Origin of the sequence: Pseudarthrobacter sp. AB1 (genome assembly GCF_014926485.1) — a bacterium.
Classification (GTDB): domain Bacteria; phylum Actinomycetota; class Actinomycetes; order Actinomycetales; family Micrococcaceae; genus Arthrobacter.
On sequence record NZ_PZKO01000032.1, the window covers coordinates 1 to 115,343 of the forward strand.

At 63.9% G+C, this 115,343-nt stretch carries 98 protein-coding genes, 3 tRNA genes, 2 pseudogenes and 1 riboswitch (1 of these 104 running past the window's edge); of the genes and pseudogenes, 57 read left to right on the plus strand and 46 right to left on the minus strand.

The genetic code is table 11. The features are described from left to right. Nucleotides 1-229: pseudogene (locus tag DAD99_RS08670) on the plus strand (hypothetical protein); the annotation flags it as partial. 65 nt (nt 230-294) lie between these two features. On the opposite strand, the gene DAD99_RS08675 reads toward DAD99_RS08670, so the two are convergent. Both DAD99_RS08675 and DAD99_RS08680 read right to left on the minus strand, forming a co-directional pair. Then, nucleotides 295-1,806 (minus strand): APC family permease, encoded by a 1,512-nt coding sequence (locus DAD99_RS08675; protein ID WP_193341363.1) that lies wholly within the window; start codon nt 1,804-1,806, stop codon nt 295-297. A gap of 94 nt (nt 1,807-1,900) precedes the next feature. After that, on the minus strand, nt 1,901-3,322 hold the full coding sequence (locus DAD99_RS08680) for an NAD(P)/FAD-dependent oxidoreductase (protein WP_193341200.1): 1,422 nt from the start codon (nt 3,320-3,322) through the stop codon (nt 1,901-1,903). 108 nt (nt 3,323-3,430) lie between these two features. Here DAD99_RS08680 and DAD99_RS08685 point away from each other — a divergent pair, with 108 nt between their 5' ends. Continuing rightward, entirely contained in the window at nt 3,431-4,168 is a 738-nt protein-coding gene (locus DAD99_RS08685) for a TetR/AcrR family transcriptional regulator (RefSeq protein ID WP_193341201.1), read from the plus strand. A gap of 98 nt (nt 4,169-4,266) precedes the next feature. On the opposite strand, the gene DAD99_RS08690 is transcribed toward DAD99_RS08685, so the two are convergent. Further along, nucleotides 4,267-4,349, minus strand: a tRNA-Leu gene (locus DAD99_RS08690). Nucleotides 4,350-4,680: 331 nt separating this feature from the next. Between DAD99_RS08690 and DAD99_RS08695 the strand changes: the two genes are divergently transcribed. The 7 genes from DAD99_RS08695 to pknB are packed head-to-tail and all read left to right on the plus strand — an operon-like array spanning nt 4,681 to nt 14,033. Further along, the gene (locus tag DAD99_RS08695) at nt 4,681-5,424 is read left to right on the plus strand and encodes a DUF3662 and FHA domain-containing protein (protein ID WP_185262069.1); all 744 of its coding nucleotides are present in this window, start codon (nt 4,681-4,683) and stop codon (nt 5,422-5,424) included. Next, a complete protein-coding gene (locus DAD99_RS08700) occupies nt 5,421-5,903 on the plus strand; it encodes an FHA domain-containing protein (RefSeq protein ID WP_193341202.1) in 483 nt (160 codons plus the stop codon). Before DAD99_RS08695 ends, DAD99_RS08700 begins: the two co-directional genes overlap by 4 nt. A 2-nt stretch (nt 5,904-5,905) precedes the next feature. Beyond that, on the plus strand, nt 5,906-7,546 hold the full coding sequence (locus DAD99_RS08705) for a PP2C family serine/threonine-protein phosphatase (protein WP_227007832.1): 1,641 nt from the start codon (nt 5,906-5,908) through the stop codon (nt 7,544-7,546). Beyond that, nucleotides 7,543-8,931, plus strand: coding sequence for an FtsW/RodA/SpoVE family cell cycle protein (locus DAD99_RS08710; RefSeq protein ID WP_193341203.1), 1,389 nt, complete (start codon nt 7,543-7,545; stop codon nt 8,929-8,931). Before DAD99_RS08705 ends, DAD99_RS08710 begins: the two co-directional genes overlap by 4 nt. Next, on the plus strand, nt 8,928-10,388 hold the full coding sequence (locus DAD99_RS08715) for a penicillin-binding protein 2 (protein WP_193341204.1): 1,461 nt from the start codon (nt 8,928-8,930) through the stop codon (nt 10,386-10,388). Before DAD99_RS08710 ends, DAD99_RS08715 begins: the two co-directional genes overlap by 4 nt. Continuing rightward, the gene (locus DAD99_RS08720; RefSeq protein ID WP_193341205.1) at nt 10,385-12,064 is read left to right on the plus strand and encodes a protein kinase; all 1,680 of its coding nucleotides are present in this window, start codon (nt 10,385-10,387) and stop codon (nt 12,062-12,064) included. Before DAD99_RS08715 ends, DAD99_RS08720 begins: the two co-directional genes overlap by 4 nt. Before the next feature lie 19 nt (nt 12,065-12,083). Further along, the gene (gene pknB, locus DAD99_RS08725) at nt 12,084-14,033 is read left to right on the plus strand and encodes a Stk1 family PASTA domain-containing Ser/Thr kinase (RefSeq protein WP_309233233.1); all 1,950 of its coding nucleotides are present in this window, start codon (nt 12,084-12,086) and stop codon (nt 14,031-14,033) included. 102 nt (nt 14,034-14,135) lie between these two features. Here the strand turns inward: pknB and DAD99_RS08730 are convergent, their stop codons facing one another. Genes DAD99_RS08730 through DAD99_RS08740 form a run of 3 tightly spaced genes read right to left on the minus strand, consistent with a single transcriptional unit; the run spans nt 14,136 to nt 15,747 of the window. After that, complete coding sequence (locus tag DAD99_RS08730) at nt 14,136-14,777, minus strand: aminodeoxychorismate/anthranilate synthase component II (RefSeq protein WP_193341206.1); 642 nt, start codon at nt 14,775-14,777, stop codon at nt 14,136-14,138. Next, nucleotides 14,774-14,944: a hypothetical protein gene (locus DAD99_RS08735; RefSeq protein WP_185262063.1), complete on the minus strand. Its 171-nt coding sequence runs from the start codon at nt 14,942-14,944 to the stop codon at nt 14,774-14,776. Before DAD99_RS08735 ends, DAD99_RS08730 begins: the two co-directional genes overlap by 4 nt. 2 nt (nt 14,945-14,946) lie before the next feature. Further along, nucleotides 14,947-15,747 (minus strand): class E sortase, encoded by an 801-nt coding sequence (locus tag DAD99_RS08740; RefSeq protein ID WP_193341207.1) that lies wholly within the window; start codon nt 15,745-15,747, stop codon nt 14,947-14,949. A gap of 175 nt (nt 15,748-15,922) precedes the next feature. On the opposite strand from DAD99_RS08740, the gene DAD99_RS08745 reads away from it, so the two are divergent. Both DAD99_RS08745 and DAD99_RS08750 read left to right on the plus strand, forming a co-directional pair. Next, nucleotides 15,923-16,177, plus strand: a complete 255-nt coding sequence (locus DAD99_RS08745) for a cell division protein CrgA (protein WP_185263582.1) — start codon at nt 15,923-15,925, stop codon at nt 16,175-16,177. Between the two features lie 19 nt (nt 16,178-16,196). Next, nucleotides 16,197-16,829, plus strand: coding sequence for a DNA-3-methyladenine glycosylase I (locus DAD99_RS08750; RefSeq protein WP_227007834.1), 633 nt, complete (start codon nt 16,197-16,199; stop codon nt 16,827-16,829). Nucleotides 16,830-17,885: 1,056 nt separating this feature from the next. On the opposite strand, the gene DAD99_RS08755 is transcribed toward DAD99_RS08750, so the two are convergent. Together DAD99_RS08755 and DAD99_RS08760 are read right to left on the minus strand one after the other, a co-directional pair. Then, nucleotides 17,886-18,767: a rhomboid family intramembrane serine protease gene (locus DAD99_RS08755; RefSeq protein ID WP_193341208.1), complete on the minus strand. Its 882-nt coding sequence runs from the start codon at nt 18,765-18,767 to the stop codon at nt 17,886-17,888. 7 nt (nt 18,768-18,774) lie between these two features. Continuing rightward, the gene (locus DAD99_RS08760; RefSeq protein ID WP_185262060.1) at nt 18,775-19,320 is read right to left on the minus strand and encodes a peptidylprolyl isomerase; all 546 of its coding nucleotides are present in this window, start codon (nt 19,318-19,320) and stop codon (nt 18,775-18,777) included. A gap of 155 nt (nt 19,321-19,475) precedes the next feature. Here DAD99_RS08760 and DAD99_RS08765 point away from each other — a divergent pair, with 155 nt between their 5' ends. Together DAD99_RS08765 and DAD99_RS08770 are read left to right on the plus strand one after the other, a co-directional pair. Next, the gene (locus tag DAD99_RS08765; protein ID WP_193341209.1) at nt 19,476-20,459 is read left to right on the plus strand and encodes a hypothetical protein; all 984 of its coding nucleotides are present in this window, start codon (nt 19,476-19,478) and stop codon (nt 20,457-20,459) included. A gap of 137 nt (nt 20,460-20,596) precedes the next feature. Further along, nucleotides 20,597-21,472 (plus strand): glycosyltransferase family 2 protein, encoded by an 876-nt coding sequence (locus DAD99_RS08770; RefSeq protein ID WP_193341210.1) that lies wholly within the window; start codon nt 20,597-20,599, stop codon nt 21,470-21,472. A gap of 33 nt (nt 21,473-21,505) precedes the next feature. Here DAD99_RS08770 and DAD99_RS08775 read toward each other — a convergent pair whose 3' ends face one another. From DAD99_RS08775 to dnaA, 12 genes are all read right to left on the minus strand, one after another. After that, a complete protein-coding gene (locus DAD99_RS08775) occupies nt 21,506-22,450 on the minus strand; it encodes a DMT family transporter (RefSeq protein ID WP_193341211.1) in 945 nt (314 codons plus the stop codon). A gap of 71 nt (nt 22,451-22,521) precedes the next feature. Further along, nucleotides 22,522-22,597: transfer RNA gene (locus DAD99_RS08780), tRNA-Ala, on the minus strand. Between the two features lie 72 nt (nt 22,598-22,669). Further along, nucleotides 22,670-22,786, minus strand: coding sequence for a DLW-39 family protein (locus DAD99_RS21650; RefSeq protein WP_309233234.1), 117 nt, complete (start codon nt 22,784-22,786; stop codon nt 22,670-22,672). Nucleotides 22,787-22,855: 69 nt separating this feature from the next. Then, a tRNA-Ile gene (locus DAD99_RS08785) sits at nt 22,856-22,929 on the minus strand. A 99-nt stretch (nt 22,930-23,028) separates the two neighbouring features. Further along, a complete protein-coding gene (locus tag DAD99_RS08790) occupies nt 23,029-23,697 on the minus strand; it encodes a DUF3566 domain-containing protein (protein ID WP_193341212.1) in 669 nt (222 codons plus the stop codon). Then, on the minus strand, nt 23,694-26,372 hold the full coding sequence (gyrA, locus tag DAD99_RS08795) for a DNA gyrase subunit A (RefSeq protein ID WP_193341213.1): 2,679 nt from the start codon (nt 26,370-26,372) through the stop codon (nt 23,694-23,696). Before gyrA ends, DAD99_RS08790 begins: the two co-directional genes overlap by 4 nt. 59 nt (nt 26,373-26,431) lie before the next feature. Next, nucleotides 26,432-28,522, minus strand: coding sequence for a DNA topoisomerase (ATP-hydrolyzing) subunit B (gene gyrB / locus DAD99_RS08800; protein WP_193341214.1), 2,091 nt, complete (start codon nt 28,520-28,522; stop codon nt 26,432-26,434). 374 nt (nt 28,523-28,896) lie between these two features. Beyond that, complete coding sequence (locus DAD99_RS08805; RefSeq protein ID WP_193341215.1) at nt 28,897-29,454, minus strand: DUF721 domain-containing protein; 558 nt, start codon at nt 29,452-29,454, stop codon at nt 28,897-28,899. Then, nucleotides 29,447-30,649 (minus strand): DNA replication/repair protein RecF, encoded by a 1,203-nt coding sequence (gene recF / locus DAD99_RS08810; RefSeq protein ID WP_193341216.1) that lies wholly within the window; start codon nt 30,647-30,649, stop codon nt 29,447-29,449. Before recF ends, DAD99_RS08805 begins: the two co-directional genes overlap by 8 nt. Before the next feature lie 45 nt (nt 30,650-30,694). Continuing rightward, on the minus strand, nt 30,695-31,579 hold the full coding sequence (gene gnd / locus DAD99_RS08815; protein ID WP_193341217.1) for a phosphogluconate dehydrogenase (NAD(+)-dependent, decarboxylating): 885 nt from the start codon (nt 31,577-31,579) through the stop codon (nt 30,695-30,697). Between the two features lie 121 nt (nt 31,580-31,700). Then, nucleotides 31,701-32,825, minus strand: a complete 1,125-nt coding sequence (gene dnaN, locus DAD99_RS08820; protein ID WP_193341218.1) for a DNA polymerase III subunit beta — start codon at nt 32,823-32,825, stop codon at nt 31,701-31,703. 529 nt (nt 32,826-33,354) lie between these two features. Then, nucleotides 33,355-34,776: a chromosomal replication initiator protein DnaA gene (gene dnaA, locus DAD99_RS08825; RefSeq protein WP_185262049.1), complete on the minus strand. Its 1,422-nt coding sequence runs from the start codon at nt 34,774-34,776 to the stop codon at nt 33,355-33,357. 468 nt (nt 34,777-35,244) lie between these two features. Here dnaA and rpmH point away from each other — a divergent pair, with 468 nt between their 5' ends. The 8 genes from rpmH to DAD99_RS08865 all read left to right on the plus strand — a co-directional run bounded on the left by rpmH (nt 35,245) and on the right by DAD99_RS08865 (nt 40,995). After that, nucleotides 35,245-35,382 carry a 50S ribosomal protein L34 gene (gene rpmH, locus DAD99_RS08830; protein WP_003800212.1) on the plus strand — a complete coding sequence of 46 codons (138 nt, stop codon included), beginning with the start codon at nt 35,245-35,247 and terminating at the stop codon, nt 35,380-35,382. Between the two features lie 40 nt (nt 35,383-35,422). After that, nucleotides 35,423-35,833 (plus strand): ribonuclease P protein component, encoded by a 411-nt coding sequence (gene rnpA, locus DAD99_RS08835; RefSeq protein ID WP_185262048.1) that lies wholly within the window; start codon nt 35,423-35,425, stop codon nt 35,831-35,833. Beyond that, a complete protein-coding gene (gene yidD / locus DAD99_RS08840; RefSeq protein ID WP_193341219.1) occupies nt 35,826-36,221 on the plus strand; it encodes a membrane protein insertion efficiency factor YidD in 396 nt (131 codons plus the stop codon). Before rnpA ends, yidD begins: the two co-directional genes overlap by 8 nt. A 16-nt stretch (nt 36,222-36,237) precedes the next feature. Continuing rightward, nucleotides 36,238-37,215 (plus strand): membrane protein insertase YidC, encoded by a 978-nt coding sequence (gene yidC / locus DAD99_RS08845; RefSeq protein ID WP_193341220.1) that lies wholly within the window; start codon nt 36,238-36,240, stop codon nt 37,213-37,215. After that, nucleotides 37,215-37,781: a R3H domain-containing nucleic acid-binding protein gene (locus DAD99_RS08850; protein ID WP_193341221.1), complete on the plus strand. Its 567-nt coding sequence runs from the start codon at nt 37,215-37,217 to the stop codon at nt 37,779-37,781. The genes yidC and DAD99_RS08850 overlap by 1 nt, the downstream gene beginning before the upstream one ends. Nucleotides 37,782-37,801: 20 nt before the next feature. Next, nucleotides 37,802-38,452 carry a 16S rRNA (guanine(527)-N(7))-methyltransferase RsmG gene (rsmG, locus tag DAD99_RS08855; protein ID WP_193341222.1) on the plus strand — a complete coding sequence of 217 codons (651 nt, stop codon included), beginning with the start codon at nt 37,802-37,804 and terminating at the stop codon, nt 38,450-38,452. Nucleotides 38,453-38,538: 86 nt separating this feature from the next. After that, nucleotides 38,539-39,606, plus strand: a complete 1,068-nt coding sequence (locus DAD99_RS08860) for a ParA family protein (RefSeq protein WP_309233235.1) — start codon at nt 38,539-38,541, stop codon at nt 39,604-39,606. Nucleotides 39,607-39,672: 66 nt separating this feature from the next. After that, nucleotides 39,673-40,995, plus strand: coding sequence for a ParB/RepB/Spo0J family partition protein (locus tag DAD99_RS08865; RefSeq protein WP_193341223.1), 1,323 nt, complete (start codon nt 39,673-39,675; stop codon nt 40,993-40,995). A 753-nt stretch (nt 40,996-41,748) separates the two neighbouring features. Here the strand turns inward: DAD99_RS08865 and istB are convergent. The 7 genes from istB to DAD99_RS08900 all read right to left on the minus strand — a co-directional run bounded on the left by istB (nt 41,749) and on the right by DAD99_RS08900 (nt 54,383). Continuing rightward, nucleotides 41,749-42,507, minus strand: a complete 759-nt coding sequence (gene istB / locus DAD99_RS08870) for an IS21-like element helper ATPase IstB (RefSeq protein ID WP_193341224.1) — start codon at nt 42,505-42,507, stop codon at nt 41,749-41,751. After that, the gene (gene istA / locus DAD99_RS08875) at nt 42,504-43,748 is read right to left on the minus strand and encodes an IS21 family transposase (RefSeq protein WP_193341225.1); all 1,245 of its coding nucleotides are present in this window, start codon (nt 43,746-43,748) and stop codon (nt 42,504-42,506) included. Before istA ends, istB begins: the two co-directional genes overlap by 4 nt. A gap of 4,570 nt (nt 43,749-48,318) precedes the next feature. Beyond that, complete coding sequence (trxA, locus tag DAD99_RS08880; RefSeq protein WP_193341226.1) at nt 48,319-48,645, minus strand: thioredoxin; 327 nt, start codon at nt 48,643-48,645, stop codon at nt 48,319-48,321. A gap of 37 nt (nt 48,646-48,682) precedes the next feature. After that, nucleotides 48,683-49,639 (minus strand): thioredoxin-disulfide reductase, encoded by a 957-nt coding sequence (gene trxB / locus DAD99_RS08885; RefSeq protein ID WP_193341227.1) that lies wholly within the window; start codon nt 49,637-49,639, stop codon nt 48,683-48,685. A gap of 247 nt (nt 49,640-49,886) precedes the next feature. Beyond that, nucleotides 49,887-51,467 (minus strand): ABC transporter substrate-binding protein, encoded by a 1,581-nt coding sequence (locus DAD99_RS08890; RefSeq protein WP_193341228.1) that lies wholly within the window; start codon nt 51,465-51,467, stop codon nt 49,887-49,889. 181 nt (nt 51,468-51,648) lie between these two features. Next, nucleotides 51,649-53,790: a murein biosynthesis integral membrane protein MurJ gene (gene murJ / locus DAD99_RS08895; RefSeq protein WP_193341229.1), complete on the minus strand. Its 2,142-nt coding sequence runs from the start codon at nt 53,788-53,790 to the stop codon at nt 51,649-51,651. Nucleotides 53,791-53,882: 92 nt separating this feature from the next. Further along, nucleotides 53,883-54,383 carry an NUDIX hydrolase gene (locus DAD99_RS08900; protein ID WP_193341367.1) on the minus strand — a complete coding sequence of 167 codons (501 nt, stop codon included), beginning with the start codon at nt 54,381-54,383 and terminating at the stop codon, nt 53,883-53,885. 207 nt (nt 54,384-54,590) lie between these two features. On the opposite strand from DAD99_RS08900, the gene DAD99_RS08905 reads away from it, so the two are divergent. The 15 genes from DAD99_RS08905 to DAD99_RS08975 all read left to right on the plus strand — a co-directional run bounded on the left by DAD99_RS08905 (nt 54,591) and on the right by DAD99_RS08975 (nt 72,892). Beyond that, nucleotides 54,591-56,099 (plus strand): CCA tRNA nucleotidyltransferase, encoded by a 1,509-nt coding sequence (locus DAD99_RS08905; protein WP_193341230.1) that lies wholly within the window; start codon nt 54,591-54,593, stop codon nt 56,097-56,099. Next, entirely contained in the window at nt 56,096-56,680 is a 585-nt protein-coding gene (locus DAD99_RS08910; protein WP_185262037.1) for a histidine phosphatase family protein, read from the plus strand. Before DAD99_RS08905 ends, DAD99_RS08910 begins: the two co-directional genes overlap by 4 nt. Nucleotides 56,681-56,785: 105 nt before the next feature. Continuing rightward, a complete protein-coding gene (locus DAD99_RS08915) occupies nt 56,786-58,252 on the plus strand; it encodes a glycosyltransferase family 87 protein (protein ID WP_193341231.1) in 1,467 nt (488 codons plus the stop codon). Continuing rightward, the gene (locus DAD99_RS08920; protein ID WP_193341232.1) at nt 58,245-59,684 is read left to right on the plus strand and encodes an NAD(P)/FAD-dependent oxidoreductase; all 1,440 of its coding nucleotides are present in this window, start codon (nt 58,245-58,247) and stop codon (nt 59,682-59,684) included. Before DAD99_RS08915 ends, DAD99_RS08920 begins: the two co-directional genes overlap by 8 nt. A gap of 55 nt (nt 59,685-59,739) precedes the next feature. Continuing rightward, entirely contained in the window at nt 59,740-61,725 is a 1,986-nt protein-coding gene (locus tag DAD99_RS08925) for a penicillin-binding transpeptidase domain-containing protein (protein ID WP_193341233.1), read from the plus strand. A 98-nt stretch (nt 61,726-61,823) separates the two neighbouring features. Then, a complete protein-coding gene (locus DAD99_RS08930) occupies nt 61,824-63,506 on the plus strand; it encodes an ABC-F family ATP-binding cassette domain-containing protein (protein WP_193341234.1) in 1,683 nt (560 codons plus the stop codon). A 42-nt stretch (nt 63,507-63,548) separates the two neighbouring features. Next, nucleotides 63,549-64,322 (plus strand): DeoR/GlpR family DNA-binding transcription regulator, encoded by a 774-nt coding sequence (locus DAD99_RS08935; RefSeq protein WP_193341235.1) that lies wholly within the window; start codon nt 63,549-63,551, stop codon nt 64,320-64,322. Then, the gene (locus DAD99_RS08940) at nt 64,319-65,515 is read left to right on the plus strand and encodes an MFS transporter (protein WP_193341236.1); all 1,197 of its coding nucleotides are present in this window, start codon (nt 64,319-64,321) and stop codon (nt 65,513-65,515) included. Before DAD99_RS08935 ends, DAD99_RS08940 begins: the two co-directional genes overlap by 4 nt. Nucleotides 65,516-65,558: 43 nt before the next feature. Next, nucleotides 65,559-67,055, plus strand: coding sequence for a bifunctional phosphatase PAP2/diacylglycerol kinase family protein (locus tag DAD99_RS08945; RefSeq protein ID WP_193341237.1), 1,497 nt, complete (start codon nt 65,559-65,561; stop codon nt 67,053-67,055). A gap of 173 nt (nt 67,056-67,228) precedes the next feature. Continuing rightward, nucleotides 67,229-68,191, plus strand: a complete 963-nt coding sequence (locus tag DAD99_RS08950) for an ABC transporter ATP-binding protein (RefSeq protein ID WP_193341238.1) — start codon at nt 67,229-67,231, stop codon at nt 68,189-68,191. A 14-nt stretch (nt 68,192-68,205) separates the two neighbouring features. After that, entirely contained in the window at nt 68,206-69,093 is an 888-nt protein-coding gene (locus DAD99_RS08955; protein WP_227007838.1) for an ABC transporter permease, read from the plus strand. 20 nt (nt 69,094-69,113) lie between these two features. Then, nucleotides 69,114-70,463, plus strand: coding sequence for a sensor histidine kinase (locus tag DAD99_RS08960; protein ID WP_193341240.1), 1,350 nt, complete (start codon nt 69,114-69,116; stop codon nt 70,461-70,463). 49 nt (nt 70,464-70,512) lie between these two features. Next, a complete protein-coding gene (locus DAD99_RS08965; RefSeq protein WP_375372202.1) occupies nt 70,513-71,148 on the plus strand; it encodes a response regulator in 636 nt (211 codons plus the stop codon). 70 nt (nt 71,149-71,218) lie between these two features. Then, nucleotides 71,219-71,500 carry a hypothetical protein gene (locus DAD99_RS08970; protein ID WP_309233236.1) on the plus strand — a complete coding sequence of 94 codons (282 nt, stop codon included), beginning with the start codon at nt 71,219-71,221 and terminating at the stop codon, nt 71,498-71,500. Nucleotides 71,501-71,560: 60 nt separating this feature from the next. After that, nucleotides 71,561-72,892 (plus strand): M18 family aminopeptidase, encoded by a 1,332-nt coding sequence (locus DAD99_RS08975; RefSeq protein WP_193341242.1) that lies wholly within the window; start codon nt 71,561-71,563, stop codon nt 72,890-72,892. A 37-nt stretch (nt 72,893-72,929) separates the two neighbouring features. On the opposite strand, the gene DAD99_RS08980 is transcribed toward DAD99_RS08975, so the two are convergent. Next, on the minus strand, nt 72,930-75,164 hold the full coding sequence (locus tag DAD99_RS08980; RefSeq protein WP_227007839.1) for a PKD domain-containing protein: 2,235 nt from the start codon (nt 75,162-75,164) through the stop codon (nt 72,930-72,932). 506 nt (nt 75,165-75,670) lie between these two features. Here DAD99_RS08980 and DAD99_RS08985 point away from each other — a divergent pair. The 6 genes from DAD99_RS08985 to DAD99_RS09015 all read left to right on the plus strand — a co-directional run bounded on the left by DAD99_RS08985 (nt 75,671) and on the right by DAD99_RS09015 (nt 84,873). After that, on the plus strand, nt 75,671-76,435 hold the full coding sequence (locus tag DAD99_RS08985) for a glycosyltransferase family 2 protein (protein ID WP_255482205.1): 765 nt from the start codon (nt 75,671-75,673) through the stop codon (nt 76,433-76,435). A 13-nt stretch (nt 76,436-76,448) separates the two neighbouring features. After that, nucleotides 76,449-77,435 carry a glycosyltransferase family 2 protein gene (locus tag DAD99_RS08990; protein WP_193341244.1) on the plus strand — a complete coding sequence of 329 codons (987 nt, stop codon included), beginning with the start codon at nt 76,449-76,451 and terminating at the stop codon, nt 77,433-77,435. Further along, on the plus strand, nt 77,432-78,739 hold the full coding sequence (locus DAD99_RS08995) for a glycosyltransferase family 2 protein (RefSeq protein WP_185262022.1): 1,308 nt from the start codon (nt 77,432-77,434) through the stop codon (nt 78,737-78,739). Before DAD99_RS08990 ends, DAD99_RS08995 begins: the two co-directional genes overlap by 4 nt. A gap of 2,405 nt (nt 78,740-81,144) precedes the next feature. After that, nucleotides 81,145-81,903 (plus strand): glycoside hydrolase family 16 protein, encoded by a 759-nt coding sequence (locus DAD99_RS09005; RefSeq protein WP_193341246.1) that lies wholly within the window; start codon nt 81,145-81,147, stop codon nt 81,901-81,903. Further along, the gene (locus DAD99_RS09010) at nt 81,887-83,866 is read left to right on the plus strand and encodes a hypothetical protein (RefSeq protein ID WP_193341247.1); all 1,980 of its coding nucleotides are present in this window, start codon (nt 81,887-81,889) and stop codon (nt 83,864-83,866) included. The genes DAD99_RS09005 and DAD99_RS09010 overlap by 17 nt, the downstream gene beginning before the upstream one ends. Then, nucleotides 83,863-84,873 carry an aminoglycoside phosphotransferase family protein gene (locus DAD99_RS09015; RefSeq protein WP_193341248.1) on the plus strand — a complete coding sequence of 337 codons (1,011 nt, stop codon included), beginning with the start codon at nt 83,863-83,865 and terminating at the stop codon, nt 84,871-84,873. Before DAD99_RS09010 ends, DAD99_RS09015 begins: the two co-directional genes overlap by 4 nt. On the opposite strand, the gene DAD99_RS09020 is transcribed toward DAD99_RS09015, so the two are convergent. The 6 genes from DAD99_RS09020 to DAD99_RS09045 all read right to left on the minus strand — a co-directional run bounded on the left by DAD99_RS09020 (nt 84,870) and on the right by DAD99_RS09045 (nt 93,717). Beyond that, nucleotides 84,870-86,321, minus strand: coding sequence for a lipopolysaccharide biosynthesis protein (locus DAD99_RS09020; protein WP_193341249.1), 1,452 nt, complete (start codon nt 86,319-86,321; stop codon nt 84,870-84,872). The two genes, DAD99_RS09015 and DAD99_RS09020, sit on opposite strands and share 4 nt — an antisense overlap. After that, complete coding sequence (locus tag DAD99_RS09025) at nt 86,318-87,484, minus strand: glycosyltransferase (protein ID WP_193341250.1); 1,167 nt, start codon at nt 87,482-87,484, stop codon at nt 86,318-86,320. Before DAD99_RS09025 ends, DAD99_RS09020 begins: the two co-directional genes overlap by 4 nt. Nucleotides 87,485-87,613: 129 nt before the next feature. Next, nucleotides 87,614-88,729 carry a family 16 glycosylhydrolase gene (locus DAD99_RS09030; protein ID WP_193341251.1) on the minus strand — a complete coding sequence of 372 codons (1,116 nt, stop codon included), beginning with the start codon at nt 88,727-88,729 and terminating at the stop codon, nt 87,614-87,616. Nucleotides 88,730-88,732: 3 nt separating this feature from the next. After that, nucleotides 88,733-88,911: riboswitch (cyclic di-AMP (ydaO/yuaA leader) on the minus strand. Nucleotides 88,912-89,034: 123 nt separating this feature from the next. Then, on the minus strand, nt 89,035-89,670 hold the full coding sequence (locus DAD99_RS09035; RefSeq protein WP_185262014.1) for a NeuD/PglB/VioB family sugar acetyltransferase: 636 nt from the start codon (nt 89,668-89,670) through the stop codon (nt 89,035-89,037). Then, the gene (locus DAD99_RS09040; protein ID WP_193341252.1) at nt 89,667-90,830 is read right to left on the minus strand and encodes a DegT/DnrJ/EryC1/StrS aminotransferase family protein; all 1,164 of its coding nucleotides are present in this window, start codon (nt 90,828-90,830) and stop codon (nt 89,667-89,669) included. The genes DAD99_RS09035 and DAD99_RS09040 overlap by 4 nt, the downstream gene beginning before the upstream one ends. Before the next feature lie 196 nt (nt 90,831-91,026). Beyond that, nucleotides 91,027-93,717 (minus strand): LuxR family transcriptional regulator, encoded by a 2,691-nt coding sequence (locus DAD99_RS09045; protein ID WP_193341253.1) that lies wholly within the window; start codon nt 93,715-93,717, stop codon nt 91,027-91,029. A gap of 442 nt (nt 93,718-94,159) precedes the next feature. Here DAD99_RS09045 and rpsF point away from each other — a divergent pair, with 442 nt between their 5' ends. From rpsF to DAD99_RS09075, 6 genes and pseudogenes are all read left to right on the plus strand, one after another. After that, on the plus strand, nt 94,160-94,465 hold the full coding sequence (gene rpsF / locus DAD99_RS09050) for a 30S ribosomal protein S6 (protein ID WP_011693941.1): 306 nt from the start codon (nt 94,160-94,162) through the stop codon (nt 94,463-94,465). Nucleotides 94,466-94,538: 73 nt separating this feature from the next. Beyond that, complete coding sequence (locus DAD99_RS09055) at nt 94,539-95,132, plus strand: single-stranded DNA-binding protein (protein WP_185262011.1); 594 nt, start codon at nt 94,539-94,541, stop codon at nt 95,130-95,132. Nucleotides 95,133-95,260: 128 nt separating this feature from the next. Beyond that, nucleotides 95,261-95,500: a 30S ribosomal protein S18 gene (rpsR, locus tag DAD99_RS09060; protein ID WP_003800144.1), complete on the plus strand. Its 240-nt coding sequence runs from the start codon at nt 95,261-95,263 to the stop codon at nt 95,498-95,500. Between the two features lie 17 nt (nt 95,501-95,517). Beyond that, nucleotides 95,518-95,970, plus strand: coding sequence for a 50S ribosomal protein L9 (gene rplI, locus DAD99_RS09065; RefSeq protein WP_160676130.1), 453 nt, complete (start codon nt 95,518-95,520; stop codon nt 95,968-95,970). A gap of 220 nt (nt 95,971-96,190) precedes the next feature. After that, a pseudogene (locus tag DAD99_RS09070) lies at nt 96,191-96,604 on the plus strand (PhzF family phenazine biosynthesis protein); the annotation flags it as partial. A 174-nt stretch (nt 96,605-96,778) separates the two neighbouring features. Beyond that, nucleotides 96,779-97,405: an FMN reductase gene (locus DAD99_RS09075; protein WP_193341254.1), complete on the plus strand. Its 627-nt coding sequence runs from the start codon at nt 96,779-96,781 to the stop codon at nt 97,403-97,405. A gap of 192 nt (nt 97,406-97,597) precedes the next feature. Here DAD99_RS09075 and DAD99_RS09080 read toward each other — a convergent pair whose 3' ends face one another. Then, nucleotides 97,598-98,170 (minus strand): hypothetical protein, encoded by a 573-nt coding sequence (locus tag DAD99_RS09080; protein ID WP_193341255.1) that lies wholly within the window; start codon nt 98,168-98,170, stop codon nt 97,598-97,600. A 2-nt stretch (nt 98,171-98,172) separates the two neighbouring features. Next, nucleotides 98,173-98,628: a hypothetical protein gene (locus tag DAD99_RS09085; protein WP_193341256.1), complete on the minus strand. Its 456-nt coding sequence runs from the start codon at nt 98,626-98,628 to the stop codon at nt 98,173-98,175. A 686-nt stretch (nt 98,629-99,314) separates the two neighbouring features. Here DAD99_RS09085 and dnaB point away from each other — a divergent pair. Continuing rightward, complete coding sequence (dnaB, locus tag DAD99_RS09090; RefSeq protein WP_058930676.1) at nt 99,315-100,697, plus strand: replicative DNA helicase; 1,383 nt, start codon at nt 99,315-99,317, stop codon at nt 100,695-100,697. 26 nt (nt 100,698-100,723) lie between these two features. On the opposite strand, the gene DAD99_RS09095 is transcribed toward dnaB, so the two are convergent. After that, the gene (locus DAD99_RS09095) at nt 100,724-101,692 is read right to left on the minus strand and encodes an acyl-CoA thioesterase (protein WP_193341257.1); all 969 of its coding nucleotides are present in this window, start codon (nt 101,690-101,692) and stop codon (nt 100,724-100,726) included. A 283-nt stretch (nt 101,693-101,975) separates the two neighbouring features. On the opposite strand from DAD99_RS09095, the gene DAD99_RS09100 reads away from it, so the two are divergent. Beyond that, entirely contained in the window at nt 101,976-102,656 is a 681-nt protein-coding gene (locus tag DAD99_RS09100) for a hypothetical protein (RefSeq protein WP_193341258.1), read from the plus strand. On the opposite strand, the gene DAD99_RS09105 is transcribed toward DAD99_RS09100, so the two are convergent. Then, complete coding sequence (locus DAD99_RS09105; RefSeq protein WP_193341259.1) at nt 102,653-103,087, minus strand: DoxX family protein; 435 nt, start codon at nt 103,085-103,087, stop codon at nt 102,653-102,655. The genes DAD99_RS09100 and DAD99_RS09105 overlap by 4 nt on opposite strands. Before the next feature lie 128 nt (nt 103,088-103,215). Here DAD99_RS09105 and DAD99_RS09110 point away from each other — a divergent pair, with 128 nt between their 5' ends. The 3 genes from DAD99_RS09110 (at nt 103,216) to DAD99_RS09120 (ending at nt 105,662) form a co-directional block, all read left to right on the plus strand. Continuing rightward, entirely contained in the window at nt 103,216-104,568 is a 1,353-nt protein-coding gene (locus tag DAD99_RS09110; RefSeq protein ID WP_193341260.1) for an MATE family efflux transporter, read from the plus strand. A 25-nt stretch (nt 104,569-104,593) separates the two neighbouring features. After that, entirely contained in the window at nt 104,594-105,184 is a 591-nt protein-coding gene (locus DAD99_RS09115) for a hypothetical protein (protein ID WP_193341261.1), read from the plus strand. Between the two features lie 106 nt (nt 105,185-105,290). Continuing rightward, nucleotides 105,291-105,662, plus strand: a complete 372-nt coding sequence (locus DAD99_RS09120) for a hypothetical protein (protein ID WP_193341262.1) — start codon at nt 105,291-105,293, stop codon at nt 105,660-105,662. Nucleotides 105,663-105,752: 90 nt separating this feature from the next. Here DAD99_RS09120 and DAD99_RS09125 read toward each other — a convergent pair whose 3' ends face one another. Next, nucleotides 105,753-106,298: a CGNR zinc finger domain-containing protein gene (locus tag DAD99_RS09125; RefSeq protein WP_193341263.1), complete on the minus strand. Its 546-nt coding sequence runs from the start codon at nt 106,296-106,298 to the stop codon at nt 105,753-105,755. A gap of 71 nt (nt 106,299-106,369) precedes the next feature. On the opposite strand from DAD99_RS09125, the gene DAD99_RS09130 reads away from it, so the two are divergent. After that, nucleotides 106,370-107,374, plus strand: a complete 1,005-nt coding sequence (locus DAD99_RS09130) for a DMT family transporter (protein ID WP_193341264.1) — start codon at nt 106,370-106,372, stop codon at nt 107,372-107,374. 79 nt (nt 107,375-107,453) lie between these two features. On the opposite strand, the gene DAD99_RS09135 is transcribed toward DAD99_RS09130, so the two are convergent. Then, nucleotides 107,454-107,792: a WXG100 family type VII secretion target gene (locus tag DAD99_RS09135; RefSeq protein WP_375372194.1), complete on the minus strand. Its 339-nt coding sequence runs from the start codon at nt 107,790-107,792 to the stop codon at nt 107,454-107,456. 154 nt (nt 107,793-107,946) lie between these two features. Between DAD99_RS09135 and DAD99_RS09140 the strand changes: the two genes are divergently transcribed. Then, the gene (locus DAD99_RS09140) at nt 107,947-108,219 is read left to right on the plus strand and encodes a DUF2277 domain-containing protein (protein ID WP_193341265.1); all 273 of its coding nucleotides are present in this window, start codon (nt 107,947-107,949) and stop codon (nt 108,217-108,219) included. Between the two features lie 19 nt (nt 108,220-108,238). Here the strand turns inward: DAD99_RS09140 and DAD99_RS09145 are convergent, their stop codons facing one another. The 6 genes from DAD99_RS09145 to DAD99_RS09170 all read right to left on the minus strand — a co-directional run bounded on the left by DAD99_RS09145 (nt 108,239) and on the right by DAD99_RS09170 (nt 113,858). Further along, on the minus strand, nt 108,239-110,719 hold the full coding sequence (locus tag DAD99_RS09145; RefSeq protein WP_193341266.1) for a cation-translocating P-type ATPase: 2,481 nt from the start codon (nt 110,717-110,719) through the stop codon (nt 108,239-108,241). A 24-nt stretch (nt 110,720-110,743) separates the two neighbouring features. After that, nucleotides 110,744-110,974 carry a heavy-metal-associated domain-containing protein gene (locus tag DAD99_RS09150; protein ID WP_185261998.1) on the minus strand — a complete coding sequence of 77 codons (231 nt, stop codon included), beginning with the start codon at nt 110,972-110,974 and terminating at the stop codon, nt 110,744-110,746. Between the two features lie 72 nt (nt 110,975-111,046). Continuing rightward, nucleotides 111,047-111,394 (minus strand): metal-sensitive transcriptional regulator, encoded by a 348-nt coding sequence (locus DAD99_RS09155; protein ID WP_185261997.1) that lies wholly within the window; start codon nt 111,392-111,394, stop codon nt 111,047-111,049. 330 nt (nt 111,395-111,724) lie between these two features. Further along, nucleotides 111,725-112,243: a universal stress protein gene (locus tag DAD99_RS09160; protein ID WP_193341267.1), complete on the minus strand. Its 519-nt coding sequence runs from the start codon at nt 112,241-112,243 to the stop codon at nt 111,725-111,727. A 70-nt stretch (nt 112,244-112,313) separates the two neighbouring features. Beyond that, on the minus strand, nt 112,314-113,048 hold the full coding sequence (locus tag DAD99_RS09165) for a class F sortase (RefSeq protein WP_193341268.1): 735 nt from the start codon (nt 113,046-113,048) through the stop codon (nt 112,314-112,316). A 102-nt stretch (nt 113,049-113,150) separates the two neighbouring features. After that, the gene (locus tag DAD99_RS09170) at nt 113,151-113,858 is read right to left on the minus strand and encodes a hypothetical protein (RefSeq protein WP_227007840.1); all 708 of its coding nucleotides are present in this window, start codon (nt 113,856-113,858) and stop codon (nt 113,151-113,153) included. Between the two features lie 272 nt (nt 113,859-114,130). On the opposite strand from DAD99_RS09170, the gene DAD99_RS09175 reads away from it, so the two are divergent. Both DAD99_RS09175 and DAD99_RS09180 read left to right on the plus strand, forming a co-directional pair. Then, nucleotides 114,131-114,331 (plus strand): hypothetical protein, encoded by a 201-nt coding sequence (locus DAD99_RS09175; RefSeq protein ID WP_193341269.1) that lies wholly within the window; start codon nt 114,131-114,133, stop codon nt 114,329-114,331. A gap of 98 nt (nt 114,332-114,429) precedes the next feature. Continuing rightward, nucleotides 114,430-115,343: the 5' portion of an exo-alpha-sialidase gene (locus DAD99_RS09180; RefSeq protein ID WP_193341270.1), read on the plus strand. 232 nt of this gene lie beyond the right edge of the window; the window shows 914 of its 1,146 coding nt (coding positions 1-914); it begins with the start codon at nt 114,430-114,432; its stop codon lies off the right edge, out of view.

Here is a 115,343-nt window from a genome sequence, read left to right on the forward strand (position 1 = left end):
CCGACTCCGCCACCACGGCCTCATCGAACGCATCCCACACTCCCACCGCTACCGGGTCACCGACACCGGCCTTTCCACCGCCATGTTCATCAGCGCCGTTCACGACCGACTGCTCCCCACCGGCCTGGCCGACCTACAAACCCCGGTACCAACGAGGCTGCGGGCCGCCACTCGCGCCTACCAAACCGCGATCGACAACCTCACCCACGCCACGGGACTGGCCGCCTAAAACACGAATCTGACCCAGCCACCCAAAACACGACCCAAAAATCACGGCTTCGCCGACTTAGCCTTCTAGGCGGGCGCTCGGTTTCCGCGCGCGAGAACCTGCCCTTTGAAGAATTCGGGCCGCAGCCGGGACATCACCAGCATGAGCATCACGCCCAGCAGGATGACACCCATGCCCAGGATGAACACCATCCCCACACCGCCCACCGATGATCCGGAGCCGTACCCGGGGTCCATGGAATCGAACGCGGTTTTGAAGAACATCACCAGCAGGATGACACCGCCCAGCAGCGGCGACAGGAACTTGAAGAAGAAGGCGCGGCCGTTGCTGACTGCCTGCGCCCGGAAGAACCAGACGCATGCCAGGGCTGTGATGCCGTAGTAGAAGCAGATCATCATGCCCAATGCCGTGATGGTGTCCCAGAGTGCGTTTTCCGAGGTGGTCCGCGTGATGACGTAGAAGGCTGCGGCGGCAACGCCCGCGGCGATCGTGGCGTAGCTCGGGGATTTGAAGCGCGGACTGACCTTGCCGAAGGTGGCCGGGAGTGCCTTGTAGTGGCCCATCGACAGCATGGTCCGAGCCGGCGACACAAACGTGGACTGCAGCGACGCGGCCGAACTGCTCAGGATGGCCAACGACATCAGGATGGCGAACGGTCCCATGACCGGCCCGGAGAGGACGGCGAAGATGCTCGACTGGTTGTCCGGATTCCCGGCGCCCAGGCCCGTTTCGCCCACTCCCGCAAAGGACAGGGTTGCCAGCGCAACGGTCATGTAAATCGCCACAATCACCACCACGGTGACAGTTGCCGCCCGCCCCGGAGTCTTCTCCGGATTCCTGGTTTCCTCGTTCATGGTCAGGGTGACGTCCCAGCCCCAGTAGATGAAGATGGAGAGCGAAACGCCGGCGGCAAAGGCTGAGAATGATCCTACTGCGAACGGGTTAAACCAGTCCGGTGTAATGGCGATCGCGTCAAAGGCTGTTCCGTTGGCCACGTGACTGAAGGCAGCCACGGCAAACCAGCCCAACACCAGCAGCTGGAACGCCACCAGTACATACTGCACGCCCTTGGTGGCTTCCATGCCCCGATAGGAAATCCAGCAAGCCAGAGCGATGAACACCAATGTGGTGGCGATGTTCAGCGGCAGGTTCTTGCTCAGCTCGCCCAGTTCCGGGTTCCCGAACAGTTGGGCCAGCATGAGATAGAAGAAGTCGACGGCGACAGCCGCCAGATTGGACAGCACAATGATGGTGGCCGCAATCAGCCCCCAGCCCCCCATCCAACCGATCCACGGACCAAAGGCGCGCGATGCCCACGTGAACGAGGTCCCGGCGTCGGGCATGGCATTGTTCAGTTCCCGGTAGCCGAACGCCACCAGAATCATGGGGATAAAGCCCACCAGGAAGATCGCCGGCAGCTGAACCCCCACCTCCGATACCGTTGGCCCCAGCGCCGCGGTCAGCGTGTATGCAGGCGCGATACAGGAAACCCCGATCACGACGGCGCCCACCAGCCCCACCGCTCCGGCCTTCAGGCCCTTCCCGCTCAGGCCCTTTTCAGCCAGGCTATTGTCCACTCCGCTGGCTGTCTGTACTGTCACTTCTTTGGGAATCACGGCCTTGCCTCTCGTAGTTCATTCGACGCTGAATGGATTGGAGCTGGTGCTGCTATCAGTCGACGGCGGCCATATGTTCCGCACCGGATGCGCCCGCATTGGCTGCAACACCCGCCGCAGCAGCGATGCGCGCCGCCGTGCGCCGGCCCATGCGGACGGCCCCGTCAACATGCTGGTAGCCCTCCGCAGCCAGGTCTGAGGAGCACCAGTAGATCGGGCCCACGGGGGTGTGCTGGTCCTTGCCGTAACGGTGCAGGCCGCCCAGATCGTAGCTGGCTGCGTACGCGCCCCGGGTCCATTCTTCGGAGCCCCAGTCGGATTCGTAGTAGACCTCTGGTGCCAGGGCCTTATCCCCCAGGAAGCCGGCAATGGACTCCAGCACCACGCGCTTCCGTTCGGCGGCACTCAACTCGAAGACGGCGTCGGCCTTTTCGTCCGAGATGAAGCCCACCAGGGTTCCGCGCGAATCAGCGTGGTTCGTGTTGTCGTAGACCTCCTGGACCAGCGACCCGGCACCGAAGCCAGTGCCGGAGAGTCCGTCTTCACGCCAGAACGGCGTGCTGTAGACGGCGTGGACCTTGATGACCAGGCCCAGTGACTGGTGCTGGTGCATCTGGTGCTGCCGCCGCGGAAGCGGCGGGTCAAAAGAGACGCGCGAGTAGAGGTTCGGCGGCACGGCCATGATCACAAAGCGCGCATTCACGGTGGCACGCTCCGAAACGACACTGACGCGATGCCCGTCTTCACCGTCATCCCCCCAGTGGACGGTGCGCACCGGACTGTTAAGTACGACGTCGGCACCCAGTTCCGCTGCCTGCAGCAGGGACACCTGCTGCATCCCGCCGATGACCCGCTTGTCCAGGATGAAGTCCTCGTCCGTGAGGTGACTGAAGGACCCGGCGGAGGCTGCCATCAGGACCGCCTGCAGCGCCGAGAAGGCGTGTGCGGGCTTGGTGAGCATGCCGCCGGCGATGAAAAGGCCAATGTTGTTGCACGCCTCCTCGTCGGCCGAATTGGCGCGCAGCCAGTGGTGGAAGGAAATGGTGTCCAGTTCACGGGCCTTGGGGTGCGCCCAGGGTTCGGTGGCGCCGATTTCCGCGGCGAGGCCGTCCAGAATGCCGATCAGCTTGTCCATTTCCGCCCCGGTGTCTCCGCTGACAGGGAAGGAATCGCCGGTGTAGCGGGTCTTCGTGCCGTCGGCGCCGACATAGACGGATTCACCCTCACGGTAGCGGGAGTATGTCTTCAGGCCGAGCTCGTCCAGAAGCTCCAGCAGTGCAGTCTGGTCCGGGGAGACCCACTGGCCACCGATTTCCAACATGGCCCCGTCAATAGTGTCGGTCCAGGTCCGGCCGCCCACGCGGTCCCGTGCTTCCAGCACTGCCACGCTGAGGCCGGCCCTCTTCAGCTCGCGGGCAGCGGTGAGCCCGGACGGTCCAGCGCCGACGATTACAACGTCGCGGTCAAGATTCAGCATGATGTCCTCTCTGTGGCCACGTAAGTGATGCAAACCACTAAATGAATGCCATTCATTTAGTAGAACTATAGCTGTTGCGCGGCCCGCGAGGAAGAGACCGGTGGAATAATGCTGGGGATACTGCCCGCAGAAAGGCCAGCAATGCCGGCATCACCAGCCGATTCACTCAGCATCAAGGAGCACGACCCCGCACCGAAAACCGGTGCGTTGCGGCGTCGCGCTGGGCGGCCCGCCGCAGCTGTCCTGGACCTTGCGGGCATCACCGCTGCAGCCCTGCGGCTCATCGGCAAGAACGGCTACGACGGCCTCACCATGGCCGCACTGGCCCGCTCACTGCACGTAGCGCCGTCGGCCCTCTATAACCATGTGGAGTCCAAGCGGGACGTGCTCCTGCTCGTGGAAGACCACCTGGCTGCCCTGGTGGACGTGACTGCGTTCGCAGCGGAGCCCTGGGAGTCGGCAGTGCGGAAATGGGCCTGGAGTTACCGGGATGTCTTCGCAGAGCACACGCCCCTGATTCCCGTCATCGCAGTACTTCCCGTGACGGACGCACCCCAGACCCTCGCCATGTATGAGACCGTCAGCGCCGGATTCCGGACAGCCGGCTTCCCGGAGGAGCGGATCGTGTCCGCCATCGTGGCCCTGGAATCATTCATCTTCGGATCCGCTTACGACGTCACCGCCCCCGCCGACATTTTCGAATCCGGCCGGATGGCCGAATCGACGCCAAGCTTCACGGGAGCAGTCCGGAGCCTCGCCGCGCAGGGGCACGAGAAACCTGCGGACGTGGCGTTCAGCCTGGGGCTTGAGGCCCTTATTGTGGGCTTCGGGGCGTTAAGGAAGTAGAGCCGCTGCCACCCGGCACGGATCCCGGGCTTCGCCCGGGATGGAGCCCAGACGCAGAAAAGCCCCAATCCTAAGACCGGGGCTTTTCTGTATTTGCGTGCGCGAGGGGGGATTTGAACCCCCACGCCCTTTCGGACACTGGCACCTGAAGCCAGCGCGTCTGCCGTTCCGCCACTCGCGCGCAACTTCTCTTCCATGAATAACGGCCGGTTTCCCGGATCCGCAACCGTGTAAAAGCAGCGAGATCAAGCATAACGGACATCGGCGGCAAAACACCAATTGAGCTCCGGACGCGATCAAATTCCCCGCCGGAAGTGCGCCTTCCCGGGTCCCGGAACGAACTTTTCCGGCGGCCCGGCCGTTGCGGATTAAGGTCATTTACAGGCCTTCCCAGTAGTATCTGATGTAGTAGTGCCTGCCACTGCCAGGCAGGCCACTGGGTTCTGAACTGCGTAGTTGGTCGAGTTCCGGAACGAAAACTGCCCCGCAGCGGGGGGGAAAGGAGAAGGGCCATGGGATTGCTGGACAAGGTCGAGCGCGGTATTGAAAAGGCCGTCCGCGGTGTCTTCTCCACCGGTTCGCGCGCCCAGGTGGAACCTGTGGAAATCGCCAGCCGCCTCCGCCGCGAGGTGGACAACAAAGCCCTCACGATCGCCGCCGGCCGCACGCTGGCCCCGAACGTCTTCGACGTCCAGCTCAGTGATGACGACTTCACGAGGGCGCAGGAATGGGGCACGCCACTGGCCGAAGAACTCTGCGACGTCGTCATCAACCACGTCCGCAGCCAGGGCTACACCCTGCAGGGCTCGGTACGGATCTCCTTCCGCCGGTCCGAGGAGCTGCGCGCAGGCGACTTCGAGATCGTCTCCTCCACCGAGAAGTCCAAAGCCGGCCCCGGCGTCGCGTCGGGCAGGCCCAACCTGCCGGCGGCCCCCGGCCGCCCGCCCCTGCGGCTGCAGCCCGTCCTGGATATCGACGGCCAGCGCTACTCCCTCAATGCCCCATCCATCGTCCTGGGCCGGTCTTCCGAGGCTGACATCCTGGTTGACGACACCGGCGTCTCGCGCCGCCACCTCGAGATCCGCACCACCAACGGTGTCACCAGCGCCGTGGACCTCGGCTCCACCAACGGCAGTTACGTCAATGGCCACAAGGTGGCGGACAGCACCGAACTGACCGACGGCTCCACCATCACGATGGGACGGACTAAGATCATCTTCCGCCTGCTTCCCGCCAACCCTGGGGGCCGCCCATGAGCGACCTGACCATCACTGCGCTGCGGTTTGGCTTCCTGATCCTGCTTTGGGTCCTCATCTTCAGCATAGTTTCGGCCATGCGCCGGGACCTGATGGTGGGCCGCAAAGCTGCCGCCGGCACTCCGACCGCCCGCCAGGTCCGCAAGAATCCAGGTCTGGCCGAGGCTCCGCCGCAGACCCTCAAGCAGCAGGCCCACCAACTGGTGGTCACAGAAGGCCCGCTCAAGGGAACCACCATCCCCCTGGCCGCCAGCCCCATCCTGTTGGGCCGCGCGCAGGAAGCCACGCTGATTCTCGAGGACGACTATGCCTCCGGCCGCCACGCGCGGCTGTTCCCGCAGGGCAGCCGCTGGTTTATCGAGGACCTGGGCTCCACCAACGGCACGTACCTGGCCGACCAGCAACTTACCCGGGCCCTGCCCGTTGAGCTTGGCGTACCCGTGAGAATCGGCAAGACGGTCATCGAATTGAGGCCATAGCAATGGCCGCTGATCTTCCCGCCGGCGAGGCCACGCCCGTCCAGCGGCCCCTCATCATGCGCTATGCGGCGCGCTCGGACGTGGGACGCATCCGTGCCAAAAATGATGACTCGGCGTACGTCGGCCGCCATTTGGCAGTGGTCGCGGACGGAATGGGCGGCCACGCGGGCGGCGATGTCGCCTCTGCCGCCACCGTGTTGGACATGCTGCACCTGGACCACGACGACCACGACGGCGATGCCGGCACGGTCCTCGCCGACGAAATCCAGACGGCCAACTCCCTGCTCTCCGAGCTGGTGCACATCAACCCGAAGCTGGCCGGCATGGGCACCACCGTTACGTCCCTGCTTTTGGCCGAAGGCAAGCTACACTTCGCGCACATCGGAGACTCCCGGGCCTACCGCCTGCGTGACGGCGAATTCGCACAAATCAGCATTGACCACACGTTCGTCCAGCGGCTGATCGATGAGGGGCGGCTCCGCCCCGAAGAAGCCGAAACCCACCCACACAAAAACGTCCTTATGCGCGTCCTGGGCGACGTCGACGCCAGCCCCGAGCTGGATCTGGACACCCTGGACGTCCAGCCCGGGGAGCGCTGGCTGCTCTGTTCCGACGGGCTCAACTACGTGGCCGGACACGTGGTGGAGCGGACGGTCCGTGAGACAAAGGACCTCCGCGAGTGCGTCGAAACCCTGGTGAACCTCACGCTTGAAGCCGGCTCACCGGACAACGTCACCGTCGTCATGGTCGAAATCACCGAGGAAACGCCCGACGACGTCAGTACCGCCGCCGTCGAGATCGTCCCCTCGCAGCTGGTCACCGAAGCCCCTGCCGCTGACAGCGAAGCGGCCAGCATTTCACCGGGCCCAGTGGCATCCGACGTCAAAAACCCCGCAGCCGGCAAAGCCCTCGAAAGGCCAGTGGCCGCGGAACCCGCGCCCTCCACCGACCCCCATCTCGGCGAGCACCTTTCGGCCGAAGTCCTGCGGCAGGAACTCGCATCGCGCCCGCACGAACTTGTCGGAGCTGCGGCCACCGCGGCTGAGTCCGGCTCCATTCCCACCATTGCCGGCCGCACCGTGGCCAGGCGGGCCGCCACCGTCCTGACGCACAAGGCCGACGCCCCCGTGGCGGAGGCGGATGACGCCGCCCTGGGGCGGCCGAAACCCCGCCGCTGGGTCACCATGTCCATCGCCGCATCCGTGCTGGTGGTGCTGACGGTTGGCCTCTGGCTCGGCTACGCCTGGACCCAGACCCGCTATTACATCGGGGAATACGATTCCCGCGTGGCCATCTATAACGGTGTATCGCAGCGGCTTGGTCCCATCCAGCTTTCCACCCTCGAAGCCGTAACAGAGATCCAGATGGATTCCTTGCCCCAGTTCTCCCAGCAGCGCGTCCGGCAGACAGTTCCCGCGCGCGATCTCTACGACGCCCAGCGGATCGTGAAGAACCTCGAAGGCACCGGTACCATTGCCCCGCCGGATGAGTGCCTGACCCCGTCGCCCGCTCCGGCCCCAACAACTGCGCCGGCTGCAACACCCACCGCGCCTGCCCCATCGTCGGACCCGGCCGCTCCTGCTGCGGCGCCGTCCCTGTCCGCCTCGCCCAGCCCCACTACCGCTTGCGAGGGAGGCCAGTGAGCCAGCTCAGCACCATACCCAAACCCCGGCGCAACGTGGAACTGTTGCTGCTGATCCTCGCCCTGTCTGTGGGCATCGGCGCCAACATGTTGGTGGGCGTTGACCAGGAGAAGGCGTTCGACTCCGATTTCTGGTTCCAGTCCAGCCTCCTCGCGGCGGCAGCCCTGTTCTTCCACGTGGTTCTGCGGATCCGGGCTAAATATGCCGATCCGGTAATACTTCCGTTGGTTGTTGCACTTAACGGCTTGGGTCTTGCCATGATCCACCGACTCGACGCCCCCGGGGAAGACACCGGCAACAACCAGCTCCGCTGGACCCTGATCGCCATGGCGGTGGCCATCGGCGTGATCTGGTTCCTCAAGGACCACCGGGTGCTCCGCCGCTTCACCTTCATTTCACTGGCCGTGAGCGCGCTCCTGCTCATTCTTCCGCTGGTGCCCGGCATCTCCGCCGGCGAAATCCTGGGCGCCCGGGTCTGGATCCGGATGGGCCCCTTGACCTTCCAGCCGGGTGAGATTGCCAAGATCACCCTCGCTATATTCTTCGCCGGTTATCTGTCCTCCAACCGCGACCTCATACTGTTGGCCGGCCGCAAGATCGGCCCGCTGCAGTTCCCCCGGTTCAAGGACATGGGGCCCATGATCACCGCCTGGCTGGTGAGCATCGGTGTGTTGATCTTCCAGCGCGACCTCGGGTCTTCCGTGCTTTTCTTCGGCCTGTTCATCGTGATGATCTACGTGGCAACCAGCCGTATCAGCTGGGTAGTGATCGGCGTGGCCTTGATCTTGGGCGGCGGATTCGTGGCAGCCCAAGTGTTTTCCCATGTCGAAGTACGCATCTACGGCTGGATTAACGCCTTCAGCCCGGAAGTTTACGAGACCGGCAGCCGGCAAGTCATCGAGGGACTCTTCGGCATGGCAAACGGCGGCCTGGTGGGTACCGGCCTGGGCCAGGGCCGGCCGGACCTGGTCCCCTTCGCCAACAGCGATATGATCATCGCGTCCATCGGCGAGGAGCTGGGCCTGACCGGACTGTTCGCCGTGGTGCTGATGTACGTGCTGCTGTTCACACGAGGGTTCCGGGCGGCGCTCGGCACCCGGGATGCCTTCGGAAAACTGCTGGCCTGCGGGCTTTCCTTCGCCATCGCCCTTCAGTGCTTCGTGGTGATCGGCGGAGTCACACGGCTGATTCCGTTGACCGGTTTGACCACGCCGTTCCTCGCCGCCGGTGGTTCGTCGCTGCTGGCCAACTGGATCATCGTGGGCCTGCTCCTGCTGATTTCCCATACTGCGCGGGGTCCGGTGGACACCACGCCACTTCCTCCCGGCGGCGCTGCGGAATCTGCGGGAATTGATACTCCCACCGAGGCGGTGAAACAAGCGTGAACCAGGCAATCCGTAATTCCTGGGTGGCGGCGATCGCCATGTTTGCATTGATCTTCGGCGCTATCAGCTTCGTCCAGGTGGTGGGCGCGGATGACCTCAAGGACCACCCCCTGAACCAGCGCGCCATTCTGCAGAATTACTGCAACGACCGCGGCACCATCATCGTGGGCGGAAACCCTGTCGCCGAATCGGTGGAAGGCACCTCAGAGGTCTGCAAGTTCCAGCGGACCTACGCGCAGCCGGCACTGTATGCAGGCATCACGGGCTACTTCTCGAAGAACTATGGTGCCACCGGCCTGGAAGTTGCGATGAACGCCCAGTTGGCTGGCAGCTCAGACCAGCAGTTCTTCGACCGGATCGGCCAGCTCTTCCTGGGCAGCCAGCCGAAGGGGGCTTCGGTGGAACTCACCATCGATCCCGCTATCCAGAAGCTTGCCTACGACCTCATTCCGGACGGCCAGCGAGGTTCCATTGTGGTCACCAACCCCAAGACCGGCGCGATCCTGGCCATGGTGTCCAAGCCGTCCTATGACCCCAACCTGGTCGCCACCCAGGACCCGAACGCCGAAACCACCAACATCAATGAGCTGGTCAAGGTCCCCGGCATCAACCTGAACCAGAATGTCAGCGGACCCACGGGCGAGCTGCTCGCTCCGGGGTCAGTTTTCAAGCTGGTAGATACCGCTGCGGCCCTCGCTTCCGGGAAGTACAACAAGGACAGTGCGCTCCCCAACCCGGCCGAGATGCCGTTCCCGGGGATCCAGTACAAATTGCCGAACTACGCCGGGGGCAACTGCTACACCCGGGAGACGGCCAGCTTTGCCTTCGCCCTGCAGCAGTCCTGCAATACGCCGTTCGCCAGCATCGCCCTCGACCTGGGCCGCGACGCCATCGCCGAGCAGGCGGCAAAGTTCGGCTTCGGCGAGGTACTGGGCGATCAGCTCAAGCTCGCCTACGCCAAGGGCAACGGCTTCCCCGATGATCTGGACGGGCCAGGCCTGGCCCAGTCCGCCATTGGCCAGAAGGACGTGCGAGCCACGCCGCTGCAGATCGCAATGATGACCGCCGCCATCGCCAACAACGGCGTCCAGATGAGCCCCAGCCTGGTCAAAACCGTGCGGTCCCCGGACCTTCGCGTCATTGACGAACCCAAGCCTGAAGCGCTCCGGACTTCCACCACGCCGGAGATTGCCCGGCAGATCACCGAATGGATGACCAGCGTGGTGAGCCAGGGCATCGCCCGCGGCGCGGCCGTCCCCGGTGTTCAGGTGGCCGGCAAAACCGGAACCGCTGAACTGGGGAACGGCCTTAACAACTCCTGGTTCACCGGGTTTGCCCCCGCGAACAACCCGGAGGTGACTGTCACCATTGCCATGGAGGGCGTAGACATCACCACCGGTGCACAGCTAACCAGTCCGAACGCGAAGAAGATTTTTGAGGCGGTGTTGAATAAGTGAGGCCTACAACGGGAATCACCCTCGGCGGCAGATTCCAGCTGACCACGCGGATTGCGATCGGCGGGATGGGAGAGGTCTGGAAGGCCAAGGACCAGGTCCTGGGCCGGATTGTCGCCATCAAAGTACTCAAGGAGGAATACACCGGTGACCCCGGATTTCTCCAGAGGTTCCGCGCCGAGGCACGCCACACCGCCCTCCTGAACCACGTCGGCATCGCCAATGTCTTCGACTACGGCGAGGAGGAGGGCTCCGCGTACCTGGTCATGGAGCTCGTCCCAGGCCAGCCGCTGAGCAGCATCATCGAGCACGAGCAGGTATTGTCACCTGACCGGACGCTGTCCATGATGGCGCAGACCGCCCGCGCGCTTTCCGTCGCCCATGCCCAGGGGCTGGTCCACCGCGACATCAAGCCGGGCAACCTGCTGATCACCCCCGACGGCCGGGTCAAGGTCACCGACTTTGGCATCGCCCGCCTGGCCGACCAGGTCCCGTTAACGCAGACAGGCCAGGTCATGGGAACCGCCCAGTACCTCGCCCCGGAGCAGGCCACCGGCCAGACCGCTACCGGTGCCTCGGACATCTACTCACTCGGCGTGATCGGCTACGAGTGCCTCACCGGGCACCGGCCGTTCTCCGGCGAATCCCAGATCGCCATTGCCCTGGCGCAGGTCAACGACGCCCCGCCGCCGCTTCCGGAGACCCTGCCCAAACCGGTCCGCGCACTGCTGATGTCCATGCTGGCCAAGGACCCCAAGAACCGTCCGGCCAACGCCATCAAGCTGTCCGAAGCCGCCGAGGCCATCCGCAACGGCGACATTGACGCCGCGCACGCCGCAGTTCCCGGCATGCTGCTCTTCGAGGCGACAACCGGCCCCATCACCGCGCCGGTGGACATTGCCACAGCACCCACCGGCGTCATCGCGCAGAAGGACAGCAACACAACCTCAACGTCCGCTCTGCCCGTTTTGGGTGCCGCTGCCGCCGGTGCTGCTCTCGGCGCCGGGGCTGCGGGCACAGCCACCGGAGCCGGCAGCACGCTTTCTCGTGCGGATGCCCTTGCTGCGGAGCGCAGCTGGGTGCAGGAGGAAGAAACGTACGACGACGAACGGGCGGATGAGCCCGAGCGTCGCGGCCGGAGCCCCTGGACGTGGCCGCTGGTCGCCTTGATCGTGCTGATACTGTTCGCCCTGGTGGGGTTCTTCCTGACGCAGCAGGGGATTTTTAACCCGGCCAGCACCACCACTAACTCGGCATCCAGCAACCCGCCGTCCACCAGCGCCAGTCCTACAAAGACCTCGGCGTCCGCCACGCCCACCCCCAGCCGGACCACCGACGCGCCCACGCCGACGCCCACCCCCAGCACCGTGGACATCATTTCGGCGGCATACCTCGGGAAGGACTACCGTCAGGTCCAGGGCACGCTCGAAACCATGGGTCTGTCCGTGCGGGTCATCCCGCAGCAGAGTACTTCCACTGCGGGAACGGTGTTGCAGGTCAATCCCACGGGCACCGTGCCCAAGGGGGCTGAAGTGACCGTGACGTACGCCGTTCCTGCCCCCGCCACTACGCCGACCGCTCCGCCGTCCTCGCCGGCTGCCTCGGCTGAGCCGACGTCCGCCCTGCCCAGCTGTAACCCCGGCCAGGTGCAGGGGTTGCCCCCTACCTGCGGGCCCTAGTCGTCAGGATTGACTGACAGTGAATGACTCACCCCGCACTCCGCTGCACCGGGAGGACAGCCTCCCGGTGGACAATCAGCGCGTCCTGAGCGGCCGCTACGAACTCGGCGGAATGATCGGCCGCGGGGGAATGGCGGATGTCCACCGCGGAGTCGATACGAGGTTGGGCCGGACAGTCGCCGTCAAGCTTCTCCGCCCGGACATGGCCAGGGATCCGCAGTTCCAGGCGCGGTTCAAACGCGAAGCGCAGTCCGTAGCGGCGCTGAACCACCCCTCCATCGTGGCTATTTACGACACCGGCGAACACACCGTTCAGGATGGCTCGGACGACAGTGTCCGGGTGCCCTATATCGTGATGGAGTTTGTCGAAGGCAGGACCATCCGAGACCTGATCCGGGCCAAGGAAGTCAGCATCGACCAGGCCATCGACTTTTGCCTGGGCGTGCTCTCTGCACTCGAATATAGCCACAAGGCAGGCATCGTCCACCGCGACATTAAACCCGCCAATGTGATGATCTGCGAAGGCTCCAATTCCGTGAAGGTCATGGACTTCGGAATTGCCCGGGCCATCGCCGATTCATCGGCCACCATGACGCAGACCCAGGCCGTGGTGGGCACTGCCCAATATCTCTCGCCCGAGCAGGCCCGGGGCGAAACGGTGGATGCGCGCAGCGACCTCTACTCGGCTGCCTGCCTGCTCTACGAAATGCTCACCGCCCGGCCGCCTTTCGTTGGTGACAGCCCCGTCTCCGTGGCGTACCAGCACGTCAGGGAGATTCCGGAGCCAGCCAGCACTGTGAACCCGGAGGTTTCGGCCGCCTTGGACAGTGTCCTGGCCAAGGCGTTGCAGAAGAACCGGACGGACCGTTTCCAGGACGCAGCTGCCTTCCGGCGTGCGCTGCGCGCCGCGCGGGCGGGCGTGTCCGTGCCCGCACTGGCCGCAACCGAAGCCCCCACCGATCCCAACGACCACGTCCCGGCGCCGGAACGCCCGCCCGTGACAGAGGCCTTCGGGCTCACCGGTGCAGGTTTCCTCGACGATGTTCCCACCGGCCGGCAGCGCAACGCGGACGACACCCGCACTGACGGGAGATTGCCCGTCATGGCCGACGCACACGAACCGTCAGATGTCGACGAACTTCCCCTGGGCTTCGCACCGGAACGTGAGCGGACCGCCCGGCAGAAGTCCCGTCGTCGTACGTGGATGTCTATCCTGGTGATCTTCACCCTGCTGATCCTTGGCGGCGGCGGTTTCTGGCTGTACAGCATCGTCAACCGGCCTGCGCCCCCGCCGCCCCAGGTGGAGGTCCCGGCGGTGGCGTCGCTGACGGAATCGGCGGCGCTGCAGGAACTTTATGGTGCCAACCTGCGTCCGCAGATCAAACGGAACAAACACGAGACCATACCCAGCGGGACGGCCATCGGCACTGACCCGGTGGCCGGGACCTCGGTTAATCCCAATGCGGAGGTGATCCTGAACATCTCTGAGGGCCCAAGCGCCGTCAAGATTCCGGAAACCCTTCCGGGCCAAACGGAAGCAGCGGCCCGGGACATCCTGCGCCAGAACGGCTTGCAGGGCGCCGCGTCCACCACCACCGCTAACAGCGCCACCGTTCCTGCCGGCAGGGTGATTACCACCAGTCCGGCGCCCGGTCAGATGGTGGGTGTGGGCACCCAGGTGGAGATCGTGATTTCCACCGGCAAGGTGGCCATGCCAGAACTGCGCGGTCGCACGCGTGCCGAGGCGGAAACGGCGCTGAAGGACCTTGGTCTGGTCCCCAATGTCCAGGAAGTGGAGAACTCCCAGGTGGAGGCCGGCCGGGTCACAGATCAAAGTGACCCGGTGAACGCCGCCGTCGATCAGGGCAAGACGGTCAATATTGTGGTGGCAAAGGAACCGGCCCCGCCGCCCACACCAACGCCAACCGCCACGCCGACCGCCACGCCCACAGCGACCAAAAAGGGCTAAGCCTCCAACCCGCTCCTTGGAACAACGCGGGGTCACTTCTCGCCCATGTTCCCCTCGGGGATGGGCGGGAAGTGACCCCGCGTTGTTCGAAGGTGGCGCCTGTCAGTGCTGGATGAGCGGGCTCAGCGTAGCGGCACGGGCGGCGGCCCCCGCCATGCCCAGGGACTCAAGCCAGTTGCCCAGCATCTGGTAACCGCCTTCGGTCAGGACCGACTCAGGGTGGAACTGCACGCCGCACAGCGGTGCAGTGCGGTGCTGCAGGCCCATCACGACGCCGGTCGCTGTTTCCGCGGTGATCTCGAGAACGTCGGGAATGGTGTCCCTTACCGCTGCCAGCGAGTGGTAGCGCGTCGCTGTCACGGGGGAGGGGAGTCCGGCGAAGACGCTGGTGCCGTTGTGCTCCACCAGCGACGTCTTGCCGTGCATCAGCTCCGGCGCATGGGTCACCGTGCCGCCGTAGGCTTCAGCCAGGGCCTGATGGCCCAGGCACACACCGAACATCGGCTTGTTGTTCTGGCCGCACCACTTGATCAGCTCAATGCACACACCCGCCTCCGCTGGGTTTCCCGGGCCGGGTGAGATGAGGACGCCGTCGCGCGTGTGGGCCATCTCGATGGCGTCAGCGAGGGTCACGTCGTCATTGCGGACAACTGTGGTCTCGGCGCCGAGCTCCTGGAGGTAGCCCACCAGGGTATAAACGAAGCTGTCGTAGTTGTCTACGACCAGGATTTTAGTTGTGGTCATGGCTGGCTTGCAGAACCAATCGTTGAGTCGGTGAATGCGGTGAACCCGGACATCCAGGGGAACAGAAACTGAACCATCAGGATCAGTGCGCCGGAGATGAGAACCAGCGACGTGATGATCCGCAGCCAGAGGGGGCCCGGAAGGTGGCGGAAAATCCAGCCGTACATATTCAGTTTCCTCCAACGGCTGCCGCCACCTGGGCGGCGATCTCGGCCGGCGGCCCCGCCGAAGCAGGCCGCCAGCTGTCCAGCAGCGCGTAGGCGATGATACGTTCCTCGGCGCCGAAACGCGGATTGCAACTGGTCATGGTGAGGAAGCTTTCGGTGGGAGTGACGCCGGGGCGCGTGGGGACCGGTTCCAAGACATCGGTCCGGGACGGCATCACAATCTGGTTGTTGCGAAAGACATAGATGTAATAGCCGTCCTTGGTCTGGACGTAGATTTTGTCCCCCGGAACAAGGGTGTGGATGTTGTCCAGGACGGCCCCATGGGTCTGCCTGTGACCGGCGACGGCGAAGTTCCCGACGGCGCCCGGCATCGCCGTGTTGGCGTAATGGCCGAGCCCCAGCGTATCCAGGACATCCCCGGAGGTGCCCTGCACAATGGGCCGGGTGTAGTTCGGGCCAAACCGCGGGATGTACATGATGCCGATGGTGCCGGCATGGCCCGGCGCCGGGGAAACGGCTGGAGTGCCATAGTCCACGGGCGCTGCCGTGGGGTCCGGTTCCGGGGCTGCGGGCACCGTACCGCGGAGCCCCTGGGCGAATTCCTTGATGACCGCGCTCTGCTTGGCGTCGGATTCGATGTTGGTCCACCACAGCTGCCAGCCCACAAAGAGCAGGAGAACAATGCCGGCCGTGATGAGCAGCTCGCCGAGCACCTGCACGGTCCCACGCAGAATGGAAGCGCGGGCGGGTGCCGCACGGGCGGGCCTCCTGGCGGCGCGCCTCGCCTTTTCCTGCAATACCACGCGTTCTCCTCCGGGGTGGCCGCGATGGGCATTTGAGTGCCCTGAACTACGGCTAGAATTGACTGCTAGTAAGAATCCAGATTTGACCAAGATCGCGCAGACCGCTGGCAACTTCCTTCTTGCAGGATATCAAGCCCGCGACGCCGAGCTTGCTCCAGTCCGCCAAGGAGAGCACGTGCCCGAGTCAAAGCCTCGCAAGAAGACTTCCAGCGCCGCGCAGCCCGCTTCCGGGGCGCAGACGTATAAGCCCAACGCTGTCTGGTTCAAGCCGGTGATGTTCGGCCTGATGATCATCGGACTCTTCTGGATCATCACGTTTTACATCAGCGAGGGCCGGTTCCCTGTCCAGGCCTGGGAGTCGTGGAACATTATGGCCGGCTTCGGCATTGCCATCATTGGCTTCCTGATGACCACGCGCTGGCGTTCCTGACGCTGACCGCAGGACCCACATGACTCCCGCGGCCGCCGCCCAGCCACGGAACGAGGGTATGTACGGAACTGTCCTGGGCGACGACGGCCTCGTTCGTCCGCCGTGGGCGGCCGTGGATCCGCTGTTGCGCGAGTACTACGACTCCGAATGGGGCCTGCCCATCCGGGACGAACAGGGCCTCTACGAGCGCATCTGTCTTGAGGGCTTCCAGGCAGGCCTCTCCTGGGCCACGATCCTGCGAAAGCGCCCTGCCTTCCGTCAGGCTTTCCACGACTTCCAGCCGGACGCTGTCGCCGCGTTTACGGAAGCGGATGTTGAGCGCCTGCTCCAGGATCCCGGCATCGTCCGAAACCGGCTCAAGGTCCGGGCCACTATCGCCAATGCCCAGGCCACCATCACGCTGCGCGAGCGGGAAGGCCTGGTTGCCTTCGTCTGGCAGTTCCAGCCCACAACCACTCCCCAGCCGGTCACGCACGCGGAGATCCCCACGCAGTCACCGGAATTGGTGGCGCTGTCCAAGGCGCTGCGGACGCAAGGGTTCTCGTTCGTTGGCCCCACCACCATGTTCGCCCTGATGGAAGCCATCGGCATGGTGGACACCCATCTTCTGGGCAGTCACCGGCGCGGTTCCTCAGGCGTCTGGCAGGGTTGACCGGCAACGGCGCTGGTGAGCGGGGCGCACCCACCGCCAGCTGACCGGGCATTCCTCCGGGGTAAGTTCTCCCCAGCTGTTGGGAAAGTTATCCACATTGTGCATAACTTTCTCGGAGCCGAAAGCAATGCCCTCCCGTGCAGGCCATGGTCCACGGGACCCTGATCCAAGTCGCTCGGGACGAACAGTTATTAACAGTGTGGATTAGCTGTGGATAATCGACCCCGCTCAGCGGTCGCGGCGAACCGGTGGTGACTGGTGATTGATACGCGGTTGAAGGCGATGCTGATCACCAGCCAGCTGACCACCGTAAATTCATCGGCGCTGCGGTGCTGACGGGCATAGCCTTCTTCAGGCTCGGTGGTGCGAGGGTCCTGCGGTCAATCCCGGCCGCGTCTGCGGCTTCGCGCACTTTCCGCCCCAACCCGTTGAGGGCACGCTATACCGCGGGGTGCTGCTTATCGAGGTAGATGTGCTGGGTTGTGGCGTTCGGTTGCTGCGCCCGAATACCCTCGCACGGACAGGTGTTTTCCACTTACTAACAATGGACTACCCACAACTTATCCACAGTTGTGGACAACAATCCACAGAACGGGTTGGGGCGCCCACCCTCGATGCCCCAGCCCGGGAAACTCCGAAGGTTAACTACATGTCCGTAAGTTGTTATCGCTGTGAATAACCCTGTTGATACGGGCAGGGTAAATCCCCTCGTGCAGGGCTGTGCTGCCGGAAACGGCCGAGTTATCCACAGGTCGGGTCTAGGAGGCGGGTTTTTCCACTTAACCACAGGCACATCCCCAGGGGTTATCCACAATTGTGGACAACGGGAGGATCAAATCCGGGAAATGGCCGGACATCCGGGCCCAGGGAAACATCAAAATCCTGAACTACACCCGTGTAAGTTACCAACAGTGTGGATAAGCCCTGTGGATAACACTGAGTGCAGACCGTAGCCTGCGACTGCCGCGGCCTGCTGGGCGCAGCGAAGACCCCGGTGTCCAATGGGACACCGGGGTCTTGAAAGGACTCCGGAGGTGGGTCGGTGGACCCGGGCAGTCAGCCCGCCGTAACGCGGAGCCAGCTCACCAGGGCCAGCAGGAGAACCACTCCGGCCAGCCCGGCCGCGTGCAGCAGGCGCTGCCGAGGGCCACGGGGCGTGTAAGCAATCACGGCAGCGCAAAGGGCGCCGGTGACAAGGCCGCCCAGGTGGGCCTGCCAGGCGATCTGGGGGACCACAAATCCGATCACGCCGTTGATGGCGATCAGGATCCACAACTGCCGCGTATCCCCGCCGCGGTGCCGCTGCACCAGAAGCATCGCGCCGAAGAGTCCAAAGATGGCGCCCGAGGCGCCCACCACGCCGGCAAGAGGCACGCCAGGTACATAGCCGGGGGTCAGAAGAAGGTAGCCAACGGACCCCCCGATGGCAGAGATGAGATAAACCGCCAGGAACCGAACCCGGCCCAGAAGCGGTTCGAGTGCCTGGCCGAAAATCCACAGCATGTACATGTTCAGCACGATGTGAAGGATGAATCCCTGTGAGTGCAGGAATGCCGCCGTCAGCATCCGCCAGGGTTCGAACTGACCAAATTCGGGGCTGGCAAACACATTGGCGAACGCCAGGTTCTGGTAGATCCACTCGTCGGGAACTATCCATTGCAGAACGTACATCACCGCACACAGGGCGATAATTCCAAACGTCACCACCGGTTTGCCGGTTGCCACGGCGCCGCCGTAGACAGTCTTGACGGCCGGCGTCGTCCGCTTGCTTTCGTTGACGCAGTCAACACACTGGAATCCGACGGCGGCCGCCCGCTGGCAGTCCGGGCACGCTGGGCGCCCGCAGCGCTGGCAGCGCACATAGGAGGGCCTGTCCGGGTGCCTGGGGCACACCGGAATTTGCGCGGACGGCTCAGCCGCCGGAATTCCGTAGCTCATGTGATGGCTAGAGCTGCTCGATGTCGATGCTGTTGATGGTGACGTCCTCAACCGGGCGGTCGCCCATGCCGGTGCGGACGCCCTCGATGGCGTCGACGACCTTCTTGGAGTCCTCGTCAGCAACCTCGCCGAAGATGCTGTGCTTGCCCTGCAGCCAGTCGGTGGGGATGGTGGTGATGAAGAACTGTGAGCCGTTGGTGCCCTTGCCCGCCTGGATGCCGGCGTTGGCCATGGCCAGTTTGTACGGGGCGTTGAAGCTGAGTTCAGGGTGGATTTCGTCGTCGAACTTGTAGCCCGGTCCGCCCACGCCGCGGCCCAGCGGATCGCCGGCCTGGATCATGAAGTCCTTGATGATGCGGTGGAAGATGGTGCCGTCGTACAGCGGCGTGCCCGTCTTGTCCTCGCCGGTTTCGGGGTGGGTCCAGGCCTGCTCACCGGTGGCCAGGCCAACGAAGTTCTTGACCGTCTTCGGCGCATGGTTGCCGAAGAGATCAACGACGATGTCGCCGAGGCTGGTGTGGATGGTTGCTTTTGCAGTTGCGATTGCAGTCATAACGCCCATTCTTTCACGGCAGGTCAACGCGGAAGGGGCAGGACGAGCAGTTCCGCGCTGGGTGAAATCAGCCGGAAATCCGCTGGAAGAATAGCCCGTGCAGGCCATGGCACGTAGGCTAACAACAGAACCGTCACATTAATCGGGAGGTAGTTGTGAAGAAATCGGATCGTATTGCCCGTGACCTTGAACAGTCAGTTAACAGCGCAGTTGAGAACGCCAAGGACTGGGCATCCCCCCGCGTGGAAGCAGCAGTGGATTGGGCAGTTCCCCGCCTGCAGCATGGCCTGGACACCGCATCTCCCAGAATCCAGGAAGGGCTCAAGACCGCGGCCCACAACCTTGCCGACGGCGTCGCAACAGTGACACCGCGCATCCAGGAGGGACTGGCCCAGCTCGCCCCGAAAATTCACGACGCCGTGGAGGTCGCCACGCCGCGCCTGCACGAGGCACTGGACAAGGCCACTCCCGTTATCCAGAACGCCCGGGACCGCGTGGTGGTGGAATACCTGCCGCGCCTTTCGGACCAGATCGGCCACGCGTCCGACGCCGTGCACCGCACTTTGGAAAGCGCGCCGTCCCACGTGGACGCCGTCGCCCAGCGGCTTGCCGATTCCGGCGTCGTGCATTCCCTCCAGGAACAGGCGCAGACGGCCGGCACCCAGCTGAAGGCCGCCGCGCATGAAGCTGGTAAGGCTGTCGGCGTCCAGATCGCCCAGCCCCAGAAGCCCAAGAAGCGCGGCTGGCTGGTGTTCGGCATCATCGCCGCGGCCGTCGCCGCCGGCGTCGCGGCCTGGAAAGCCTCCAAGCCCGTGGAAGATCCGTGGAAGACCCCTTCTCCTGTCACCCCCACTCCGGCGCCGGTTCCCGCCACCACCGTGAACGACGCCAAGGACACGGCCGAGGACGCAGCCAGCAAGACCGCAGCCGCCGCGGCTTCGGCCGCTGACGCCGTGGCCGACCAGGCACAGGATGCTGCAACGGACGCGAAGGACACCGTGGACGACGCCGCCGAGAAGGCCAAGCACGTCGCCGACGAATCGGCAGACGCGGCAGCCAAGGCATCCACCGATGCCAAGACCGCCATCAAGAACATCGCGGCCAACATGAACGGTTCCGCGGACAAGGGCAGCAACTAGCGCTTCCGGCGCCGCAGCGCCGTCCATACGAAGGGGCTCCGCCTGGCGCGGGGCCCTTTCAGCGTTTTCCCAGTGTTTGTGCGGACCGGACCCAGCCGCTGGCAGGTCAAATCCCGATCGGTGCTAAATTTGATCTGATGTCAGCCGATAAATCCTCTGGGGATGCCTTGAACGACGCAGCACAGCTGCCGTGCGTGTCCATTGTTATCCCGGCCTACAACGAGGAAAGTGTCATCCGGCAGTGTCTCATCGCTGCGGTGTACCAGTCGGTGCCGGCCCACGAGATCATCGTGGTGGACAACCTCTCCACTGACCGCACCGCCGCCATCGTGGCGCAGATGCAGCTGGAGTATCCGGAAAGTCCCATCATCCTGCTCAGCCAGGACCTGGACCAGGGCCTGATTCCCACCCGGAATTTTGGCCTCAACCACGCCACCGGCGACATCCTGGGACGCATTGACGCGGATTCGGTTGTCGAGCCGGACTGGGTTGAACAGGTCCAGAAGGCCTTTTTTGACCCGTCAGTCCAGGCAGCCACCGGACCCGTGGTCTACTACGACATGCCGATGCGGCGGTTCGGGCTCAAGGCAGACGACAAGATGCGCCAGCTGATGCTCAAGCTCGCCAAGCACCAGTACCACTTCCTGTTCGGCTCCAACATGGCCCTGCGCGCCACCGCATGGGAAACCATCCGCGACGAAACCTGCCGTGACGAGAAGGACGAGATGCACGAGGACATCGACCTCTCCCTGCACCTCGCCGACCACGAACTCAAGGTCCAGTACTGGCCCCAGATGGTCTCCGGGATGTCCGCCCGCCGGCTCGAGGATTCACCGCGGGACTACCGGTATTACGTGACCCGCTTCGACCGCACGTACAAGGCGCACAACGTCAAGAAAATGGCCCTCAAGGCACCCATGGTGGTGTTCTTCTCGGTTTACTTCCCGGCGAAGCTCCTGCGGGCGATCCACACGGTCAACACCGCCCAGCCTGTCCGCCGCGGCGGGCAGTAAGCTCGCCCCCAAGTCCTGCCTCGAGGGCCTGCCTCAGTCCGTTCCAAGGTCAGCCAGACGGCCCGACTGCGGCTCATCCGCATGCGGGCCGGAGCTATCCCGACGTATCCGTGAACCTGACCTCTGTCCCAGAACCACGACGGCGAGCCCCACCAGGATGAACCCCAATCCGCCGTACGTGCCGGCCGGCAGGGTCTCGTCCAGGAAGACGGCGGCCAGCACGGCTGCGCCGGGGATCTCCAGCAGGATTATCATCGACACCAGCAGCGGGCTCATCGTGGCCAGCAGGTGATTGAAGGCGGTGTGGCCCACTAGTTGGGCGCACACGGTGATGGCCAGGATCCCTACCCAGCCAACGGAGTCGAACCCCACCAGCGGCTGGCCGCTGAAGAGCGCCAGTACCGCCACAACGGCCGCGCACATCCCATAGCAGAGCGTGGTGTACGTTCCCGTGGTCATGGTCTGGCGGGCCTTGCCGCCTGCAAGCGTGTAGAGGCCGGCCAGGGCTCCGCCAGCGACGGCCAGCAGGTCGCCCAGAAGCGCGTCCGGTGAGGAACCCATGTCGAACCCGGTGATGGTGACAACGCCAGCAAAGGCGATCCCGAGCCCTACCAGCACCTGCCAGCGGTGCCTGGTGCCGCGGAAGATCTGGAATACGGCGATCCAGGCCGACTGCAGGCAGACCAGGGCGGTGGCAGCAGCCACGGAGGTGAGCTGGAGAGACGTGATGAAGCAGGCAAAGTGCAGGGCCAGGGCGACGGCGGCGAACAGCGACCAGCGGAACTCGGGACCGGTGATCCGGCCGAACTGCCGGGGTTCGCGGACCAGGGTGGGGGTAGCCATCACTGCGGCCCCGATGGCATTGCGCCAGAAGGCGATGGCGAGGGCGCTGGCGGTGGTGGCACCGAGGGTGGCGGCGATCAACGGCCCGGACGAAGCTACGCCCAGGACCCCAAGGGCCGCAAGAAGGAGGTTCACCGTTCAACCTTACTGTTCTGCGTTAACGAAAAAAGTCCCGGACAGCTTTTCAGCTGTCCGGGACTTCCTTATGGTGGAGGCACGGGGACTCGAACCCCGAACCCCCTGCTTGCAAAGCAGGTGCGCTACCAATTGCGCCATGCCCCCATAAGAAGCAACCCGTCAATCATACCCTAGAACCGTGGAGCCTTTTGCAAGCTCCCGGTCCGGGACTCCGGCCTATTCGACCTTGTCGGTCAACTGGCTCCAGACTGTCTTCCGGGCCTCGGACTCCTGTGCTTTCCTGTAGAGCAGGATGCCTGCGATCGCAGCTGCAAGTACCAGCAACTTCTTCACATGCTCCCCTTTCCGGTCCCGCTTGCCGTGAAGCAAACCAAACCTTCCTTCGAACCTGCACAGGTTCCGTGGGCGTACCAGGACTTGAACCTGGGACCTCTTCGTTATCAGCGAAGCGCTCTAACCGCCTGAGCTATACGCCCCGATGCCTCATCGGGCCGAGACATGACTTTACAGCACATCCCGGCCCGATCTCAAATCGAGGCATTTCGCCGGAGAATTTCCGGTGAAAATACGGGTTTTCAGTCGTCCGTGAGGGTGACACCGATGCCGCCAACGAGCGTTGCGGAGATGTTGTAAAGCACCGCTGAGAGCATGGACAGCGCCGTCAGCAGGACGACGTTCACCACTGCGATGATCGTGGCAAAGGAAGCCACCTGCCCCAGGGATGCGACCTTCTTCAGTTCGAACCCGCCGCCTTCGGAGCCTGCCAGGGTGCCCAGGAGGCTATCCACCTGGTCAAAGATTCCGGTGAGGTCCAGGACCGTCCAGAGGACGATCGCGGCCACGACAGTGACGATTCCCAGCGCCACCGACAGGAGGAATGCCATCTTCAGGACCGACCAGGGATCCACCTTGCTCACCAGCAGCCGTGCACGCCTGACCTTGGCCTTGGGTGCAGGCTTGACCAGGCCGGGCTGGCCCTGCGGAGACCGGCCCTGCACGGGGCGCTGGCTGGTCTGTGCTGCCGGCGGCCTGCCCTGCCCTGCACGCTGGCCGTTCTGGCCTGCCGGAACCCGATCCTGCGCAGGGCGCTGGCCGGGAACGGCGGGACGCTGGCCCGGCGCGGCGGTAGGGGCCGCTGGGCGCTGCTGCGGACGGACAGGGTTGTTCACCCGTGGTGCGGCCACGGGCGGCGTACCGCCGGGGACGTTGCGGCTCGGTTTGGGATATGAGTCGGGATTACTCACTCGTTACCTCCGGTGTAGTCTTCGTTCGGCTCAGCGTCGCCGGAGACGTGCTCTGACTCAACATCCGGTGATGTTTCTGCTGTTGATGCTGACCCTGCGGATCCTTCGGCGGACCCGGCCTCTTCAGCCAACGTTACGTCATCGTCCGCGGATTCTTCGCCCTCGAGGCCGCGTTCGCTGTTCCTGGCCACCTCAATGATGCGGTCATTCTTGTCCGGCTTCGCGAAGATAACGCCCATGGTGTCGCGGCCCTTGGCAGGTACGCCGGCCACCGATGAACGGACAACCTTGCCGCCTTCCATGACCACCAGGACTTCGTCCTCTTCCTGGACAATCAGGGCGCCTACGAGGTGGCCCCGTTCCTCCTGGTACTTGCCCACCTTGATGCCGAGGCCGCCGCGGCCTTGCAGGCGGTATTCCTCCACCGCGGTGCGTTTGGCGTATCCGCCCTCAGTGACGACAAAAACAAAGGAACCGTCCGTGACGACGTCCGCCGCCAGCAGTTCATCGTCCTCGCGGAACTTCATCCCGGTGACACCGGACGTGGCCCGGCCCATGGGACGCAAGGCATCGTCGGTGGCGGTGAAGCGGATGGACTGTCCCATGCGGGACACCAGCATGAGGTCATCCGTTTCGGAGACCAGCTGGGCGGATACCAGTTCGTCCTCGTCGCGCAGGTTGATCGCGATGACGCCGGCGGAACGGTTGGTGTCGTAGTCCTCCAGGCGGGTCTTCTTGACCAGTCCGCGCTTGGTGGCCAGCACCAGGTAAGGGGCCTGCTGGTAGTCCCTGATGTCCAGGACCTGGGCGATGTGTTCGTCCGGCTGGAAAGCCATCAGGTTGGCAACGTGCTGGCCCTTGGCATCACGGCCGGCCTCCACCAGTTCATAGGCCTTCGCACGGTATACCCGGCCGAGGTTGGTGAAGAACAGGAGCCAGTGGTGCGTGGTGGTCACGAAGAAGTGCTCCACTACGTCGTCGCCTCGGAGTTGGGCGCCCTTGATGCCCTTGCCGCCGCGCTGCTGCGACCGGTAGTTGTCGCTGCGTGTGCGCTTGACGTAACCGCCGCGGGTGATGGTGACAACCATTTCCTCTTCGGGGATCAGGTCCTCCATGGACATGTCACCGTCGAAGCCCATCAGGATCTTGGTCCGGCGGTCATCGCCGTGTTTGGCCACGATCTCGCCCAGCTCGGTGCTGATGATTCCGCGCTGTCGTTCCTCGGAGGCAAGGATCGAGTTGTACTCGGCGATCAGGGCCTCGAGTTCGGAATGGCGGTCCTGGATCTTCTGGCGTTCCAGGGCTGCAAGGCGGCGCAGCTGCATGTCCAGGATGGCCCGGGCCTGCAGTTCGTCGATGTCCAGCAGCTGCATCAGTCCGTCGCGCGCGGCTTCGGTGGTGTTGGACGCCCGGATGAGTGCAATGACTTCGTCCAGAGCGTCCAAGGCCTTCAGGAGGGCACGCAGGATATGCGCCTCTTCTTCGGCCTTGCGCAGGCGGTAACGGGTGCGGCGCGCAATAACGTCCAGCTGGTGCGTTACCCAGTGGCGGATGAACGCGTCCAGGCTCAGCGTGCGAGGAACCCCGTCCACGATGGCCAGCATGTTGGCGGAGAAGTTGCTCTGCAGCTCTGTGTGCTTGTAGAGGTTGTTCAGCACCACCTTGGCCACGGCGTCGCGCTTGAGAACAATGACCAGCCGTTGGCCGGTGCGGCCGGAGGTCTCGTCGCGGAGGTCCGCAATACCGGAGATCTTCCCGTCCTTGACCAGTTCGGCGATCTTGATGGCCAGGTTGTCCGGGTTGGCCTGGTACGGCAGTTCGGTGACAACCAGGCACGTCCGGCCCTGGAGTTCCTCAACGTTGACCACGGCGCGCATGGTGACGGATCCGCGGCCCGTCCGGTACGCGTCCTCGATGCCCCTGTGGCCGAGAATGGTCGCGCCGGTCGGGAAATCCGGTCCCTTGATACGGAGCAGCAGCTCTTCGAGCAGTTCTTCGCGGCTGGCAGTCGGGTTGGCCAGGTACCACTGGACGCCGTCCGCCACCTCGCGAAGGTTGTGCGGCGGAATGTTGGTGGCCATGCCCACGGCAATGCCGGAAGAACCGTTGACCAGCAGGTTGGGGAAACGCGACGGCAGGATGGTGGGTTCCTGGTTTTTGCCGTCGTAGTTGTCCTGGAAGTCGACAGTTTCCTCGTCGATGTCCCGGACCATCTCCATAGCCAGCTGGGACATTTTCGTTTCGGTGTATCGCGGGGCAGCGGCACCGTCATTGCCAGGCGAACCGAAGTTACCCTGACCCAGGGCCAGCGGGTAGCGCATGGTCCAGTCCTGGATCAGGCGGACCAGCGCATCGTAGATCGCGGTGTCGCCGTGGGGGTGGTACTGGCCCATGACCTCGCCCACCACACGGGCGCATTTGTTGAATGACCGTTCCGGCCGGTAGCCGCCATCGAACATCGCGTACAGCACGCGGCGGTGCACGGGTTTGAGGCCATCGCGCACGTCGGGAAGGGCGCGGCCCACAATAACGGCCATGGCGTAGTCCAGATACGAGCGCTGCATTTCCGTCTGCAGGTCCACCTGCTCCACACGGTCAACCAGCACATCGCCTTCAAGAACGGTTTCCGGAAGATCGGCGGATTCCGCCGGGTTCTCGGGTGTCTCGTCACTCATCGTTTATATTTTCCGTTTCAGGTATATGTCGGGCTTGGAATATCTACTCGGTGAACCGGTCAGATATCCAGGAACCTGACGTCCTTGGCGTTCTGCTGGATGAAGTTTCGGCGGGACTCCACGTCTTCGCCCATCAATGTGGAGAAGGTCTGGTCCGCTGCCAGGGCATCGTCCATGGTGACCTGCAGGAGGGTCCGGTGGTCCGGGTCCATGGTGGTGTCCCACAGCTCGGTATAGTCCATCTCGCCCAGGCCTTTGTAGCGCTGGATGCCGTTGTCCTTGGGAATACGGCGGCCGGCGGCCTGCCCGGACAGGAGCTTGGCATCGCGCTGCTTGTCGCTGAAGACGTAGTCGTGCGGCGCGTTGGACCACTTGATCCGGTACAGCGGGGGCTGCGCGAGGTACACGTAGCCGTTTTCGATCAGCGGGCGCATGTAGCGGAACAACAGTGTCATGAGCAGCGTGGTGATGTGCTGGCCGTCAACGTCAGCATCGGCCATCAGCACAATCTTGTGGTAACGGAGCTTGCTGAGGTCGAAGTCCTCGCCGATGCCGGTGCCGAAGGCAGTGATCATGGACTGGACCTCGGTGTTGCCCAAGGCCTTATCGAGCCGGGCCCGCTCCACGTTCAGGATCTTGCCGCGCAGCGGCAGGATGGCCTGGGTTTCAGGGTTGCGGCCGCGCTTGGCGGAACCACCGGCGGAGTCGCCCTCCACGATGTATACCTCGCAGCGGGCGGGATCCTTCGAAGAACAGTCGGAGAGCTTGCCGGGCATCCCGAAGGATTCCAGCGGGCTCTTGCGGCGCGCATTGTCACGGGCCTTCCGGGCAGCCATCCGCGCCTGGGCCGCGGAAATGGCCTTGCGGATGACATCGCGGGCGGGGCCGGGGTTGCGTTCCAGCCAGTCGCCCAGGCCGTCGGTGACAACTCTCTGGACGAAACCCTTGACCTCGGAGTTGCCGAGCTTGGTCTTGGTCTGGCCCTCGAACTGCGGCTCGGCCAGCTTCACGGAGATGACCGCTGTGAGGCCTTCACGGATATCGTCACCGGTGAGGTTGTCATCCTTTTCCTTGATGATGCTCTTCTCCCGCGCGTAGCGGTTGATGAGGGAGGTCATCGCGGCGCGGAAGCCCTCTTCGTGGGTGCCGCCTTCGTGGGTGTTGATGGTGTTCGCGTAGGTGTGGACGCTCTCGGAATACGCGTTGGTCCACTGCATCGCCATTTCCAGTGCGATGTGCCGTTCCGTGTCCTCGGTTTCGAAGGAAATGACGTCCTCGTGGACAACATCAACCTTTTTGCCCGAGTTCAGGTGCTTCACATAGTCCAGCAGGCCGTCGTCGTACTGGTACACCACGGTGCGGTGCTCGGCGGTAACTTCACCTTCGGTGACCACAGCGTCAAGGTCAAGGTCCTCATTGGCGTCCGCGTGCGACGCCGCGGCGCGCTCGTCCGTAAGGGTGATCCGCAGGCCCTTGTTCAGGAAGGCCATCTGCTGGAAGCGGGCGCGGAGCGTCTCGAAATCAAATTCCGTGGATTCGAAGATGCCGGCGTCAGGGTAAAAAGTCTGGGTGGTGCCGGTCGTCTCGGACTCTTCACCCTGGACCAGACCTCCCTGGGGCTTGCCGCCGTCTGCGAAGGACATCCGCCAGACGCTGCCTTGCCGCCGGACTTCGGTGTCCACCCTGCTGGAGAGCGCGTTCACCACGGAAATACCCACGCCGTGGAGGCCGCCCGAGACTGCGTAACCGCCGCCGCCAAATTTGCCGCCGGCGTGCAGGATGGTCATAACAACTTCAACGGTGGGCTTGTGCTCGGTGGGGTGCATGTCCACGGGGATTCCGCGGCCATCGTCAACAACTTTGACGCCACCGTCGGCCTGCAGGACTATTTCGATGTGCGTGCAGTACCCGGCCAGCGCCTCATCAACAGAGTTGTCCACCACTTCATAGACCAGGTGGTGCAGGCCGCGCGGCCCGGTGGAACCGATGTACATGCCCGGGCGTTTCCGGACGGCCTCGAGGCCCTCAAGTACCGTGATGTCGCTTGCGCCGTATTCCCGGGGTGTCACGGCCTCCGCCGGCGTATCGGGGGTACGTACGTCCTCCGCTGCGCGTTCCACTGCCTGGGTATCTGTATTGTCGTTAGCCACAGGTGCTGTCGACTCCTCTTTTTCGATGATGGCCGGCGGTGTCCTTCCATGGGAAAGCATCCGCCAACAGGCACAAGCTGATGGCACTGACGGATACGTCGACGTGCGGAACCGAAGTCCGCCTGCGGAGAGCGTGCGGAAAACGGACTCAGTCAACGTTTCACCGGCGCCCAGTTATCTGCTGTGATTCTATCGTGAAATGAGCCGCAAACCCGCATTCCGGCAGGCGTCGCGGCACCCGGATATGCCTGTGCGAGGCCATTGACCCCGCCTTGGGCGCCCTCGAGGTCCCGCCTCCGGGTTCCTATACGCTCCGTGGTCGTTGGACCGCCCTACACGCCGCCGGACGAATATTCAAGAGCCGACGGCGGCTGCTAGCCGTAAGTATCCCGCGGCCCGCGGCCGTTGACGGTACGTCCGCCCTTGCGCCAGCTGGGTGCCGACGGTCCCAACACCTGGATGCTGGTGACCACGCCATCGCCCAGTTCCGTGCGGAATTTCTCCAGCAGGCTGTTACTCAGCAGCCGCAGCTGCGTGGACCAGGCGGTCGAGTCGCAGCGCACGTGAAGGGTGGTATCGGTAAAACTCTCCGGGGTGCAGTGCGCTGAAATTTCCGGGCCCACCAGCGTGGCCCACTCCGCCATGACCGACCCCACCGCTACCGGTGAGCTCCAGCCGCGTTCGGCCACGAGACGTCCCACCACTTTGCCAAGCCCCAACGGATCCCGGCCGGTGGAGTGGAACTGGCGGAAACCCCGCGTATCCCGGATCCCACCCTTTGTTTTGGCGGCGCCGGCCTTCGGGGGTGCCTTGCGACGGATTTCGCCGCGCGCTGCCGCGGCCTCCCGCATGCGGTTCAGCGCAGCCTGCGGGGCATCGATGTTGTCAGGATCCCGGCCGGGCTGCAGCCCGCTCTTTTCATCCTTATTCATCGATTCCTCCCGGAATGACCTTCACCCGCCGGCCGGAGAGCTCCTCCGGGATATCGGCGTCGACGGCGGCGGTCACCAGGACCTGTTCCGCGCCGGAGACTATTGCCGCCAGTTTACGCCGCCGCTGCACATCCAGTTCGGCGAAAACGTCATCGAGGATGAGGATCGGGGCAGACCCGCCGGTCCTGGCGTCCTCGAGCATGACGTAGTACGAGGCAAGGCGAAGGGAGAGGCACATGGACCAGGTCTCGCCATGCGAGGCATATCCCTTGGCAGGCGCTTCGCCCAGGATCAGTTCCAGCTCATCCCGGTGCGGCCCCACCAAGGAGATTCCGCGTTCAAGTTCCTTGCGGCGGGAAGCCGCAAAGGCCTGGACATAGCGCCCGGTGAGGTTCTCAACGGTGAGGTCCCGCAGATCTTCGGCAGCGGCGGACCCAGCCACCATCAAACCGCCGCCGGCATCCGGTGCTGCACCGCCGTCGTCGTCCATCAGGTTTTGCAGTGTGGACCGGTAGACCGCGTTGGCTTCCTTGGAGCCATCCGTGAGCTGGGCGTACGCCTTGGCCAAGTGCGGGCGCAGCAGTTCAACCAGTTCCAGCCGGGCGTGCAGCAGTTCCGCGCCAGCCCGGGCCATGTGGTGGTCCCAGACATCAAGGGTGGCCTCATGTCCGGCAGTGAACTTTCCGGCCCGGGCGGATTTGAGCAGGGCGTTCCGCTGCTTCAGGACACGGTCGTAGTCCGTGCGCGTCGCCGAATGTCGGGGCATGAGGCTGACCAGCAACTCGTCGAGGAACCGGCGGCGGTTGGACGGATCTCCCTTGATCAATGCCAGGTCCTCGGGGGCGAAAAGCACGGTCTGGCAGATTCCGAGGAGGTCCCTGGCCCGGACGGGATTGCTGCGGTTGATGCGCCCCCGGTTGGCGCGGCTGGCGTTGATCTCAAGTTCCAGGACCGTGGTCTGTTCGCCCCGGACCAGGCGGGCACGGACCAGCGCGCGGTCCGTACCGAACCGCAGCAGCGGGGCATCGGAACTGACCCGGTGTGAACTGAGCGTGGCCAAGTACCCGATGGCCTCCATAAGGTTGGTTTTGCCGATGCCGTTTGCCCCGACGAGCACGGTGACACCCGGTTCGAGAGCAAGGTCAACCTGGGCGTAGCTGCGGAAGTCAGTGAGCGAAAGGTGTTCTAGGTACACGCGGTGTTCGACAATTCTCGGAACCGGCGGGTCCCGGGGTGGATGTTACTTGGCGGGGCGGGTGGCATGCCCGCCGAACTGGTGGCGCAACGCTGAAACCATCTTCATTGCCGGCGAGTTTTCTTCGCGGGAGGAAAAGCGCGCGAAAAGTGCAGCAGTGATGGCCGGTGCAGGAACAGCGTTGGCGATGGCTTCCTCAACGGTCCAGCGGCCCTCACCCGAATCCTCGACGTAGTCATCGATGGATTCCAGCCCCGGGTCCTCATCCAGCGCCTTGACCATGAGGTCCAGCAGCCAGGACCGGACCACTGTGCCCTTCTGCCAGGCGCGGAACGTACCGGGCAGGTCGTCAACAATGTCCTTAGCGGCCAACAATTCGTAGCCTTCGGCGTAAGCCTGCATCAGGCCGTATTCGATGCCGTTGTGGACCATCTTCGCGTAGTGTCCTGCACCGATTCCGCCGACGTGGACAAAGCTGTCCGCCCGCTCGCCTTCGGGACGCAGTACATCAAAAACCGGCAGTGCCCGTTCTATATCGGCGGCATCGCCGCCGGCCATTAGTCCGTACCCGTTTTTGAGACCCCACACTCCACCGGAAACACCGCAGTCGGCAAAACGGATGCCCCTTTCAGCCAGCGCGGCACCATGCTTCTGGTCTTCCGTGAAGCGGGAGTTGCCGCCGTCGATGACAAGGTCGCCGGCGTCGAGCTTGTCCCCGAGTTCGGTGATGACGGCATCGGTGACCTCGCCTGACGGAACCATGACCCAGATCAGCCGCGGGGCCGGAACGGCAGCAATGAGTGCATCCACGGAGGCAACATCAGTGACCTCCGGGTTGCGATCAAAGCCGGTGACCTCGATGCCGCCCTTGCGCAGGCGTTCGCGCATGTTGAAACCCATCTTGCCAAGGCCGATCAGTCCAATGTGCACGGGAGTCTCTTTTCTGCATCGGGTGTCGGTTGTCGTTGGGGCCCAGAACGACAACGACCGCCTGGGCCCACGCCGCCAGGGTTCCCTGGCCGAGCTGGCGAGGCGAGGGGGGCGGTGGGGACTAGTTGGGGAGGCGTACGGGCATGACCAGGTAACGATAGTCGTCCTGGTCCTCACCGTCAGCGTCCGCCTGGGCCGTGATCATGGCGGGCTTCGGCGCAGTAGTGAAGGAGAACCTGACGTACTTCGTTTCAATGACGGCCAGGCCCTCCACCAGGTAGTGCGGGTTGAAGGCGACCGTGATGTCATCACCGGAGAGCTGGGCTTCGAGCTCCTCGGAAGCCTGCGCATCTTCGCCGGTGCCGGCGTCCAGGTGCAGCAGTCCTTGGGTGAAGGCGAGGCGAACCGGTGTGTTGCGTTCGGCCACCAGCGATACACGTCGGACGGCTTCCACAAGTTCCTGCGTCTGGACGGTTGCGTGAATGGGCGTGGAATCCGGGAAAAGCGAACGGATCTTGGGGTAATCGCCGTCGACGAGCAGAGACGTAGTGGTGCGGCCGCCGCTTTCGAAGCCGATCAGGCGGCTGTCATCGTCAGCAAGGGCAAGGTTGATGTCGCCGCTGCTGCCAAGAGTCTTGGCCACTTCGTTCAGGGTTTTTGCCTTGACCAGGGCACTGGTGGAAATTCCCGGTGTGGTGGGCTTCCACGGCACTTCGCGCATGGCCAGACGGTAGCGGTCAGTGGCCAGGAGCGTGATGAGGTCATCCTCGATCTCCATGCGGACACCGGTGAGGATGGGGAGGGTGTCATCCTTGCTGGCTGCAATGATGACCTGGGACACGGCCTGGGCAAAAGCGTCACCCGGGACGGTACCGCTGATGGCGGGCAAGGCAGGCAGGGGCGGGTATTCAGCCTCGGGCATGGTGGCCAGGTGGAAGCTGCTGCGGCGGCAGGTGAGCGTGACTTTGTTGCCATCGGTCTCCACTAGGACCGGAGCGGAAGGAAGGCTTCGGCAAATGTCGGCCAGGAGGCGTCCGGAAACAAGGATGGTTCCCTCGGCGGTGATGTCCGCGGGAATTTCCAACCGTGCGGAGGTCTCGTAGTCAAAGCTCGAGAGGCTGACCGTGCCGGCTTCAGCCTTCAGAAGCAGGCCCGACAGCACTGGAACCGGCGGCCGCGGAGACAACGACCGGGCTGTCCAGGTGACGGCTTCTGCCAGGACATCCCGTTCGACTCTGAACTTCACGGAAGGGTGCCGCCTTTCATTGCTGCTGCCTTGTTTGAACCGGAAACTCCCACAGGGAGCCCAAAAGTAGGGGCGCCCCAACAGACGGAACCTGCATGGTTCTTCGATTGCTGAACCACTAAGAAACCCGAGGATGGGAGCGCTGCTGACAGCTTAGCCGGAAGAGGACTGATTAACCCATCCCCGGACTGGACGCCTGGGGTCCGGAGGCCCTTGGGCCTGGGTCGGGTTGGGGTGCGGATCGAGGTTGTTATTTGAGGGAAATCAATTTCTTGGGATTAGTAGTGTTAATAACTGCTGTGGATACTGTGGATAACTCGATCCGGCCGCAGGATCCAGCGGTCAAGGCCTGTTCATGGATTGTGGGCGAAGCAGGTTTTAAACAGGCTGTGGATGGGGATAACAATTTTTGGGTTTTCGCTGATCCACAGGCGCCTTAAGGGTTTTAAGCCCATTAAGCGTGGTTGTCCCCTTAACTATCCACAGGGTTATCCACATGCTCCTGTTAATAAGGTATAGAGGCGACGGCTCAGGAGTTGCGCTGCTGCTGCTTGATCCTGTTGGTGAGTTCGGTGACCTGGTTGTAGATCACACGACGCTCCGCCATCAGCTCACGGATCTTGCGGTCTGCGTGGATCACCGTGGTGTGGTCGCGGCCGCCGAGCTCCTGGCCGATCTTCGGCAGGGACATGTCCGTGAGTTCGCGGCACAGGTACATGGCGATCTGCCGGGCGGTCACCAGCGTGCGCGTCCGCGACTTGCTGCAGAGTTCTTCCATGCTGAGCTTGAAGTACTCGGCTGTCTGGATCAGGATCTGGCTCGATGTGATTTCCTGGGCGCCGTCGTCGGTGATGAGGTCTTTCAGGACCATTTCCGCCAATGCCACATCGACCGGCTGGCGGTTCAGGCTGGCGAACGCCGTGACCCGGATCAGTGCCCCTTCGAGTTCGCGGATATTGCTGGAGATCTTGGAGGCGATGTATTCCAGGGCATCGTCCGGGGCGGAGAGGCCTTCACTGAGGGCCTTCTTCCGCAGGATGGCGATCCGGGTCTCGAGTTCGGGCGGCTGGATGTCGGTGAGCAGGCCCCACTCAAAGCGGGACTTCATCCGGTCCTCGAACCCGGCCAGCTGCTTGGGGGGCAGGTCCGAGGTGATGACCACCTGCTTGTTGTTGTTGTGCAGTGAGTTGAACGTGTGGAAGAACTCCTCCAGCGTCCGGTCCTTGCCGGCCAGGAACTGGATGTCGTCGATCAGCAGCACGTCCACGTTGCGGTACGTGGTCTTGAAGCTGGCGCCTTCGTCGTCGCGGATGGAATTGATGAAGTCGTTGGTGAACTCTTCGGAGTTCACGTACCGGACCCGGATTCCGCTGTACAGGCGGCGGGCGTAGTGGCCGATCGCGTGTAGGAGGTGGGTCTTGCCCAGTCCGGAATCACCGTAGATGAACAGCGGGTTGTAGGCCTTGGCGGGCGCTTCGGCCACCGCCACGGCGGCTGCATGGGCAAAGCGGTTGGACGAGCCGATCACGAAGGTATCGAAGACGTACTTGGGGTTCAGCCGGCCGAATTCGTGCGAAGTGCTCGGCAGCATTGGCTGCGGCTTCTGCTCGATCAGCTGGTCTGGTGAGTAGGAAGGTTCGACGACAGGTTCCGGCTCTTTGTGGATCGGGACCAGGTCGGTGTCCACATCGATTGCGCAGCGGATGTCCTCGGAAAAGACGTTGTGGAGGGCATCGTCCAGGGCGTCCTTGACCTGGGTCTGGAGGACTTCGCGGGTCAGTTCGTTGGGCACTGCCACCAGGAGTGTGGATCCGATCAGGCCTTGCGCCTGCGCCAGGATGACAAAGCCCCGCTGCCGTGGTGATACGCGGTCGTCCTGCTCAAGCAGGCTCACAACCCGACGCCAGGAACTTCCGACAGTATTGGCGTGGTTGGCTTCGTCTACTGTCATCAATCAGTTCCTCAAAACTTGCGTGCCTGCATTACGTGCAGCCCCAAGTCCCGAACCAGAATGCTGGTTCAGCTTCATCCACAGGGTTATGCACAGTCCGTGGATAATCGGCTACTGAGTCACTCTAGGGGATCAAAAGGCCAGAAGATAGCTGGGAAGTAGCTTGTGGATAATTACACCGTTGTGGTTCGAAACAGCCCCTGTGAGCCACTTCATCCACAGGCTGTGGGGCCAGGTTAACCACAGCCTGGACCAGGGACCCAGGGGTACCCCGGTTTGACTCTGGCAGGCATTTTGCCCTAACGTTGTGAAGTCCTTTGTGTACGCTTTTTGACCTCTTCTGAATCTCTCTGACGCACCGCGTTTGAGCAGCCGGGGGAAGTATGCACATACAAAACTTAGCGTCGGCCAGTTCTTCCCCTTTTACTGATCGGGTGGGCGCACCTTTGATCCACTGGAGTAACTAACGTGAGCAAGCGGACTTTTCAGCCGAATAACCGCCGTCGAGCCAAGAAGCACGGCTTCCGCCTTCGTATGCGTACCCGTGCCGGCCGTGCCATCCTGGCAGCCCGTCGTGGCAAGGGCCGCACCGAACTGTCGGCCTAGATAACTGACTCGTCGGTAAACTTTTCTTTGCGAGTTTAAGGTGCTGGCCACCCGTAACCGTGTGAGGACTGCAACCGATTTTTCAACAACCGTACGTTCCGGTGTCCGCAATGGACGCCGGAACGTAGTGTTATATGCGGTAGCTATTGCTGCCGACGAACCCAGCCGGATCGGGTTCATCGTTTCCAAAGGTGTCGGGAACGCTGTGGTCAGGAATCTCGTTAAGAGAAGACTGAGAGAAGCCGGTGCTGCCTCGCTGCGCGAGTACGGTACCGGGTTCGCCATAGTGGTCCGGGCTCTGCCTGCGTCCGCTGCCGCCAGCTGGGATCAACTGCTGGCGGACTACAACGCCGCACTGGAATCAACTATGAGCCGGTTGGGCAGCCGCCTTCCGCGGGCTGCTGTAAACGGTTCAACCGGTACAACACAGGAGGGGACACCGCGTGCGTAAGGTAACTGCCGCCGTCGTCCACTACCTACAGCCTGTTGCTGCCGTCGTGGGCACCTTCCTTTGGAACCTGCCCAGAAACATTCTTATTCTGCTGCTTATGGCCTACCGCAAAGTGATTTCCCCCTTGTATGGCCAGGTTTGCCGCTTCTTTCCTTCCTGCTCGGCGTACGCCCTCGAGGCGATCACTGTCCATGGGGCAGTGAAGGGCAGCTGGCTTGCGGCCCGCCGCCTTGTGCGCTGCCATCCGTGGAATGCCGGTGGTGTGGACCATGTCCCCGCCGGCCACCGCCACTGGCCCGAACACCGGACCCCCACAATTGTTGTGCTGAACAACCCGGACAAGTACCTGGCTGCTCAGACTGATGGAGAAGGCCGCCGTGCGGCCTGACGAATAGGGATATCGTATGGACTTCTTTGAAACAATCATGTTTCCGTTCAAGTGGCTGGTTTCCATCATTATGGTGGGCTTCCATGAGGGCCTGACCATCGTCGGGCTGCCTGCGGCCAACGGCTGGACCTGGACGCTGTCCATCGTCGGGCTGGTGCTGGTCATCCGTGCTGCCCTGATCCCCGTGTTCGTCAAGCAGATCAAGGCTCAGCGCGGCATGCAGCTGCTGCAGCCCGACCTGAAGAAGCTGCAGGATAAGTACAAGGGCAAGACCGACCAGCTCTCCCGCCAGGCCATGGCGCAGGAACAGATGGCGATGTACAAGAAGCACGGCACTAATCCGTTCTCTGCCTGCTTGCCCATGCTGATCCAGATGCCCTTCTTCTTCGCGCTTTTCCAAGTGCTTTCAGGAATCAGCTCTGCGAAGACGCAAGGCAAGGGCATCGGCGCCATGAGCCAGGAACAGGTCATCCAGTTTGACGAGTCCAGCATCTTCGGGGCTCCTTTGTCCTCCGCCCTGCTGCACGGCGGCGCCACCAATGTCTCGGTCGTTGTCCTAAGCATCATCATGATTCTGGCCATGACTGCCTCGCAGTTCATCACGCAGAAGCAGATCATGGCCAAGAACATGTCTGAAGAAGCCATGGCTAGCCCGTTCATGCGCCAGCAGAAGATGATGCTCTACATCCTCCCCGTCGTGTTCGGCGTCGGCGGCATCAACTTCCCCATCGGTGTGCTCATCTACTGGACCACCACCAACCTCTGGACCATGGCGCAGCAGTTCTTCGTCATCCGCCGCATGCCGACGCCGGGATCCCCAGCTGCGAAGGCTCTCGCCGAACGCCGGGCGGCCAAGGGCCTGCCGGCACTGCCCATTCTGGGCGGGAAAAAGGTCGACGCCGAAGCGGAGGCAGCAGCCGCAGCCGCGGCCGCGGCCATCGAGCTAAAGGGACAGCGCGTCCAGCCACAGCGCAAGAACAGGAAGAAGAAGTAATGTCAGCCGAGAGCACCGAACACGCCCTTTCCGACGAGATCATTGACGATCAGGACGAATCAGCGACCGACACCGATGCTTCCCCTAAGGGATCCGCTGCCAGCCGACTCGAAGAGGAAGGCGACGTTGCTGCCGATTACCTGGAGGAGCTCCTGGATATCGCGGACATCGACGGCGACATCGACATCGAAGTCCGGAACGGCCGCACCTACATTTCCATCGTTGCTGAAGAAGAAACCGACAGTCTCGACAGCCTCGTAGGCGAAGACGGCGAAGTCCTGGAAGCTCTCCAGGAACTGACCCGGCTTTCCGTTCTCTCCGCAACGGAGAACCGCTCACGCCTGGTGCTGGACATCAACGGCTACCGTCAGGAGCGCGCCGGCCATCTTCAGAAGATCGCCGAAGACGCGGCTGCGTTGGTCAAGGAGTCCGGCAAAGCCGTGGCACTGGAGCCGATGAGCGCTTACGAACGCAAAATTGTTCACGACGCCGTCGCTGACCTGGGACTCGTCAGCGAGTCCGAGGGCGAAGGCGCCGGGCGTCACATCGTTGTATCCGCAGACTAGAGAATGCTGAACCGCTAATCATGGTTGACATCACGGCAGCAGAATTGCTGGCGGCAGAGAAGATTTTCGGTGCCCGCCTCGACCTGGCCAAACGCTACGTAGAGCACCTGGCCACGTCCGGAACGGAACGCGGGCTGATCGGGCCGCGCGAGATTCCACGGTTGTGGAGCCGGCACGTCCTCAACTGTGCCGTCATCGAAAGTGAGATCGCGCACGGTAGTCATGTTGCCGACGTCGGAAGCGGAGCCGGACTTCCCGGACTCTGCCTCGCCATCGCGCGGCCGGACCTCGAACTGACGCTGATCGAGCCGTTGGAACGCCGGGTGATCTGGCTCCAGGAAGTGGTGGACGATCTGGGCCTGACAAACGTCTCGGTGATGCGGACCCGCGCTGAACTGGCGGTCGGCATGGTTAACGCTGACGTTGTGACTGCCCGGGCTGTTTCCGCGCTGAGCAACCTGGCCGGCCTGACCATCCCCCTGCTCGCCGGCAAGGGCGAGGTTGTGGCCATCAAGGGACGCAGTGCGGGCGAGGAAATCGAAAAAGCAGCAAAGGTTATCCGGAAGCTCGGTGGCGTCAAGACCTCTGTAGTGACTGTCGGTGAAAGCCTCTTGGAGGAACCCACCACGGTGGTACGGATCGTCGTCAACAAGGCCCGAAAGATCTCCTAGTCCGGGCCCGGTAGCCTTGGTCTGCGGGACGAAGCGGTTAGGCTAGACAACGGCAGTAAAAGCCGAATGAGAGAGAGTGTGTCCCAGTGACCAGTAGCGAAGCCTCCACACAGCGGATACCCCCGTTTGTGTCTCTGGGGTCAGCACGATCAGTTGCTGGCATGGGTTCCGCGCCGGGACGAGGGGAAAGCCACCCTAATCCGGTTGCAGAAATGGCAACTCTTGCCTCTGTTTCACGTGAAACAACAACGGGTGGCAGGACCAACGTCATGGACACCATGGATGACTCCAGTCCTATCGCCAGGGAGCTCGCGCACGAGACCAGGCGCCGCGAACGGCTGGTAGGCCGCAAACTTCCCAAACCAGAGAAAACACGCATCTTCACGGTGTCCAACCAAAAGGGTGGGGTCGGCAAAACGACCACCACCGTGAACATCGCCGCTGCCCTGGCCGCAGCTGGTCTGAACGTCCTGGTCATTGATATCGATCCCCAGGGCAACGCATCCACCGCCCTAGGAGTCGAGCACCATGCCGACGTGGATAGCATCTACGATGTCCTGATTAACGATTTCCCTCTTGCCGACGTGGTGGCCCCCTGCCCGGACATCAGTAACTTGATCTGTGCTCCTGCCACCATTCATCTGGCCGGTGCGGAGATTGAGCTTGTCTCGCTGGTGGCCCGTGAACAGCGCCTTCGCAGGGCGATCGATGTGTATGCCAAGACCCGGGCGAAGAATGGCGAAGAACGTCTCGACTACATTTTTATTGACTGCCCGCCGAGCCTCGGGCTGCTCACGGTGAACGCCTTCTGCGCTGCTGGTGAGGTCTTGATCCCCATCCAGTGCGAGTACTACGCCCTGGAAGGCCTGAGCCAGCTCCTTAAGAACATCGAGATGATCCAGAAGCACCTGAATGCAGATCTGGTGGTCTCCACAATTCTCCTCACGATGTATGACGGCCGAACCAACCTTGCCGCCCAGGTGGCAGCGGAGGTTCGCCTGCACTTCCCGGAACAGGTCCTGGGTGCTGTAGTCCCCCGCTCGGTGCGGATTTCAGAAGCCCCGAGCTACCAGCAAACAGTCATGACCTACGATCCTTCCTCCAGTGGAGCCCTGTCTTACCTGGAAGCCGCAGCAGAAATCGCTGAACGCTAGAATCTTCAAGAAGTGCAACAACCGGAGTCCGGCAAGTTCTGACTCTTCCATCGGAGGGATTTATCCATGAGCGAAAAGCGACGTGGCCTGGGCCGCGGTCTTGGCGCACTCATTCCAAGTTCCGCCGGTAGTGCGTCGGGCAATGGCAGCGCTGTGTCGCGGCCCGTGGATCTCTTCTTTCCGGAAGGCCGTAAGAAAGTCGTTTCCTCCGACGACACTTCCGGGAATGGCGGGGCAGTTTCGGATGCTTCCACATCTTCCGCGTCGGGTGCGCCGGTTAGGACCAACGACGTATCGGTAGAGAATAAGGCAGCTGCGCCAAAAACGGCCTCCCCCGCCAAATCGTCCGTCAAGTCAGCCGACAAGCCGCCGGCAGCGAAAGCTCCGGCCAAGACTCCTGCGAAAGTTCCGGCCAAGAGTCGTGTCGCTGTCTCGGCGGTGGAAGATGGGACCGCGCCGGTTGAAGCCGTGACTGATGTGTCAGTATCCGAGGTCTCTGTGTCTGGTGCACCCGCCTCTGAAGCTACTGAAACAGCGAGCAAGGCGGATAACGGTGTAGATCTTGTGGAAGTCCCCGGTGTCCGTTTTGCCGAAATTTTGGTCACCGACATCCATCCGAACCGGAAACAGCCCCGCTCAGTCTTCGATGAAGATGACATGGCGGAGCTTATCCACTCTGTGCGCGAAATCGGCGTCCTCCAGCCAATTGTGGTTCGTACCTCAACCGAAGAAGGTGGAGAACCGTACGAGCTGGTGATGGGTGAGCGTCGCTGGAGGGCAGTACAGGCGGCCGGAATGGAAACCATCCCCGCCATTGTCCGGGACACCACCGATGATGACCTCCTCAGGGACGCACTGCTGGAGAACCTGCACCGCAGCCAGCTGAACCCGCTCGAGGAGGCGGCTGCCTACCAGCAGTTGCTAGAAGATTTCGGAACCACTCACGAGCAGCTCGCGGATCGCATTGGCCGTTCACGTCCCCAGGTTACGAACACGCTGCGCCTGCTTAAGCTTCCACCTCTGGTTCAGCGTCGTGTGGCGGCGAGCGTACTCTCCGCCGGCCACGCCCGTGCATTGTTGGCCCTCCCGGATGCGGCCGCCATGGAACGACTTGCCCAGAAGATCGTGGCTGAGGGCATGTCTGTTCGGGCAACCGAAGAGGCCGTCACTCTCTACCAGGATCCTGCGAAGCCCGCGAAGAACAACATCCCCCGTCCGGGGGCCCGGCATGAGCGCCTGGACTACCTGGCGTCGTCGCTGTCGGACCGCTTGGACACCAACGTCAAGATTTCTCTGGGTGTCCGCAAGGGGCGTGTCAGCATTGAATTCGCCAGTGTTGAAGACCTGAACCGCATCATGGACGTCCTGGCGCCAGGATCCGAAAACTAGCATTCTGATCTCAAGAAGGGGCCTGTTTCACGTGAAACAGGCCCTTTTCTTCGCGTCTGGCACGATTCTCTTCCTACACTCTCTGAGTCGATTCTGGTTCCGACCATATCGGGGAAGGACTGCCCTGCATCTTGAGCCACCCGGTCACATGGAGTACCGCCAGAGGCTGCTGGAATGCTGCTGGCGGTGTAACTTGGGTTCGGTACCGTCAGCGACCATGGACGACCCCCGACTGGCGTCACGCGTTGTGTCTCCGCGCCACCGGACTCCGGCGCCGGCAGCGCCGAAGTCTGGTGGCGTGAGGATTGCTGACTCACTAGAGGTGTGCGCTGGCCGAGATGCAGGTAGTCAGGGCCGCCGTTCTCACAAGAGGACAGCGCTGGGTGGACTGTGTACGGACGCAGGAGACCCTGATATTGGCCCGGGCATTCTTCCGCAGACGTACTTTGAGCTGGAATAGTTGAAGAATGCGTCGATGCTGCCGGTTCCGCCACGGTTCGCCCAGGTGCCCACCCGGCACCGCGGCGCCGCCGCCGCGTTTCTTGTCCTACCGCCAGTCCGTTCACGCGGCGGAGACGACACCCCGCTGTCCGGGCGGTTGGCGGCCTGAGCCGCCATGCCTGCCTCGTAGCGTGCGCGGTTGGTGCTTGGCTTGCTGATCTTGTCTGACCGGCGTGCCAAATCGGGATTGTTAACGCCAACCGAAAATGGGGCCAATAGCGCCAATTGAAAACGGGGCCACGGGTTGTTGTTCTATTGTGCCGTACTGGCGGCAGGTTGGTGTTTTTTGAGGCGGTAGCTGTTGCCTTTGAGGCTGATGACGTCGGCGTGGTGGACGATCCGGTCGATCATGGCCGAGGCGATGGTCAGGTCCCCGAAGACGTCGCCCCAGCGGGCGAACGGGAGGTTGGACGTCAGGATCATGGAGGCGTGTTCGTAGCGGCTGGAGACGAGCTGGAAGAACAGGTTCGCCGCGTCCTGATCGAACGGGATATAGCCGACTTCATCGACCACCAGGAGACTGTAGCGGCGGAGTTTGACCAGTTCCTGGGCGAGTTTCCCGCGGGAATGGGCTTCCTGGAGGCGGGCTACCCAGCCGGTGGCAGAGTCGAAGAGGACCCTGTGCCCGGCCTTGGCTGCCTTGATGCCGATGCCGACCGCAAGGTGGGTTTTGCCCGTGCCGGGCGGCCCGAGCAGGACCACGTTTTTGGCCTCGGAGAGGAACACGCCGGTGCCCAGGTGCGCGATGAGGTTCCGGTCCGCGGAGGGCTGATGATCGAAGTTGAACTCCTCCAGATCCTTGTGGGCCGGGAACCTCGCGGCTTTGATCCGTGTCGCCGCGCCGGAGGCTTCACGTTCGGAGACTTCCCGGGAGAGGACCGCGGCCAGGTACTCCTCATGGGACCAGCCGGCATCCCTGGCCTGGTCCCCGAGCCGGCGGAACCCATCGCTGATCCGTGGTGCGCGCAGGGCCCGGGCGTAGTACTCGATCTGTGACGGTGTCCCGGTCATGAGGCCACCTCCAGGACCCGGTTCGGCTGCTGGCCGAGGTCGATGCCGAAGATCTCGTCGTAGGCAGCCAGGTCCCGCACCTGCACTGCTTCCTCGGGTTCGGGGCGGTGCACTCTCTGGGTCCGGAAGTCCCGGCGCATCACCGCCGCGCGGGCCACATGGGCCGGATCGGTCACCACAAGATGGCGGGCCCACGCCCGGACGTGGGTGGCGATGATGACCCCGTCATGGGTTACCCAGACGGTGTCCAGATCAGCGATGACATCCACGATCCGCCCGATGAACGAAGGGTCCACGGAATAGTCGTTGGAGAACACCCGCACGTAGTAATCCCGCGGCAGACGTACCGCGTTGCGGAACACCGCCTCCGGGCTCACCGGCGGCAGTTCCCGCATCCTCTCCCGGTCCAGGACGATCAGCTCGTCAGGGCGGCCGTGGCGGGACCGCGAGTACCGGTGATTGGCCTTGGGCAGCCAGTCCTCGAGCTGGCCGTTGAAGTCCGCTGGTGAGCGGAAGTCCCGGCCGGGCATGAAGCGCTGCCGGAAGAACCTGTTCATCCGCTCGACCATGCCCTTGGACTCCGGATCCCACGGCGGAAGCAGCTTGATCTCCAGTCCCAGGGACCCGGCGAACGCGGCCACCGGCTCCGTCGGTTTGCGCCTGCCGATCCCGGACTCGTTGTCCCACAACAGCCGCGACGGAACCGCCTGCGCGTCCTGCAGCAGAGTCCACATTCCGCCCAGAAGGTCCGGCGTCGTCCGCGACGGCAGCATCCGTGCCTGGATGAATCCCGAGAACGCCGAGGTCATCACCAGCACCGGCGGCGTGTCGGACTGGCCCTCACCGACAGGCAGCGGCTCGTGCGGGAACCAGAGATCGCACTGGACCTGGAACCCCGGCTCGTGGACCAGACGGTCAGCCGGGTCCGGCGGGGCGTATTCAGGCCGGATCGCGGCGACCTTCGCCCGGAACAACGACGCGGAACCAGACCAGCCCACCCGCTCCGCCAGCGTTGCCGCCGGCATCGTCGGCGTCTTCACCAACAACTCCCGCACCCTGGGAGCAAACGCATCAAAACTCGACACTCCGGCCGCCCGCTGATACTTCGGCGCCCGGTCCGACTCCAAAGCCCGGTCCACCGTTCCGCGGGAAACACCCACGATCCTGCCGATCTCACGCTTCGAGTGCTTACCCGTCGAAAACAGGTGGCGTATCTCCGCCCAATCATCCAAATTGATCACCTTCCATAATGGTCGGTGGCCCTGTTTTCAAATGGCAGAAGTGGTCCTGTTTTCAGTTGGCGTTAACAGGGATCCCTCGGACCTGCTGTTTGGTCGGATGATCCCTCTCAAGGGGTCCCGGCAGCATAGGTTTCGGCTGTGGAGGGCGACTCTCCGCCTGTTTCACGTGAAACACCAGCAAAGCTTGCGCCATCATGTCCGTGGCTCTGGCTCTGGCTCTGGCTCTGGTTACGGCAATCCTTTCAGCCTAACCCCGGACCTCGACTCTTGAACTAGCCGGAGTGCCACTTGGTCCATATCTGTATAGGGCGAAGGGGGTTTCCCCTTGTCAGCGTCGGACAAAGCCGCATCTTCAGTCAGCGCCGAGCAGAAGTACTCCCACAATGCTTCTTGGGTGGGCCTGGTCTTCGGCAATAGAGGTCCAAGTGGTTTCACGTGAAACGTGGAGACTAACCGAGTGTGCCGTGCCTGACTCTGCCCATCCCCCGGTGTATTCCCATAGCAATTCAATGGGCAGCCAGCGGGTCGGACCACTTGGCGTTCATGGTTCATAGCCGACGAAGAACTTAGACTCCGTCGCCAGAAGCATATCCCGAAGCCCCTTGGCGGCGACCTATGCCCTCAGAGGGGTACATGGGCGGCGGGACAGCTTGATGTCCTCTTGGACTCCGTAGGGGCCTGACATGGCGCTTCAGAAGACCAGCTTGGTCAAGTGGCCCGTAGCCCAGGTCTGATACTTCTGTTTGACCGGCGGTGGAGAGGTTGACTAGAAATAGATCCAATCTCTGCAAGTTCCCGGATGGAAGAGTGGCCAGTGACTTGCCCTGATCTTGGGGCAGCTCATAGGGATCCGGCTGAGTGGTGGTGCGGTCCGCGCGCGGATCAGTAGCCTCTGCACAGACAGACTGGTACACAGCACCCTGGAATCCCGCATGCGGCCTGGCGTTGATTGATGCGCGGTACAGATGGCCTACAGCCCAGAATCGAATCTTCGGTGTTGTTCAATACACACCAACTTCAGGAATGTATGTCAATGCCTTGGTCTAACCATGGGGTCGCCGGATACTGCATCCGACAGGTCTATCGACGACTGGCCCTGCGACATTCTTAGTGGTCTGCGCCTAGTCGGAGTCTTTCGGCACAGCGGGGTCCCGGAATAGGTTCCTCGCCTTGGCCTCTCCCCCACGCGACGCAGTTCTGAGGTGGACGCTATACGCCCGGATTCGCATTGGTCGGCTGAGAAGTGAACCTGAGGGTAGGTCGAGTCTTCTGGCCTGATGCAAGTTTGAGGTGGGCTGGACAGGCCATTCGCGGTGACTCAACGGATCGGGACTCCAGCGGTACCCATTCGCCAGCGCGCCACCAATTCAGGCAATTGGCTGTCCGAACTTGAAAGAGCCCGCCCCCCAGATTCGAGCCACTCTGTCGATGGGCCAGAAACCGAACAGAACGAATGTAGGTTGTGGGCACTCCGTGTACTGTCGGGCGCGTCAATACCATCGCACCAGGAGGTGAAGCCGTTCCAGTTCGGGGGCGGCACGGTGTGCATTGCACGGTGGATATCGCTGTGGATAACTTTGTGGATAGATTGCGTGGTGGCCAGGATCACTAGGAGATTCGCCGCACGCCAGCGCGCCGCGGGACCGTCCGCCTGCCTGCGCGTCCGGGTCCGTCTGTGCTTCCGTTTCACGTGAAACATTACTAAGCCACCACCCAATGCTCCCTTTGCTCGAAAAAGAGCCGCGATTAGTTGGATTTTGATCAATATTTCTAAGCCCGTATGAGTGACCCCACTTCCGTGTTGCTGGTCCCTGGATAGTTTCCGATTTGAGTGTGGCCGCTGAGCTGAAAAGCGGACTCGGATACGCTGTGTCCAAGATTTACGGACCGGTGGATACATCTGTGGATATCGATGTGGATAAGTATTGGGGATAACTTCGATATCGGTGGAATGCGCATGCGACGGATAGCCCTGAGGTGAGCCTAGCGGCCACACTTCGGATGAAGACGGGTAGCCCTTGTGCTGGCTTCAGTGGCACCTCGCGCAGGTGCACTCACGACGTGGACGGAGACAGGCAGTGCCGTAACCGACTTGCGCCCGATGGGATGGTCCGTGTCCTTGGGTTCGATGGCGCGCGACAGCCTTAGTTCAGGGTCAGCGTTGGCTCCATGTTCGGTCCTCTACTCTGCCAGGCGTCCATCATTTGTGGCGATCTGACCGGGAGCCGTAGCGCAGGCCGGCTTGTTGCGCCCGTCAGTAGGTCGACTCCACAGTGCTACCTTTCCACCGGACATTGGTCGTTGACGCTCGGGAGGCGGGGATATGTGTGAAGCCTAGGGCTAAGGCAACGAGCGGCTAAGGGCGGCCGCGTAGATAGTGTTGACGTTGGTTTACGCTGAGGGCCCCGTCTGCTGAGCAGACTGCGACGTATGGAGGTCCATACCGGGCGTCTGCCGTTGCTGAGCAGACTGCGATACTTGTGCGAAGACTCAGCCGCTGCTAGGCATGCAAATGCCATGGGGACATTGGAGTTCGCTCGGCTGCAGAGCGCTCTAGCGGGTTGAGACTTTGGTTCTCTCGTGCCGGGCGGCCCAGGTGTACGTGAGGTGCTTCGTGGGTCCGCACGTAATGACTACTCGTCGGTCGCAAGAGTCTTGACATGGCTATTGGGCCACCCGGCAGTTCGCTGCCGTGGTCGACTGGTAGCCTACGTGATACCTGAGATGAGGTGTCCTATCCAGTCGTGCGCGGCATCTTCGCTGAGTTCGTTTCACGTGAAACATCTTGTTGGTGGCCCGGTCGACTGTCTAGTTATGCCCAGCGTTGACTGTGTTTCACGTGAAACAGTCGCCGCAAAGATGCGCCGGCGTTGAATGTCTGCTGCGCTGACGTTCAGCTCAAGGCGCACAAAAGATGTCGGGGTACGGGTGCCATTGGTGCGATCACGGATGCTATATCGGGGATAGGCCCGCAGCCGTATGCGTTCAGTAGATAGGGTGGCCAGGGGGTGGCAGTCACCCCCGTACGGAGTGTGATTCTTGGCTGGAGGCATCCTAGGAGAGGCAGCGCGAATCCCAGGTCTAAGGTGCCGAATCCATTGCGTCAGTTTGGTCATTTCGTGGCAGGTGTGTCCCCGCACCGTGGGTCAGGCTTGTTTCGCTGAACTGTTGGTTGCATGTGGATGGATGGGTTCGGCGGAGGCGGACGCGTCCTGTCTGGTTGCAGCGGTTTCGACCGCATATGAGCTGCCGATAGTCATGCCGCGTGGCATCAGCCATCCTGCTGAAGCCCGCGCTAAGTATGCGCCGAGATCAGGCGTAGAACGCGGCTTTGTTGGCATCGCTGCCGCTCATATCCAGTCTTGTTCCAATCTGTCGGCTCCTTCTAGTCCGTCAGCTCTCCCAACCAGGATCCATGGGCGGCTGTCCGACCAGCTGCGCCGGGTCGACCATCGTTAGGGACCACAGCTTCTTTACGTAGCAGTTGCGCGTATCGGTGCTTGATTCAATCAAGGGACGACAAACACTGGTGGAGGGCTAAAAGTGTGGCCAGGGTGCTGTCGAGTCACTCGATGTTGCACGCCGCCAGTGCCGCCCCACCGATGTACCGACTGAGCGGCTCAGCTATTTTTGTTGATGCTACTGAAATAGATAGACAATCATTTTATCCGCATTCATTTTTTGGAGTTCGATATTTCAGATTATGAGGGAAGGGGCTATGTCATAGGCACTCCGCGAACCAGACCCGCGTGATCAACACTCGAGGTCGCGCGGAGCAGTCTAGTTGTAAACAGGCATGGGATACCGGCTGTTGCGGGGGGGCGGACTGTGTTTCACGTGAAACACTGCAAGTGATTGAGATCTGTTCGGTACTGAGGACCACGCACCATTTGAGGGGCGGGGCTGTTTTGCGGCAGGTTAGCAATCCGAAGTGCTGCCGCCGTGCCGCAGTGGGATCCCAGTCTGACCTGTTTACCAAGACCCTGGGTCCTTCTTGGATTGAATTGTTGTCCCTCCGGAAACACGGAGACGTAGGCGATGCTCTCCTGCAGCACTCGTCGATGATTCACGTGAAACATAGGCCGACTCGTCGCCGTGCGTAGAATATACGGGCTTGGATGAGGAACCCGAATGGTCTAGGGTTGGCGAATCAGTGCCGACTTGCCCCTGCAATCGAAATGACATTCCGCAGGGACGGGTTGCGGGACTCCACCCCCGCTCTCCTCCGTTGCCCCGGTAAGCGAAGAGGGATGAGTGACCGTCTGCATTCGAACGGCAATGTTTCACGTGAAACGAAACAGCCAAGTCCGGAGGACCCTACTTGGATCATCCTAGGTTCAGTTGCCTGGCATTTTCAGCCGCCCGGCCCACGTAGTAAGTCGCCAGGACCCTGCGGTGGGATACAGAAGGACCCGGATCCCTCGGTGCAGTCCGGGGGAAAATGTTGCCCGAAAACAACCTGATTCAATCTCGAATAGGTGCACGCACAAATGACCGTGGCCACTGCTTGTACTAAGCAGTGGCCACAGGCCGGTGCTGCCGGTCATGAAGAACCGGAGACCAGAGCAGACTAGGACAGGACGTCCGCAAATTCCTTTTCGAAGAACTGCTTCGGCCTCGCACCGATAACGGTGCTCTTCACCTGGCCGTCCTGGAAGAGGTAGACGGCGGGGATGGACGTAATGCCGTACTCGGCAGCAATCGCCGGGTTGTCGTCGACATTGACCTTGACGACGTTAACCTTCTCGCTGTACTCGACCGAGATCTCGTCGAGGATGGGTCCCAGCTTGCGGCATGGTCCGCACCATTCAGCCCAGAAGTCCACAATCACTGGCTTGTCGGCCGACAGTACATCCGCACGGAAACTTGCATCTGTTACGTCTTTAGCGTTGCTCATAACCCTTGTCTCTCTTTTCGAATGGCGGTTACGCGAATTACGCGTGGAGGTCTGCGAGGAAGTGTTCCACGTCGATCGCGGCAACACATCCGGAACCGGAGGCTGTGATGGCCTGACGGTACGTGGGGTCAACAACATCGCCGGCGGCGAAGACGCCGGGGATGCTGGTCTTGGAACTCCGGCCCTCGACGGCGATGGTGCCGGCCGCCGTGATGTCCAGTGCGTCCTTAACCAGGTCGGTGCGGGGGTCGTTACCGATGGCGACGAAAACGCCAGTGACGGCGAGGTCGGACACGGTGCCGTCCTGCAGGTTCTTGATCTTGAGCCCGGTGACTTTGTCCCCTCCGATGACGTCGTCCACGGAGCTGTTCCAGATGAACGAAATCTTGTCGTGGGCCAAGGCGCGGTCTGCCATGATCTTGGAAGCTTTGAGTGTGTCGCGTCGGTGCACAACGGTGACGGACTTGGCGAACTTGGTCAGGAAGAGGGCTTCTTCCATTGCAGAGTCTCCCCCGCCGATAACCGCAATGTCCTGGTCCTTGAAAAAGAACCCGTCGCAGGTTGCACACCAGCTGACACCGTGTCCGGAAAGGCGCTTTTCGTTCGGGAGGCCGAGCTCACGGTAAGCGGATCCGGTGGACAGGATGATCGCCCGCGCTTGGAAGGTCTCGCCGGTACCGATGGTGACAGTCTTGATGTCACCATCGAGGTCCAGGGCTGTGACGTCCTCGAACTGGATTTCCGTTCCGAAGCGGGCTGCCTGCTTCTCGAAGTTCTCCATCAGGTCCGGCCCCATGATGCCGTCGGGGAAGCCCGGGTAATTTTCGACGTCAGTGGTGTTCATCAGTTCGCCGCCTGCGGTGACTGATCCAGCCAGAAGCAAGGGCTTCAGATTGGCACGCGCGGTGTAGACAGCGGCCGTGTACCCGGCCGGGCCCGAGCCGACGATGATGACATCACGTACTTCGGACGCGGTGTTTTCTGCGTTGCTCACTGAACGGTGAACCTCTTCCTTAGTCGATGCGCCGGCTTTTGCGGCCGGCCACATGGCACAACTGAATCTTGGTGGTGAATATTCCGGGCGCCGCGCGAACGGAGAAACCATCAGCGGTCATGACCCCGTCCACCGGACGGGATACCCTACCAGATTACCGTCTGAAGACAGCTAAGCCGCGTCTGTTACTGCGGAGCAATGCTCCGGACAGAACAGCCGCGGCTCAACAGGAACGACGCTGGTGGCCTTACTGGATCTTGATCTCCGCAAGGCGTATGCCGAAGCCGTAGCGGGTCTTCGGGGCGGCCAGCTTGGGAAGTGTCTTGATGGACACGATCACGTACTGTGCTTCGACCGGTTCGGCGAGCGGCATGGTCAGATCAGATGAAGTGAAGCTGTTCGTACCCACCAGTTTGGCGCCGTCCAGTGACGGACGGTCATTGGTGAAGACACTGAGGTTGCCGCCCGAGGCTCCGAGCTGAGTCAGGGTGATGGAGGAAACCTTCGCCGGATTCTTCAGCTTGATGAACAACGGGACGCCATCGCTTGCGAGGCCACCCCAGCCTTCGGTGGCAAATTCCATGTCCGACCAGTAGCTGGCCACATTGCCATCAAACGCCTTCACCAGATCGACATCGTAGGTGGCCGCGAAGTCGAAATCCCCCTGGCGGGTGATGCTGTCAATGACGGGCGGTGCTGCAGGCGGTGCTGCCGGTGGTGCAGAACTCGGGTTCGCGGAGGCCGACCCGGTGTTTGGCTGTGTGGCGTCCGTAGAGTTCGAGGATGGGGCGGCTTGAGGACCCGCATTAAAGAGACTCCCCAAGTTGGTGACCGCGAAGACGAGCCCTGCAATCAGAACCACGGCAAGCAGGCCGCCCACCAGCCAGCGCATGGAGCGGGGCTCACGCTCGGGTTCGTCGTCGTCGTAATAATCATCCGTCCCGCCGGAAGGTGGTACTGCCGCCGCAGGAGATACGTTCCGGGCGAGGGACGGAAAGGCCCCCGCTGCACGATCGGAGCGCTGGGGCCCTCGGGAATCCACGGGTTCCTCGTAGCCTGCGTCCTGAGAGCCGTTGGAATAGTCGTCCTCAGACCACAAAGAAACCTTGGGCGTATCGGAGCCCGCACCGGTCCTAGGCTCTGCGGATCCGGAAACTGACCGGTTGTCTGCAGACTGCACTGGTTGCGGCGCAGTGACGCGCTGATGCGCGGCAGCGGCGCCAGCAGCAGTGCCCACGTAGGCCCCTGCTGCAGCGGCCCCGGTCTTGGCAGACCCCGACGCCGGACGGACTGCCGGGCGGAGCGGCGGACGCGCAGGAACAACCGGGGGTACAAGCGGCGGAACCGCTGGCGCGGCAGAGCGGAATGAGTCGACCTGGCTGGGGTGATTGTCCGCGTAGTTGATGTAACCGGCATCGATGTTCTCTTCGTCGTCATACGGTTCCGGTTCGTGGGAACGCGCCTGGCCGAAAATCTCGCTGCCCAGCGTATCCGTGAAGAACGGCTCGACGTAAGGGGCGTCGGAGGCAACCACGAGGTCCAGCAGATCTGCCGCGGACGTGTGGTTGGTGATGAGGTACGTGGCGGCCTCGGTGACGCCGAGGTCCAAGACCTGGACATTGCCCGGGCGCTCACCGGTAGCCACCTCGCGGGCGCTCTGGGCCACCTGTTCGGTGTTATCCGGGCCGGCGACCAGAATGCTGACCGGTCGGTTGAGAACCTGGTCCACCCCGTCCAGCACCAGATCCTGGTCGTGTGAGGTCAATACCGTGGCAGTGACCTTGTAGCGGCCGCCAAGTACTGATCCAACGTCGATCGGGTGGGACACGTGTTCCTCCTAGACTGTCCGGGAATGCCGGCGTAGATGATGCCACCGCCGGTCAGAAACCGGTCAACAGCCGGCCGGCGAGCCGGTCTGCGCTTGCCTGCAACTACCCCTGTTCACTGTCGATCCTAGCCGATCGGCCATGGCCGCCGTGGGCGACAGGCAACCAAAAACCGCGGGAAGATCACTTTTTTCGAGGCCGTCGTGGCTTGAAATGGGGGTTCTGTCCGGCCTGGCCCTGGAACGTACGCCGGCCGGGAAGGGGAATCTCGTCGCGCAGCAGCCCGCCCCGTGCCGTGCCGGGAACGTCTTCGACGGGAAGGTATTCCGCGGCGGGTTCAGTGCCCCCGGCAGTTTCCCCGTGTGCACCCTCCCACGGACCCGGAGCGGCACGCATTCCGGGTTCCCCCGGCGGAGTTTCCGGCACCAAAGGCGCCGCCTGGCGTTCCGGTACGGGACCTGCGCGGAACGACACGGCGTCGAATTCGCCGGAGATCCGGGGAATCAGGCCGGTGTCCACCGAGACCGTGGCGCGTTCCGGCGTCGGACGTTCCGTTGCGGAAACGTCGTCAACCGCAGCCGGCACCGGCGTTCCCCCGGTGCCGCCCGAAGGTCCGGTACCGCGCCCCAGGCGTCCCAACAGAGGGCGCATGAGATCGCCGAGTTCCGCGACGTGGAAGATCTTGAGGAGGAAGAGATAGGCAACCAACATGATCGGTCCGACGACGATGACGGTCACCAGCGCAGCGGGCCGGCCGCTCCAGGCGAACCCGTCCGCGCTGTAGCTGCCCATCAGCCACAACGCCCCGGCGCCCGCGATCGCGGAACCGAGCGCCGCATATCCCATTCGGATGTACGAGTTCGCGATCCGCGGCCCGTCTAGGTGGCCCAGCAGCCGGCGCAGGAATAAGGCGCTGATGACCACCGAGAGGATGTTGCCCACCATGTACAGCAGCGCGATGGCGTAAATGATCTGGCCCACCGGCAGGAACTGGATCCCAAACGCACCGGCGACGTAAACCACAGCAAGAAGCAGTTGGATCCTAAAGGGCGTGCGGGCGTCTTCGTTGGCGTAGAAAACCCGCGACATCATAAAGTTGGCGCTCATAAACGGGGTACTCAGCGCGAGGATGGTGAGCGTCTGGGCCAGCATCACGCCGTCCTGGCGCGGACCACCGGAGAAGAACATGCCCAGCGGCCCGGCCAGAGCAAAGAGTGCCAGCGCGCCAAAGACCGTGGCCACCGCCATGGTGCGGAGACCGTGCGAGAGGGCGTCGCGGAGTTCTGCGCGGTTGCCATCCTGCGATGCACGGGTCATCCGGTTAAAGAGGACAGTGGCGAGGGAGAGCGCAATGATCGAGTGCGGCAGCAGGTACAGCTGGCTGGCCACCTCCAGGACCGCGTTGCCGGGCAGCATCTCTGCCGCCGGATCCCCCGCAGCCTTCAGCCGGAGCCGCTCGGCACCGGGAATAGTGGCGACGCGCATGACGTACAGGAACGCCAACTGCCCGACGGCGGCGGTCAGGAGCGTCCACACGCTCAGCTTGGCGGCCTGGCCAAGGCCCACTCCGCGCCAGCCAAACCGGGGCCGGAGCCCCAGCCTCAGGCGGATGACCGGGATCAGCAGGATAGCTGTCTGGGCCACCACGCCTATTGTCGAGAAGCCGGCCACAAGCAGGGTCTGGGAGGGACCCCAGTTGTCCAGCGTGTGCGGATTCATGGCATTTTCGCCGAAGATCCAGATGAACATGCCCAGGCCGCCAATGGCCACCAGGTTGTTCATGATGGGGGCCCACATGGCGGGCCCGAACGCGCCGTTGGCGTTGAGGACCTGTGTCAGCAGGGCGTAGAGGCCGTAGAAGAAGATCTGCGGCAGGCACCAGAAGGCGAAGGCGACTGCCAGGGCCTTCTGCTGCGGCGAATAACCCTGCGTGGTCAGCTCAATGACCCACGGAGCAGCGAACGTGACCAGCGTGGTGAGGCCCAACAGCAGGAGCACGGCCAGCGTCAGCAGCCGGCTGATGTAGTCCGCTCCCCTGTCCGGAGCCTTGCTCGCTTTGATGATCTGAGGCACCAGCACGGCGTTGAACACACCACCGGCCACCAGCAGGAAGATCAGGTTGGGCAGGTTGTTGGCATTGATGAACGTGTCGTTGACCGTGGAGCCGAGGCCCAGCGCGGCACCCAGCATCCAGGTCTTGCCGAAGCCCAGGAACCGGGACACCAAGGTGCCGGCAGCCATGATGGCGCTGGACCGCGTTTCACTCGCGGTTCCGCTCGGGGCGGCAGGGCCGGCTTTATCGGAGGGGGGATTGGTAGCTGACATCGCCTTCATCGTCTCACCCGGACGCTGTTTGTACCGCAACGGGCAGGCTATATGCCCGAACAGGCATACATGCAGCTCCGGCGGAGACAGCCTTAGAGGTGTTCTGGCAGGACTTCCCGGGCCAGATCCGCGATGCGCCGCTCGTTGGGGAACGAGAGCTTCCGTGCCAGTTCTTTGATGGGGACCCATGCGACGTCCACGGCTTCGTGGTCCGGATCGTTTTCGATGGTGAGTTCGCCGCCGGTAGCGCGCAGCAGGTAGTGGTGGACGGTTTTGTGGACACGGTGTCCGCTGACAGTGAACCAGTAGTCGATGCTGCCGAGCGGGGCCAGGATATCGCCCTCAATGCCGGTTTCCTCGGCAATCTCACGCACTGCTGCCTGCTCGTTGTCTTCCTTGCCTTCCGGATGGCCCTTGGGAAGGCACCACTCCAGCCGCCCGCCCCTATTAAGGCGGGCAATGATCGCAACCCTTAGTTCGCCGTCGGACGTGTCCACCACAACGCCGCCGGCGGAAATTTCCTCCACCGTGGGGAGCGAGGCCGGGGCCGAGTGCAGGGCAGGCGCGACGTGGGCACCAATTGCCGACGGCAACGGTGCGTTTGTCCTCCTGCCGGGAGCGCTCGGTACGGGATGGGCCATGGAGTCCACTCTAACGACTCTTGTCCGATCATGATGACCGGAACATGACATCAAAGTGGACTGCGTATGACGCACTTTGAGGGGCTGCAGGCGAATAGGAGCGATCTTGAGGAGATTTTGGCCTGCCAAGCCGCTGGTTTCTGACAAGCTTAAGTAACTATGGCGCACGCACATCACAAGATTGATTCCAACACCGTCGATTTCCAGGTTGATCCGGTGGTCCTGGAGCTCGGGCAGCGCTTTGTCGACGCCGGCCACGAGCTGTCCCTGGTGGGCGGCCCGGTACGGGATCTCTTCCTGGGACGCGCCTCACCGGACCTGGACTTCACCACGGACGCCACGCCGGGCCAGACAGTTGACCTGATCAAGAAGTGGGCGGACAACTTCTGGGAAATCGGCCGGGCCTTCGGAACGATCGGGATGCGGAAGGCCGGCTTCCAGATCGAGATCACCACGTACCGGGCCGAGGCTTACGATCCGGAGTCGCGCAAGCCCGTGGTGGCCTTCGGCACCTCCCTGACCGACGATCTCCTGCGCCGCGATTTCACCATCAACGCCATGGCCCTGCGGCTTCCGTCGCTTGAACTCATTGATCCGTTCGGCGGCGTCCGGGATCTCAACGCCGCCGTCCTGGCGACGCCGGCTTCACCCGAGGCCTCCTTCTCCGATGATCCCCTCCGTATGATGCGCGCCGCCCGGTTCGCCTCGCAGCTGGGCATTTCCGTGCACGACGACGTACGGCTGGCCATGAGCCAGATGGCCGAGCGGATCAAAATCATCTCGGCCGAACGGGTCCGTGATGAGTTGGTCAAACTCATCTGCGGTACCCACCCCCGGGTCGGCGTGGACCTCCTCGTGGAAACCGGCCTCGCCGAGTTCGTGCTGCCTGAGGTGTCCGCCCTGCGGCTGGAGTCTGACGAGCACCACCGCCACAAGGACGTCTACCAGCACTCCCTTCAGGTCCTGGAACAGGCCGCTGCCCTGGAAACGGATGCGGACGGCGCCGTGCCGGCCCCCGACTTTGTGCTGCGGTTCGCAGCGCTGATGCACGACGTCGGCAAGCCGGCTACGCGGCGTTTCGAACCGGGCGGCGCGGTCAGCTTCCGCCACCACGACATGGTGGGCTCCAAGCTCACTGCCAAGCGGATGAAGACTCTCCGCTTCGACAACGACACCATCAAGGCCGTGGCCCGGCTCGTAGAGCTGCACATGCGTTTCTACGGCTATGGTGACGCCGGGTGGAGTGACTCGGCCGTGCGCCGCTACGTCACGGACGCCGGCCCGCTGCTGGACCGGCTGCACCGGCTGACCCGCTCGGACGTCACCACCCGCAACCAGCGGAAGGCTGAGCGCCTCGCCTTCGCCTATGACGACCTGGAAGACCGGATCGCCGTTTTGCGCGAGCAGGAATCGCTGGACGCGGTCCGGCCCGATCTGGACGGCGCCAAAATCATGGCCATCCTGAACCTCAAACCTGGTCCCGTGGTGGGCCGGGCCTACAAGTTCCTGCTGGAGGAACGGATGGAAAACGGACCCCTGCAACCGGACGACGCCGAAGCGAGGCTGCGCGCGTGGTGGGCGGAGCAGCCCGAGGCGGCACCCCCGGTTCCGGAAGCAACAGACCCTCCCGCCGCCGTCGAACTTTCCCCGAACGAGGACTCCAAATGATTAATCCGATGACCGCCCCCCGCCCCCAGCTCTGGATCCTGCGCCACGGCGAGACCGAGTGGTCCAAGAGCGGGCAATACACCGGGCTCACCGACCTGCCCCTGACCGTGGAAGGGGAGCAGCAGGCCGTGGAGGCCCGGAAGGTGCTGGACCAGGTGGACTTCGACTTGGTCCTGACGTCCCCACTGCGCCGCGCCAGGCGGACCGCGGAGCTGGCAGGTTACCCCGACGCGCAGCATGAGCCGCTGGCGGTGGAATGGAACTACGGCGACTATGAGGGCATCAGTTCGGACCTGATCCGCAAGGACAACCCGGATTACCTGATCTGGACCCATGGTGTGCCCAACGGCGAGACCCTGGACGAAGTGGCAGCCCGCGCCGACAAGATTGTGGCCAGTGTGCTGGAATCCGGCCTGGACAACGTGCTGATCGTTGCGCACGGGCACTTCTCCCGGATCCTCACCGCGCGCTGGCTGGAACTAGCGCCTGCCGAGGGCCGTCATTTCATCCTGGGAACCGCGAAGGTCTGTACGCTCGGCTGGGATAAGCGGACCCCGGCCATTGTCCGTTGGGGACTTTAAAGACTTAATCGGGAATTTGTCTTCCTGCGGCGGCCTGAACTGAGGTGAGGGGCCGGTTACGGAGTCCGCGGCCCGGCAGGGCACGTCCCGGGTAAGCTCTCAGACATGCAGGAAACGAAGCCACCGGCGCGCCCGCGGCGCGCCCGCTTGGTTGTTCCGAGCCGCAGTGACCTGCTGCTGAAGAACTTCACGGAACTGATCGGTGGGCCGATGGGTGCACGGTCGGCGCCCGGCCTCGTCTCCCCCGGCGTTTTTACCGTGGAACGGGTCCTGATCATCCTGACCGTACTGGCGGCGTTGGCCGGCATCGCAGTCAAGGGTTACTGCCGGGCCAACGGCTGGTCCAGCCCCGGCCAGTTTTATTCCACGTGTTATTCCGACTTCCCGGAATTTTTCCGCAACCGCGGCCTGGGAGACGGCACGTTCCCGATCCTGAGCACGGCATCTCTTTTTGAAGATCCCGTCCTGATGGGACTTGTTGCCGGCGTGACCGCCTGGCTGATCCCGGGCGAGGGCGTAAGTGACGCGCGGGTCCTCGGCTACTTCGACGTTAACGCCACGCTGGTCGCAGCCGTCTGGATTGTCACTGTGCTGGCTACGGCCCGGATGTCGCAGCGGCGCCCCTGGGATGCGGCCATGGTGGCGCTGGCACCCGGCATTGTGCTGGCCGGAACCATCAACTGGGACATGTGGGCCGTCGCCTTGTTGGCGGTGGGAATGCTGTGCTTTTCGCGTGAAAAGCTAGTGCTTGCAGGCATCCTGATCGGCCTGGCCGCAGCGACCAAGCCCTATGCCGCCCTGGTTCTCGGAGCCATCCTCCTGCTGGCTCTGCGGACCGGGCGGATCCGCTCGTTCGTGATCACTGCCGTTGCCGGCGCCGCAGCCTGGCTGGCCATTAACGTGCCTGTTGCCGTCTCCAATCCGTCCGGCTGGTGGTACTTCTTTGGGTTCACCGAGACGAGGGAAGCCGGCTACGGGTCTGTATGGTTCGCCTACAACCTGGTGGCTCGACGGCTGCGCTGGCCGGTGCTGGATCCCGCCACTATCAACTGGCTGGCCCTTGCCGTGTTCCTGCTGGCCTGCGCCATGATTGCCGCGCTGGCGCTGACAGCGCGGCGCCGGCCGCGGCTGGCCCAGTTGGCGTTCCTCATCGTGGGTGCTTTTATCCTGACCAGCAAGGTCTATTCGCCACAGCATGTCCTGTGGCTCATCCCGTTGGTGGCACTGGCCCGGCCGCGTTGGCGGGATTTTCTAGTTTGGCAGGGTGTTGAAGGCCTGCACTGGGCAGCCGTCTGGATGTATCTGGGCCAGGTGACCAGCCAAGGCCCGACACAGCACAATATTGATATGCCTTACTACGTACTGGCAGTAGCCCTTCATATGCTTGTAACAGCATATTTAATGTTCCGGGTTGTCTGGGACATCCATGACCCGGACTACGATCCCGTCCGCCGGCATCACCTTGATGATCCGCAGGGAGGGCCGTTCGACGGACTGCCGGACTGGTTACGGTTCGGCCTCCGCCATCGCTCACATGCGGTACTCCCCTGGCGGGCGAAGCACCATGCCTGACGTCGCCGTCGTTGGTTCCGGACCCAACGGGCTGGCCGCAGCTGCCGTGATGGCGCGCGCCGGCCTCTCCGTTGAAGTCCACGAGGCGGCGGCCACCATCGGCGGTGGCACCCGCACCGCCGAACTGATGCAGCCGGGCCACTTCCATGACATCTGCTCGGCCGTGCACCCCATGGCAATGGCGTCCCCCTTCTTCCGTGACTTCGAGCTGGCACGCCGGATAGACCTGGTGGTGCCCAAGCTTTCGTTCGGATCACCGCTCGACGGCGGACGGGCGGCCCTCGGCTACCACAGCATCGAACGGACGGTCCAGGGCCTGGGCAGGGACGGCGACGCCTACCGCAGGCTCCTCGGCCCGCTCGTTGATCGCATTGGCGGCGTGATGGATCTGACGCAGCATCAGCTGCTCCGAATTCCCCGGGATCCCCTGGTGGCCGCACTCTTCGGGCTGCGGACACTGGAGCAGGGATCGCGGCTGTGGAACACCCGGTTTAAGGAGGACCTTGCGCCTGCACTGCTCAGCGGCGTTGCTGCCCACGCGGTATCGCGGCTGCCCTCGCTGGCCTCCGCCGGTGCCGGGCTTATGCTCACCGCACTGGCCCACGCCCAAGGCTGGCCGGTTCCGCTGGGCGGATCGGCCTCCATCGCTGCCGCGCTGGAAGCCGACATCCGTGCCCACGGCGGAGTGATCCACACGGGGGCGCCGATCGAGAGCCTCCAACAACTAGGCGGCGCGCGGGCCGCTCTGCTGGATGTGGCCCCCCGGGGTCTGCTGGCCATTGCTGGCGACAGGCTCCCGGGCAGGTATAGGCAAGCCCTGGAGACGTTCCGCTATGGGAATGGCTCCTGCAAGGTGGACTTCATCCTGTCCGGTCCCGTTCCGTGGGCGGCGCGGGAATTGCGTGACGCCGGCACGGTGCACGTCGGCGGCACACGCGCCGAGCTGGCGAGTGCGGAGAATGACGTGTCCGCCGGAAGGCACCCGGAGCGGCCCTACGTGCTGGTGGCCCAGCCATCGCGTTTCGACACCGGCCGCGCCCCGGCCGGGCGGCAGATCCTCTGGGCATACTGCCACGTGCCCGCCGGATCAACCCGCGACATGGGCGAGGCCGTGACCGCCCAGCTGGAGCGCTTCGCACCCGGGTTCCGGGACGTGGTGATGCAGAGACACGTGACCACGGCGGCGGAGCTTGCCAGCTACAACCGGAACTACGTGGGCGGAGATTTCAGCGCCGGCATCATGGATGTGCGCGGACTTGTCCAGCGCCCGGTGGTGTCCCGGGTTCCGTGGCGGACACCCGTGCCTGGCGTGTACCTCTGTTCGTCCTCCACACCGCCCGGCCCCGGTGTGACAGGGATGCCAGGGTATTTCGCCGCAAAATATGCCCTCAAGGACATATTTGGTCTGGATGTCCCCCCGCTCGGGGTTTGAACCGGGCGAGGATGGGTGACAGCAGGCACAGTTTAAATCGGGGCATAATAGCGCGGTGGGGAACTCAAAAAAACTGTCACTTGCCATAGCTGGACTCATCCTCGGCGCCTCCCTGGTTGCCTGCGACGACGGCAGAGGGGGTGCTGAGAGCGCCGCCAAGCAGTTTGCGTCCGCGCTTTCCACGCTGGACGTCGGCTCGATTGCCTTTGATGGCAAGGACTCCGGGGTGGCCAAACAACAGGTCCAGGACATCTTCAAGGCGCTGGATCCGGACAAGCCCGCTGTGGCGGCCGGCGAGCTCACGCTGGACGGCGACACTGCGGCCGTTCCGCTGAACTACACGTGGAAATTCGGCGCCGGAGAGTGGAAATACACGGTCTCAGCACAGTTCACGAAGTCCGGGGACAAATGGCTGGCCGTCTGGAACCCGGCCACATTGGTCCCAGGGCTCGGCGACAGCGAAATCCTCAGCAAAGGCACGCAGTCGCCGCAGCGCGCGGACATCCTTGGAGCCGGTGACGCGAAACTTGTCACGTACCGGCCCGTGGTGAACGTGGGGATTGACAGGCTGCTTCTGGGATCCGCGGACGCCGCCGCGTCGGCCACCCAGCTCGCCGAACTGGTGGGCGTGGATCCCGCCACCTATGCCCAACAGGTTGCGGCCTCCGGTCCGGAGGCGTTCGTCCGGGCCATCACCCTCCGTGACGAGGGCCGCACTGTCACCGACGCGCAGATCACGGCCATCCCTGGTGCCCGCGCCATCCCCGAAGTCCAGCCGCTGGCGCCCAGCCGCACGTTCGCGAGGGCAGTCCTCGGCACCGTGGGAGAGGTCACGGCGGAACAGATCGAGGCGTCTGGCGGCGGTCTGACCGCCGGAGACGTGACCGGCGTCGGCGGCCTCCAGCAGCAGTACGACGCACAACTCCGCGGCACCGACGCAGTGGTGATCCGTGCGCAGCGGGCCGACCTGACCAGCGAACAGATCCGGGCCGCAGGGACAGATCCCCGCAGGGTGGTGTTCGAGATGGCCCCGACCCCGGGCACGCCTTTGAAAACCACACTGGATCCAAACCTCCAGGAACTGGCCGAGAGCACCCTTGCCGGAGTGGGACCGGCGTCGGCCATTGTGGCGCTCCGCCCTTCAACCGGTGCGGTTCTCGCAGCGGCCTCAGGCCCGGGAAGTAACGGCTACAACACCGCAATGCTGGGCCAGTACGCCCCCGGGTCAACGTTCAAGATCATCGACTCGCTCGCCATGATCCGCAACGGCCTGACGCCCGATTCGAAGGTGGAGTGCACACCCACCCTCACCGTGGACGGGCGCACGTTCAAGAACGCGGAAGGCTACCCGGAATCCTCACTGGGATCGGTGCCACTCCGCGACGCCTTTGCCCACTCGTGCAACACGGCGTTCATCGCTGCGCGGGACACGGTCACGCAGGCCCAGCTTGAGGCCGCCGCCGTCGCCATGGGCGTGGCCGTGGAGGCCCCCGCGCTGGGCGCCGTGGCGTTCCTGGGATCCGTTCCGGGCGAGGCTGCCGGCACCGAACGTGCCGCCTCGATGATCGGCCAGGGCAAGGTGCTCCTGTCCCCGCTGGCGGCGGCCATCATGGCCGGCTCCGTGGGCAAGGGATCCCCCGTCTCGCCGCAGCTGGTCCTGAACCCAGACGGCGCAGCTGCGACAGACACCTCCGGCGCGGCGACGGCGGACGCGGGTGCGCCGTCGTCGACCGTTACGCCCGAGGCGCCGTCCAAGGCATCCGGACAGCCAATCACGGCCGCTGAGGCCGCGGCGCTGTCCGACATGATGCGGGCAGTGGTGACGTCCGGCCACGCCGGCTTCCTGTCGACCGTTCCAGGCGCTCCGGTGGGCGCCAAGACCGGCACGGCGGAGTTCGGCAACGAGAGCCCGCCCAAGACGCACGCCTGGATTGTGGCTGTCCACGGTGATCTGGCCGTGGCCGTCTTTGTTGAGGACGGCGGTCTTGGAGCCACCACGTCCGGGCCTCTGCTCAAGCAGTTCCTTACCGCCGCCGGCTAACCCTCGAGTTTTTGTCCAGATGTTCCGCGCAAAGTGGTGGCAACGGCACACTATCTGGACAAAAACTCGTGTGGGGAGGGCGTGGGAAGATTGTTGGCGTGGCCCACATAGACATTTCCGGTATTGACTACTTCCTTTCCGATGGCACCCAACTGCTCAACGGCGTGACCTTCAAGGTCCCGGACGGCACCAAAACAGCCCTGATCGGCCCCAACGGCACCGGCAAGACCACCCTCTTCCGGATCATTTCCGGCGACCTTGTTCCGGATGAAGGTGTGATCGGGCGCTCCGGAAACATGGGCATCATGCGCCAGTTCGTCGGCCAGGTCAGGGATGAATCCACGGTCCGCGACCTGCTCGTTTCCGCCGCCCCGCCGGCCCTGGCCGCCGCGGCCAAGGAAGTGGACTCAGCTGAGCTCGCGATGGTGGAGCACGACGACGAGCCCTCCCAGATGCGGTACGCCCAGGCGATCGTGGACTGGGGAGACGCAGGAGGCTACGACGTCGAAACCGTCTGGGACGAGGTCTGCATGGCCGCCCTCGGACTGCCCTTCGACCGTGCGCAGCACCGCCCGGCGTCGAGCCTTTCCGGCGTCGAGCAGAAGCGCCTGGTACTGGAGGCCCTGTTTGCTGGCCCCGACGAGCTGCTCCTTCTCGATGAGCCGGACAACTACCTGGACGTGCCGGGCAAGCGCTGGCTTGAGGACAAGCTCAACGAGTCCAAAAAAACTGTTTTCTTCATCAGCCACGACCGCGAGCTGCTGAACAATGCGGCCGGACGCATCGTGACCCTCGAACCGGGTATCAATGGCGCAGGTGCCTGGGTGCACGGCGGCGGCTTTGGCTCCTACGTTGACGCCCGCGCCGACCGGAACGCCCGCTTCGAGGAACTCCGCAAGCGTTGGGACGAGGAGCACGTGAAGCTCAAGGAACTCGTCAACATGTACAAGAACAAGGCGGCCTTCCGCTCCGACATGGCCAACCGCTACCAGGCCGCCCAGACGCGCCTGGCCAAGTTCCTCGAGGCCGGGCCGCCCGAGGCACTGCCGATCGAACAGAACGTGCGCATGCGGCTGAAGGGCGGCCGGACCGCCAAGCGAGCTGTCGTGGCTGAGAAACTGGAACTGACCGGGCTGATGAAGCCGTTCTCCACCGAGGTGTGGTTCGGGGACCGCGTGGGTGTGCTCGGCTCCAACGGCTCCGGCAAGAGCCATTTCCTGCGGCTGCTCGCCACGGGCGGGACGGATCCCGAACGCGAGCACCTGCCCGTGTCCGAAGTCGATATTGCCGAAGTGCCGCACGAAGGGACCGTGAAACTCGGCGCCCGCATCCGGCCCGGCTTCTTCGCCCAGACCCACGTCCGGCCCGACCTCCTGGGCAAGACCCTGCTGGAGATCCTGCACCGCGGCGACGAGCACCGGTCCGGTCTGGGACGTGAGGCCGCCGCCGGCGCCCTGGACGGCTACGGACTTGCATCGCAGTCGGAGCAGAAGTACGAGTCCCTCTCCGGCGGCCAGCAGGCGCGGTTCCAGATCCTGCTGCTGCAGCTCTCCGGCGCCACGCTCCTGCTGCTGGATGAGCCCACGGACAACCTGGACCTCCATTCGGCCGAAGCACTGGAAAAGGCCATCGACCACTTCGAGGGAACCGTCCTGGCTGTCACCCACGACCGCTGGTTCGCCCGCACCTTCGACCGGTTCCTGGTGTTCGGTTCCGACGGCCGTGTCTACGAGTCCCCCGAGCCCGTGTGGGACGAAAAGCGGGTTGAGCGCGCCCGCTAGTCAGCTAATGTTCATATGATCAAGAATTGCTATCATATGAACATGAAGACAGAAGAGCGGCACCGCCTGATTGGGGAGCTGCTGCGCCGTAAAACCGAGGTCTCGGTGGAAGAGCTGACCCTGGCGTGCGACGCGTCCGGCGCCACCATCCGGCGGGACCTTGAGCTGCTCGCAGCGCATGGCGTCCTTCGCCGGGTCCACGGCGGTGCCACGAGCCTTATTGCCGGCGGCGAAAACCCCGGCTACGGCCAACGCGAACTCGAAGACCAGGCCGTGAAGGTCAGGATCGCCGTCGCTGTGGCCGGCCTGCTGGGAGAGCGCGAGCATGTGTGGCTGGACAGCGGCACCACAGCCACGGAAATTGCCCGTGTCCTCCGCGGGCGCGAACTGACGCTAATGCCCATGTCCTTGCGCTCCCTGGCAACGGTCACAGACGGCGACCCGCATGCCGGCCAGCGTCCTGCCCTGCTGCTCCCCGGCGGAAGCCTGGTACCCGGCGAGCTGTCGTTCCAGGGGCCGCTCGCGCAAGCCAACATCCGGTCCCTGCGCTTCGACACGGCAGTGGTCACACCCTGCGCCTTGAACCTCAGGGACGGCCTCCTGGCCCATGATCTCGAGGACGCCGCAGTGAAACGGGCTGGCCTTGAATCGGCGGCGCGGGTAATTGTTGCCTGCGCCGGTGCCAAATGGAATGCCTCCGCGATGGCACTGGTTGCCCCCTTGGACGCAGTGCACGTGATAGTCACGGACAAAGACCTGAGTGCGGACGAACTCGCACACCTCAACAAGCTCTCGGTGGAAGTAGTCAAAGCATGAGCATCAATACCAGCACGACGGCCGGGCCGTCCCTAAGGGCAGCCGCGGCCGCCACTTTCGTGGTCTTCGGTGTCAACGGCTTTGTTTTTGCCAGCTGGGCCGCCAGGATCCCCGCCGTCACCGAGACGCTGCAGCTGACCTCCGGCCAGATGGGGACGCTTCTGCTGTGTATAGCCGTCGGCTCACTGCTGGCCCTTCCGACGGCGGGACTTGTGGTGGGGAAGATCGGCACCGCCAACGCGGTGCGAGCAGGCGGTTTGCTGTCAGCCCTGGCCGGGGTGGGCATTGCACTGTCATTGTCGGCGGAATCGGTGCCGGGCACTGCCGTTGCGCTGTTCTTCTTCGGCATCGGCGTCGGGCTGTGGGACGTTTCCCAGAACATTGAAGGGGCAGACGTCGAGCACAAGCTTCGGCGAACCATCATGCCGCAGTTCCATGCGGCCTTCAGCGGCGGGGCCTTTCTGGGGGCGCTGATCGGGGCGGGCCTGTCAACGATCGGTGTTGGCCTGCCGTTGCACCTGCTGGCCATCGCCGGCGCGGTGGTGGTAGTGGCCCTCGTGGCGCCCCGCTACTTCCTCCCGCACATAGCTCACGCCCTTCCGGTGGAAGGTGAGCCGCAGGCCGTCAAGGGGCCGTCTGCCTGGCGGGACAGCCGCACCCTGCTGATCGGCGTTGTGGTCCTGGGTGCCACCCTTACTGAAGGGGCCGGAAACGACTGGATCGCCAAGGCCACCGTAGACGGACTGGGTGCCTCGGAATCGAGCGGCGCCCTGATGTTCGCGTTGTTTGTGCTGGCGATGACAGCCATGCGGCTTTTCGGCGGCCGCGCGATCGACATCCACGGCCGTGTTGTGGTGCTCCGGGCAAGCATGGCCGCCGCGGCTGCAGGCCTGTGCCTGTTTGTGCTCGCAGGGAACATCTGGCTGGCCGGTGTTGGCGTTGCCCTGTGGGGTGTGGGCGCCGCGATGGCGTTCCCCATGGGAATGTCCGCTGCTGCCGACGATCCGAAGCACGCTGCCGCGAGGGTCTCGGTTGTATCCACGCTGGGGTATGTTTCCTTCCTTGCCGGCCCGCCCTTGCTGGGCTACCTGGGAGACCTCACGGGAATCCATCTGGCACTCTTGGCGATCCTCGCACCGATCGTGGTGGCATTGCTCCTCGCCGGAGCCGCGAGGCCACTGTCCTCCAAGTAGCGACCTCCACGCAGGGCGGGACCACCGGTAATAGGGTGGGGTGATGTACAGAGTGTGGCGCAAAGCACCCGGGTTGATCAGCCGACTTGACCGGTATCTCGTCCGCGGTGTGGCGTCGTTCCCGGGCGGGAACCACGATACGTTTTTCCGCCGCCTGTCGGCGTCCGCCACTCACGGCAAACTGTGGATGGTGGCAGCGGCGATCATGGCCTTGTTTCCCGGCAGGCCCCGGAGGGCCGCCATGCACGGGCTGATCGCCCAAGCGGTGGCATCAGCGGTGACCAATGTGGTGTTCAAGACGCTGCTTCCGCGGGCACGGCCGCTCCCGGAGCATCTGCCGGTTTTCCGGTTCGTCCACCCGCAGCCCACCAGCTCTTCCATGCCATCGGGGCATTCGGCCTCGGCCATTGCCTTCGCGCTCGGCGCCGGGATGGTCAAGCCGGTGGTCGGTGCGGCACTTGCGCCGGTGGCACTGGGGGTGGCCTACTCGCGGGTCCATACCGGCGCCCATTGGCCATCGGATGTGTTCTTCGGTTCGGCGATCGGCGCAGGGGCGGCGCTGGTGACCCGCAAGTGGTGGCCAGTCCGCCCACCGTTTCCCGGTGTGTCCCGCACCGAAACCGAAGCCCCCACGCTGCCAGGCGGTGAAGGCCTCAGCATCGTGGTGAATACCCTGGGCGGCTCGTTTACGGAACAGACAGCGGACGCCCTCCAGGAAGTATTCCCCAAAGCGTATATAAAAACGGTCCAGCTAGGTGAGAGTTTGGTCGAGGCTATCCAGGCCACCGCTTCCCACCCGGATACCCGTGCCCTGGGTGTCTGGGGCGGAGACGGAACCGTTGGCACCGCGGCCGCGGCAGCCGTCCAACATTCCCTTCCCCTGCTGGTGCTCCCGGGCGGGACCCTTAACCACTTCGCCCGGGACACGGGAACTGGCAACCTTAACGACGCTGTGGCAGCCGCGACCGCAGGTGAAGCCGCCCGCGCCGACGTCGGCATTGTGACCGTGGAGCGCGGGCTGGCGGGCAACCCGGAGAGAGCTGACCTGATCATGCTGAACACCGCCAGCATCGGCCTCTACCCCAACCTCGTCCGGCGCAGGGAGCAGCTGCAGCCGGCCCTCGGCAAACCGCTGGCCGGCGTTGCGGCAATGCTCCGGACCTTCGCCGCAGGGACGCCCACCGCCTTGACCGTGGACGGTGTCCGGCACAAACTCTGGATCGCGTACATCGGCCGCGGCCGCTACTACCCCCGGGACCACGCGCCCTTGTCGCGGCCCGTGCTGGACGACGGCGTCCTGGATGTCCGGATGATCACCGCCGACGAATCCTTTGCCCGGCTCCGGCTCCTGTGGTCGGTGCTGACCGGCACGGTGGCGACGTCCCGGATCACCCACCTGCGGGAAGCCAGAGAGGTCCGGATTGAGTCGGAGGGCTCCCCCATGGCGCTGGCGGTCGACGGCGAAGCACTGGCCGGCGTGCGAAGCGTCCGGATCCGGGTGGAACCGCGCGCCCTGACGTACTACTCGCCCCGCACCTAAGGCGGCTGCGTCCCGGAGGGGACCCCTAATCATCCGTCCGGACTACCCTGATTCGACCCTGAATCATCCCTGAGACAGGCGAAATCCGGCGGTGCCGTCGGTAGCGTGGAGCGTACAAACGAAACTTCCCCGCATTCCGCAGCCACGCGGCTGCTGTTCTAAGGAACATTTCCATGATTGAGGCAACAGGCCTGTCCAAGGTCTACGGCAGCAAAACGGCGGTTGACGGCGTCAGCTTCACCGTCAAGGCAGGGCAAGTAACGGGCTTCCTAGGTCCGAACGGAGCCGGCAAATCCACCACCATGCGCATGATCATGGGACTGGACCGCCCGACGTCGGGCACGGTGACAGTCAACGGCCTGCACTACGCCGACCACAAGGCCCCCCTGCACGAGGTCGGAGCGCTGCTGGACGCCAAAGCGGTTCACACCAGCCGCAGCGCCTACAACCACCTGCGGGCCATGGCGGCGACGCACAACATCCCCACATCCCGGGTACATGAAGTCATCGAGATGACCGGTTTGGAGGCCGTGGCCCGGAAGAAGGCAGGCGGCTTCTCGCTGGGCATGGGGCAGCGCCTGGGCATTGCCAACGCGCTCTTGGGCGATCCTCAGACCCTGATCCTGGACGAGCCGGTCAACGGCCTCGATCCGGAAGGTGTGTTGTGGGTCCGCAACCTGGTCCGCTACCTTGCCGGAGAGGGCAAGACCGTCTTCCTGTCCTCACACCTCATGAGCGAGATGGCCCAGACAGCAGATCACCTGATCGTGATCGGCCGCGGAAAAATTATTGCGGACGCCCCCGTGCAGGACATCATTGCAGGCACCCGTCAGGTCAAGACCCTGGTCCGCACATCCGCGGCCACCCAGCTGTCAGCCCTGCTGTCCGGCGATGGCGTGACGGTGGACCAGGGCCAGCCCGAAACCCTGGAAGTGACGGGCCTGGACGCGCGGCAGATCGCCCAGGTGGCACTGGACAACCGGGTCCTCGTCTACGAGCTCACCCCGCAGCAGTCGTCTCTGGAAGACGCCTACTTCGATCTCACCAAGGACGAAGTGGAATACCACTCACACCTGACCGGTGGACCCGGCAGCGAGTTCGCTCCGGAAACCGCCCCGGCAACGGCAGGAAAGTAAGGACGATGACCACCATGACTGATACCCAAACTTCCCGTGTCCGCACCACCGCTGGCACCAAGGGGGTGACGTTCGGCGGTGTCCTGCGGTCCGAATGGATCAAGCTGTTCTCCCTGATGTCCACCCGCATCCTGCTGTTCCTGACGCTGGTGGCGATTGTCGGCGTCGGAGCCCTTGCCGTACTGATCCGGTTCTCCTTCCTGGACGAAATGGCCCGGCGGGCGCGGGACCAGGGCCAGGCCCTGACGCCCGAAATGATGGCGCAGTCCTTCCCGCCGGGATCTGGTTTTGACCTGTACAACCTGCCCAATGCCGGCCTGCAGATCGGCATTCTGGTCCTGGGCTCGCTGGCCGTCCTGTTCATCTCTTCCGAATACGCCACGGGCATGATCCGTTCCACCATGAACGCCGTCCCGCGCCGCACGCCGGTCTTTGTGGCCAAGGCAATCCTGCTCGCCGTGATCTCCTACGTCATCACCACCATCGCCGCAGTGGCCACGTTCCTGATTGCCATGCCGGTCTTCCAGGGCCTGGGCATGGACCTGGCCTGGTCCACGGACGGCGTGCTGTACAGCATCTTCACGGGCGGACTCTACGTTGCCGGCGTGGCCTTGATCGGCCTCTCACTCGGCGCGCTGCTCCGCAACTCCGCCGGCGGCATCACCGTGCTGGTGGGCCTGTTCTTCGTGGTGTCCATCGCGGCAAGCTTTATGGCCTTCATCCCGGGTGACTTCTGGAAGTACGTGCCCCAGTACCTCCCCAGCGACGCCGGTGGACGGTTCCTGTCCATTGGCCACACCGACGGCGTCATCGATCCCTGGCAGGGCGGCCTGATTTTCCTGGGCTACGTTCTGCTGTTTCTGGTTCCGGCCATGATCGTGCTCAAGAAACGCGACGTCTAGGCGGACACCAGGCTTAGAGCATGAATGAAGCGGCACTCGTGAGGGACGCGCCGGCCAGTCAGGCCGATGCGTCCTTTGCCGAAATCACGGCCAAGCGCCGCGGCCTGCTCCGGCGGTACCTGTACCAGCGTCCGCGGGTGATGGACATTGTGGTGATATTCGGCTACGCGCTGCTGGTGGCGCCGACCGTGGTGGACACGATCATGTCCGGCACCTGGCTGGCGGCGGCGCTCCTCTTCGCGGTCGCGGGGGCCCTGTTCTTCCGGCGCTCCCACCCCGTGGCGCTGGCAGCCTTCGTCGCGGTCATGGAAGTGGCTGTCACGCTGCTGCACCCGTGGGGCTCCAACGTTTCGGCGGGGCTGTGGTTCTCGCTCTACGCCGTGGCACTGGTGCACACGCGCCGGTTCGCGCTGGTGGCGATGGCAGCCGCCACGGCGCCGCTGGCCCTGCTATACCTGCTGGCCGCCGTCGGCCCCATGGAGAGTTCCTTCATCCACGACGCCAGCGGCAATCCCGGGGATTTCCACCTCCTGACCAGCATCGCCACCGGCGCCAGCATCGCCCTGTCCAACGTCATCGCCACCGGGATCGGCATCTCGGTGCGGCAGCGACGGGAGCACGAGCAGGAGATCGCCGCCTGGGCGGCGCGGACGGCAAGCCTGGCGTCCGTCAATGAACGCAACAGGATCGCCCGCGAAATGCACGACGTCGTGGCGCACTCGCTGACGGTGATGGTCAGCCTCTCCGATGGCGCCGCCGTCGTGGTCCGGAAAAGTCCCGACCGCGCCGGCGAGGTGCCTGGTGAACTGTCGCGGACCGGCCGCACCGCGCTGGCGGACATGCGGCGCGTGCTGGGAGTACTCCGGGACGACACCGGCGGAATCGCACCGCGCCAGCCCCTTGCTTCCGGCGACAGCCTGGCGAAGCTCCTGGAGGGTTTCCGGACCGCGGGCCTGCCGCTTCACTACTCACACACCGGCCCGGCCCTGCCCGACGACGCGGCGTTCCAGCTGACGGTCTATCGGATAGTCCAGGAGTCACTGACCAATGTGCTCCGCTATGGCCGGTCGCTGGGACGGGTGGATGTGGGAATCGTCCGGGCCGGCTCCACGGTCACCATTGAAGTGCTCGACGACGGCGCCGGAGTCCAGGGTCCGGGCACCTCCGACGGCGGCGGGCCGGGTTCTGCCGGTCCCGGTTCCGGCCAGGGGCTGGCGGGCATGGCCGAACGGGCGCGTATCTACGCCGGCACCGTGGTGGCCGGGCGGCGCGGCCGCGGCTGGCGGGTCTATGCCGTCCTGAGCTGGCCGGCTGACGAGCCCGCGGAAACCCACAACCATCCATCTCAACTGCAAGGCACCCGTGACTGAGACCCAACCGATCAACGTCCTGCTGGTGGATGACCAGCCGCTTCTCAGGATGGGCTTCCGCCTCATCCTTGAGGGCGAGGAAGACCTGCATATTGTTGGTGAGGCCTCCGACGGTGCCGAGGCGGTGCGGCTGGTCCGCGGCCTGAACCCCGACGTAGTTCTGATGGACGTCCGGATGCCCGTGCTGGACGGCATCGAGGCAACGCGTGCCATCACAGCCTCCGGATCATGTGCCCGGATCATCATCCTCACCACCTTTGATGTGGACGAATATGCGTTCACCGGTCTGCAAGCAGGCGCGTCCGCGTTCCTCCTCAAGGACGTGGCGCCGTCGGACCTGGTCAACGCCGTGCGGGTGGTGGCCAGCGGGGATGCCGTGGTGGCCCCGCGCGTCACGCAGCGGCTGCTGGAGACGTATGTCCGCGGTGCTGCCATGCCGGCACCCTCCACCGCGCCGCGGGACCCCCTGCTCGAAGACCTCACCCCACGCGAAACCGAGATGCTCGAAGCCATGGCGGAGGGTCTCTCCAACGCCGAGATCGCGCACCGGTATTTCCTGTCGGAAGCAACGGTGAAGACCCACGTCCGCCGGATCCTCACCAAGCTCCATCTGCGCGACCGGGTCCAGGCAGTGGTGTACGCCTACGAGACCGGCCTGGTGGTCCCGAGCAATCCCGACTACTGACACTGGCGCGGCCTGCTGACGCACAGGAACCGCCTATGCAGGGGATAGGCGGGACGCGTTGGATGGAGCCATGAGCACCCACCTTCCCCACCCCGACCCCGACCACGACCGCGGCCTCGAGTTCGATCTGTCCACCATGATCAGCCGCCGTTCCCTCGGTATGTTCTTCGGCGCCGGCGCCGGCGGTGCGGCAGCGGCGCTGGCAGCGTGCACCCCCGGCGGGTCAGGCACGGCAACCGGCACGTCGACGTCGGCCGCCACCGAGAGTGCCTCAGCAACATGGCCCGCACCACGCGGCAGTCGGACAACGTCTTCAGGGATGACGGCGGCATCTACCAGTTGGCCACCATGACAGGATCGGCATCCGCCGGTTACACTTCCGGGCTCAATGTGACCATTTAGACTCGGAACCATGCCTTCACCTTCCGCCGCCGCTTCCAGTGCCGTTGACCACATCCAGGACCTTGGCGCGTACGTCAGCGCATCGCCGTCGAGTTTCCACGCCGTCCACGAGGCCGCCCGGCGGCTGGAGGAGGCCGGGTTCACGGGCCTGGACGAGCGTGAGCCCTGGGCCGGCGGGGCCGGATCGTTCTACCTGGTCCGCGACGGCGCGCTGATCGCCTGGGTGGTCCCGGAAGACGCCGGGCCCACTACCGGGTTCAACATCCTCGGTGCGCACACTGACTCCCCGTCCTTCAAGCTGAAGCCCAAACCCACCACCGGAGCTTTCGGTTGGCTGCATGCAGGGGTGGAGGTCTACGGCGGCCCGCTGCTGAACTCCTGGCTGGACCGCGAACTTCGGCTGGCGGGCCGGCTGGTCATGCTGGACGGCACCGCACATCTCACCGCCACCGGCCCGATGCTCCGCTTCCCGCAGCTGGCCATCCACCTTGACCGTGCGGTGAACGACGGCCTGACCCTGGACAAGCAGCGGCACATGAACCCTGTGTGGGGCCTGGGGAATCCCGCCGACGTAGATCTGCTGGGCGTTTTGGCGTCCCATGTGCCTGGTGGCGCTTCGGTTGATCCTGCGCGGATCGGCGGGTACGACGTCGTTATTGCAGACACACAGGCGCCAGCGGTTTTCGGGGCCAACGGTGAGTTCTTCGCCTCCGGGCGCCTTGATAACCTGTCCGCGACGCACGCCGGGCTTGTGGCGCTGATCGCGCATGCGGCTTCTTCCGCCGCCGGTGCCGCGGGCAAGGGTGCGCCGATCGCCGTCCTCGCGGCGTTCGACCACGAGGAAGTCGGCTCGAATTCACGTTCGGGAGCGTGCGGACCCATTCTTGAGGACGTCCTGGTGCGGGTCTCCGACGGCCTGGGTGCATCGGTGAGCCAGCGGCGGCAAGCACTGGCGGCGTCGTTCTGCGTTTCCGCGGACGCGGGCCACGCCGTTCACCCCAACTACCCGGAGCGGCACGATCCGGCCAACCATCCAGTCCTGAACGGCGGCCCGCTGCTGAAGATCAACGCCAACCAGCGGTACGCAACGGACGCCGCCGGCGCGGCGTTCTGGGCCAGACTGTGCGGCGAAGCGAAGGTGCCGTACCAGGAATTTGTGTCCAACAACGTGATGCCCTGCGGCTCCACCATTGGCCCCCTGACCGCCACCCGACTGGGGATCCGGACTGTCGACGTCGGCGTTCCCCTGCTCTCGATGCACTCCGCCCGCGAGCTCTGCGGTGTGGCGGACCCGCACCGGCTGGCCACGGTCACGGAGCTGTTTTTCCGAACCGCGGTTTAGGCGGTTCGATCAGACGGCCGGTTTTCACGCGCCCCGGTCAGCTGGCCGGCTTGAGCGCCGTCCGCCATGCAGCGACAGCCCGCGCGGCACTCAGGGTCCAGGTTGACGCACCAGTGGAGCCAGCGCTGGTTTGGACCCGGTCTGCCAGTTCCGCGATCTGGCCACCGGCAGCCTCCCACCGTCCGGTCCAGCCAGCGGGCGCCGTCACGACCGGAGAAGCGCAATCACACGCGACTCCGCCGATCAGCATTGCGCCGTTGGTGGCCGTCGTGCTGCCAGGAACCGTGATGCTGGTCGCCGAGTATGTGGTGTCAACTGCCGTGGTCAGAGGGCCGTCCAGCGGGTTGGCGTTATCGACGCCGCGGTAGGCCGTAACGCCGCCGCCCCACCGCACGGAAGTGCTCAACGTCCAGCTGTAGCTTGCCGGATCGGTGGCGCCCACCACATGGTAGTAGGCGAAGGCCCGGGCGCCGGATGTTGACCCGCTGTTGATCGAAAGGGCATTCACCAGGGGGATCCACCCAGCAGGCACCGAGGCCATGGACGGATTCAGGTCCGCCGTGATGGCCGCGACCAGCACATCTCCGGGTGACGTTCCGGCCGGTGCCCGCAACGACACGGCGGAGGCGGCCGTTCCCGCGAACGTGGTGGCTGAGCCGACCACCGTTACGCCGCCGGCCGGGGGAGCCGGGTTGACGCTGATGGTTGTGGTGGCGGAGCTTGTGCCGCCGCCGTTGGTGGCGGTCAGGGTGGCTGTGTAGGTGCCTGCGGCTGCGTAGGTGTGGGCTGGGTTCTGGGCGGTGGAGGCGCCGCCGTCGCCGAAGGTCCAGGACCAGGAAGTGGGTATGCCGGTGGAGGTGTCGGTGAAGCTGACGTTTAGCGGTGCGGTGCCAGTGGTGGGTGCGGCTGTGAACGCTGCTGTTGGTGCGGGTTGCGGTGTTACCGGTCCCAGGGACCGGTCCGAGAACCAGTAACGCTTTGCCACGTGGTCGCTGGCCAGGACCACAATGCCGGTGGAGTTGTCCACACTCTGCTTGGTTGTGGTCACGTTGTTCATGTTCGACGAGGAGGCGCTCTGGATGATGGGCGTGCCCCGTCCGGATCCGAATACCGGGTTGTCCATGGACGCGGTCTTCTCATATATGCTGCCCGCCACGCCGGAATAGGCACAGCCGCTCGCGGATGTTGGCGGCGCCGTCTGGAAGGCCCGAACCAGGTTGTTCTGGGTATCCAGCATGATCTGCGGCCGGGAGACGCAGTCGCCGGCTACGGAAATTGTCGACGTGGAGAAGGACCCGGTTCCCGGTTTGAAAACCAGCAGCAGCAACTGAGGCAGCGTCGGGTCGGAGCTGGAATCGTTGAGACTGGTTTTGACCGCCGCGAAAACCCGTCCGGAGGTGTCCGCCTGAAGAGTCTTTAGGTTCAGGTGGTCATCGGCCTGTCCTTTTCCCTGGATCGCTGGCTGGACTTTCCACGATGACGTCGCCGTTGGAGCTGTTCCATCGGTGCGCGTTGCCCACCAAACGGAACCAGTGAGCTGGTCGCTCCACATCACGCCGATTTTCTTTTTCCCGTATGCCACCACAGCTGAAATGTCGTCAGGGGCGGGGTTCGGATTGGAGACCGGAACAACGAACGGGGTGGCCCAGCCAGGGCCTCCATTCGCGGCGTAATTGACGTAGACGCTGTTGGTGAAGCCGGATGTCGCGTTGCCCGTGACCTGCGTCCACGTTGCCCAGAGCATTCCGGTCGAGTCGATATCGATGGTCATTGATTCGCTGGAGTTGTTAGTGATCTCCGTGGGAAACCCGCTGTCCAACGTGTACTTACCTGCTGAGTAGCTATAGCGGTACAGTTTTGCCGGCTGCCCCGAGAGGGACGGATTTGGCGGGCCGTCTCCACTGATAGTCACTACATGGGACGCAATGTACAGGTGGCTGCCGTCCCACAAGGTATCAGCGAGCGTGCTGCCGCGGGTGTCATTCACGACGCCCGTGTCCACCCAGGACTGGGTGGCGCGGTCCAGCCGGAAAATGGACCACCCGCTCCCGGCCTTCCACATGTCCGCCCACCACGAGCCGTCGTTCCACCACAGCTTGCTCTGCGGCTTGTCCGACGTGGGCGGGTTGCTGACACCTGAATAGCTTAGGCTCGGAGTGCCGTAGGCCGGGTCCGCCGATGCCACGGGGGAAGCGGCCAGAAGGGAGCCCGCAACGATGACGGCTATGGCGAGTGTTTGGCTCAGCCACTTGGCGGCACGGGTAGTTTTCATCGTGGGCTCCTGGCGCATCAGAGTAGACGGGCTGGAGTCCCTTTGCGCACTGGCCCAGAAACAGTGGCGGCACCCCAGTTAATTGTCAAGCGTAGACCCCGGGAGTGCGACCAGCAAGAAATCCCCCAATACCTAAAATGCGGGCCGAATAACAACCCCCATACCTAATATTCGAGCCGGCGGATAAACCCCTGTACGTGGTCGGAAAACGCGTAGGCCGCCGTACAAAAGTGAGTACTTGCTACTGGTGACTCTGCGTCAGGCCGGCAATAGGCTCTTCATCACGGCAAGAGTCGAAGGCTATGTTTGCTGGGGCCAGAGACCAGACCCATGACCGGATAAAGCGCTGAAGCCGCGCTCGACTTCCCAGCCGAGCGCGGTGTTGACTAATCCGCAAACGTCATGAAGTGGTGAGGTATTTGTCCATTTCCACCCAGCTCCCAATTGCATTCACGATGCCGGTGGTCGAGGTCACCAAGGCCTCAGTCAGTGTCGTCATTCCAACCTTGAACGAAGCAAAGAATCTCCCGTGGGTGCTTCGCCGCATGCCGTCGTACGTTGACGAAGTAGTCATCGTCGACGGGCGCTCGCGGGACAATACGGTGGAGGTTGCGAAGGCACTCCGTTCCGACGTCGTTATTGTCCACGAACTGCGCAAGGGCAAAGGCGTAGCGGTAAGGTCCGGCTTCGCCGCCTCCACCGGCGACATCATTGTCATGCTGGACGCCGATGGAAGCATGGATCCGCAGGAGATCGGCTGGTTTGTATCCCCTCTCCAGCATGACTACGACTTCGTCAAAGGCTCGCGGTACGTCACCGGAGGCGGATCCGAAGACCTGACGCGGCTGCGGAACGTTGGCAACAAGGTGCTAACAGGCTTGGCGAACACGGTTCTCCACAGCAATTACTCCGACCTTTGCTACGGCTACATCGCCTTCCGCCGGGAGTGCCTTGAGGTCCTCGAGCTCGAATCCGACGGCTTCGAGATTGAGACCGAGCTGATCGTCCGGGCGGCACGGGCCGGACTTCGCATCGCAGAAGTGCCGAGCATTGAGCTCGACCGAATTTCCGGAGCCTCGAACCTGCAGACATTCCGGGATGGGTGGCGGGTCCTTGGCACGCTGGCCCGTGAATGCACCCTGTGGGAGTCGCCCACGGCAGGAGCCAGGCCCGAAGCCCTCCGCCGGGTGAAATATGCGTACGCCAATGTGACCGTCCCGCGGACCCCCACGGACCCCCAGACGGTCCTCTCCCTGGTCCGGGCAAGCTAGCATGCTGGATCGTATGGCACGTCCCACTGTATCGATCGTCATTTGTGCCTACACACAAAGGCGTTGGGACCTTTTGCTGGACGTCATCGAGTCCGTCAGGGCCCAAACGGTCGCGGCGCAGGAGATTCTGGTGGTGATCGACCATAACGAAGAGCTCTTCGAGCGGCTCATAGAAATTATCGACGACGTGACGGTGGTGGAGAGCACCGGTCCCCGGGGGCTTTCCGGGGCCCGGAATACCGGGGTCGGGCTGGCAGACTCAGACGTAGTGGCCTTCCTCGACGACGACGCTGAGGCGGCGCCGGATTGGCTGGAACGCCTGCTTGTCCTCTATGACGATCCTGACGTGCTGGCCGTCGGCGGGCGCGTCGAGCCGGTATGGGAAAAAGGACGCCCTGGCTACTTCGGTGAAGAGCTTGACTGGATCGTCGGATGCAGCCACCGCGGAATGCCCAAAGTGGCTTCCGAGGTACGGAATGTCATTGGTGCCAACATGTCCTTCCGGCTTGAAGTCCTTCGTCAGGTTGGCGGCTTCAACATTTCGCTGGGCCGTCAGGGCAGTCTGCCGCTTGGCTGTGAGGAAACGGAGATCTGCATCCGCTCCAAGATGGGCACACCTGGATCGCGCATCGTTTACGAACCTGCGGCGGTGGTCCGCCACCACGTTCCGGCGGAGAGGGGAACGCTGCGCTACATGCTGTCGAGGTCCTGGTCCGAGGGGCTCTCCAAAGCGCAGGTCAGCCAGATTGTAGGCCAGAAGCGGGCTCTCGGACCGGAACGGCGATACGTCCGCAGTACTTTGCCGCGCGCTGTATTTTCCGGAGTCCGTGACTGGAGCCGAGGCGATAACCCCCAGGGACTGGGTCGCGCGGGGGCCGTCATTGCCGTACTCGCGTGCACGGCCGCCGGGTATGTGCGCGGCAGGCGGATGTCCCATGTTGAGGGCCGCCCGCTGCCCAGGACCATACGGGTGGGCGCAGCGTGGAGGGAAGTCCAGTGAGCGAGCGTGTTGAGGAACTCATGCCCGTCGAGGAGCGGGCCGCCTTCATGCTGGCACCGGCCATGGAGAGTTCGCTTCCGCCGGAGTGGCAGGGAGCCCGCTGGATCGGTGCCCTTGACATGGACTGGCTTTCTGATCACACCCAATTGCAGCTGCTCAACCATGCCGGCTACCACCGTGCACGGTTGTTAGTACGCCAGGGGAGAGCGGTTCGTGGCTTCGTGGATGTGGAGGCACCTGTGGGGATAGTCCAGCGCGGGGTCCTTGACGAGGCTGTCGCGGCACTTCCGGCGGCTGCACCGGTGGCCCCTGGAGAAGCAATGCCGTCCCTCACTGTTGTTGTTTGCACACGGGACCGCTCAGCGCTGCTTAGAGAATCACTGACGGCGATAAGCCAGCTTGACTACCCCAATTTCGATATCCTGGTGGTGGACAATGCACCACGTACGGACGAGACCCGCAACATGGTGTGCGTGGAATTCAACGATCCAAGGATCCGGCTCATCACCGAGCCCGCCCCGGGGCTCTCGCGTGCGCGCAACGCAGGTCTTCGCAATGCACAAGGTGACATCGTCGCCTTCACCGATGACGACGTCGTAGTTGACGAGGCGTGGCTCCGCGAAATCGCGGCCGGTTTCGAACGCATGCCCGGGACGGCCTGCGTTACAGGGCTCGTGCCTGCCGGCGAGCTGCGTTCGCCGACCCAGGGATACTTCGATGATCGGGTCAGCTGGTCCAAAAGCGTGGCGCCGCGGGTCTACTCTTTCGCTGACCCGCCAGCAGGACTAGCGAAATTCCCCTTCTGTCCGGGCGCCTTCGGAACGGGAGCAAATTTCGCGCTGCATCGGATCACCGCTCTAAGCCTAGGCGGCTTCGATAACGCCTTGGGCGTTGGAACCCGTAGCGGCGGAGGGGAAGACATTGACATGTTCACCCGCGTGATTATTGCGGGGTACAGCCTGGTGGTTCAGCCGTCCGCGATTGTCTGGCACCGCCACCGTGATGGTCTTGACGAATTGAGCGCCCAGGCGCGCGGCTACGGGAGCGGACTCGGGGCCTGGCTCGCAAAGATTCTCCTGAATCCCCAGACGGCCCGGCTGGCCTTGGCCCGCATTCCGTTAGTCGCCTGGAGCTTCCTGCAAGATGCGGGCGCCTCACGTCGGCCACTGGCCGGGCGCAGCAAGTGCCGAGATTCCTGGGATCAACAACTCGCCCACGTTTTGCGGCTTGAGCTGTACTCGCTGGCTCGCGGACCGCTCAACTATCTGTTGGAACGGTGTGCGAGGACCGCCAGGAGGTTATGAAGCCCCGCAAACTGTTCATTTGAATCAGGCTGGACATTCAGTCACACCGACCCAGGAGGCCGCGCCGATGGCACTGCTCATCAACGATGATAATTCCCCGTCGCTGGCAACTGCCCAAGCGTCACCGAAGCAGCCGCGGCACCTCGACGCGGGGCTGGCCGTACTTGGAATAGTGGCGGCCCTCCTCATCCTGATGGACATCGGTGGCGGCTTCTTGGCTGCTTTTAAGCTGGTTGTCTGCCTGCTACTGCCTGGCTGGGTGGTCTTATCACGCCTTCCGTCTGCGGATCGGGCTTCCAGACTTGTCTGGATAGTGGCAGCCAGTGCGGTTACCTACACGGCAGTGGCAGTGGTGATGGCGTGGACCGGGTTGTGGTTTCCGCGCCAGGTGGCGGCAGCAACCGTCCTGGCCTCGGTGGGCTTCATCATCCTGAGGCCAGGCACCTACCTGCCGGGATCGTTTGTTCGCGGCGCGAGGCAAGGGGGACAGCCGGAGAGTGACACAGGAAAACGGGAGCAGCGCCGGCGCCCCCGNTCCATGGCGATGCTGCCTTGGTGGGCGCTCGCGCTGGCCGCGGCCCTCTGGGTCATAGGGCTGGCCACAGCCGGAACCGGCAGGCTCGGCGACTTCGGGCTATTGGCAGAGTTTCCGCTGGCCTGGTATGTCGCCGTGGGGCTCGTTGTTGCAACCTGTGCCTGGGGCTTGGTAGCTCGACGGACGTTCTCCACGCTGCTGATGAGCGTCTCGGTGTCCAGCCTCGTTGTAATGCTATACGCATCTGCTGGCCTGCTCGCCCAGGTTCCACGTTTTCCTTGGACCTACAAACATATGGCCGTCACGAACTTCATCACCGCGACAGGCACCGTGGATCCATCTATCGATATCTATAACCGGTGGCCGGGGTTCTTTGCGCTGAGCGCCTTTCTGGGCGAAGTGATGGGATATCGGACGGCACTGGACTACGCAGCGTGGGCAGAGACCGGCTTTGCACTGGTCGATGCGGTGCTCGTGCTCGCGATTGCGCGCACCATCTCCAACCGGGCGCGGATGTATTGGACTGCGACCCTTGTGTTTACGCTTGCCAATTGGGTGAACCAGAACTACTACTCGCCCCAGTCCTATTCTTACTCGCTTTATCTGGCGATGTGCCTTGTTGCCTTTACCTTCCTAAGGGGCGTTCCGGTCAGTTGGATGCTCCGTCTCGAAACGCGGATCCGACTTTCACGGACGGTGCAGCGGGCCAAGAGTGCGCGGTCCGGCGCTATGCCTGGTATATGGGAGGGGAATGTACCTCAGAGACAAATTTTAGCCTGTGTGGCCATCCTTGTACTCCAAGCTGTAATTGTGGTGAGTCACCAACTGACGCCTTATCTCGCACTCTTGGGTCTATTCCCGCTTCTTGTCTCTGGGTATTTCAGGCCGCGCTGGCTCGCGCCCGCGCTGGTTGTTCTGCCGCTGGCATATTTTATTCCGAACCTGGCATACGTTAAGGGAAAGTATGGTCTGTTCAGCGGATTCAATATCTTTAGCAACACCGGCTACCGCCCGCCACGCGGCGATCCGCTGGTCCTGGGAACTTGGGTACTGACAGGGCACACGCTGGCGCACCTGGCGGTTGTGCTTACACTGCTAACGGGGGTGCTGGCGGTTGCCGGATTCGTCCGCCGCCTGCTTCATGGTCACGTACGGACCACACTTGTTGTGGCCTGGCTCGCCTTCGCGCCGGCCCTGGGGCTGCTGGCTCAGTCTTACGGGGGCGAGGCGCGGTTCAGGGTTTTTCTCTTCGCCTTGCCCTGGCTCTCTATTGGCGTAGCATGGCTGTTCTGGTCCGGACCTGTCCGGACTCGTCGAACAGTCATTGGCGCCAGCGCAACCATCGTCACGATGGCCATGCTGTTCACTGTGGTGCACTTCCAGCCTGAGGCCGACTATCGCGTGTCCCAGGACGACGTCAGCGCCAGCCAGTGGCTAGACGAGAACACCAAGGCAGGCGACATTGTCTTTAAAACGAAGTACTTCTTCCCGTTGCTGGTGGGGCCCGACTATCCGCATTATCTCAAATGGGGAAGTGTGACGTCGCTGGTTGACTATTTCCGGCAAGCAAAAGGAAAAATCAGTGTTGAGGGCCTGCGGGCCTATGCTGACAGGCTCCGAGCGGCGGACAACAATTATGTGGTCATTACCGAAGAGCAAAAACGCCAAGCGGTGGAAGAAAAGCTTTTCGAGGCCCAGTACTTACCGGAACTGCAGCGTTTACTTGAGAACGGAACCGGCGTCGAGAATGTCTTCAGCAATACTACGGTCCGAATCTACCAATTCAAATCAGCGCCTTAACCTTGCCCGGTTTCGCAGGTTTGTCAGTTTATCCATCGGCGCGACAGCTGCACTTATCGCGGGGGCAATTGTGATTCCCTACCTGGCTGCGGAAAAACTCACAGAGAGGCATACGGAAATGCCCGTTGGAGATCTTCCGGGATGGAAACTGACCGGTGCCCAGGATTTTACCCGGCCAGCCGGCTCCGGAAGCGTTGGCGAGGTCTATGGTGCAGAGATGAGGGGATATGCCGGTTTCGCCGACAGCTCCGGCAGAGGGCTCTACGCGCCGGACGAGGTTCTCTCGGTAAGTCAGGGAAATCTTGACTACTTCCTCCATACGGCCGCAGGGTCCCCACGGGTGGCGAGCGTTGTTCCCTTCGGCTATACCGGTCAAACCTATGGACGGTACTCCGTGAAGTTCCGGTATGATTCCATGCCCGGCTACAAGGTTGCCTTTCTGCTGTGGCCTGTCAGCGATGACTGGAATGAAGGGGAAATTGATTGGCCGGAAGGGGGCCTGGATGGTGCCCTTTATGCTAGCTCGGCAATCAAGGGCTCCCGTGCCACCGGACCCATGAAATTTGACCCGCCCAACCGCGTCTATTCACCCGACGGGCCTGACGGATGGCATGTGGCCACCACTGAATGGACTCCGGGAAACGTCAAATGGTTTTGGGATGGACAACTCATCAGCCAGACAACGGACCCCGCCGGCGTTCCCGATACGCCGATGAGGTGGACGCTGCAGGTGGAGACCTCCGATCGCGCCAGCGCGTCGTATCCGTCTGCCGAAACATCCGGGTATCTTCAAATCGATTGGGCGGTGCAATATGCCTACACCCCCTAAAGCCGGGGGTCCTGTCCGCCCGGAACCAGATGCCGCGGGGGCTGTCGGGCTGCAGCAGGCGCCGGTCATCGAGCGCAACCTCAGAGCGGCCCTGCATGCCCTCGAGGCCACGGGACAGTCCTGGTTGTTGCTCCGGGGGCAAGACGACTTGGCGCGCCCCACTGGAGACGTGGACATTCTTGTGGCCAGCGACTTGTTGCCGATACTGGACGATCTGCTCCAGGCGGAAGGCTTCCGCCGTGTCCTGGCGCCCGGCCATGGCAGCCACTGGTTCTACTTCTGCTATTCGGCCACCGATGGCAGCTGGGTGAAGCTGGATATCGTCTCGGAGATCGCCTTCGGGCCCTATCAGCAGTGGCGGACTTCCCTGGCCCCGCAGTGTCTGGGCCGTCGCGTGCGCCGAGGTCCGTTGTGGCTCCCGGCACCGGCAGACCAGGGCTGGCTCCAGTTGCTCCACCTCTTCCTGGACAAAGGTCAAATCGCACCTGCGAGGGTGGACGCGGCCAGAAAGGCGGCCGAGGCCGCTTCGGCCTACGATTTCATTGCGTGCTTTGTCGACCACCGCATGGGACAAGGGACAGCGGCGGAAATACTGGCTCTGGTCCGGGCGGGCAACTTCAACCAAGTGCCGGCCACCGCGGCGTCGATGGCGTCCCGGTGGGCCGGCGGTAGGGTTGCGCCCCGCCTGACCGCTGCCAGGCATAAGGGTCTTCGCCTCTGTGGTGCCCGACTGCAAGGCAGCGGACCTGTCGTCGCAGTAATGGCGCCAGACGGCGCGGGAAAGACGACGCTGCTCCGCGGGCTGCAGGCTACCGTACCCCTGCCAATCAAGTATCTGTACATGGGCATGTGGGGAGCGGGCCCATGGGACGCCTGGTTGGTGAAGGTTCCGGGTGGCCGGAGTGCCAAGAAGGTGTACCGGATGCTGCGGGGCGGGTTGTTGGAAAGGTTCTACAGCTTAATGGGGCGCCTGGTGCTGATGGACCGTGTGCCCTACGACGCCCTGCTGCCCGGTACTGGCGCGGGGGGCATTTTGGAAAAGATGACCAACACTGTTGCCTTTACTTTGGTTCAACCCCCTGACCTCCTGCTCGTTCTTGATGTCCCTGGCCACGTTATGTTCAGCAGGAAGGGTGAACACTCCCCTGAGATCCTGGAAGGCTGGAGGCAGGCCTACCGGAAACTTGCTGGCCAGTTGCCGGGCAGCACTCTCATCGATGCCGCCCAAGGACCGGAGACGGTGCTGCGCCAAGCCACCGGGATCGTGTGGAACCAGGTCTCGCAGACGGCGGAGCCGGGGCCAGGTGTCGATCGAGAGTCCGGCGCCGGGGCCGGATCACCCGGCCAGGAACCATCCGGGACGCAAGGGACCGGCTCAGGCGCGATCGGAGCCCTCACATCGCACCTCTGGAGGCGGCTGGACTGGCGGTTCCTGCTCCCGGACCTGCAGGTCAGCAGCGTCGGGTACGGCGGCACCACCAGCCCGGAACTGAAGTCCGCGCTCCACCTGATCGATCCCGCAGCGGCAGCGGTAGCGCCCGGACGTGCGGATCAAGACAGCACCTACGGAGTTGTCCTGCTCAGCAACCCCGATCTGATGGACTTCAAGGCTGCCGCAGACGCCGTCAAACCTGGCGGCTGGATGTGCGTTGAAGTCCGGCGTTCTCTGTTCCGGCGGTCCGGACCCCGGACGCTGAAAGGCTGGAAACACGCCTTTATCCGCAGCGGTTACCAGGAAGTCAGCGCGTACTGGAATGCGCCGTCGCTGGACCGTACGGCCCGCATCGTTCCAGTGGATTCGGCTGCCGCTATCAGGAACACCCTTTCACTCCACAAGGATGTCCGTTTCGGCGCCGCCAAAGCCCTCGCCGCACGGCTGGCACTCATGCTCCATCTCTTTGACCTGGCTATTCCGGAAGGAACTGTCACGGGCCGCCGCCCCTCGGCGGAGGAGCCGCAATGACATTCGTTGACCGGTTCCTGGCAGAGCGCTATGAGGAGCTTCAGCTCGAAAAATACGGCATTGGCAGGCAGTGGGAGACCGTCCTGCTGACACCCAGATTCATCACGTCCCGGCACGTGGTGGCACTGATTTTCGCGGCAGGAGCGAGGGAGCCCAGCCTTGTGGTGAAGGTGCCGCGGCAGCCGGGCGAGAACGACAGCGTGCGGCACGAAGCCAAGGTTCTGAGGCAGCTCGGCGCCGGACCTGCCACCGGTGTCCCGCATGTGGTGACTGTCTGTGACGTCGGCGCCCACACAGTGCTCGTGGAAACCGCTGTGACTGGAGCCCCCCTTGATCCCCGGCTTGTGGTCGCGGACCTATCGGGCGCCGTCAGCGCGGGGACGGACTTTGTAGACGCGCTGCCGTGCACGCAGGCAGCAGCCCAGAATGACGGATGGTACGACCGGACCATTGGCGAGCCGCTGCAGGCTCTCTGCCGGCTGGTTGCGGACGAGCCGGAAACCAAGGAGCTGGTCAAACGCACTCACGAGCTTCTGGCGCCGCTGCACGACGTGCCGTTGCCCGCCATCGTGGAGCACGGGGACTTAAGCCATCCCAACCTCTTCCTTCGGGACAACGGAACCTTGCAGGTGGTGGACTGGGAGCGGGCCCGCACCGATGGTGTTCCGGGCCATGACCTGGTTTTCTACCTTCAGTACCTCAGCGAATCCACTGAACACGCATTCCATCGGGGCGCGCAGATAGCGGCCTTTGAGAAGGCGTTCGGCGCAGGCGGGTGGGCATTGGTACCGCTCGCCGCCCATCTGAGGCGTCGGGGGGTGGACGCCGGAGTGCTTCCAATGTTGGTTATTGCCACCTGGGCCCGGTCGGCGGCCACGCTTGCGTACCGACTGGACCGCCAGACGGGCCCTGGGCCCGAAACAGACCAGGTCCGCCTGGCAGTGGCCTCCGATCGGGATTTCTGGCTATGGCGGCACGTTGTGACAGGCGTGCTGCATGAGCGCTAGGCCCGGCGCGCAAGCTTCAGCAGTTCCCTGAGCAGGGCCGGGAATCCCAGCCGCAGAATGGCGTACACCAGCCCGATGGCCATGACCACCACGACGGCGGTGGTCATTATGGGACCGAGGAACGGAAGTCCCAGTGTGCCCAACCCGGCCACCCCAACAGCGGCCCCGCAGACCACGCCCGGGACGACGGCGCCGGCCAGGCGGCTCGCCCGGATCTTGATCACCCGGGCCGCGACAGCCTGCATGCCGCAGGCGAAAACAAACGCCACTGTCAACTGCGCACAGGCGACGCCGACGATGCCCCATTGGGCGGCGACGAACAGGACCGGCACGAGGATCACCAGCCGGGCCACGGAAATTCCGATGGAGAGGCCAGGGCGTCCAAGCGCCTTGTAGACGTCGTTGGCACCCGCGCCGAGGGACCGCACTGCTGCGTACAGGGCGAGGAAAACCAGCGGCAGCACCGCCTCGGTCCATTTCTGTCCGAAAAGCAGAGGCACCAGAACCGGAGCCAGAACCGCCAAGCCCACGCCGGCGGTCACCCCATACAGGGTCTGGATCTGGACACTTTTCAGGTATCCGCCGCGAAGCCGGTCTGGATCGCCGCGTACTTGGGCATAAAGCGGGAACAGGACCGTCGAGAGGACAAAGAAGACGTTGAGGATCAGGGCTTCGGGAAGCCGGAAGGCCAGTGTGTAGTAGCCCAAAGCCTGCGCGCCCAGCAGCAGACCAATGATGAGGTAGTCGACGTCGAAAATCAGGCGGGCAAGCAGACTGCTTCCCGCTACAGGCGCCCCGTAGGCGATGTTGGCCCGGAGAGCATCTTTGCCCACGCGCCAGATCTGCCAAGGGGCGTTTTTGCGGACCAGAAACCAGCAGGTGACGGCATAAGCAACGGACCCGGCCGCCGTACCCACGGCCAGTGACCACGCGCCGTTGCCCGCAAAGGCCAGGACCAGGGTCACGGTTCCCATGGTGGCAGCCCGGACCACGGGTGCCAGGGTCAGGGGCTTGAACTTCAGATCCCGTCGCAGCAGGGCTTCCGGGACCGCGCCGAAGGACGTGGCCAACACAGAGATCCCCAGTACTTGGACCAGTGGCCCCACACCTGGCAGATTGAAGAGGCTGGCAATCCACGGCCCGGCCAGGACGATGGCGGTGGCGAGCACACCACCGAGCAGCACGGAAATCAGCAGGGCGGACCGTGCCATGACTCCGGTTCGTGGCAGATAGACGAGCGCCTGGGCCACACCGGCGTCGGCAATGGTCTCGGCGTACGCCATAAGGACCAAGGCAAGCGCCACCAGGCCGTACTCCTCGGGGGACAGGAGTCGCGCCAGAATGATGGTGGTGATCAGAACGATTACCCTGCCGGAGATGAATGCCAGCCCCTGCCACACTGCTCCGCGGACGCCTGCGCGGGTTAGATCACCGGGAGCGAGGCTCATGCCGGGGACCTTCCGTGCAGGATGCCGGCGGAATCGGACTTGATTGCCTTGCCGATCTCATCCGCATATTCCTGGGCCACCGTCCGCCACGTTCGGAGGGAGGCTTCGTCCGCTCCCGGGCGGTGCCATCCGCGCGTCGTCAACCGCCGCACGATGTGATCGGCGAACTCCTGCGGGTCAGGTTCAACGGTGAGCAAAGGGTGGGCAGCTTGCTCGCGGGCGGCCACGGGCGTCGCAACGACGGGAAGGCCAGCGGCCAGGGCTTCCCGGACAGAGTTCCGGATGCCTACCCCGTGCTCATCGGGAAAGACGGCGACGTCGGCGGAGTGGAAGACCTCCAGGACCGACGGCACGTTGGCCAGGACATCCACCCTCGGGCCAGCCAGTGCGCGGACGGAGGGTGCGGGTCGTCGCCCGGCGAGTACAAACCTGGCATCCGGAACCTGTTGCCACACCAGCGGGGCAATTTTGTTGATCAGAACGCCCACGCTGTCGACATTGGGGCCGTAGTTCAGACTGCCGACAAAACAGGCCACGGGACTGCCTGCTGTGGAGGCCCGACGCGTCGACCGTTCGGCGCCGTTGGGGATACTCCTGGCGGGCCGCGCGAGATGCTCGGACCATGAGACGGCATCCTGGGCTCCGACGGTGAGGAGCCGCGCACGCGGCGGCAGCCTCCGCTCGGACCGCACGGCAAGGAATTCCCTGAAGCGGTATGCGGGCCACAGCGCGTGGGCGACGGATGTCTCCATCGCGGCACGGATGGACCATGGATCCACCGTCTGCAGGACCAGGGGCCCGGTTACGGAGTGGGCGAGAAACAGGGCATGCGGACCGTGGATCAGGGTGGCTTCGTGGGCAGCTGAAAGTTTAGCCGCGGTGGTGTGCGCTTTGGCGGTTGAGCGTTGGTGCTTTCCGAAGCCAGTGAGGCCTCCGAGAGACAGGATGGCGGCCCAGCCGCGTCGACGGGTGGGCATCACGTGCACGGTGTTGCAGCGAGTGCGAATTTCGGCCGGCACATCCACCGGCCCCGCGAAGGTTAGGAGCGTCACAGCTATGTCCGCGGGCAGGTTCCGCAAGACCTCGAACGGGATCATGGAACTGCCGTCCCCCAGCATGGGGTCGCGGTTGGGCACGCTTTCTGTGATGTACAGAAGCTTCATTGCAAGAGTTTACGTTGCGGGTGCGGTGTTCTGCCTGAATGGCGGCAACAACTGCGGCTTTACACAAAATTAAAGAAAGCGAACGACGGCAGGATCCTCCCGCCGTCGTCCGCTCACATGATGGCGGTACTACTTCCAGGCGCGCACGTAATCAACCTGGACCTGTGACGCGGCACCATAGGCAGCCGGGGAGCTGCCTGAGGCGCCGACGTTGAGGATGATGTACTGCGGTGCACCGCCGTCGTCGGTGGCGTAGGACTTCACCTTCACGCCGTCGAAGTAGACGTCAGCCGAGTTGGCGGTCCGGTGCAGCCCGAAGGTGTGGAAGTCGTTGCCCCAGTTGCCGGGAACCGTGCCCTGGTTGTGGGCGCCCGACGTCGAGTGGTAATTGACGGTCATCTTTCCGCTCAAAACCTCTGCGATGTCGTTCTCACCATTGGTAGGCCATTTCTGACCATTGGTCCAGAATGCAGGCCAGTTGTAGAGGTTTGTGCCGTCGCCGGGGAACCGGATCCGGGCTTCGACGTAGCCGGTGGTGAACTCGTAGCCAGTGGTGGCCCCGCCGCGCGGATTGGTTGAAACCAACGAACCTGAGGTCGCCGATTCAAGGGAGAGGACGAGGTTTCCGCCGCCCACGGAAACGTTGCTGGGGCTGGTGGTGACCTTGTTCATGGTGCCGCAAGTCGGGGCGAACCAGCAGTTTGACCATTTGGCGGTGTCAAGGGCAGTGCCGTTGAATTCGTCGGCGAAAGCCATTGTCCAAGCGCCGGGAACGCCCACCGGCATGGCGCCGGTAGTTCCGGTTGAGGCCAGCGGCGCCACTGCGGGCGCAGGTGCCGGAGCAGCAGCAGCCGTTGTCGTCGCTACCGGGGCGGGTGCGGGAGCAACCGCAGGCTCTTCAGGCGCAGGCGCAGGCGCCGTGGTCGGATCGGGGGAGGGGTCCGTGGCCGGCAGCGGTGCCGGAACAGCGTTGGTGTCGCGCTTGACCTGTCCCGGAGCCTGGTCACGCTTGGACGTGTCCGCGACGCGGCTCAATTCGGCACTCTGCGGTGCCTGGTCGGAGACCTGGCCGAGGGATACGACTCCCAGCAGGGCGGCAAGAGCGGCCGCGGTCAGCGACATGTTGCGCTTGGACTTGGCACGGACCGCGGACTTCTTCAGCACAGACCGTCGCTGGGTGGGCGACGCGGCTTCGTCAGAATATGGGCGCGCGTGAGTGCGCGGCTGATCATTGGATGCAGACATAAGTGATTGCCTCTCAACGCCTGCGGAGTTAGCTGTCGGGTTCGGATGAGGCCATCCGGCCGCGTAAAGCGGCTCCACCCCTAGGGTCGGCTTAATGCCGTGCCCGGACACTCTGGGTCCCCCGCCTCTGCCTAAATATGTTGTGGATTCCGGGCAGCGGCAGAGCTTGGCGTCTGCCCGGTTTCGGGCCTGGAAGGTCGGCCCACCTGATCGACCGTACACGACAGGATTCGATTAATCACAATCAGGTAACGGAACTCTCAGTTGCGGTGCGTCCCCTTGCGCCCGGCGGCAGGTGCTGTGTTCTAGCGCTGTTCGATGGGGTGGGCCGGGACGCCGACCCACGTTTCGCCATCGGGCACGTTGCTCAGAACGGCGGCACCCATACCAACCGTGGCGTAGGCCCCCACCGAAGTCCGTTCACGGACGCTGCAGTTCAGCCCGAGGTAGGCCGCCCGACCAATCCGGACTCCCCCGCCCAGCGACACGCCGGCGGCGAACGTCGCGAAGTCAGCCACGTCGTCGTCGTGCGTAAAAGTCACGGAAGGCATTGCCACAACATGGGTTCCGATCGTGACGGAGGCCGTTAGGGACACGTTCTTCAGGAGAATGCTGCCGCGGCCGATCCGGCAGCCCTCCGGGCACTCCACGGTGGGATCGATCGCAGTGGCGTAGCGGGCATCGCGCAGGCCCAGGGCGGCCAACCGTTCCACTACGGCTTCCCGGGACTTTCCGGACGCCAGGCACACCAGCACCAGCGCATGGGTGAACTTGGGGGCATCGTCAATGGTTCCCAGCACCGGCGCGCCGTCCACGGTGACGCCGGCCATTTCCCTGTTGTCGTCGAGCAGCCCGACCACGTCGTACTGACCGCTGGCACGGACCATGGTCAGAACTTCCCGGGCCAGCCCGCTGGCGGCGACCAGAACCAGTTCGCTCACCGGGGCATCCCGGCAGCGACCCGGACGCTGTTCATGACCCGGTTCAGGCTCACGTTGTCCAGACTGTGGAAAATAGGGAGTACCAGCGTCCGGTCGGTCAGCCGTTCAGTGTTCTGGAGCCCTGCGTTGCCCGTTCCGCGCCAGCGATAGGCAGGCTGTCGGTGCGCCGCCATGGTGCCGCGGCGGGCTGATATCCCGCCCTCGGCCAGGCGGGCCAGGAGCCCTTCACGGTCCGTCGCGAAGTTGGGTAGGACTTCAAGCCAGAATGACTGGAAGTTGGTGGTCCCGTATGGTGGATCGGCCACAAACCGGAGTCCGGATAGGCCGGAGAGGCCTGCCTCATACCTCGCGGCGATTTCCCGGCGGCGAGCCACTATCCCGGCCAATCTCCCCAGCTGCACGATGCCGATGGCGGCCTGCAGATCCGTCATCTGGTAGTCGAAGCCGACTTCGACATACACCTCCGGCGCAGTCGGGCGGGCCCTGCCACGGTCCGCCGACGGCACGCTCAGGGAGTGGCCGCGCAGGCTCCTGGCCCGGGCCGCCCAGTCTGCCCGGTGGGTTGTCAGCATGCCACCCTCGCCCGTGGTCACCAGGTTGTCCCGGTGGAACGACCACACGGCAATGTCCGCCCCCGTGCCCACGGGCCTGCCCTTGTATTCTGAGCCAACAGCCGAGCCGGCGTCTTCGATCACGAGGATTTCGTGGCGATCGCACAACTCGCTGACGGGGTCCAAGTCAACCGGCATGCCACCCTGGTCCACCACGATCACGGCCCGCGTGTCAAGGGTCAGTGCGGCCCGGAGCGCAGGTGCGGTCACGGTGCCGGTGGCCGGATCCACGTCGCAGAACACGGGCCGTGCCCCGACATACGTCACCGCATTCGCGGCGGCGATGAAGGCCAGCGATGGAACAACCACGTCGTCCCCGGGGCCGATACCGGCCACCACCAGGGCCAGGTGCAGCGCGGTGGTGCTGCTGGAGGTCGCCACCGCGTGGCGCACCTCCTGGACGGCGCTGAACTGCGTCTCGAACGCCTGGACCTTCGGCCCCTGGGTCAGCATGCCGGAGGCGAGGACCTCCGCCACGGCGCGGGCTTCGTCCTCGCCGAGCCAGGGTTCCATGACGTTGATGCGGGCCAGGACGGTTTCAGCCGTCATCTGGCACCGGCCTTCGCGGCGGCCGTTCTCATGTCCGAGTCCTTCCCACATTCGTCCAGGGGGTGCGCAGTTCGTACTGCAAAATTAGTCTGCCGGGTGCCGTTCCGGTGCGGAAAGCCGGCTGCCGTGTGGGCATCGGCCCGGATCATTGCGGGAACTGCGGGTACCTGCAGGGCGTTTGTGCCCGGTTGGAGGGCTAAAGGATGGAAAAGATTAGTGGTTCCTTGGCCTGTGTGGCTTCCATGCCGGCAGCGAGGGCCGTCAGCTGCGCGCGTGATTCCACCCCGAGCTTCCGGTAGATCGCGGTGAGGCGCACTTCTACGGTCCGGACGGAGACATACAGGGTGGCCGCGATTTCCTTGTTTCTCATCCCGCGGGCCACCATTTGGGCCAATACGCGTTCGTGGTCTGCAAGCATCAGGATCGCGGGGCTGACGAGCGCACCTGCTGATGCCACTCGTTCGTCAAGCAGCAGCGAGTCGACGTGCTGGGCCCAGGCGCGGGCACCAGCTTCGTCGAACATCACTTTCGCTCGGAGCAGTAGGTCCCGGGCGCTCCGGAGGCGGCCTAAGGTGCCAAGCCGCTCGGCGTAGCACAGCACGGTCCGGGCGCGTTCCAGCAGTGATTCCTGCGGGTTCCTGCCAGCGAGTGCGTCACTGAAAAGCTGCAGTGACTGTTCACCGTCCGCCAGCATGGCCCGGCTCCGGGCAACAGCCGTCATGAGCCACGGGGAACGCAGGCCCACTGCCTGGCTCTCCAGATGCCACAGTGCTTGGGCGGCTTCCCTGTGCCGGCCAAGCCTGACCAGGACTTCCACCAAATCGGCCGCGCACCGGAGCAGTGTTGGGTTGCTGAAGGCCTGGCCTATTTCCGCTGCCCGGGACAGCTGCGCGAACGCCTCGGCGAGGTTGCCGCGCATGAGGGCAAAATGGCCCTGGCACGCGGCCAGCTGCGCTGTGACCGCGGGATGGCTTTCCGCGCCTGAGAAGTGCTGGGATTCTGTTGTGTAGGCGCGGGCAAGTTCCTCGTCTCCGATCGCGTTGGCCCGCCAGATCCGGAAGACGTGCCGCATTCCCCGGTGATATTTGGATTCCGGTTGCGCGAGCTCAAGATCCTCGATCAGTCTCACCGCTTTCCGGACGTTGCCGGCACGGATTTCGTTGTCCACCGCGAGAAAGTCTGCGGTTTCGCGACAGTTGACTGTGTTTGCCTCCAGGAAGTTCCGCACCCGGGCGAAGGCCTCCTGGGCGGCAATGTGGTGTTCGGAGTAGCTCAGCGCACGACCCTGCACCAGAAGGACGGCAACTGTTTCGTTCCCGCCGTCGGGCCTGCGGCTCTGCTCCGGCTTCCCACTGATCACGTCGATGAGGTGCATGGCGCTCTCGGCCATGGCTAGGCCATCAGGGGCGGCGTGGTCCTTGAACTCGCTGGCGCACCGCAGCAGGCTGGTGGCGTCCGCAGGCTCCCAACGGTCCGCGTAATACAGTGCGCCGACCACGAGCAGGCGGTTTGCGAAGGCCGGATCATGCTGGCCGAGCTCCTTCACCAGCCGGATCACCATGCTGGAGCGCACGGCTCCTCCCTGCATGAACTGGATTTCGAAAGCGAGGCCGGTAAGGCGAAGGATCAGGGCTGGGTTCTGTGTGACGCGTTGCGCCCAGTCCAGGTAGCGCTTGGCGTAAACGAATTCTCCTCGGTTCAGCAGCAGTTCGGCTACCGTGGTCAGTCTCGCGGCCGTCTCCGCTTCCCACGGGTTGATGGTCAGTGCCCGTTCGATGTATTCCATGGCAAACGGCACCTCGCCGCTCCGGATCAGGTCAACGGCAAAGCGGAGCAGCCCAAACGGGGTCTGCCGCTCCAGGGCAGTAAAGCTCAGGTGCCAGCGGTGCGCGTATGGATCTGCGGTTTCCGCCGCTTCCGCCATGGAACGGTGGCCGGCGGTCCGCATTGCAGGCATCATTGCCGCATAGACGTAGCCCCGAAGCAACTGGTCCGGGATCCGCAGATGCGGCCCGGACCTGCTCACCATGCCATTTGCCAGCAGTTCGTCGATTCCGCCCCACAGCGGGTTGTAGGCCCCCTCCAAGGTGGCGATGTCACTGCGGCAGGACAGGGAAAGCAGGTTGAGAACCTGCCTCGCGACCGGCGAAAGCCCCCCCACGATGGCAGCGAACTCGGCTTCGAAACTACCCTTGCCGGGCAGTGGTACGGGCAGTGCGTATTTTCCTTCAGCCGCGCGTTCCAGCAACAACCTGAAAAGCTCGACGGCGGCGAGCGGGTTTCCCTTGGTGGCCGCCGCGACTGTGTGGACCGCCGCCGTCGCGGTCTGTCGCGAGGGGATGGCCTCCAGCATCAGGACCGTGTCGTTGTAGCTCAACGGCCCCAGTTGGAGGGCCGGAAGGGATGCGAACGGGCTGTCCGGCGATTCTTCGCGCGCGCTGGTGAATAGGACAATGTCTGTGCCGGACAGGCGGCGGGCCAGGAATCCGATCACAGCCTGGCTGCTGGGGTCCAGTTGGTCTGCGTCGTCAATGATAATGATGGTGCGTGAGGATGAGCGCTGGTGAAGTCCGTTCAGCAGCATCGTGGACACGGTGGGAACGCTCATGGCGCCGGTTGAATCCCGCAGCAGTTCGTCCGCGAACCGGCTGAGGACGGGATCATCGATGCCGTTCAACAGTGCGGTGAGGCCGGACAGCGGCCAGTCCGATTCGGACGAGCAGGCTCGCAGAACAACAGTCCGGTAGTCCGACAGGCGCGGGATTTCGGACAGTAACGCAGACTTGCCCATGCCGTGCCGGCCCACAATCGTCAGGGCGGACTCGGTGGGCCTGCGGATCACCGAGAGGATCCGGTCCAACTCTTTGGTTCGCCCTATTAACGACATGCGGTCCCCATCTGTTCATCGAAGGAGACCGCTGCTGCGTGCATTTCACATTTGACGAGGTCCGTCCGGTCATTTCGTGACCGTTCGGACCGGACTTTCTGGCCCCGTCATCGCGACCAGCACGGTACCCAGCCGTTGGATAGCAATATAGCTTCAGTCATGCTCCTGCACCAGCGAAGTCCCGGCGCTAAGGTACTCATTTTTGGGCCGCCTCTACTTGGGGAGTTATCCACATACTCGCATCCCGGCTTCCGCGCCCGTCCCAGGACGCTTAGCCTTGTGTCAAGCGCGAATCGCCTATCCGGTCCAAATGCACTAAGATATTGAAGTCTGTGCTGCGCCCTGCCTCCGTTTTGTTGGCCGGGCATCGCACGGCATCGCAAATGAACCTCCTGTTACGGAAATGCCGTAACCGCTTAGCCCAAAGGAGGTGGGTTCACATATGCGTCCTTACGAATTGATGGTAATCATCGACCCCGAGGTCGAAGAGCGTACCGTTGAGCCGTCGCTTCAGAAGTTCCTGAACGTCATCACCAACGATGGTGGAACCATCGAAAAGGTTGACATCTGGGGCCGTCGTCGACTGGCTTACGAGATCAAGAAGAAGTCCGAAGGTATCTACGCCGTGGTGAACTTCACCGCCAAGCCGGACACCGCCAAGGAACTTGACCGCCAGTTGTCTCTTAACGAGACCATCATGCGCACCAAGATCACCCGCCCCGAAGAGCAGAAGGTCGTTGCTGAGTAATTTCAGCTCCAATTTTCATTCTTTACCCCGCAGGATCGAATTCTTCACCCAGGATCGAACAAGGAGGCAGTAGATGGCAGGCGAAACCACTATTACGGTCATCGGTAATCTAACCAATGACCCGGAATTGCGGTTCACACCGTCAGGTTCGGCAGTAGCGAACTTCACCATCGCTTCCACCCCGCGCACCTTTGACCGCCAGTCCAATGAGTGGAAGGACGGGGAAACCCTGTTCCTCCGCGCGGCGGTATGGCGTGAAGCAGCCGAGAACGTTGCCGAGTCCCTCACCAAGGGCATGCGCGTGATTGTTTCCGGCCGTTTGAAGAGCCGTTCCTACGAAACAAAAGAAGGCGAAAAGCGCACCGTTATGGAGCTCGAAGTCGATGAAATCGGCCCGAGCCTGCGTTATGCCAATGCCAAGGTCAACCGCACCCAGCGCTCCGGCGGTGGGGGTGCCGGAAACGGCGCTCAGGGTGGCTTCGGCGGCGGCAACAGCGGCGGTGGCTTCGGAGGCGGCAACTCTGGTGGAAACCAGGGCGGCAACTCCGGTGGAAGCTTCGGTGGTGGCAACCAGCAGGCTGCACAGGAGGATCCCTGGGCAACGCCCGGCGTCTCCAACGCAGGCGGTGGCTGGGGCAACGGCCCCGATTCCGAACCTCCCTTCTAAACCAATCATCTAGGCCCGACGCCGGGACCGCCGAAGGTGCCGCAAGGCACGTGACGTGACTGCCGCCGTCGGACCACCACCATCCCGTGGATCAATATCCACGGGCTCCATAGAATAGGAGCTCCACGATGGCTAAGGCTGAACTCCGTAAGCCCAAACCAAAGTCCAACCCCTTGAAGGCCGCTGACATCACTGTCATCGACTACAAGGACGTAGCATTGCTGCGCAAGTTCATCTCCGACCGCGGAAAGATCCGCGCCCGTCGCGTCACTGGCGTCACGGTGCAGGAACAGCGCAAAATCGCCCAGGCAATCAAGAACGCCCGCGAAGTTGCACTGCTGCCTTACTCCGGCGCTGGCCGCGGTTAGGGAAGGGATTAACTAACATGGCAAAGCTCATTCTGACCCACGAAGTAACCGGTCTCGGTGCTGCTGGCGACGTTGTCGAGGTCAAGGACGGTTACGCACGTAACTACCTTCTGCCCCGCAACTTCGCCCTGACCTGGTCCAAGGGTGGCGAGAAGCAGGTTGAGTCCATCAAGACTGCCCGCGCCGCCCGCGAGCACGCTTCCCTGGAAGATGCTCAGAAGCAGGCCGCTGCACTCTCCGCCAAGCCGGTCAAGCTCGTCGTCAAGGCTGGCGAGACCGGACGCCTGTTCGGCACCGTCAAGCAGGCCGACGTCGCCGACGCTGTTGAGGCCGCTGGCCTTGGCCGCATCGACAAGCGCAAGGTTGAACTGCCGACTCACATCAAGTCGGTTGGTTCCTACCAGGCCAACGTCCGCCTTCACGCTGACGTTGCCGCTGTGATCGAACTCAACGTAGTTGCAGGCAAGTAGCCTTTCCGGCTAGGCAGCCTCAAACTGCACGAGAAACCCCGTTGCCGTCACCGGCAACGGGGTTTTTCTGTGCCTCACGCCGAGGCCAGGTCGTGCGCGGCTCTGCCATGATTCGGTCGTAGCCGCCGAAGCCCACCATCGTCGGACCCCATATGAAGGCTTCCCTCGCAGAGCACGGCTCACGTGTCAGCCAGGCCGCCCGTAAAGATAGCCTGCGGCGGTGAACCAGTATTCATCCCCCGCGCGCCGCCGTCGTCCGTTCACCCAGGTGGACGTATTTACGGACGAACCCTACCGGGGCAATCCGCTCGCGGTGGTTCTTGACGCCGTGGGTCTCAGCACGGAACACATGCAGCGCTTCGCGAACTGGACGAACCTCTCGGAGACCACCTTCCTGCTGCCGCCGACGCATCCCGATGCCGGCTACCGTGTCCGCATCTTCACCGCCCACGAGGAGTTCCCCTTTGCCGGGCATCCCACGCTGGGGTCGGCGCACGCGTGGCTTGAGGCCGGTGGCGTCCCGAAGCGGGACGGGGTCCTGGTCCAGGAATGCGCGGCCGGCCTGGTCCGCGTGAAGCGCGACGGCGGACGGCTGGCATTCGCTGCCCCGCCCCTGACGCGCTCCGGTCCCGTGGCGCGTCCACGTAGAAGCTCTCGGCGAAGACGTCCGGGTGTGCGGCAGTTCCACCACTTGCATCACCGGCACGGTGGAGCTGTAGAGCCGGTGGAATAAACGCGGACAGTCGCCGGTTACCCAATTACATGCAAATACATGTAACATAGGCTGTACCGAATCTCAGGAGTCCAAGTGGAAACCCGCCGCATCACCGTAATATCCGCCGGCCTCGGTGTGCCGTCCTCAAGCAGGCTGCTCGCCGACCAGCTCGCCGCTGTGGCGGAGCACCGCCTCGCCGATGCCGGTTTTGAGGTGACGGTTGAGATCGTTGAGCTCCGCGACCTCGCGGTGGACATCGCCAACAACTTCGTTACCGGCTATGCGGCCCCGCGCCTGACGGATGTCATTGCCGGCGTGGAGGCTTCCGATGGCATCATTGCCGTCAGCCCGGTGTTCAGTGCCTCCTACAGCGGCCTGTTCAAGTCCTTCATCGACGTCCTGGACCCCAAGTCCCTGGAGGGGAAGGCTGTCCTGCTGGGTGCCACCGGCGGTACGGACCGCCACCAGATGGTCCTTGAGTACGCAATGCGCCCGCTGTTCAGCTACCTGCGCACCCGGATGGCCGCAACGGCTGTTTTCGCAGGCCCCCAGGACTGGGGAAACACGGACGACGGCGGCTCCCCCCTATCGTCGCGGATTGACCGTGCTGCGGCTGAGTTTGCCGCCCTCCTGGCGGGGGATCAGTCAGCCCGCAAGTCGGCGGCCCTGGAGTCCCTTCCGTTCGAGCAGCTCTTGGCGGGCATTTCCGGCGGACGCTAGTGCGCGGCCGTCCCCTACCGCCGCGCCGGTCCCGCCGGTGATCACGGCTGCCGAACTGTTCGGTCTCCCCGGTCAATGACCGGAACATGAGGTGTCCTGTGAATTCAATTGACCTGAACATGGGCGAACGCAGCGGCTGGGTCCCGGGGGTCCGGGAGTGCGGGCGTCCTGAAGCGCAGCCGCCCAGGAGCCCTAGTCGTCCAGGAGGGCGATGAACTCGCGTGCCTGCTTCAGGGTGATGTCCGAGTGCTTGGTCAGGGCAGTGGCGGCGCCTTCGGTATCTCCACTGCGCGCCAGCGTGCGGATGCGGCCGTAGATCTCGTCGTTGAGCATGTTGCTGCTGACCTCACGCGTCACATCGCCCTTGCTGGCAATGGCGCGGTAGCGGTAAGGGAATCGCTGGGGCGTGTCGTCGTCGTCGGGCTCTGCCTCCGCCGCTTGAGCGGCGGGGCTGCGGTAGGCCTGCGGATGGGCGGCCAACGCCCCCACCGCGTCCCGGGAGGCCCGCAGGCCTTCTCCTGTGGCCTCGTAGTACAGCTTGATGGCCGCCATAGCCTGTCCCTGGGCAATCAGCGCATACAACCTGCGGTGCTGGTCCTCAGAGAGCTTGGCGGCGGCCAGGCGGGCCACCTCAACCGGATCCGGCGCGGAGGCGGTCCCGGCCTGCCTGACGGCCGCCTTCCGCCTGCTGACGGACCGGGCTGCCAGTGCGACTCCGGCGGCTACGACCGCAAGGATGATGACGGGGATCACGAGCGATTCCATTTCTAAAGCCGATCTACATACTTTTTGGCTGTCGCCAGGTCGGTGTGGGTTGCCTGGCGGAGGAGTTTGATGGCCTGGATCTTGTGCCCGTCGTGCGCCATCGTCTGCAACTGCATTGCCAGCTGAGGGTCCAGAATCCCGCCGGGCAGCGCCGCATAGCCATACTGGCCGGCGCCCGCGCCGGACTGCCCGCGCCGGGCCGCCCGGGCGTGGTCTTCCTGCTGCGATTGCTGCTGTTCGTTTTGGCTGGGCCGGGTGTTGGCTTCGAGGCGGGCACGCACGGCTGTTGCCACGCGCACCTGCTCGGCATAGTGCTCCGCCGAGCGCCTCGCCAGGTCCTGCTGGTACTTCTCGGCGTCGGAGGTCCCGGAATCACGCGGTCTGAGGGCCGTCGTAAATGCCCAGATTATTGCCGCCAACACGCCGGCCGGCAGAAAAGCCATCAGTACGTCGCCCATAGTCAGAGCTTATGCCAGATGCCCGTTATCCACAGCACATTCCTGCCGTTGCATACAGTCGATTCGCTGTGGCGTCAAAATATGCCGGGCGGCGTGTGCAGCATCACCAATAGGGCATGAATCGGCGGCCTAGGCGCCCGGAGGGGCGGAACTTTCAACAGCGCCGCGCTGAAAGCTGTGGACGAAGGTTGGGAAAAAAAGAATTTCGTCCACATCCTCGACAAACGTTTTCGCAGGTCAGACGCCTGCATCCGGCGAAAGTTTTTTTGTTTCCACAGGTTCACCCACAGGCTGTGCACAAGCTATGCCTGTTAGTGCACAGGTTATCCACAGGCCTGCGGGCTAGTGGGCTTGGCCGCTGGGGCGGGGGCGGCTACCGTTGCGGGATACCTGCTTGTGGGGCGCTGTGACGCCGTCGCGGACATATGCTGTCGTCGCAGTGGAGGCCTTCGGCCCGGCCACTGGGGCACATTCTGTGGATAACTTGCGGAACATGGGGATAACTCCCCGCGCGCTGCGCAGACTCCGCTTTGCACAGACTTCAATGGGGCCGCCGGGATTCATTGTCGGTGGCCGCTGATAGACCTGAACGATGCCGTCCAGTGGAGGTCCCGCAGGATGGCGCCCGGCAGGTAAATGACTTACTCGCCGCACTATGACGCGGCACACTATGGAGGACGGCAGTTTTGTCAGTAACGCACCTGGACTCGATCGAGGGTACCCGCGGATCAGAAGGCAGCCGTAAACCGCCACAGGACATCCCCGCCGAGCAGTCCGTCCTCGGCGGCATGATGCTGTCCAAGGATGCCATCGCGGACGTTGTGGAAATCCTCCGCGGCCAGGACTTTTACCGGCCTGCGCACGAGACCATCTACGAGGCGATCATCGACCTCTACGGCCGCGGCGAGCCTGCAGATGCCGTTACAGTCTCGGACGAACTGACCAAGCGCGCGGAGATCAACAGGATCGGCGGGCCCGCCTACCTGCATGAGCTCATCCAGACCGTCCCCACGGCCGCCAATGCCGGCTACTACGCCGAGATCGTGGCAGAGCGCGCCATTCTGCGGCGGCTGGTCAATGCGGGCACCAAGATCGTCCAGCTCGGATACGGCTCCGACGGCGAGGTGGAGGACCTGGTCAACCAGGCGCAGGCTGAGGTTTACGCTGTGGCAGAGCGGCGCACAGCAGAGGACTACGTGGTCCTCAAGGACGTCATGGAAGCCACGGTGGACGAGATCGAAGCGTCCGGACACCGCGGGGAAGGCATGACCGGTGTGCCCACCGGGTTCTACGAACTCGACGAACTCACCCACGGGCTGCACCCCGGACAGATGATCGTCATCGCCGCCCGCCCGGCAGTTGGGAAGTCCACGTTCGCCCTGGACTTCGCCCGCTCGGCGGCCATCAAGAACAACCTGGCCACGGTTATGTTTTCGCTCGAAATGGGCCGGAACGAAATTGCCATGCGCCTGTTGTCCGCCGAAGCAACCATCGGTCTGCAGGATCTTCGCAAGGGCACCATCAAGGACGAACAGTGGTCCAAGATCGCCACCACCATGGGCCGGATGAATGATGCCCCGCTGTTCATCGATGACAGCCCGAACATGTCGTTGATGGAGATCAGGGCCAAGTGCCGCCGCCTCAAGCAGCAGCATGACCTGAAGCTCGTGATCCTGGACTACCTGCAGCTCATGAGCTCCGGCAAGAAAGTGGAGTCGCGCCAGCAGGAAGTCTCCGAGTTCTCCCGTGCGCTCAAGTTGCTGGCCAAGGAACTCCAGGTCCCCGTCATCGCCCTCTCGCAGCTCAACCGTGGCTCCGAGCAGCGCCAGGATAAGCGGCCCATGGTCTCTGACCTTCGTGAATCCGGCTCCATCGAGCAGGATGCGGACATGGTTATCCTGCTCCACCGTGAAGACGTCTATGACAAGGAATCCCCGCGTGCGGGCGAGGCCGACATCCTGATTGCCAAGCACCGTAACGGCCCTACCAAGGACATCGTGGTGGCATTCCAGGGTCACTACTCACGCTTCGCCAACATGGCGGCCGACGCCGGCGGCAGTGGCTTCTAGGACCCTTACTGCCGGGGCTGGCTGGCTCAGCCCTGCCCCAGCAGGTGGTTGGGCAGCCGGTTCCCTGGTGCGGTACCACGGATTTCGAGCAGTTCGCGGGCGTGGGCATGCAGCCGTGTATCTTCTGCCGAGACCGGCACCCAGCTGGGGACGGGGACCGAGTTGCCGTCCGCGTCGCGGGCCACCATCACCGTAAGGCAATATGTGGTGAGGTCCAGTTCCTTGCCCTTCGAATCTCCGGAGCGCACATGTACCGCAATGTGCATGCCTTTGGTCCCGGTGTAAACCAGCCTGGCCTCGACCTCCACTACGTGGCCGATCAGCAGGGGCCGGTAGAAGCGAACGCCGCCGGAGAAGACCGCCACGGCGTCCATGCCACAGTAGCGGGACGCGCAGACGTAAGCGGCTTCGTCGATCCACTTCATCACGATTCCGCCGTGCACTTTACCGCCCCAGTTCACGTCCGTGGGGGACGCCATGAACCGCAGCGTCACCCGTTCGGCGGTCCCCGCGGCGGTATATGCCTGGGCGTTCATAGCTTCGACAATGCGTTCACGGACCTTGATCCGTGCCAGGGCGTGGTCCCGCTGTTCAATCTCCGCTGCCGTGGCCGGTTCGAACTGTTTAACCGGTATCGGATTGCCGTCGTCGCCGACAGCCACAAAGATCACCATGCACTGGCTGCGCATTGTGGCCGGCCCGCCCTTGGGATCGCTTGACGAGACGACGGTCCGGATGTGCATGGAGGAGCGTCCGGTGTAGACGATGGTGGCTTCCACCTCCACCATGTCGCCGCTGTTCACCGGGTCCGCGAAGTGGATGTTGCCCACGTAGGCGGTGACGCAGTAGGACTTGGCCCAGCCCACGGCGGCAGCGTACGCGGCCTTGTCCACCCATTCGAGGACGGTCCCCGCATCCACCGAACCGCTGTGGCCCACATCCGTGGGGGCGGCCAGGAAGCGGAGGGTTACGGAGTTGGCTGCGGTCTCAGTCATGCTGCGATCTTACTGAGACGCAGTGTTAAGGGAGGGTCGGGGCTGACACATATTCGCAAAGGAACTGCCCCCGCCCGCCGTTTGGGCGGACGGGTCAGTTTCGTCTGTGTGGCTGCTGTTGCTTACTTTCCGCCGGTGTAGGTGATATCCGGCTGCGCGGGCAGTTCCATGCACACCCCGACAAAGAAGCTTTCCTGGTACTGCGCACGGCGACCATGGGCATTAGCATATCGCCGCACCCCGGCTGACGGACCGGGCCTTCAGTGCCACCAAGGCCGGCCACGTGGTCAACCACGCCGGGACTACAGCGCTGTTCAATGACGGTTCAGGGAAGGTGGAAGTCTTTGATCCCGCCGCGCTGACTGATGCACTCAAGACCGGTCTGCCTGCGACCAGCACCTACACGGCACCCGAAGCCCATCATGGCGTCGCCATCACGCTGGAGGATGGGAAGCTGCTGGTCACCCTTGGGAACGAAGAGAGCCGCAACGGCCTGGCGCTGTTGAGTGCGCCGGCCGGTGACGGCGGGCCGGTGCGCAGTGAACTGCTCCGCAGCGAGGAGTGCCCCGGCGTGCATGGCGAGGCGGTTGCCGGTGGGGAAACCGTGGTGGTGGGTTGTGAAGACGGCATGTTGGTCTACCGCGACGGGGCCTTCACCAAGATTGCAGGCCCTGACCTCTACGGCCGCATGGGCAACCAGGCCGGAAGCGCCGCCTCCCCGGTGATCCTCGGCGACTGCAAGGTGGACAGGGATACGGAGCTGGAGAGGCCGACCCGAGTCTCACTCGTCAACACTGACACCGGCACGCTGCAGCTCGTGGACCTGGGCACCAGCTATTCCTTCCGCTCCCTGGGCCGGGGTCTCCGGCTGACCTTAGCCAAGGAATTTTACGCCCGACGGCGGACCGGCACCTGGGTGCCGGTCCGCCGTCGGGCGTTGCTCGTTTTGGAGGAGTCCGCTTAGGCGAGGACTGCCAGTTTGGAGCCCTTGCGGCCGAACAGGGCGCGGTCCACGGACATCCGGCCGGCTCCGGTGAGTGCGAGTGCCAGGGCGGCAGCGCCCAGGAGCAGCACCAGTTCGTACCCGCCCTTGTCGGCGAAGACTCCTGCCGGGGCGTGCACCAGGAGGAGGGCGCCGATCATGTTTAGGGCCAGCAGGGCAGCCACCACGCGGGTGAGTACGCCGAGGATGAGGGCAACGCCGCCGGCGAGCTCGAGGCCTGCAACGAGGGGAGCTGAGATGTTGGCTGCGGGGACGCCCATCTGGGTGAACGCGGCCTGGGTGCCGGCGATGGTCCATTCATTGAACTTCTGCCAGCCGTGGGCGGCGAAGAGGAAGCCGAGGATGACGCGCAGGACGGTGATGGCGGTGGTGATAAGGCGTGACTGATTCATAAATCGAGTTTCCCTGACCATTAGTTGAAGTGTCAACTAACAATCCGCCATTGTGTCCTTTGTCATGACATCCGGCGTCATGGAAGCAGGGCCGCCGGGTGGTCGGCGCCGGCCGTTAGGCTGAAGCTGTGCCCAATCAATCCGCCCCCGCCGCCGTGCAGCGTCCTGCCAGCCATGCCCGGGAAATCCTGCGGCTCGCCGTGCCGGCGTTCGGTGCACTGATCGCCGAGCCGCTGTTCCTTCTCGCGGATTCGGCCATTGTGGGCCATCTCGGCGTGGCCCAGCTGGCCGGCGTGGGGCTTGCCTCCGCGGTGTTGCACACCGCCGTCGGCCTGATGGTTTTCCTCGCTTACTCCACCACCCCGGCGGTGGCCCGCGCGATGGGACACGGCCAGTTGGGCAAGGCGCTTGCGGCAGGGCGCGACGGCGTCTGGCTGGCTCTGCTGCTGGGCATAGTCCTGGCGGTGGCCGGTTTCTGGGCCGCTGAACCGCTGGTGTCCCTGATGGGGGCAGAGGGTGATGTGCGCTCATTTGCTGTTGACTATCTCCGCTGGTCCATGCCTGGCCTGGTGGCCATGCTGCTCATCTTCGCGGGCACCGGAGTCCTCCGCGGATTGCAGGACACCAGGACACCGCTGCTGGTGGCCACCGCAGGCTTTGCCCTGAATATTGTCCTTAACCTATGGCTGGTCTACGGGCTGGACTGGTCCGTTGCGGGCTCGGCGGCGGGCACCAGTGTGGCGCAATGGGCCATGGCGGCCGTCTATCTGCTGATGGTCCAGCGAAATGCTGTCCGTCACGGCATCAGCCTGTGGCCCGACTGGAGCGGTATCCGCGCGATGACCCGCGTCGGTTCGTGGCTCATGCTCCGCACCCTGAGCCTGCGCATAGCCATCCTGGCCACGGTTTTTGTGGTCACGGGGCAAGGTGCCGTCAACCTTGCCGCGCACCAGCTGGCCATGACCATTTTCTCCTTCCTCGCTTTTGCCCTGGATGCCCTCGCTATAGCCGCCCAGGCCCTGATCGGCAAGGAACTCGGTGCGTCCAATCCCGTGAGGGCGCGGCAGTTGGCCCGGACAATGATCCGCTGGGGTGCCGGTTTCGGCGTGATCACAGGTGCCCTGTTGGCCGTCGCTGCACCTTGGGCCGGGGCGCTGTTCACGTCAGACGCCGGCGTCCAGTCCGTCCTGACGTACGCCCTGTGGATCCTTGCCGCCGGCCAGCCAATTGCGGGTTTTGTCTTTGTCCTGGATGGCGTGCTGATCGGCGCCGGCGACGCCAAGTATCTGGCACTGGCAGGTGTGGCCAACCTCGCCGTCTACGTGCCCATGCTCGTGGCCGTTGCTGCCTCCGGCATGTCCGCGGCTGCAGGCCTCGTGTGGCTGTGGGCCGCTTTTGCGCTGGGCTACATGGCCGCCCGGGCTGTGACCCTGGGCCTGCGTGCCCGCTCGGACCGCTGGATGGTGCTGGGTTCGCCATAGGGCCGGCGGCCACTAAACTGGACCGGTGAGCCAACCAGTGACCCCCGCAGACATCGCGCCCGGCGCCGCACCGCAGGCTGACCTGTGGAAACCGGTGTTGCTCCGGGCTCTGGCCGCGCTAGTGTTCGGCGCGGTGACCATTTTCTGGGCCGGCCCGTCGGTCCAGGTCATGGGCTGGGCAGGCGGGCTCTATCTGCTGGTCACGGGACTGCTGGTCCTATGGGCCATCCCGAAGACCGGCTACGCGCGTGACGGCATGCCCGGCAAAATCCTCTCCGCCGCCGGGGCGTCCCTGGCAGGCGCAGGTGTTGCCTTGGCGCTGCTGCCTGGGGACCGCGTCTTCGGCGTTGTCGCCTCGGCGGGACTTGGCCTGGCGGGAGCGGTGGAGCTGTACTGCGGCCTCCGATATCGCGGCCGGCACATACTGGCCCGTGACTGGCTGGCCTCGGGCATCGTCGGGCTTGGTACCGCGGCGATCCTGCCTTTCTTCATCAGTCTCGGAGCCCATGCCCTGCTTGGCGTCGCCGGCGGCGGAGCCATCATCTCCGGTGTGCTCTGGGTCCTGTCCGGGCTGACGCTAAGGCACGATTCCCGGCCCGCCTCCGGGAAGCCGTAAACTAGAAGCGAAAGGTTCTACCCGGCGTAGAAAACGCGTCCGGAACAACCCCCGCACACATTCGAACCAGCAAGCCCTTCGGCATGGCTGTAGGAGAGGAACTACCTTGGCAGACCAGAAACCAGGAAAACCGCGCAATCTGCGGACCTCGGTGAAGGGGCCGCTGATGTTCTCTGCGTTCTGGGCCGTCCTCGCTTTCGTCGCGGTGCTGATCTTCGCCTCCGGCGGCAGTTCGAAGACCCCCCGGTTCGACCTCGCCTTCACGGGCGCCGGCATTGCCTTCATCGTTACGTTGGTGATCGCGGCCATGCTGGCCATGAGCCACAAAGAGAACTCCGAGCAACTGGGCAAGGGATCGGGCGTCAACCTGAGTTCAGCGCGGAAGCCGTTGCACGGATTCGGGGGACACGGCTCAAGCCAGGCCGGCGGCGCCCCTGAGACTCCGGACGCTGACAGCCCCGGCTCCAGCCACTCCTAGTGCACCGGCGTCCCGTAGGCGGCTTCCTTTAGGCTGGCTTCCCGCGCCCCGGCTTGCCGCGCGCCGGCCCTGCCCAGGTCCCGCTGCTAGCTAGTGGACCGTCGCCTGCCGCGCCCGGTACGCTGCCACGTGCGCTCGGTTGGCACAGTTCCCGGTGTCGCAATACCGTTTCGACCGGTTGCGGCTGAGGTCCAGGACCGCGGCATCGCAGTCCTCGGCCTCGCACACCAGCATGCGGTCCATTTCCTTGCTCCGGATGACGTCCGCCAGGGCCATGGCAGCTTCGGTGCCCATTCGCTCTGCCAGCGGTGCGTCCCTGGCGGTGGCGTGCAGATGCCAGTCCCACTCATCGTGCTTCATCAGCTGGGGGAGTGCGTTGGCCTCGCGCAACAGGCGGTTGACGCCCGCCACAGCAGAGTCTTCGTCTGCAGTCCAGAGGGCGGCAAGCCGCCCGCGCAGTTCGTGGACACTCGACAGCTCCGCCGCATCGCCGGCGCGGGATCCACTGAACCCTTCGGAGCGAAGGAAGCCGTCCAGCTCCGCCACGGTGGCGAGTAATTCGCGTCCGTTGGCGGCCGTGTTGATTAGGTTGACCACCGTGCGCAGGGCTATTTCGGTGTCAGGTGCAAAGACCATCTTGACTCCTTACTGTGAGCGGGCGTAATGTCAGGACCATTACCCCACTTTACTCCTGACAGGAGGCGTCGGTGACTGCCGCCCCTAACCCCGCAGCCGCGGGCGGATTCCTTGGCTCCGGTCTTGGAATCGCATTGTTCTCTTCTGCCGTCTTCGGGCTCTCCGGCTCCTTTGCCAAGGCGCTCCTGGAAACCGGCTGGTCCCCGGGCGCTGCCGTGACAGCCCGCCTGACCGGTGCTGCGCTGATTCTCGTAATTCCCGCGATTCTGGCCTTGCGCGGACGGTGGTACCAGCTGCGCGACAACTGGGTCACCATCAGTCTTTTCGGCCTGATCGGTGTGGCCGCGTGCCAGCTGTTCTACTTCAATGCAGTAGCCCGCCTCTCCGTGGGCGTAGCGCTGTTGCTTGAATACCTGGCGCCCGTCCTCATCGTGCTATGGCTGTGGGGGGCGAGCAAGAAGCGCCCACGGGCGTTGACCTTAGGCGGAACAGTGCTCTCGCTCGGCGGCCTGATCCTGGTGCTGGACCTCACCGGAACGGTCAAGATCGACATCGTCGGGGTCCTGTGGGGGATGGCCGCTGCCGTATGCCTTGCCATTTACTTCTTCATCACGGCCAAGGAAAATGATTCCCTGCCGCCCATCGTCCTGGCGTCCGCCGGGCTGCTGGCGGGGGCGGCCGTTATGTGGCTGGCGGCTGCAACAGGACTGCTTCCCATGGCATTCAGCACCGCGGATACCAAGCTGGGCCCCTGGATCACGCCGTGGTGGGTCTCCCTGGGTGGCCTGATCATCATGGCAACAGTCCTGGCGTACGTTTCCGGCATTGTGGCTGCCCGCGCCCTTGGCTCCAAAGTCGCGTCCTTCGTTTCGCTGACCGAGGTGCTGTTCGCGGTGGTCTGGGCCTGGCTGCTCCTGGGTGAGCTGCCCGGTGCCATCCAACTCCTGGGCGGCGCCCTCATTGTGGGCGGGGTGGTTCTGGTCCGGCTGGACGAGCTGCGCTCCGGAACGGCCGCAGCTCTTGCCGGGACGCCCGCCCCGCTGGACCACGCGAACGACGTCGAACCTGTGCCCTGAGTGCCGGCTGCCCGGTTGTTAAATGCCGCGGGGCCCGGACACTGTGCAGTGTCCGGGCCCCGGGTCAGCGCTTCTGCGGTTAGCGTGAAGCCTGGTCCTGCTCGTTGGCGTTCTTGGTGGCCTTCTGGCCGGCATCCTTCAGCGCCTGGATGACCTGGTTCAGCGCCGCGGTGTGCGTGCCTGACCATTCCCCACGGAAGTGGGTGGCGTCCGGGCCTTCCCAGTTGGTGCTGTCCAGCACGCGGGAGAGGTTGGACCGCTGCTGCTCGATCTCGCCGGCACCGGCCTGCAGCTTGCTGCCAAGAGTCCTGAGCTGTTCTACATCTGCGCCCCAAATAGCCATCAGTTTCTCCTCGTTGTCCTGGATCCGATCCAGATCGGCATCCCCAGTGGCCTCCGGCTGATCCGGAAGATCCATTGCCTAGAACCTATCCCGGCTCCAAAATACTGTCGATGGGCACCGCTGCCCATGCCGGACAACATCTCGGTGGTTGAGCCTGTCCAATCTGACAGGCTCGAGCACCGCAGGGCGGGGGGTCGATCCGAGGCGTTCCAGAGCCTAGCATGGGCACATGTGCCGGAATATACGAACCCTCCACAACTACGAACCGCACGCCACCTCTGAGGAGGTGAATGCCGCCGCGCTGCAGTATGTGCGCAAGGTCAGTGGCAGCACCAAGCCGTCCAAGGCCAACGAAGACGCCTTCGAAGCGGCGGTGCACGAGATCGCCCACATCACCCAACACCTGCTGGATTCGCTGGTCACCCACGCGCCTGCCAAGCACCGGGACGAGGAGGCCGCCAAAGCGAGGGCCCGTGCGGCCGTGCGCTTCGGCACCGTCTGAGGACATATCAGCTAAGGACCTACCTGCCGAAGCTGCGCAGCCGGAGCGAGTTGGCCACCACCAGGACGGAACTCGCCGCCATCGCTGCACCGGCGAGCATCGGGTTCAACAGGCCCAGGGCGGCCACAGGAATGCCGATGGCGTTATAGAAGAACGCCCAGAACAGGTTGGTCTTGATGATGGCCAGCGTCCGCCGGGACAATTCGATGGCCTGTGCCACCTGTCCCAGGTCATTGCCCATGACGGTGAGGTCCGCCGCCTCGATGGCCACATCGGTACCGGATCCCATGGCGATGCCCAGGTCCGCCTGCGCCAGCGCGGCGGCGTCATTCACGCCGTCGCCGGCCATCGCCACGATGGCCCCGCCCGCCTGAAGCCGTTGGACTGCTTCGACCTTGCCGGCAGGCAGGACGCCGGCATAAACATCGTCAGGGGAAATCCCGACGGCGGCAGCGACCTGTGCGGCCACCGCGGCGTTGTCCCCGGTCAGCAGAATGGGGCGCAGTCCGAGCTTCTTCAGCTTTGCCACCGCTTCCGCGGATCCCGGTTTCACGGTGTCCCGGAGACTGATGATTCCGGCCGGGGTGCCGTCCACTGCCACCCAGATGGCCGTGGCGCCGGTGGCTTCTGCGGTGGCCAGCGCCTCCATCTGCGCGCCGGAGGTGCGGACGCCGTTCTCCGTGAGCCAGCCCGTGCGGCCCGCCAAGATCACGCGCCCTTCCACGGTTCCCACCACTCCGCCGCCGGGTGCAGAACGGAAGTGTTCGACGGCGGGGAGCCGCCCGCCGTCGTCGTGCCCGGTTTGCGCCTCGAGGGCCGCGGCCGCGATGGCGTGTGCGATGGGGTGCTCGGATGCCGCTTCGACGGCGCCGGCGAGCCGCAGCACGTCCCTGCCCTGGTGGCCGTCAAAGGCGAGGGTATTGGCCACGGCGAGTTTTCCGGTGGTGACGGTGCCGGTCTTGTCGAGCAGGATGGTGTCCACCGTGCGGGTGTCTTCCAGGACCTGCGGGCCCTTGATCAGGATGCCCAACTGGGCGCCCCGGCCGGTTCCGGTGAGCAGCCCCACGGGAGTGGCCAGCCCCAGCGCGCACGGGCAAGCGATGACCAACACAGTGACTGCGGCGGTAAAAGCTGCCCTGAGCTCGGCAGGTTCAATCACCGGTCCGCTGAACGCGAGCCACAGCGCAAAGGTGAGCACCGCGAGGGCAAGGACGATGGGGACAAAGACGGCGCTGATCCGGTCGGCGAGGCGCGCAATGGGAGCCTTGCCGGTTTGTGCCTGCGAGACCAACCGGGCCATCTGCGCCAGCGTGGTTTCGGAGCCCACGCGGGTGGCCCGGACGAGCAGCCGGCCGGAAGTGTTGATGGTGGCGCCCGTGACTTTGCTGCCTGGCTCCACCTCCACCGGGACGGATTCGCCGGTTAGCAGGGACGCATCAACAGCTGACATGCCGTCGATCACCTCTCCGTCCGTGGCGATTTTTTCGCCGGGGCGCACCACCACGACGTCGCCCACACGTAGCTGATCGGCGGGGACTTTATGTTCGGAGCCCTCGTGAAGGATGGTGGCGTCCTTGGCGCCGAGGTTCAGCAACGCCTTGAGGGCGTCGCCGGCCTTCTGCTTGGCATTGGCTTCGAGGAACCTGCCAAGGAGCAGGAAGGTGGTGACCACGGCGGCCACTTCGAAGTAGAGGCCGGCGGACTCCATCCCATCCATGGCCGGGTGGGCGGTCATGGCGGGATCCGCGGCGAGCTGCCACACGCTGAACAGGTACGCGGCGGCGACGCCAATCGAGACAAGCGTGTCCATGGTGGAGGCCAGGTGGCGCGCATTGACGGCTGCAGCACGGTGGAAGGGCCAGGCCGCCCAGCTGACCACCGGAAGCGCTAGGGCCCCTGCTACCCAGCCCCAGTTGGGAAACTGCAGTGCCGGAACCATCGAAATCGCGAGGACTGGCAGCGTAAGAATCGCGGCGAGGATCAGCCTTGGCCTCAGCTTGGCGGCGGCGGGACCGTGCGACATGTGCTCACCTTGCGCGCCGCTTTCGGCGCCATGCTCCGCGTGCTCGCTCGTGCCTCCCCGGCGGCCCCCTGGCTTCGTAAGCTCGGCCAAGGAACCCTGCCGCCGTGGGCCCACCTTGGACGCATGCTGCCGCAAGTCCCCGGAGCCGGCGCTGTGCCCGGCTTCCGAACCGCCGTGCTGACTCTGGTCGTGATCGGCGTCGGTGCCGGGGCTGGCACTTTGGCGTGGATAGCGAGCGGGCCGGACCGTGGCCTTGTAGCCCGTGGCGTTGACCGTGTCCACTATTTGCTGGTCCGTGATGCCGGCCGGGACGGTGACGTGGGCGGATTCCAGCGGGAAGTTGACGGAGGCCTCGACGCCGTCGAGTTTGCCCAGCTTCTTTTCCACGCGGTTCACGCAGGAGGCGCAGGTCATGCCCTCAATGTCCAGTTCAACCACCCGGCTTTGTGGGTAGTGATCGAGATGGTCTGTGCTCATGATGGATCCCCCGATCGGTCAGCGTTACGCGTTGTTGGCAACAACCAGGTAGCCGGCTTCGGCAACCGCTTCGCCGATCTCGGACGGCGACAGCTGCTGGCTTGAGGTGATAGTGACGGTGGAAATGCCGCCGGCGTTGAGTTCGACGTCGACCGTTTCAACCCCGGCGAGCGATTCAAGTTCCTCGCTGACGGACGAAACGCAGTGGCCGCAGGTCATGCCGGACACGTTGACGGTGGTGGAGGTGGTGCTCATTTGCGGGATCCTTTTGACGGGGACCGGCGGTGGCCGGCCGTTGATGGGCGTTCTGTTGTCAGTGGGCGGTGCTCAGCGCAGGAGGCGGCCGATGGCCTCTGCCGCTTCCTTGACTTTGATGTCGATGGCTTCAGCGCGAAGGGCAGGATCGGGTTCCCCGGCGGCGCCCACGACGCAGTGGCCGATGTGCTCTTCCACGAGTCCCAGGCTCACGGCGTGCAGGGCCTTGGTGACCGCGGAGACCTGGGTCAGGATGTCGATGCAGTACTTGTCCTCATCCACCATCCGGGCGATGCCGCGGACCTGGCCCTCGATTCGCTTGAGCCGGCGAAGGTAGGCGTCTTTGTTCGCGGTGTAGCCATGCGGAGGCGCCGGGTCAGTTCCGGAGGGTGGGCTCAAGGTTTCCTGGGAAGGTTCCATGCTGCCAACTTATACCCGGTGGGGGTATATTGCAAGTACCCCCTGGGGGTATCATGGTCGGAGGCGTGCGACGCGGGTGCGGGTTGGCGTGGCCGTATGAGGCACAAAAAAGCTCCGGAGTGCGTTATTGGGGGATACGCACTCCGGAGCAGCATTTGGGCAGATTGACCAGCCGCTGCGGCCGGATCCCTCTGCTTGAACTAGCTTACGTGCCAGTATTGCCGTCCGCTACCACCTCGAATAACTACTTTCACTTTATTATTTCGGTCCCCCGAAGTCCTCCCCGGAGGGGACGGACAGCGGCTGCAGGTGCCGGTTCAGGCTCCCGGCTTAGGCATCGTCCTGATGCGCCGGCATCCGGTAGGGAACCACCAGTACAGGCCGGCTTTGATGATGCGTCAGCCAGAGTCCCACTGATCCGTTGAGCAGTTCGGAGATGCGGTGGGTCAGCCCCCGCTCCGACGTTCCAACGATGATCATGGGGGAGTTGCTTTCAGCGGCGAGCCGGGCGAGTGCGCGGCCCGGATCCCCGGCGAGGGTCCGCAGTGTCCATTCCACGGGGGCGCCCGACGCGGTGGCGTCGGCCACGGCTTGCTCCACCACCGACCTGAGACCGGAGGTGATCGTGCGGATATCGTCGTCGTCCTTGTCCGGGTGGAGCGACAGCCGGTGCGCGGATCTGGTTGGATCCCATTCCACAAGGTAGCTGGCCTCGTCAACATAGGCGCACAGCAACGGCGCCGACAGTCTGGCTGCGAGGGATGTTGCGGTCTTCAGCACCTCCGGATGCTGATCGGGCAACAGGCCGACCAAGAGTGGAGGCGGGCCGCTGAAACGTTCTGGATTCATAAGGCCATTCTGTGCCGCCGGGAGCCACTTGAACAGGGCGTCGGCGAGCGGACGCGACAATTTGAACGTGTCAGCTGGCAGCGGGCGATGCCGTGACCACAACGTTTTTCCCCCACGGGTCTTCCGTGTAACAGCTGATCAGGACCACGCGGCTGGGGACCATGTCCCAGATGGGGCTGTCCTTAAGGCTGTCCTTGAGGTAGGTGGTGACGCTGTCCACGCGGTAGGGGATAGTGCCGGTAGCGGTGACGACCTCGAACGTGTCGCCAACGACGGCAGCGGAGCTGAGGTGGTTGAACGGGGCATCCCGGCCCTCCCAGCTGTGCCCGATGATGTATGTGGTGTTGCCCGACCCGTTGCCGGGAGTCCCGAACGGTGTCAGCCAATACCCGTCCATGGTGGTCGGCGGCACGATTGTCTGGCTCTCGATGGCGGTGCTGTCCGGTGCCAGCGGATGCACGGCCGTGTCCATCGCAGCTTTCGGATAGACAATCCGCTGCGGGGCCGAAGCCTTCGGGAGGACCGGCCCGTTGGCCACGGGCGCCACTGCAGCTGGCACGGATGCAGCCGGTGCGGCCGGAAGATCCGGTGCGGCCAGGGGCAACGGCAGTTGGATCGACGACGTTCCGGAAGAGTATGCTGCAGGGCTTGTCCCCGGCGTTGCGGCCCCCTGCTGGTCCAGCAGCGGGCCACCGAACGTGAAGGAGAGGAAGCCCAGGACGCCGCAGGCCAGGATGGCGATGTCTCCGCGGTTCCAGCCCCGAAGCCGTTTCGGTACTTCGTGCCGTCCGGTCAGCTTTGCCACGATGCTCCTTAGGCTGCTGGAAAATGTGCGTACAGGAAGAGTGCCCCGCCCTAAGTTAGCGGGGCGCCCTGCCTGTCAGCTCGGCCCAGTCCGAGCTGCGGCCTAGTCTGCCTTTGGCTCCAGGGACCTGCGGCGTACGGCCACCAGTGCACCGGCGCCGAGCATCACGCCCAGGCCCGCGAGCCAGGTGGGAGCATCCTCAGTTCCGCCCACTGCTGTCTGCGCGTTGAAGCCCTGATTGGTGCCCTGGCTGACAACCGTCGCCCCGGCGGCCGGGGCCTGTACGGTCGCGGGCGCGGCGGGAGCCTGCGCTGCGGGCGTCAGTGTGGTGACCGGCGTCTGGACAACAACCGCCGACGCCACCACAGGAGGTTCAACCAGGGCGGGTGGGTCCACAACAACGGCGGGTGGGTCCACAACAACGGCGGGTGGGTCCACAACAACGGCGGGTGGGTCCACCACCACGGCCGGAGGAACGACCACGACGGCGGGTGGGTCCACCGGCGGATAGACCGGAGGTTCCTCACCGGGAGGCAGCGGGGCACAGTTAGCGATATAGGTTATCTTTCCGGCGTTGGTCCAGTTCAGCCCCCCTGGTATGGACGAGTTCGGCGGAATGATGTCGGCGGGATGCCCGTCGTGGCCGTTCAGGCCGTTCACGCTAAATTGGAGAGCGCTCCAGCCTGTTCCTGTTTGTGCGCCGTCGTGGCAGACGATGACCTTTTCAGCGGCAGCCATGGCTGGTGCTGACAGACTGATCAGCCCTAGCCCCAGCCCCAAGACCCCCAGTGTTGCAAAAGTGCTTTTCATTGTTAACTCCCCAGATTGTTTGAGCGGATCATGATGAGCGGGTAGCGGTGACTCCAAGCGCCGCAGCAGCAAGGTCAGCTTGCTTGTCATTTCAGGCTAGGGCGGCCCCAAGCGGCAGTCGCGGGTACCGTGTACTCGTCTTTTTGTCCCATTGACCTGCGGCGTTACCTGCATGTACGCGCAAACGGGAGCCCGCTACTGGAGTGTTGCCACCCTTGAACGTGGACAGGGCGGCGCCTAACGTTGAAGCATACGAAAGGTGCGTGACCGGCATGGAAATCTACATGTGGTGGCTGGATCTGAATCTGCAAACCAAGGAATGGCTGCGGGAAAACCTCCGTGCGGCGGAACTGCCGTTACCGGTGCTGCAGGGCATTGCCGAAGCCGGGGGCCCGCACCCGGGTACCCCGGTGGCAATCCTCACTGAAGCCGACTGGGATTTCATCGAGACGCAGTCCGAGTTCGTCGACTGACAGGGGGCCGCCGTCGGCACGGACAGCCCCGATCACCACCACCGGACCGGTCCACATAGCGCAGAAAAGCGTTGCGGCCCTCCGGCCGGGGTGGTTGCATGGGGTGCATGGCAACCGCAGAGAACTTTGTCTTAGCGATCGGGACCAAAAAAGGCCTCTGGCTGGCCACCAGCCAGGACCGGAAGCAATGGTCCTTCTCCGGCCCGCATTTCCTGATGAGCGAAATCCCCAGCATCGGGATCGACACGCGGGCCGGCCGAACCCGGATCATGGTGGGCGTCAGGTCCGAGCACTGGGGACCCACCGTGGCCCACTCCGACGATCTTGGCACCACCTGGACCGAACCTGAACAGGGTGCCATCACGTTTCCCGAGGACGCCGGCGCGGCAGTGGAGCGCATCTGGCAGATCTACCCGGACGCAGAGTCGCGGCCAGGGGTGGTATGGGCAGGTGCCGAACCGATCTCGGTCTGGAAATCCACCGACGGCGGCGAGCATTTCGAGCTCAACCGGGGGCTCTGGGACCACTCTCATCGCAGCGACTGGGGGGCGGGCTATGGCGGTGCCGCCGCGCACTCCATCGTGGTGAATCCGGCCGGGGACAACGTCCACGTCGCCATGAGCACCGGCGGTGTGTACCGCTCGCTCGACGGCGGTGAGTCCTGGGAGCCCCGCAACAAGGGTATTTCGGCCTACTTCATGCCGGACCCCAATCCTGAGTTCGGCCAGTGCGTCCACAAGATCGCGGCAGATGCTGCGGTGGAGGGACGGCTGTACGCGCAGAACCATCACGGTGTCTACCGCACGGATGACAACGGCGAACACTGGGACTCCATCGCCGACGGCCTACCCGCCGACTTCGGGTTTGTGATGCTGACGCACCCCCGGCGGGAGGGCACCGCATGGGTTGTGCCGCTGAAGGCCGACGGCGAGCGGATCCCGCCGGATGGAAAGCTTGCCGTGCACCGGACGGACGACGCCGGGGTCACCTGGAAGCGCCTGCATAAGGGCCT

Excerpts from the sequence above, each read along its gene's own strand:
- dnaA (WP_185262049.1), bottom strand. The coding sequence starts at position 34,776 with ATGACAGTAGACGAAGCCAACCACGCCAATACTGTCGGAAGTTCCTGG.
- DAD99_RS08950 (WP_193341238.1), top strand. The coding sequence starts at position 67,229 with ATGATTGAGGCAACAGGCCTGTCCAAGGTCTACGGCAGCAAAACGGCG.
- DAD99_RS08805 (WP_193341215.1), bottom strand. The coding sequence starts at position 29,454 with ATGAATAAGGATGAAAAGAGCGGGCTGCAGCCCGGCCGGGATCCTGAC.
- DAD99_RS08935 (WP_193341235.1), top strand. The coding sequence starts at position 63,549 with ATGAAGACAGAAGAGCGGCACCGCCTGATTGGGGAGCTGCTGCGCCGT.
- DAD99_RS08945 (WP_193341237.1), top strand. The coding sequence starts at position 65,559 with ATGTACAGAGTGTGGCGCAAAGCACCCGGGTTGATCAGCCGACTTGAC.
- DAD99_RS09105 (WP_193341259.1), bottom strand. The coding sequence starts at position 103,087 with ATGAATCAGTCACGCCTTATCACCACCGCCATCACCGTCCTGCGCGTC.
- DAD99_RS09175 (WP_193341269.1), top strand. The coding sequence starts at position 114,131 with ATGGAAATCTACATGTGGTGGCTGGATCTGAATCTGCAAACCAAGGAA.
- DAD99_RS08955 (WP_227007838.1), top strand. The coding sequence starts at position 68,206 with ATGACTGATACCCAAACTTCCCGTGTCCGCACCACCGCTGGCACCAAG.
- DAD99_RS08685 (WP_193341201.1), top strand. The coding sequence starts at position 3,431 with ATGCTGGGGATACTGCCCGCAGAAAGGCCAGCAATGCCGGCATCACCA.
- DAD99_RS09015 (WP_193341248.1), top strand. The coding sequence starts at position 83,863 with ATGACATTCGTTGACCGGTTCCTGGCAGAGCGCTATGAGGAGCTTCAG.
- DAD99_RS08680 (WP_193341200.1), bottom strand. The coding sequence starts at position 3,322 with ATGCTGAATCTTGACCGCGACGTTGTAATCGTCGGCGCTGGACCGTCC.
- DAD99_RS09150 (WP_185261998.1), bottom strand. The coding sequence starts at position 110,974 with ATGAGCACCACCTCCACCACCGTCAACGTGTCCGGCATGACCTGCGGC.
- istB (WP_193341224.1), bottom strand. The coding sequence starts at position 42,507 with ATGACCGGGACACCGTCACAGATCGAGTACTACGCCCGGGCCCTGCGC.
- DAD99_RS09025 (WP_193341250.1), bottom strand. The coding sequence starts at position 87,484 with ATGAAGCTTCTGTACATCACAGAAAGCGTGCCCAACCGCGACCCCATG.
- DAD99_RS09030 (WP_193341251.1), bottom strand. The coding sequence starts at position 88,729 with ATGTCTGCATCCAATGATCAGCCGCGCACTCACGCGCGCCCATATTCT.
- DAD99_RS08910 (WP_185262037.1), top strand. The coding sequence starts at position 56,096 with ATGATTAATCCGATGACCGCCCCCCGCCCCCAGCTCTGGATCCTGCGC.
- DAD99_RS08770 (WP_193341210.1), top strand. The coding sequence starts at position 20,597 with ATGTCAGCCGATAAATCCTCTGGGGATGCCTTGAACGACGCAGCACAG.
- rsmG (WP_193341222.1), top strand. The coding sequence starts at position 37,802 with ATGGTTGACATCACGGCAGCAGAATTGCTGGCGGCAGAGAAGATTTTC.
- DAD99_RS08850 (WP_193341221.1), top strand. The coding sequence starts at position 37,215 with ATGTCAGCCGAGAGCACCGAACACGCCCTTTCCGACGAGATCATTGAC.
- DAD99_RS09040 (WP_193341252.1), bottom strand. The coding sequence starts at position 90,830 with ATGACGGCTGAAACCGTCCTGGCCCGCATCAACGTCATGGAACCCTGG.
- DAD99_RS08730 (WP_193341206.1), bottom strand. The coding sequence starts at position 14,777 with ATGACCACAACTAAAATCCTGGTCGTAGACAACTACGACAGCTTCGTT.
- DAD99_RS09135 (WP_375372194.1), bottom strand. The coding sequence starts at position 107,792 with ATGGATCTTCCGGATCAGCCGGAGGCCACTGGGGATGCCGATCTGGAT.
- DAD99_RS08760 (WP_185262060.1), bottom strand. The coding sequence starts at position 19,320 with ATGACTGCAATCGCAACTGCAAAAGCAACCATCCACACCAGCCTCGGC.
- DAD99_RS08970 (WP_309233236.1), top strand. The coding sequence starts at position 71,219 with ATGAGCACCCACCTTCCCCACCCCGACCCCGACCACGACCGCGGCCTC.
- DAD99_RS09080 (WP_193341255.1), bottom strand. The coding sequence starts at position 98,170 with ATGGAATCGCTCGTGATCCCCGTCATCATCCTTGCGGTCGTAGCCGCC.
- DAD99_RS08700 (WP_193341202.1), top strand. The coding sequence starts at position 5,421 with ATGAGCGACCTGACCATCACTGCGCTGCGGTTTGGCTTCCTGATCCTG.
- DAD99_RS08980 (WP_227007839.1), bottom strand. The coding sequence starts at position 75,164 with ATGAAAACTACCCGTGCCGCCAAGTGGCTGAGCCAAACACTCGCCATA.
- DAD99_RS08905 (WP_193341230.1), top strand. The coding sequence starts at position 54,591 with ATGGCGCACGCACATCACAAGATTGATTCCAACACCGTCGATTTCCAG.
- DAD99_RS08735 (WP_185262063.1), bottom strand. The coding sequence starts at position 14,944 with ATGTACGGCTGGATTTTCCGCCACCTTCCGGGCCCCCTCTGGCTGCGG.
- DAD99_RS08960 (WP_193341240.1), top strand. The coding sequence starts at position 69,114 with ATGAATGAAGCGGCACTCGTGAGGGACGCGCCGGCCAGTCAGGCCGAT.
- DAD99_RS08695 (WP_185262069.1), top strand. The coding sequence starts at position 4,681 with ATGGGATTGCTGGACAAGGTCGAGCGCGGTATTGAAAAGGCCGTCCGC.
- DAD99_RS08750 (WP_227007834.1), top strand. The coding sequence starts at position 16,197 with ATGACTCCCGCGGCCGCCGCCCAGCCACGGAACGAGGGTATGTACGGA.
- DAD99_RS09095 (WP_193341257.1), bottom strand. The coding sequence starts at position 101,692 with ATGACTGAGACCGCAGCCAACTCCGTAACCCTCCGCTTCCTGGCCGCC.
- murJ (WP_193341229.1), bottom strand. The coding sequence starts at position 53,790 with ATGTCAGCTACCAATCCCCCCTCCGATAAAGCCGGCCCTGCCGCCCCG.
- DAD99_RS09145 (WP_193341266.1), bottom strand. The coding sequence starts at position 110,719 with ATGAGCACAGACCATCTCGATCACTACCCACAAAGCCGGGTGGTTGAA.
- DAD99_RS09085 (WP_193341256.1), bottom strand. The coding sequence starts at position 98,628 with ATGGGCGACGTACTGATGGCTTTTCTGCCGGCCGGCGTGTTGGCGGCA.
- DAD99_RS08940 (WP_193341236.1), top strand. The coding sequence starts at position 64,319 with ATGAGCATCAATACCAGCACGACGGCCGGGCCGTCCCTAAGGGCAGCC.
- gyrA (WP_193341213.1), bottom strand. The coding sequence starts at position 26,372 with ATGAGTGACGAGACACCCGAGAACCCGGCGGAATCCGCCGATCTTCCG.
- DAD99_RS09045 (WP_193341253.1), bottom strand. The coding sequence starts at position 93,717 with ATGTCGTTAATAGGGCGAACCAAAGAGTTGGACCGGATCCTCTCGGTG.
- DAD99_RS09010 (WP_193341247.1), top strand. The coding sequence starts at position 81,887 with ATGCCTACACCCCCTAAAGCCGGGGGTCCTGTCCGCCCGGAACCAGAT.
- DAD99_RS08965 (WP_375372202.1), top strand. The coding sequence starts at position 70,513 with ATGGGCTTCCGCCTCATCCTTGAGGGCGAGGAAGACCTGCATATTGTT.
- rpsF (WP_011693941.1), top strand. The coding sequence starts at position 94,160 with ATGCGTCCTTACGAATTGATGGTAATCATCGACCCCGAGGTCGAAGAG.
- DAD99_RS09155 (WP_185261997.1), bottom strand. The coding sequence starts at position 111,394 with ATGGAACCTTCCCAGGAAACCTTGAGCCCACCCTCCGGAACTGACCCG.
- rpsR (WP_003800144.1), top strand. The coding sequence starts at position 95,261 with ATGGCTAAGGCTGAACTCCGTAAGCCCAAACCAAAGTCCAACCCCTTG.
- DAD99_RS09020 (WP_193341249.1), bottom strand. The coding sequence starts at position 86,321 with ATGAGCCTCGCTCCCGGTGATCTAACCCGCGCAGGCGTCCGCGGAGCA.
- DAD99_RS08990 (WP_193341244.1), top strand. The coding sequence starts at position 76,449 with ATGGCACGTCCCACTGTATCGATCGTCATTTGTGCCTACACACAAAGG.
- DAD99_RS08755 (WP_193341208.1), bottom strand. The coding sequence starts at position 18,767 with ATGAGCTACGGAATTCCGGCGGCTGAGCCGTCCGCGCAAATTCCGGTG.
- DAD99_RS08920 (WP_193341232.1), top strand. The coding sequence starts at position 58,245 with ATGCCTGACGTCGCCGTCGTTGGTTCCGGACCCAACGGGCTGGCCGCA.
- DAD99_RS08975 (WP_193341242.1), top strand. The coding sequence starts at position 71,561 with ATGCCTTCACCTTCCGCCGCCGCTTCCAGTGCCGTTGACCACATCCAG.
- DAD99_RS09140 (WP_193341265.1), top strand. The coding sequence starts at position 107,947 with ATGTGCCGGAATATACGAACCCTCCACAACTACGAACCGCACGCCACC.
- DAD99_RS09125 (WP_193341263.1), bottom strand. The coding sequence starts at position 106,298 with ATGGTCTTTGCACCTGACACCGAAATAGCCCTGCGCACGGTGGTCAAC.
- DAD99_RS08705 (WP_227007832.1), top strand. The coding sequence starts at position 5,906 with ATGGCCGCTGATCTTCCCGCCGGCGAGGCCACGCCCGTCCAGCGGCCC.
- DAD99_RS09055 (WP_185262011.1), top strand. The coding sequence starts at position 94,539 with ATGGCAGGCGAAACCACTATTACGGTCATCGGTAATCTAACCAATGAC.
- rplI (WP_160676130.1), top strand. The coding sequence starts at position 95,518 with ATGGCAAAGCTCATTCTGACCCACGAAGTAACCGGTCTCGGTGCTGCT.
- trxA (WP_193341226.1), bottom strand. The coding sequence starts at position 48,645 with ATGAGCAACGCTAAAGACGTAACAGATGCAAGTTTCCGTGCGGATGTA.
- DAD99_RS08865 (WP_193341223.1), top strand. The coding sequence starts at position 39,673 with ATGAGCGAAAAGCGACGTGGCCTGGGCCGCGGTCTTGGCGCACTCATT.
- DAD99_RS09160 (WP_193341267.1), bottom strand. The coding sequence starts at position 112,243 with ATGAATCCAGAACGTTTCAGCGGCCCGCCTCCACTCTTGGTCGGCCTG.
- DAD99_RS09170 (WP_227007840.1), bottom strand. The coding sequence starts at position 113,858 with ATGAAAAGCACTTTTGCAACACTGGGGGTCTTGGGGCTGGGGCTAGGG.
- DAD99_RS08915 (WP_193341231.1), top strand. The coding sequence starts at position 56,786 with ATGCAGGAAACGAAGCCACCGGCGCGCCCGCGGCGCGCCCGCTTGGTT.
- yidC (WP_193341220.1), top strand. The coding sequence starts at position 36,238 with ATGGACTTCTTTGAAACAATCATGTTTCCGTTCAAGTGGCTGGTTTCC.